84 protein-coding genes, 2 pseudogenes and 1 CRISPR repeat array (1 of these 87 running past the window's edge) are annotated in these 115,343 nt (G+C 67.7%); of the genes and pseudogenes, 22 read left to right on the top strand and 64 right to left on the bottom strand.

From position 1 onward, the window contains the following. Together cphA and BM436_RS07375 are read right to left on the bottom strand one after the other, a co-directional pair. Positions 1–2,514 carry the 5' portion of a cyanophycin synthetase gene (cphA, locus tag BM436_RS07380; RefSeq protein ID WP_093554869.1) on the bottom strand. It extends 57 nt beyond the left edge of the window, so the window shows 2,514 of its 2,571 coding nt (coding positions 1–2,514); its start codon is at positions 2,512–2,514; its stop codon lies beyond the left edge, outside the window. A 69-nt stretch (positions 2,515–2,583) separates the two neighbouring features. Continuing rightward, on the bottom strand, positions 2,584–4,752 hold the full coding sequence (locus BM436_RS07375; RefSeq protein WP_093554868.1) for a cyanophycin synthetase: 2,169 nt from the start codon (positions 4,750–4,752) through the stop codon (positions 2,584–2,586). Between the two features lie 240 nt (positions 4,753–4,992). Between BM436_RS07375 and BM436_RS07370 the strand changes: the two genes are divergently transcribed. From BM436_RS07370 to BM436_RS07355, 4 genes are all read left to right on the top strand, one after another. Then, positions 4,993–7,275, top strand: coding sequence for a cyanophycin metabolism-associated ABC transporter (locus tag BM436_RS07370; RefSeq protein WP_093554867.1), 2,283 nt, complete (start codon positions 4,993–4,995; stop codon positions 7,273–7,275). A 4-nt stretch (positions 7,276–7,279) separates the two neighbouring features. Then, the gene (locus BM436_RS07365) at positions 7,280–7,747 is read left to right on the top strand and encodes a cyanophycin metabolism-associated DUF1854 family protein (protein WP_177307055.1); all 468 of its coding nucleotides are present in this window, start codon (positions 7,280–7,282) and stop codon (positions 7,745–7,747) included. Between the two features lie 16 nt (positions 7,748–7,763). Then, positions 7,764–8,189, top strand: coding sequence for an NUDIX domain-containing protein (locus tag BM436_RS07360; RefSeq protein WP_093554865.1), 426 nt, complete (start codon positions 7,764–7,766; stop codon positions 8,187–8,189). 181 nt (positions 8,190–8,370) lie between these two features. Beyond that, positions 8,371–8,865: a hypothetical protein gene (locus tag BM436_RS07355; protein WP_093554864.1), complete on the top strand. Its 495-nt coding sequence runs from the start codon at positions 8,371–8,373 to the stop codon at positions 8,863–8,865. Positions 8,866–8,946: 81 nt separating this feature from the next. On the opposite strand, the gene BM436_RS07350 is transcribed toward BM436_RS07355, so the two are convergent. The 9 genes from BM436_RS07350 to BM436_RS07310 all read right to left on the bottom strand — a co-directional run bounded on the left by BM436_RS07350 (position 8,947) and on the right by BM436_RS07310 (position 20,285). Further along, the gene (locus BM436_RS07350) at positions 8,947–9,543 is read right to left on the bottom strand and encodes a hypothetical protein (RefSeq protein WP_093554863.1); all 597 of its coding nucleotides are present in this window, start codon (positions 9,541–9,543) and stop codon (positions 8,947–8,949) included. 35 nt (positions 9,544–9,578) lie between these two features. After that, positions 9,579–11,933 (bottom strand): sialidase family protein, encoded by a 2,355-nt coding sequence (locus BM436_RS07345; RefSeq protein ID WP_093554862.1) that lies wholly within the window; start codon positions 11,931–11,933, stop codon positions 9,579–9,581. 248 nt (positions 11,934–12,181) lie between these two features. Then, positions 12,182–12,940: a LytR/AlgR family response regulator transcription factor gene (locus BM436_RS07340; RefSeq protein ID WP_093554861.1), complete on the bottom strand. Its 759-nt coding sequence runs from the start codon at positions 12,938–12,940 to the stop codon at positions 12,182–12,184. Continuing rightward, entirely contained in the window at positions 12,937–13,974 is a 1,038-nt protein-coding gene (locus tag BM436_RS07335) for a sensor histidine kinase (protein ID WP_093554860.1), read from the bottom strand. Before BM436_RS07335 ends, BM436_RS07340 begins: the two co-directional genes overlap by 4 nt. Next, entirely contained in the window at positions 13,971–14,540 is a 570-nt protein-coding gene (locus tag BM436_RS07330; RefSeq protein ID WP_093554859.1) for a transcriptional regulator, read from the bottom strand. Before BM436_RS07330 ends, BM436_RS07335 begins: the two co-directional genes overlap by 4 nt. Before the next feature lie 158 nt (positions 14,541–14,698). Further along, positions 14,699–15,976 (bottom strand): glycerate kinase type-2 family protein, encoded by a 1,278-nt coding sequence (locus tag BM436_RS07325; protein ID WP_093554858.1) that lies wholly within the window; start codon positions 15,974–15,976, stop codon positions 14,699–14,701. 129 nt (positions 15,977–16,105) lie between these two features. Then, positions 16,106–18,199: a TonB-dependent receptor gene (locus BM436_RS07320; RefSeq protein ID WP_093554857.1), complete on the bottom strand. Its 2,094-nt coding sequence runs from the start codon at positions 18,197–18,199 to the stop codon at positions 16,106–16,108. Between the two features lie 71 nt (positions 18,200–18,270). Continuing rightward, complete coding sequence (locus BM436_RS07315; RefSeq protein ID WP_093554856.1) at positions 18,271–19,908, bottom strand: M23/M56 family metallopeptidase; 1,638 nt, start codon at positions 19,906–19,908, stop codon at positions 18,271–18,273. Between the two features lie 2 nt (positions 19,909–19,910). Then, positions 19,911–20,285: a BlaI/MecI/CopY family transcriptional regulator gene (locus BM436_RS07310; RefSeq protein ID WP_093554855.1), complete on the bottom strand. Its 375-nt coding sequence runs from the start codon at positions 20,283–20,285 to the stop codon at positions 19,911–19,913. Positions 20,286–20,480: 195 nt separating this feature from the next. On the opposite strand from BM436_RS07310, the gene BM436_RS07305 reads away from it, so the two are divergent. The 3 genes from BM436_RS07305 (at position 20,481) to bktB (ending at position 23,762) form a co-directional block, all read left to right on the top strand. After that, the gene (locus BM436_RS07305; protein ID WP_093554854.1) at positions 20,481–20,987 is read left to right on the top strand and encodes a hemerythrin domain-containing protein; all 507 of its coding nucleotides are present in this window, start codon (positions 20,481–20,483) and stop codon (positions 20,985–20,987) included. A gap of 108 nt (positions 20,988–21,095) precedes the next feature. Continuing rightward, positions 21,096–22,460 carry an amino acid permease gene (locus BM436_RS07300; RefSeq protein ID WP_093554853.1) on the top strand — a complete coding sequence of 455 codons (1,365 nt, stop codon included), beginning with the start codon at positions 21,096–21,098 and terminating at the stop codon, positions 22,458–22,460. A gap of 120 nt (positions 22,461–22,580) precedes the next feature. Then, the gene (bktB, locus tag BM436_RS07295) at positions 22,581–23,762 is read left to right on the top strand and encodes a beta-ketothiolase BktB (protein WP_093554852.1); all 1,182 of its coding nucleotides are present in this window, start codon (positions 22,581–22,583) and stop codon (positions 23,760–23,762) included. Between the two features lie 24 nt (positions 23,763–23,786). Here the strand turns inward: bktB and BM436_RS07290 are convergent, their stop codons facing one another. The 16 genes from BM436_RS07290 to BM436_RS07220 form a co-directional block, all read right to left on the bottom strand. Then, positions 23,787–24,401, bottom strand: coding sequence for a hypothetical protein (locus BM436_RS07290; protein WP_093554851.1), 615 nt, complete (start codon positions 24,399–24,401; stop codon positions 23,787–23,789). 78 nt (positions 24,402–24,479) lie between these two features. Beyond that, entirely contained in the window at positions 24,480–25,982 is a 1,503-nt protein-coding gene (locus tag BM436_RS07285; RefSeq protein WP_093554850.1) for a tripartite tricarboxylate transporter permease, read from the bottom strand. Positions 25,983–25,994: 12 nt separating this feature from the next. After that, positions 25,995–26,456: a tripartite tricarboxylate transporter TctB family protein gene (locus tag BM436_RS07280; RefSeq protein ID WP_093554849.1), complete on the bottom strand. Its 462-nt coding sequence runs from the start codon at positions 26,454–26,456 to the stop codon at positions 25,995–25,997. A gap of 108 nt (positions 26,457–26,564) precedes the next feature. Beyond that, positions 26,565–27,539 (bottom strand): tripartite tricarboxylate transporter substrate binding protein BugD, encoded by a 975-nt coding sequence (locus BM436_RS07275; protein WP_093554848.1) that lies wholly within the window; start codon positions 27,537–27,539, stop codon positions 26,565–26,567. A 162-nt stretch (positions 27,540–27,701) separates the two neighbouring features. Continuing rightward, complete coding sequence (locus BM436_RS07270) at positions 27,702–28,397, bottom strand: SDR family NAD(P)-dependent oxidoreductase (protein WP_093554847.1); 696 nt, start codon at positions 28,395–28,397, stop codon at positions 27,702–27,704. A gap of 44 nt (positions 28,398–28,441) precedes the next feature. Continuing rightward, positions 28,442–29,677: an ABC transporter permease gene (locus BM436_RS07265; RefSeq protein ID WP_093554846.1), complete on the bottom strand. Its 1,236-nt coding sequence runs from the start codon at positions 29,675–29,677 to the stop codon at positions 28,442–28,444. Then, the gene (locus BM436_RS07260) at positions 29,674–30,915 is read right to left on the bottom strand and encodes an efflux RND transporter periplasmic adaptor subunit (RefSeq protein ID WP_093554845.1); all 1,242 of its coding nucleotides are present in this window, start codon (positions 30,913–30,915) and stop codon (positions 29,674–29,676) included. The genes BM436_RS07265 and BM436_RS07260 overlap by 4 nt, the downstream gene beginning before the upstream one ends. After that, a complete protein-coding gene (locus BM436_RS07255; RefSeq protein ID WP_093554844.1) occupies positions 30,912–33,023 on the bottom strand; it encodes an HlyD family secretion protein in 2,112 nt (703 codons plus the stop codon). Before BM436_RS07255 ends, BM436_RS07260 begins: the two co-directional genes overlap by 4 nt. Next, the gene (locus BM436_RS07250) at positions 33,020–33,691 is read right to left on the bottom strand and encodes an ABC transporter ATP-binding protein (protein WP_093554843.1); all 672 of its coding nucleotides are present in this window, start codon (positions 33,689–33,691) and stop codon (positions 33,020–33,022) included. Before BM436_RS07250 ends, BM436_RS07255 begins: the two co-directional genes overlap by 4 nt. A 98-nt stretch (positions 33,692–33,789) precedes the next feature. Then, on the bottom strand, positions 33,790–33,945 hold the full coding sequence (locus BM436_RS36975) for a hypothetical protein (protein WP_177307037.1): 156 nt from the start codon (positions 33,943–33,945) through the stop codon (positions 33,790–33,792). Between the two features lie 158 nt (positions 33,946–34,103). Beyond that, positions 34,104–35,096 carry a D-erythronate dehydrogenase gene (denD, locus tag BM436_RS07245; RefSeq protein ID WP_093554842.1) on the bottom strand — a complete coding sequence of 331 codons (993 nt, stop codon included), beginning with the start codon at positions 35,094–35,096 and terminating at the stop codon, positions 34,104–34,106. An 87-nt stretch (positions 35,097–35,183) separates the two neighbouring features. After that, entirely contained in the window at positions 35,184–35,963 is a 780-nt protein-coding gene (otnI, locus tag BM436_RS07240) for a 2-oxo-tetronate isomerase (protein WP_093554841.1), read from the bottom strand. Positions 35,964–35,976: 13 nt separating this feature from the next. Beyond that, positions 35,977–36,639: a 3-oxo-tetronate 4-phosphate decarboxylase gene (gene otnC / locus BM436_RS07235; RefSeq protein ID WP_093554840.1), complete on the bottom strand. Its 663-nt coding sequence runs from the start codon at positions 36,637–36,639 to the stop codon at positions 35,977–35,979. Beyond that, positions 36,636–37,925: a 3-oxo-tetronate kinase gene (gene otnK, locus BM436_RS07230; protein WP_093554839.1), complete on the bottom strand. Its 1,290-nt coding sequence runs from the start codon at positions 37,923–37,925 to the stop codon at positions 36,636–36,638. Before otnK ends, otnC begins: the two co-directional genes overlap by 4 nt. 2 nt (positions 37,926–37,927) lie before the next feature. Next, a complete protein-coding gene (ltnD, locus tag BM436_RS07225) occupies positions 37,928–38,833 on the bottom strand; it encodes an L-threonate dehydrogenase (RefSeq protein ID WP_371859626.1) in 906 nt (301 codons plus the stop codon). A 31-nt stretch (positions 38,834–38,864) separates the two neighbouring features. Beyond that, complete coding sequence (locus BM436_RS07220) at positions 38,865–40,193, bottom strand: MFS transporter (RefSeq protein WP_093554838.1); 1,329 nt, start codon at positions 40,191–40,193, stop codon at positions 38,865–38,867. 158 nt (positions 40,194–40,351) lie between these two features. On the opposite strand from BM436_RS07220, the gene BM436_RS07215 reads away from it, so the two are divergent. Further along, complete coding sequence (locus tag BM436_RS07215; RefSeq protein WP_229489530.1) at positions 40,352–41,146, top strand: FadR/GntR family transcriptional regulator; 795 nt, start codon at positions 40,352–40,354, stop codon at positions 41,144–41,146. Between the two features lie 498 nt (positions 41,147–41,644). Continuing rightward, positions 41,645–45,210: direct repeats of the CRISPR family, unit length 28 nt; unit sequence GAAACACCCCCACGGGCGTGGGGAAGAC. Positions 45,211–45,247: 37 nt separating this feature from the next. Here the strand turns inward: BM436_RS07215 and cas2e are convergent. From cas2e to cas3, 8 genes are read right to left on the bottom strand one after another with little or no spacing between them, the layout of a single operon-like run. Further along, on the bottom strand, positions 45,248–45,544 hold the full coding sequence (cas2e, locus tag BM436_RS07210; protein ID WP_093554836.1) for a type I-E CRISPR-associated endoribonuclease Cas2e: 297 nt from the start codon (positions 45,542–45,544) through the stop codon (positions 45,248–45,250). Further along, the gene (gene cas1e / locus BM436_RS07205; protein ID WP_093554835.1) at positions 45,522–46,397 is read right to left on the bottom strand and encodes a type I-E CRISPR-associated endonuclease Cas1e; all 876 of its coding nucleotides are present in this window, start codon (positions 46,395–46,397) and stop codon (positions 45,522–45,524) included. The genes cas2e and cas1e overlap by 23 nt, the downstream gene beginning before the upstream one ends. Then, on the bottom strand, positions 46,394–47,116 hold the full coding sequence (gene cas5e / locus BM436_RS07200; protein WP_093554834.1) for a type I-E CRISPR-associated protein Cas5/CasD: 723 nt from the start codon (positions 47,114–47,116) through the stop codon (positions 46,394–46,396). The genes cas1e and cas5e overlap by 4 nt, the downstream gene beginning before the upstream one ends. A 7-nt stretch (positions 47,117–47,123) precedes the next feature. Next, complete coding sequence (cas7e, locus tag BM436_RS07195; RefSeq protein WP_093554833.1) at positions 47,124–48,143, bottom strand: type I-E CRISPR-associated protein Cas7/Cse4/CasC; 1,020 nt, start codon at positions 48,141–48,143, stop codon at positions 47,124–47,126. 27 nt (positions 48,144–48,170) lie between these two features. After that, a complete protein-coding gene (cas6e, locus tag BM436_RS07190) occupies positions 48,171–48,809 on the bottom strand; it encodes a type I-E CRISPR-associated protein Cas6/Cse3/CasE (RefSeq protein ID WP_093554832.1) in 639 nt (212 codons plus the stop codon). Then, positions 48,806–49,333: a type I-E CRISPR-associated protein Cse2/CasB gene (casB, locus tag BM436_RS07185; RefSeq protein ID WP_093554831.1), complete on the bottom strand. Its 528-nt coding sequence runs from the start codon at positions 49,331–49,333 to the stop codon at positions 48,806–48,808. The genes cas6e and casB overlap by 4 nt, the downstream gene beginning before the upstream one ends. Next, positions 49,330–50,826, bottom strand: coding sequence for a type I-E CRISPR-associated protein Cse1/CasA (casA, locus tag BM436_RS07180; RefSeq protein WP_093554830.1), 1,497 nt, complete (start codon positions 50,824–50,826; stop codon positions 49,330–49,332). Before casA ends, casB begins: the two co-directional genes overlap by 4 nt. Positions 50,827–50,829: 3 nt before the next feature. After that, entirely contained in the window at positions 50,830–53,424 is a 2,595-nt protein-coding gene (gene cas3 / locus BM436_RS07175; protein ID WP_093554829.1) for a CRISPR-associated helicase Cas3', read from the bottom strand. A gap of 480 nt (positions 53,425–53,904) precedes the next feature. Between cas3 and BM436_RS07170 the strand changes: the two genes are divergently transcribed. Next, on the top strand, positions 53,905–57,051 hold the full coding sequence (locus tag BM436_RS07170) for a glycoside hydrolase family 2 TIM barrel-domain containing protein (protein WP_093554828.1): 3,147 nt from the start codon (positions 53,905–53,907) through the stop codon (positions 57,049–57,051). A 90-nt stretch (positions 57,052–57,141) separates the two neighbouring features. Here the strand turns inward: BM436_RS07170 and BM436_RS07165 are convergent, their stop codons facing one another. The 6 genes from BM436_RS07165 to BM436_RS07140 form a co-directional block, all read right to left on the bottom strand. Further along, complete coding sequence (locus BM436_RS07165; RefSeq protein ID WP_093554827.1) at positions 57,142–57,711, bottom strand: hypothetical protein; 570 nt, start codon at positions 57,709–57,711, stop codon at positions 57,142–57,144. Positions 57,712–57,785: 74 nt separating this feature from the next. Next, positions 57,786–58,253, bottom strand: a complete 468-nt coding sequence (locus BM436_RS07160; RefSeq protein ID WP_093554826.1) for a cache domain-containing protein — start codon at positions 58,251–58,253, stop codon at positions 57,786–57,788. Positions 58,254–58,264: 11 nt separating this feature from the next. Continuing rightward, complete coding sequence (locus tag BM436_RS07155; protein ID WP_093554825.1) at positions 58,265–59,332, bottom strand: porin; 1,068 nt, start codon at positions 59,330–59,332, stop codon at positions 58,265–58,267. A gap of 92 nt (positions 59,333–59,424) precedes the next feature. Further along, entirely contained in the window at positions 59,425–63,054 is a 3,630-nt protein-coding gene (locus BM436_RS07150) for a hydantoinase B/oxoprolinase family protein (protein WP_093554824.1), read from the bottom strand. Positions 63,055–63,083: 29 nt separating this feature from the next. Continuing rightward, complete coding sequence (locus BM436_RS07145; protein WP_093554823.1) at positions 63,084–64,358, bottom strand: MFS transporter; 1,275 nt, start codon at positions 64,356–64,358, stop codon at positions 63,084–63,086. A gap of 34 nt (positions 64,359–64,392) precedes the next feature. Next, positions 64,393–65,178: a putative hydro-lyase gene (locus tag BM436_RS07140; RefSeq protein ID WP_093554822.1), complete on the bottom strand. Its 786-nt coding sequence runs from the start codon at positions 65,176–65,178 to the stop codon at positions 64,393–64,395. Positions 65,179–65,356: 178 nt separating this feature from the next. Here BM436_RS07140 and BM436_RS07135 point away from each other — a divergent pair, with 178 nt between their 5' ends. Both BM436_RS07135 and BM436_RS07130 read left to right on the top strand, forming a co-directional pair. Then, a complete protein-coding gene (locus BM436_RS07135; RefSeq protein ID WP_093554821.1) occupies positions 65,357–66,292 on the top strand; it encodes a LysR family transcriptional regulator in 936 nt (311 codons plus the stop codon). Between the two features lie 134 nt (positions 66,293–66,426). Next, positions 66,427–68,604 carry a LamG-like jellyroll fold domain-containing protein gene (locus tag BM436_RS07130; protein ID WP_093554820.1) on the top strand — a complete coding sequence of 726 codons (2,178 nt, stop codon included), beginning with the start codon at positions 66,427–66,429 and terminating at the stop codon, positions 68,602–68,604. A 19-nt stretch (positions 68,605–68,623) separates the two neighbouring features. Here BM436_RS07130 and BM436_RS07125 read toward each other — a convergent pair whose 3' ends face one another. The 3 genes from BM436_RS07125 to BM436_RS07115 all read right to left on the bottom strand — a co-directional run bounded on the left by BM436_RS07125 (position 68,624) and on the right by BM436_RS07115 (position 73,271). Then, complete coding sequence (locus BM436_RS07125; protein ID WP_093554819.1) at positions 68,624–69,673, bottom strand: LacI family DNA-binding transcriptional regulator; 1,050 nt, start codon at positions 69,671–69,673, stop codon at positions 68,624–68,626. Positions 69,674–69,777: 104 nt separating this feature from the next. Then, a complete protein-coding gene (locus BM436_RS07120) occupies positions 69,778–70,251 on the bottom strand; it encodes a DUF6805 domain-containing protein (RefSeq protein WP_093554818.1) in 474 nt (157 codons plus the stop codon). A gap of 71 nt (positions 70,252–70,322) precedes the next feature. Next, positions 70,323–73,271, bottom strand: coding sequence for a TonB-dependent receptor (locus BM436_RS07115; protein ID WP_093554817.1), 2,949 nt, complete (start codon positions 73,269–73,271; stop codon positions 70,323–70,325). A gap of 300 nt (positions 73,272–73,571) precedes the next feature. On the opposite strand from BM436_RS07115, the gene kduI reads away from it, so the two are divergent. From kduI to BM436_RS07100, 3 genes are read left to right on the top strand one after another with little or no spacing between them, the layout of a single operon-like run. Beyond that, positions 73,572–74,420, top strand: a complete 849-nt coding sequence (kduI, locus tag BM436_RS07110) for a 5-dehydro-4-deoxy-D-glucuronate isomerase (protein ID WP_093554816.1) — start codon at positions 73,572–73,574, stop codon at positions 74,418–74,420. A 10-nt stretch (positions 74,421–74,430) separates the two neighbouring features. Then, a complete protein-coding gene (locus tag BM436_RS07105) occupies positions 74,431–75,462 on the top strand; it encodes an aldose epimerase family protein (protein WP_093554815.1) in 1,032 nt (343 codons plus the stop codon). 32 nt (positions 75,463–75,494) lie between these two features. Then, on the top strand, positions 75,495–76,706 hold the full coding sequence (locus BM436_RS07100; RefSeq protein WP_093554814.1) for an AGE family epimerase/isomerase: 1,212 nt from the start codon (positions 75,495–75,497) through the stop codon (positions 76,704–76,706). Here BM436_RS07100 and BM436_RS07095 read toward each other — a convergent pair. From BM436_RS07095 to BM436_RS07055, 9 genes are all read right to left on the bottom strand, one after another. Then, entirely contained in the window at positions 76,673–77,086 is a 414-nt protein-coding gene (locus BM436_RS07095; RefSeq protein WP_093554813.1) for a hypothetical protein, read from the bottom strand. The genes BM436_RS07100 and BM436_RS07095 overlap by 34 nt on opposite strands. Before the next feature lie 61 nt (positions 77,087–77,147). Beyond that, complete coding sequence (locus BM436_RS07090; RefSeq protein ID WP_093554812.1) at positions 77,148–78,779, bottom strand: methyl-accepting chemotaxis protein; 1,632 nt, start codon at positions 78,777–78,779, stop codon at positions 77,148–77,150. 2 nt (positions 78,780–78,781) lie between these two features. Further along, positions 78,782–79,300, bottom strand: a complete 519-nt coding sequence (locus tag BM436_RS07085; RefSeq protein ID WP_093554811.1) for a chemotaxis protein CheW — start codon at positions 79,298–79,300, stop codon at positions 78,782–78,784. Further along, a complete protein-coding gene (locus tag BM436_RS07080) occupies positions 79,285–81,450 on the bottom strand; it encodes a chemotaxis protein CheA (RefSeq protein WP_093554810.1) in 2,166 nt (721 codons plus the stop codon). The genes BM436_RS07085 and BM436_RS07080 overlap by 16 nt, the downstream gene beginning before the upstream one ends. Continuing rightward, positions 81,447–81,752, bottom strand: coding sequence for an STAS domain-containing protein (locus tag BM436_RS07075; protein ID WP_229489505.1), 306 nt, complete (start codon positions 81,750–81,752; stop codon positions 81,447–81,449). Before BM436_RS07075 ends, BM436_RS07080 begins: the two co-directional genes overlap by 4 nt. Further along, complete coding sequence (locus BM436_RS07070) at positions 81,749–82,117, bottom strand: response regulator (protein WP_093554809.1); 369 nt, start codon at positions 82,115–82,117, stop codon at positions 81,749–81,751. Before BM436_RS07070 ends, BM436_RS07075 begins: the two co-directional genes overlap by 4 nt. 52 nt (positions 82,118–82,169) lie before the next feature. Next, the gene (locus tag BM436_RS37520) at positions 82,170–83,321 is read right to left on the bottom strand and encodes a methyl-accepting chemotaxis protein (protein WP_093554808.1); all 1,152 of its coding nucleotides are present in this window, start codon (positions 83,319–83,321) and stop codon (positions 82,170–82,172) included. Further along, positions 83,318–83,746, bottom strand: coding sequence for a response regulator (locus BM436_RS07060; RefSeq protein ID WP_093554807.1), 429 nt, complete (start codon positions 83,744–83,746; stop codon positions 83,318–83,320). The genes BM436_RS37520 and BM436_RS07060 overlap by 4 nt, the downstream gene beginning before the upstream one ends. A 134-nt stretch (positions 83,747–83,880) precedes the next feature. Then, complete coding sequence (locus BM436_RS07055; protein WP_093554806.1) at positions 83,881–86,907, bottom strand: PAS domain-containing hybrid sensor histidine kinase/response regulator; 3,027 nt, start codon at positions 86,905–86,907, stop codon at positions 83,881–83,883. 218 nt (positions 86,908–87,125) lie between these two features. Between BM436_RS07055 and BM436_RS07050 the strand changes: the two genes are divergently transcribed. The 7 genes from BM436_RS07050 (at position 87,126) to BM436_RS07020 (ending at position 100,293) form a co-directional block, all read left to right on the top strand. Continuing rightward, the gene (locus tag BM436_RS07050) at positions 87,126–89,027 is read left to right on the top strand and encodes a glycoside hydrolase family 97 protein (RefSeq protein WP_093554805.1); all 1,902 of its coding nucleotides are present in this window, start codon (positions 87,126–87,128) and stop codon (positions 89,025–89,027) included. Between the two features lie 22 nt (positions 89,028–89,049). Further along, entirely contained in the window at positions 89,050–90,738 is a 1,689-nt protein-coding gene (locus tag BM436_RS07045) for a glycoside hydrolase family 43 protein (RefSeq protein ID WP_093554804.1), read from the top strand. Between the two features lie 178 nt (positions 90,739–90,916). Beyond that, a complete protein-coding gene (locus BM436_RS07040) occupies positions 90,917–92,188 on the top strand; it encodes an oligosaccharide MFS transporter (RefSeq protein ID WP_093554803.1) in 1,272 nt (423 codons plus the stop codon). 22 nt (positions 92,189–92,210) lie between these two features. Beyond that, positions 92,211–93,422 (top strand): glycoside hydrolase family 88 protein, encoded by a 1,212-nt coding sequence (locus tag BM436_RS07035; RefSeq protein ID WP_093554802.1) that lies wholly within the window; start codon positions 92,211–92,213, stop codon positions 93,420–93,422. A gap of 11 nt (positions 93,423–93,433) precedes the next feature. Next, positions 93,434–94,249: a hypothetical protein gene (locus BM436_RS07030; protein ID WP_143133003.1), complete on the top strand. Its 816-nt coding sequence runs from the start codon at positions 93,434–93,436 to the stop codon at positions 94,247–94,249. A 377-nt stretch (positions 94,250–94,626) separates the two neighbouring features. Then, positions 94,627–99,615 carry an OmpL47-type beta-barrel domain-containing protein gene (locus tag BM436_RS07025; RefSeq protein WP_093554800.1) on the top strand — a complete coding sequence of 1,663 codons (4,989 nt, stop codon included), beginning with the start codon at positions 94,627–94,629 and terminating at the stop codon, positions 99,613–99,615. A gap of 12 nt (positions 99,616–99,627) precedes the next feature. Further along, a complete protein-coding gene (locus BM436_RS07020; RefSeq protein WP_093554799.1) occupies positions 99,628–100,293 on the top strand; it encodes an NF038129 family PEP-CTERM protein in 666 nt (221 codons plus the stop codon). Between the two features lie 81 nt (positions 100,294–100,374). On the opposite strand, the gene BM436_RS36025 is transcribed toward BM436_RS07020, so the two are convergent. From BM436_RS36025 to kaiC, 11 genes and pseudogenes are all read right to left on the bottom strand, one after another. Continuing rightward, positions 100,375–100,653, bottom strand: a complete 279-nt coding sequence (locus tag BM436_RS36025; RefSeq protein WP_143133002.1) for a hypothetical protein — start codon at positions 100,651–100,653, stop codon at positions 100,375–100,377. Positions 100,654–100,762: 109 nt separating this feature from the next. Beyond that, positions 100,763–100,978, bottom strand: coding sequence for a hypothetical protein (locus BM436_RS07015; protein ID WP_093554798.1), 216 nt, complete (start codon positions 100,976–100,978; stop codon positions 100,763–100,765). Positions 100,979–101,029: 51 nt separating this feature from the next. Beyond that, positions 101,030–101,392 carry an alpha/beta fold hydrolase gene (locus BM436_RS07010; RefSeq protein ID WP_229489618.1) on the bottom strand — a complete coding sequence of 121 codons (363 nt, stop codon included), beginning with the start codon at positions 101,390–101,392 and terminating at the stop codon, positions 101,030–101,032. A 97-nt stretch (positions 101,393–101,489) separates the two neighbouring features. After that, a pseudogene (locus BM436_RS38675) lies at positions 101,490–101,819 on the bottom strand (serine hydrolase); the annotation flags it as partial. 26 nt (positions 101,820–101,845) lie between these two features. After that, positions 101,846–102,268: pseudogene (locus BM436_RS38670) on the bottom strand (serine hydrolase domain-containing protein); the annotation flags it as partial. A gap of 256 nt (positions 102,269–102,524) precedes the next feature. After that, positions 102,525–105,386, bottom strand: a complete 2,862-nt coding sequence (locus BM436_RS07000) for a heparinase II/III domain-containing protein (protein WP_093554795.1) — start codon at positions 105,384–105,386, stop codon at positions 102,525–102,527. Positions 105,387–105,482: 96 nt separating this feature from the next. Further along, positions 105,483–108,392, bottom strand: coding sequence for a TonB-dependent receptor (locus BM436_RS06995; protein ID WP_093554794.1), 2,910 nt, complete (start codon positions 108,390–108,392; stop codon positions 105,483–105,485). Positions 108,393–108,574: 182 nt separating this feature from the next. Then, positions 108,575–110,050 carry a glycosyl hydrolase family 28 protein gene (locus BM436_RS06990; RefSeq protein ID WP_093554793.1) on the bottom strand — a complete coding sequence of 492 codons (1,476 nt, stop codon included), beginning with the start codon at positions 110,048–110,050 and terminating at the stop codon, positions 108,575–108,577. Between the two features lie 70 nt (positions 110,051–110,120). Beyond that, complete coding sequence (locus tag BM436_RS06985; RefSeq protein WP_229489503.1) at positions 110,121–112,763, bottom strand: EAL domain-containing protein; 2,643 nt, start codon at positions 112,761–112,763, stop codon at positions 110,121–110,123. Between the two features lie 9 nt (positions 112,764–112,772). Beyond that, on the bottom strand, positions 112,773–113,057 hold the full coding sequence (locus BM436_RS06980; protein WP_093554792.1) for a circadian clock KaiB family protein: 285 nt from the start codon (positions 113,055–113,057) through the stop codon (positions 112,773–112,775). A gap of 6 nt (positions 113,058–113,063) precedes the next feature. After that, the gene (gene kaiC, locus BM436_RS06975) at positions 113,064–114,794 is read right to left on the bottom strand and encodes a circadian clock protein KaiC (RefSeq protein WP_093554791.1); all 1,731 of its coding nucleotides are present in this window, start codon (positions 114,792–114,794) and stop codon (positions 113,064–113,066) included. 292 nt (positions 114,795–115,086) lie between these two features. On the opposite strand from kaiC, the gene BM436_RS06970 reads away from it, so the two are divergent. Continuing rightward, on the top strand, positions 115,087–115,343 hold a 257-nt coding region (locus BM436_RS06970), incomplete at its 3' end, for a transposase (protein ID WP_177307035.1).

Below are 115,343 nucleotides of genomic sequence, written 5' to 3'. Positions count from 1 at the left end.
CAGGATCAGGCACAAGTCCCCTTCCCCCAGGCGCGCCAGCGCGGTGTCGATGGCGATGAACTCGCCGTTGATCTGGTCCACATAGCTGGTGCGCGGGGCGCCGTTCAGGCCTTCGCGCAGCAGCGCCACCACTTCGCCGTCGGCGCGGCCGCGCTGGCACTGGTCCTGGTACAGCAGCACGTCGTCGAAGGCCTTGCCGAGGATTTCGGTCTGCTGGCGGATGTCCTCGTCGCGGCGGTCGCCGGCGCCGCTGATCACCACCGAGCGGCGCTTGGCCGGCAGCGCGTCCACCGCTTGCACCAGCGCCAGCATGGCGTCCGGGTTGTGGCCGTAGTCGGCGATCACGGTGGCGCCCTTGTAGTTGAACATGTTGAAGCGGCCCGGCGCGTTGTCGCTGTCGTTGGCGAAGGTCGCCAGGCCTTGGCGGATCGCGTCCCACGAGATGCCAGCGCCCCAGGCGGCGGCCACCGCCGCCATCACGTTCTCGACCTGGAAGCCGATGGCGCCATTGCGGGTGATGGGCACCTCGGCCAGCGCGATCGCCTCTTCCTTCTTGCCTTCCAGCGCGATCACCTGGCCGTCCTGCACGTACACGGTGCGGCGGCCCTGGGCGATGTGGGTGGCGATGATCGGGTGCTCGCGGTCGGCGCCGAAGAAGGTCACCTTGCCGCGGCAGGTGGCGGCCATGCCGGCCACGATGGGGTCCATCGCGTTCAGCACGGCGACGCCGTTCTTGTCCACGTTCTGCACGATCACGCGCTTCAGCACGGCCAGGTCTTCCACCGTGGTGATGTAATTCAGGCCCAGGTGGTCGCCCGCGCCGATGTTGGTCACCACCGCGACCTTGCAGCGGTCGAAGGCCAGGCCCTCGCGCAGCACGCCGCCGCGCGCGGTCTCGAACACGGCCGCGTCCACGTCCGGGTGCTGCAGCACGTTGCGCGCGCTGCGCGGACCGGAGCAGTCGCCGCTGTCGGTGCGGCGGCCGTTGATGTAGACGCCGTCGGTGTTGGTCATGCCCACCCGCAGGCCGCTGGCGGCCATCAGGTGCGCGATCAGGCGCACGGTGGTGGTCTTGCCGTTGGTGCCGGTCACCGCCACCACGGGAATGCGGCCGTCGTCGCCCTCGGGGAACATGGCCGACATGATGGCCTCGCCCACCGGGCGGCCCTTGCCGTACGACGGCGACAGGTGCATGCGCAGGCCCGGCGCGGCGTTCACCTCCACCACGCCGCCGCCCTGCTCCTCGATGGGACGCAGCACGCTGTCGCACACCACGTCCACGCCGCAGATGTCCAGGCCGATCATCTGCGCCGCCTCCACCGCGCGCGCCGCCACTTCGGGGTGCACGTCGTCGGTCACGTCGGTGGCGCTGCCGCCGGTGGACAGGTTGGCGTTGTTGCGCAGGATGACGCGCTGGCCGTTGGGCGGCACGGAGTCGGCCTCGTAGCCTTGCAGCGCCAGGCGCGCCAGGGCGATGTCGTCGAAGCGGATCTTGGTCAGCGAGGTGGCGTGGCCGCTGCCGCGGCGCGGGTCGGCGTTCACCAGCTCCACCAGTTCGCGCACCGAGTGCACGCCGTCGCCCACCACGTGGGGCGGGTCGCGGCGGGCGGCCGCCACCAGCTTGTTGCCGATGACGAGCAGGCGGAAGTCGTGGCCCGGCAGGAAGCGCTCGACCATGATGTCGTCGCGGAATTCACGGGCGGCGGCGAAGGCCTTGCCGATCTGTTCGCGGGTGGTGACGTTGACCGTCACGCCCTTGCCCTGGTTGCCGTCCTTGGGTTTCACCACCACCGGCACGCCGATCTCGCAGGCGGCCTTCCAGGCGTCGTCGGCGTCGTCCACGGCGCGGCCGTGCGGCACCGGCACGCCGGCCGCGTCCAGCAGTTTCTTGGTCAGTTCCTTGTCCTGCGCGATGGTTTCGGCGATGGCGCCGGTGCTGTCCATCTCGGCGGCCTGGATGCGGCGCTGGCGCGAGCCCCAGCCGAACATCACCATGCTGCCCTTGGTCATGCGGCGGAACGGGATGTTGCGCACCACGGCGGCCTGCACGATGGCGCCGGTGCTCGGGCCCAGGCGCTCGTCCTCGTCCAGGTCGCGCAGGCTGGCCAGCGCGGCGGTGAGGTCGAACGGGGTGTCGTCCAGCGCGGCCTTGAGCAGTTGCTCGGCCAGTTCCACGGCCAGGCGGCCCACTTCCTCTTCGGTGTATTCCACCACCATCTGGTAGATGCCGCTTTCCAGGGTCTGGTTGGTGCGGCTGAACGTCACCGGGCAGCCGGCTTCGGCCTGCAGGCCCAGCGCCGCCAGTTCCAGCACGTGCGGCATGGGCACGGCGTCGTTGTGGCCGATCGGCTGCAGCGCGGCGATGCCGGGGAAGCGGGCGCGCAGGCGCACTTCGAAGCCCGGCAGCAGGTCGATGTTCTCTTCCTCGGGCGTGCAGGAGACGATGGCTTCGACCGCCGTGTGGTGGCTCCAAAGATTAGGCCCGCGCAGCGCGCGGATGCGAATAACTTCCATTACCTGTGTCCTGTCTGGGGTGGTTTTTTATTATTATTGCGAACTAGGTCCGCTCAATCGGTTCGCTTGTCAGTTCGCTTTAAAGGTGCGCAGCGCGGCGGCGATCAGGCCGGGTTCCAGGCCCAGCGCCCAGCCGGCGCCGATGGCGGCCAGCACTGCCTCCTCGTTGCCCTTCTGGCCGGCCGGCACGCACGTCAGCGGCAGGATCGCCACCTCGTTGATGCCCGCCGCCAGCACGAAGCCGTCGTTGGCGCGCATGAACACGGCGCGCTCGCCGTCCTGCAGGTGCTCGACGATGGCCGGCAGCGTCTCGTCCAGGCCGTAGAAGATCACGTCGCCGTCGCTCAGGCCGGCCATCTCCACCACCAGCGGCACGCTGGCGTTCAGCACGGCCGCGCCCTCCGGCAGCACCACGTCGACCTGGGTGCGCAGCACGCCGTACATGTCGTCCTCGTCGTCGATGTAGAACTCCTTGAGCTCCCCGTGGCCGCCGACGTCGGTGACGATGCCCACCAGGCACTTGTCGTAGGCCAGGCCCTCGCCCAGGATCATGCGGCTGCCGTTGTGGAACACGGCCGCCTCGACATTGCGGTTCAGCAGCAGGCGCTGGCCCGAGTCCCAGGCCGACAGCGGGCCGCGCGGCACCTTGCGCCCGTTCAGGTAGATGCCCTCCTCGCAGCTCAGGCCCACGGACTTGCCGCTCACCTGCAGCATCCAGGCCACCAGGTTGGCGATCAGCGCGCTGTGGCGCTGGCCGGCCACGCCGACCACCGGAATGCGGCCGGTGTCGTCGTGCGCGAACAGCTGGTCGATGATGGCCGCGCCCACGGCGCGCGGCTGGCCGCCGGCGCCCGGCTTCAGGTGGGCCAGCAGGCCCGGGCTGGCGTTCACCTCGATCACGGCGCCGCCCTGCTCCTCCAGCGGACGGGAAATGTCCCTGGCCACCAGGTCGATGCCGGCGATGTCCAGGCCCACCACGCGCGCCGCCAGCGCGGCCATCTCGGCCACGTCCGGGTGCACCAGGTCGGTCACGTCCACCGCCACGTTGCCGTTCGGCTGGATCAGCACTTGCTGGCCGGCCTGCGGCACGGTCTCGTGCGTCATGTTCTGGCGCACCAGCTCCAGGATGATCTCGCCCGACTTGTCCGGCTCGACCAGGCCCAGCGGCTTGTCCTCGGTGGTGCCGCGGCGCGGGTCGGTGTTGATTTGCAGGTCGCACAGCTGGCGGATGTCGTGCTTGCCGTCGCCGGTCACCCACAGCGACTCGCCCATGGCGGCCGCGATCAGGCGCTTGCCGACGATCAGCAGGCGGTGCTCGTTGCCCGCCACATAGCGTTCGACGATGACGTTCTTGCTGCCGCCGCGCACCACGGCCAGCTCGTAGGCCGCCTTGACGTCGGCCTCGGTGACCAGGTTCAGCGTCACGCCGCGGCCGTGGTTGCCGTCGTAGGGCTTGACCACCACCGGCACGCCGATGTCCTCGGCCGCTTCCCAGGCCTCGTCGGCGCTGCGCACCAGTTCGCCTTCCGGAACCGGCACGCCGGCCGAGGCCAGCAGGCTCTTGGTCAGGTCCTTGTCGGAGGCGATGCCCTCGGCGATGGCGCTGGTGGCGTCGGTCTCGGCGGTCCAGATGCGGCGCTGCCGGGCGCCGTGGCCCAGCTGCACCAGGTTGCCGTCGGTCAGGCGGATCGACGGGATCTTGCGGTCGGTGGCGGCGTCGACGATGTTGGCCGTGCTCGGGCCCAGGCACAGCGACTCGACCATGTCGGTCAGGTTGGCCACCACGGGCGCCAGGTCGTAGGGACGGTCCTCGATGGCGGCCATCAGCAGTTCGCGGCCGGCGGCCAGCGCGGCGCGGCCGACCTGCTCCTGGCGGGTGCGGAAGGCCATCTTGTAGGTCACGCCGTGGTCGGAGGTCTGGCGGGTCTTGCCGAAGCCGGTGCGCATGCCGGCCAGGTTTTGCAGCTCCAGCACCACGTGCTCGAGGATGTGGCCGGCGTAAGTGCCTTCGCGCAGGCGCTCGTTGAAGCCGCCGCGCTCGCCCACTCCGCAGCGGTGTTCGATCAGATGGGGCAGGATCGCCGTGAGGCGCTCGTATAAACCGGGTATTTTGTCAGAGGGGAAGTTTTCAAGCTCGCCAATATCCAGCCAGGCTTCGATGACCGGGCGGTAAGTCCAGATATTCGGTCCGCGCAGGTGTGTTACACGGAGAAATTCAATGTCTTTCTTCTTTGTCATGTTTTTGCTCTGTACCTCTTGCGGTATACTCCCGCAAAAGCAGGCCGCCCTCTTCTTATATTTCGTCAAATGATGAATAGCTGACAGAATACCGTAAATGGTAACCGCACACAGCTTCACGCGGCCAACATTCGACGCTATCCGAACCGGGCCTTCAAGCCCGGGAGCCTGCGCCACTATTTTCCCACTGTTTTCTTTCGCTTGCCACGCGGCAAAGTACGTACTGGAGTCTGTTGCACAATGATAACAAAACAACTTTCCACTGATCTTAGCCATACCGAGCTGCCGGAGGTGTGGCGATCAGAGGTGCAACAACAACTTTCCTCTGGGGAAAACGTTTCAAATGCCCTTGAGGTTGACTTGGACGCCAGACTTCATTTCGCGAAAGGCCTCGTCCTGTTGACCGAGCGCCGCATTATGGCACGCGCACCGGGGGAAACGGTATGGCAAAGTTGGCCTTACCAGGCGGATTTGACGCTGAAACTGCATGACCACGCGGGCGTCGGCCACCTGGAATTGGTAAATAGTAAAGGCCGCCTGGCGGACTGGCGCTTCACCCTGGGCCAGAATCTGCTGGCCATCCGCCTGAGCGAAAAGTTCGCCGCGCTGCGCGAAAGCGCGGTCAGCGGCCGGCCCGTCGTCAGCGACGAGGAGCACATCTGCCCCAGCTGCAAGGCGCCCTTGGCCCCGGACCAGGACGAGTGCCCGATCTGCACCAAGGTGGTCTACACGCCGCCGTCCACCTGGACCCTGTTCCGCCTGTGGCGCTTCGCCCGGCCCTACCAGTGGCCGCTGCTGGCCGGCTTCCTGCTGATGCTGCTGAGCACGGCCGCGCACATGATCCCGCCCTACCTCACCATGCCGCTGATGGACAACGTGCTGATCCCTTATCAGAACGGCAAGCCGGTCGACAAGGCGCTGGTGACGATGTACATGTCCGGCCTGCTGGGCTCGGCCGTGCTGGCCTGGATACTGGGCTGGGGCAAGACCTATGTGCTGGCCCTGGTGTCCGAGCGCATCGGCGCCGACCTGCGCACCAACACCTACGAGCACCTGCTCAAGCTGTCGCTGGAATACTTCGGCGGCAAGCGCACCGGCGACCTGATGTCGCGCATCGGCAGCGAGTCCGACCGCATCTGCGTGTTCCTGTCGCTGCACCTGCTGGACTTCGCCTCCGACGTGCTGATGATCATCATGACCGGCGTGATCCTGGTCTCGATCGACCCCTGGCTGGCCGCCATCACGCTGCTGCCGCTGCCCTTCATCGCTTGGCTGATCCACCTGGTGCGCGACCGCCTGCGCACCGGCTTCGAGAAGATCGACCGGGTCTGGGGCGAGGTCACCAACGTGCTGGCCGACACCATCCCCGGCATTCGCGTGGTGAAGGCCTTCGCCCAGGAATCGCGCGAGGCCAACCGCTTCCGCGTCGCCAACCGGCACAACCTGGCCGTCAACGACAAGCTGAACAAGGTGTGGTCGCTGTTCTCGCCCACGGTGTCCTTCCTGACGGAACTGGGCCTGTTGGTGATCTGGGTGTTCGGCATCTACCAGGTGTCGCAATCGCACATCACGGTCGGCGTGCTGAGCGCCTTCGTGGCCTACAGCAGCCGCTTCTACGGCCGGCTGGACTCGATGAGCCGCATCGTCTCGGTGACGCAGAAATCGGCCTCGGCGGCCAAGCGCATCTTCGACATCCTGGACCACGTGTCCAGCGTGCCGGAGCCGGCCAGCCCGGTCAAGCTGCCCAAGGTCGAGGGCAACATCGCGCTGCGCGACGTCGGCTTCCGCTACGGCAACCGGGCGGTCAACCGCGGCATCAACCTCAACATCAAGGCCGGCGAGATGGTCGGCCTGGTCGGCCACAGCGGTTCCGGCAAGAGCACGCTGGTCAACCTGATCTGCCGCTTCTACGACGTGACCGAGGGCGCCATCCTGCTGGACGGCGTCGACATCCGCGCGCTGGCCGTGTCGGACTACCGCCGCAACATCGGCCTGGTGCTGCAGGAACCCTTCCTGTTCTTCGGCACCATCGCCGAGAACATCGCCTACGGCAAGCCGGACGCGACCCGCGCCCAGATCATGGCCGCCGCCCGCGCCGCGCACGCGCACGAATTCATCCTGCGCCTGCCGCAGGGCTACGACTCCATGGTCGGCGAGCGCGGCCAGGGCCTGTCCGGCGGCGAGCGCCAGCGCATCTCGATCGCCCGCGCGCTGCTGATCGACCCGCCCATCCTGATCCTGGACGAGGCCACCGCCTCGGTGGACTCGGAGACCGAGAAGGAGATCCAGAAGGCGCTGGACAACCTGGTCACCGGCCGCACCACCATCGCCATCGCCCACCGCCTGTCGACGCTGCAAAAGGCCGACCGGCTGGTGGTGCTCGACCGCGGCCGCGTGGTCGAGGAAGGCGGACACGAGGAATTGATGGCCCGGGAAGGCGCGTACTACCGCTTGTACCAGGCCCAGGCACGCAACGTCGACACCGACCTCGACGACACTCCGGGAAAACGACATGACGACTGATTTGATGATGAACAGCTTCACGCTGGCCCGCGACAGCTTCGGCCGCCTGAACCTCACCGGCGCCGACGGCGCGCTGCACGAGAACGTGGCGCCGGTGCGCGCCTTCCCCATCCAGGCGCCCGACGAGGGCATCTCCCTGGTGAGCACGGACGGCAAGGAGGTGGCCTGGATAGACCGGCTGGACCAGCTGGCCCACGCCACCGCCGCGCTGGTGCGCGAGGAGTTGCAAAGCCGCGAGTTCATGCCGGAGATCGCCCGCATCCTGGAGGTCAGCGGCTACGCCACGCCCTGCACGTGGGCGGTGGACACCAACCGCGGCAAGACCAGCTTCGTGCTGCGCGGCGAGGAGGACATCCGCCGCATCGGCAGCGAATCGCTGCTGGTGTCGGACAACCACGGCATCCACTTCCTGATCCGCAACCAGTACGAGCTGGACAAGCACAGCAAGAAGATACTGGACCGTTTCCTGTAGCGCCGTAAAACCCATCATGAAACAGAAATCGCTCTCGGCCGGCGCCGTCGTCGTCAATGGCGCCGGCGACCGGCGCCGCTACCTGCTGATGCGCTGCTTCCAGTACTGGGACTTCCCCAAGGGCATGGTCGAACGCGGCGAGTCGCCGTTCCTGGCGGCGCAGCGCGAGATCCGCGAGGAGGCCTCGCTGGAGGGGCTCGAATTCCCCTGGGGCGAGGAATTCACCGAAACCGCGCCCTACGGCGACGGCAAGGTGGCGCGCTACTACCTGGCCCTGAGCCCCACACTGGACGTGACGCTGGGCGTCAGCGCCGAACTGGGCTTCCCCGAGCACGACGAGTACCGCTGGCTGGACTACGAGGCCGCGCGCGCCCTGCTGGGACCGCGCGTGCGCGCCGTGCTGGACTGGGGCCACGCCCTGTCCGCGCGGCCGCCGGTGTGACCCCGGGTCAGTAGTTCGGATGCAACAAATTCCTTGTTGCAATTATCACGAAATGTCGCCGTTCTTTACAGTCGGCCCGCTCTCGACTACGATCCAAGTTCCAAGTCACTGATTTGTCATCATAATTCATTGCCAGGCATGATTCTTGCAGAGCTGATAATGTTGACCCAGGGAGAGCATCATGGCCACACCCCGCCGTAACTACCCGTATCTGCTGCCGTGCGCGGCGGCGGTACTGTTCACGGCCGCTTCCGCCCACGCCACACCCGCCGCGCCATCGGAGGCGCAGCCCGAGCAGGAACACCGCGCCGCCGGCGCCGACTGGCTGGAGCGGCGCGCCTCGGAGGGCACCGCCGAGTCGATGAACGCCGGCGTCCTGGGCGGCGCCTACCTCACGCCCCACAACTTCGCGAAGATACAGGCCACCGAAACCCACGGCAAGGGCCACCTGCCCCGCGCGGACAAGGACCTGTCGGCCGAATTGTCGGCCGTGCAACGCTACGGCCTGGAGGAGGAAACCGAGATCCTCGACGGCGACTGGTGGCTGCCCGCGTTGGGCTTCCTGAGCGCGACCCTCACCGGCGTGCTGATGTACGCGCGCAACCCCCTCAGCCGCAAGCGCAAATACCGGCGCACGCCGCACGAGCCCTACGGCCCCTACCGCAAGCGCGGCTGAGCGGCACCCGACAAAAAAAACGGAGGCGCGCGGCCTCCGTTTTTCATTGCGCGGCGCGCGGCGCGCGGCCGCGGGCGACGCTTAGCGCCGGCGGCGGCGCGCCAGGGCGCCGGCCGCCAGGCCGCCCAGCAGCAGGGACAGGGTGCCCGGCAGCGGAACGGCGGCGTTCGCGTTCTCAACGTTGATGTTGTCGAGCTGGTTGAACGCGCCCGAGCCGAAACGCAGCTCGCTGATGCCGTTCAGCGCCGTGCCCCAGGTGCCCGCGCCTTCGAGCAAGCCGACCAGGCTGCCGTCGGCCGACACGGCGCTCGCGTCCGTGTAATAGTCGAAGCCGATCAGGTTGAACAGGCCGCCGCCCACCCGGGTCAGGGTCGCGAACGTGCCGTCGCCGTTCTCCATGCCGTCGTGCCAGTTGTAGGTCTGCGGCTCGAATGTGCCGTCGCCGATATGCGCGTCGCCGGCCACCGAGCCCGGCGCGTGCAGCGTCAACTGGAAGCCCGACTCCTGGTAGTTCAGGCTCTGGCCGTTGTAGCCCATGCCGGCCAGCAGCGAGCCGGTGTTGCCATAGACGACGAAGTCGGCCATGCCGTCGAACGTCAGGACGGCGGCGCTGGCGCCGCTGGCGGCGGCGCCCAGGGCCAGGGCGGCGACGATGCTTCTAAACTTCTTTGCGTACATAGTGTTCTCCTGAGTGTATGGTTGATGCGGGCGCGTCAGTAGCTGAACAGGACGCCGCGGCCGCCGCCGCTGAGGTACAGGCGCCCCGGGACGGTCTGGTCGGCCGCCAGCGTGCCCATGCCGCCGAACTGGTGCTTGTCGTCGTTGAAGCGGGTCCAGGTGACGCCGCCGTCGTCCGAGCGGTGCACGCCCCACACGTTGCCGATCACGCCGGCCAGGTAGATCGAGGACGAGTACTTCGCGTCGGCCGGCGCCTTGCCCAGGGTGATGGAGGTGGCGCCGTACACGTCCGGGGTCCACTGGCCATTGCCCCAGATCGGCGTGGTCACGTTCAGCTTGGTCCAGGTGGCGCCCGAATCGACCGAGTGCAGGATGTTCAGGCCGTCGGCCACCCAGATGTCGCCCTCCGCGTTCGGATTGACCGCGATCGACGAGGCGAAGAAGTCCACCGTCCAGCTCTTGGACGGGAACGAGACGCTCTCGGTGAAAGTGCGGCCGCCGTCGGTGGAGGTGTAGAAGTGCGCCGTTTCGCCCCACTGCGTCCACCACGAGCCGCCCGAGTTGTAGGCGTACACCTTGTTCGGGTTCTTGCGGTCCGCCACCACCTTGTAGGCGCGGTCGATGCCCATGTGGTTCAGGGCCGGCAGGTTGGTGTAGGTCCAGGTCGCGCCGTTGTCGGTGGTGTAGGCCGGCGCCGCGTGGGACGGGGCCCAGACCACGTGGCCGGTCTTGGTGACGGCCAGGTTGGACGCGTCGCTGGTGTTGCCCAGCGCGTCCGGATGGTTGGTCGCGAAGCCCTTCCAGGTCACGCCGGAGTCGGTGGAATAGGCGCCGGCCACGTTGGGGGTGTTCCAGCCGGGCGAGCCGGTGGTGGCGATGTAGGCCGGGTTGGACCAGGCCATGTCGACGCCGTAGGTGCTGTTGAACATGCCCCACGAGCCGCGCGTGGGCGACTTGAACAGTTCCGTCTGCACGGCCGTGCCGACGTCCAGCGCGGCGCGCAGCAGCGTGTAGTTGGCGCCCGGGGGCGGCGCCGTCAGGGCCTTGGTGGCCACCTCCTCGATGCCTTCGGATGCGTTGGTCCAGGTGGGCTTGGCCGCCGACGCGTTCTTGGTTTCCCACACGCCGCCGCCATGCACGTGCAGGATGTGGTCCGGGTTTTTCGGATCGATCTCGACGTCGTCGATCCAGCCGTAGAAGCCGCTGTCCGGCAGGTGCGGGGCCATCGCGGCGATCTCGCGCCAGGTGGCGCCGGCGTCGTCCGACAGCTGCACCGCCGGCATGCCGTCGTAGTTGCCCCACGAGTTGGACACGCCCAGCGCGATGCGGGTGCTGGCGCCGGTGCCGGACACGGACAGGCCGCCCATGCCGAAGTTGACCCATTGCTGGGTGTCGAATTTCCTCAGCAGGGTCCAGTTGGCGCCGTCGAATTTGTACAGCCGCGACGGGCCGCCCGCGCCGGGACCGGTGTCCTTGGTGAAGGCCACATACATCATGCCGTCCTTGTTGCGCACCATGTGGGGCACGATGAAGCCCTTCACGTCCTCGGGCACGGCGATGCCGGTCCAGGTCGCGCCGCCATCGGTGGTCTTGTACATATTGTGCGTCAGCCCGGCCACGTTGGCGTAGTCCGGCGCGACGGCCGTGTAGATGGTCTGGGTGGCGTTGCCGGTGCCCTTGGTCGAGGTGTCGAAGATGACCTGCTCCACGCCGACCACGCCGCTCCAGAAGACGCCCTCGATCTCGGCCTTGCTCATGTTGTGCGAGGACAGCGACGACACCTGGTTCCAGGTCTGGCCGTAGTCGGCGCTCTTCCACAGGCCGTTGGCGCGGGTGGCGTAGAACAGGATGGAAGGCTTGTTGGGGTCCACCATCAGGCGTTCGCCGACGGCGCGGCCCTGGTTGTTGCTGCCGGCCGAGAACGGCAGGTTGACGTATTGCCAGTTGTCGCCGCGGTCGGTGGAAATGTACAGGCGCGCGTTGGGGTTTTCCGAGAGGTACATGCCGGTGCTCATGTAGACGCGCTTGTCGTCGTTCGGATCGAGCGCCATGGTCTCGCTGCCGTGGTGGAAGCCCTCGGTGGGGCCGAAGCCGTCGGTGATCGCCACCCACGCGTTGGTGGCGGCGTCCCAGCGGTAGGCGCCGCCGATGTCGGTGCGCGCGTACAGCACGTCCGGGCTGGTCGGGTGGTAGATCAGGCCGGGCACATAGCCGCCGCCGCCGAACTTCACGCTCGCCCAGCGGGTCGCCTTGACGGGGGCCGGGGCGCCCATCTTGGTGGCGCCGATCCCGGCCGCCGATCCGGCGCCGTCGCCGCCGCCGCATCCAGCCACCAGGCCGGCCAGACCGGCCAGCAGGCCGCTCAGGACGATGATTTGGTTCTTGTTCATACTTGATTGAGCTCCAAGAAAAATGATGAATCGTGACTTACCGGTATGGCGGGGCTTGCCGCCCATGGGCCGAAAGCGCCCGTCCCCACCGGCATTCGGCGCACCTCATGCGGAGGTGCCGCATCCGTTTCTGGAAAGATATACAGCACCTGAATGTCCAGTATATATATCGGACATTTTGACCGTCCATTACATTATTGATGAGAACGGCTATCATTTTTTGCCAGAACGGCGGCGGGAGGAAGGTCTTACATGCCCTTGAAGCGGTGCTGGAAACGCTGGCTGACGGGCAGCCGCGCGGCGTGGCCGCGCAGGGTCAGCCACAGGGCGCCGTCGGCGTCGCGGCTGGCGGCGGCGATGCGCTTGACCGCCACCACGTGGCCGCGGTGGATCTGCCAGAAACCGGCCGAGTCCAGCGTTTCGGCCAGTTCCTTGAGCGGCGTGCGGATATGCGCCTCCAGCTTGTCGGTCACCACCCGCACGTATTTCGCCTCGGCCGAGAAGTACACCACGTCGGCCAGGTCGATGAAATGGATGGTGGCGCCGACCGAGGCCTGCAGCCAGGCGGGCGCGCTTGGCGCGGCCGGCGCCGCCTGCAGGCGCTCCATCAGCCGCGTCAGGTCCGGCGGGGGCAGCGACAGCCGGCCGCGCAGCCGCTCCACGCAGCGCGCCACGCGCGAGGCCTCCAGCGGCTTGAGCACGTAGTCCACGGCGCCCTCGTCGAAGGCCGCCACCGCGTGCTCCTGGTGCGCGGTGACGAACACCACGTGGGCGCGGGCCGCGAAGGCGCGCGCCACTTCCAGCCCGTTCAGGCCCGGCATGCGGATGTCGAGGAAGGCCACGTCGGGTTCACAGGCCCGCGCCAGGCGCAGCGCCTCGTAGCCGTCCGCCGCCTCGGCCACCACGGCCGCCTCCGGCCATAGCTGGCGCAGGGCTTCGCGCAGCTCGGCGCGCAGCAGTGGCTCGTCGTCCGCGATCAGGACGCGGGGAGCGGGACCGCCTCTCATGCCGCCTCGAAGCTCAATGGCAGGCGCAGCTCGGCCTCCGCCCCGCCGCCGGCCGCGGCGCGCAGTTCGAAGCCGCCGGCGCCGTCGTACAGCGCGGCCAGCCGCTCGCGCACATTGCGCAGGCCCACGCCGCTGCCGAACACCGTGCCCTCCAGGCCCGCGCCGTCGTCGCACACCAGCACGCGCAGGCGGGCGCCGTCGCGCGCCGCCGCCAGTTTCACGCGCACCGCGCCCGGCTTGGGCTCCACGCCGTGGCGCACGGCGTTTTCCACCAGCGACATCAGCATCAGCGGCGGCATCGCCGCGCCCTCCAGGTCCGGCGGACAGGCCAGCTCGAACGCCAGCCTGTCGCCGAAGCGTATCGCCATCAGCGCCAGATAGTGCTCCGCCAGCTGGAACTCGCGCGCCAAGGTGGACGACGGCGTGCGCAGGTCCGGCAGCGCGGTGCGCAGGTAGGCGATCAGATGGTCCAGCATGCGCACCGCCTTGTCGGGATCGTGCCGCGCCAGGTAGCGCGTGTTGGCCAGCGTGTTGTAGAGGAAGTGCGGCTCGACCTGGGCCTGCAGCGACTTCAGCTCGGCCGACAGGGCGGCCTGCTTCAGCGCCGCCATGTGCAGCTCCTGGGCCTGGCGCTGGGCGTAGACCAGCGGCAGCGCCAGCACGGCGGCGCCGAAGGCCAGCGCGCCGCCGTACACCTTGCCGCCGCCGATGCCCGCCACGCCGGCCGCGTCCACCGCCGCCTGGTACACCAGCGTACCGGCGCCGGCGCCGGCGGCCAGGCCCGCCAGCAAGGCCAGCCACGCCCAGCGCCAACCCTGGACGGCGGCGGGCCGCGGGAACGCGCGCGCCAGCCGCAAGGAGGCCGCGCCGAAGGCCGACACCAGCAGGAACACGGCGAACAGGGATAGCCACGCCAGCTCCCCCGCGCGCCACGCCACGGCGGCCATGCCGGCGGCCAGCGCCAGGCTGGCCAGCGCCTGGCGCGGGCTGGCGCCGGCGATGCGCGCCAGCGCGGCGGACGGTCCGGACGTCACAGCGTTGGCGCTTTCGGCAATTCGGGCCGGTTGGGGAACTTGTCGACCGGGACGTTCTCGCCGACCGCCTCCACCTTCAGCTCGTCGATCCAGGTCTCGCCCTTGCCGTCGCCGATCACCCCGATCGAAATGACCTTCGCGTTGGCCGGCACGTCCAGCACCACGCTGCGTCGCGCCCAGGAGGTGGTGCCCTTGATGGGCCGGTCCTGGCTGTTGTAGAACGGTCCGCTGGCGTTGTTGTCCAGGTCCACCCGCATCCATAGGCCGGACCAGGTCACGTCCTGCGTCCTCACGTTGGCGGAGAAACGGACCCGCTTGCCCCGATAGGACTCGGCCGAGAACTGCTGCATCAGCGTGGCCCAGCTGGCGCCATCGCCGTTGGCGTGGCGCAGGTACTTGGCGCCCTTGGCGCCGCTGCCGCGGCCGTCGGCGTCGACCCCGGCCTCGTACTGGTGGGGCGACTGCCCGGCCACCATCCAGGGCGCTGGCAACTGCGGGGCAGGCTGGGCCAGCGCCAGCAGGGACGATGCGGCCAGGCCGGCCAGGACGACGAATTGAGGTTTCATATTGGCATTCTCCCATGGCATGACGAAGTTGTCATGCCGGTCACTTTGCCCGAATGGGGGCGGGCCCGGGGAGCGATGCGACCGGCGCGGGCGGGCCGCGATGAGCGCGGCGCCGGGCGGATAAGCGATCCGCGGCCGGCGCCGGAGGGGAGGTAAGCCTACTTCGTCCCGGCGATGAAGATCGCGCGGAAGTCGTTGACGTTGGTGAGGGTCGGGCCGCAGACGACGGAGTCGCCCAGCGCCTGGAAGAAGCCGTGGCCGTCGTTGTTGGCCAGGCTCTCGCGCGCCTTGACGCCCTTGCCCCACGCGCGCGCCAGCGAATCCGGCGTCAGGATGCCGCCGGCGATTTCCTCCTGGCCGTCCACGCCGTCCGTGTCGCAGGCAATGGCGTGGATGCCGGCATGGCCGTTCAGCGACACGCCCAGCGACAGCAGGAACTCCACATTGCGTCCGCCCCTGCCCTTGCCGCGCACCGTCACCGTGGTTTCGCCGCCCGAGAGCAGGATGCACGGGGCCTGGAACGGCTGGCCGCGCAGCGCCACCTGGCGCGCGATGCCCGCCATGACGATGCCCACGTCGCGCGCCTCGCCCTCGATGCTGTCGCCCAGGATGTGCACCGCCACACCGGCGTCGCGCGCCACGGCGGCGGCGGCCTCCAGCGCGATCTGCGGCGCGGTGATCATGCGGATGTCGTTGCCCTCCAGGCGCTTGTCGCCCGGCTTGATGGTCTCGCCGCGGCCGCTTTCCAGCAGCTCGCGCACGCCGTCCGGCACGGCGATCCCGTAGCGTTTCAGGATGGCCAGCGCGTCGGCGCAGGTGGTGCGGTCCTCGCAGGTCGGGCCGGAGGCGATATCGGCCGGATCGTCGCCCGGCACGTCCGAGATCAGCAGCGTGACGACCTTGGCCGGGTGGCAGGCGGCGGCCAGGCGGCCGCCCTTGATGGCCGACAGGTGGCGCCGCACGCAGTTCATTTCGCTGATGGTGGCGCCGCTCTTGAGCAGCGCGCGGTTGATGTCCTGCTTGGTGGCCAGGTCCAGCGCCGGATCGGGCAGCGGCAGCAGCGAGGAGCCGCCACCGGAGATCAGGCAGATCACCAGGTCGTCGGCGGTCAGGCCGGACACCAGGTCCAGCATGCGGCGGGCCGCGTCCAGGCCGGCCTGGTCGGGCACCGGGTGGGCCGCCTCGACGATCTCGATGCGCGAGCACGGCACGCCGTAGTCGTAGCGCGTGACCACCAGGCCGCTCAATTCGCCGGGCCAGTGCTGTTCCACCACGCGCGCCATTTCGGCCGACGCCTTGCCGGCGCCGATCACCAGCGTGCGGCCGCGCGGCGGCGCGGGCAAATGCGGGGGCAGGCACAGCGACGGCTGGGCGGCCGCGACGGCGGCGTCGAACATGCGGCGCAGCAGCGCGCGCGGATCGGTGTGGTCTGACATGAACTGGCTCCTTGAAACTTTGATGGGCGATGCCGGATAGTCGCACGCTTTGCCCCGCGCGTTATGCGCCTGGAGTGAGCGGCGATATCAGCATGGCCCTATATGAACCGACCATGCGCTAACAATGCGCTACCAATTATGCTCGATACCGGCCCGCAACGTCGCGTATCCGCTGGTCAGCCCCTCCACGCGCCGGGTGCCGGCCGGGCCGGCGTAGGCCTGGACGGCCTGCGTGTCGCGCCGCAACAGGTTGGACGCGCCCAGGCGCAGCCTGGTGGCCGCGGCCAGGCTCCACACCGCGTACAGGTCCAGTTTGCGCTGCGCCGGCGCCACCGAGGACAGCTGGGCGGACACCCGCGCGCGGCCGCCGGACTGGTGGCTGAAATCGGCGCCCGCCTTGAACGCGTCGCCCGCCTTGTAGTCCAGGCCCACGCTCGCGGTCAGCTTGGGCTGGCGGTCCAGCCGGTTGTCCGGCCCGGCGACGGCGGCCACGCGCGACCAGTTGCGCGCGAGGCTGGCGCGCCCCGTGAACGCGGGGCCGAGCGCGCCCTTCGCCTCCAGCGCCACGCCCCAGGCATCCGCCCTGCCCTGGTTGGACGGCGTCCGGACCCAGCGTCCGCCCTCGTTCAGCAGCAGCGGCAAGGTCACGTCGTCGATGCGGCGCAAGTAGGCGCTGGCGCCGAGCAGGCCGTCCTTGGCCGGATAGTGGTCGTAAGCCACGTCCATGCCCCAGGCCGTTTCGGGCCGCAGGGCCGGGTTGCCCCTGGTGTCCGGGTTGGTCTGGGTGTTGTTGTTGTCGACCGTGTAGCGGCGCGGGATCAGGTCCAGCATGGCCGGCGCCTTGTAGGTGCGCGCCAAGCCGGCGCGGAACTGGTCCCGCGGCGTGGGCTTGTACAACAGCTGCACCGTCGGGGCCGGGATGGACGAGCGCCGCGCCACCTCCGCCACGCCGGTGCCGGCGATACGCGTCGCCAGCGATTCCCAGCGCAGGCCGGCGGACAGCGACCAGGCCGGGGCGATGTCCCAGTCGTCCTGCGCGTAGAGCGCCGCGCGCCGTATGGTGCCGTCGTACAGTTCGGCGATGTCGGCGGCGAGCATGAAGTCATGCTCCATGCGGCTTTGCGAGCGCTCGGTGTGGCCGGTGTCCCATCCCAGCGCCAGCGCGTGCCCGCCGGCGGCCGGCGCCACGTACTTGCCGCTAAAGGTCGCGCCGCTCTCGTCGATATCGGAGCGCACCCGCCGCAGGTCCGGCGAGCGCACGCCGCCCGCCATGGAGTGGAACTCGTAGTCCGAACCGCGGGGATTGTGCAGGCCGCCCAGTTTGGCCTCCAGCTTCGCGCCGCTTGCAAGCGCGCGCCGCCATTCGAGGTCGCCGCGCAGCAGCACGCCGCGCAGGTCCACCCGCCTGCCGTTCCGCGGGACCGCCGAGTACTCGCCGGCCAGCAGCGTCTCCCGCGCATCGACCGCCGTGGTGCGCTTGTAGGGCGTGATGTAGCCCTGCAGGCTCCAGGCGTCGCCGTTGCCGCTCCAATTCAGCCGTGGCGTGATGTTCAGCGACAGCCCCTTGTTCCGCTCATGCACGGGGTTCAGGCGGTCCGTGACCAGCGTGCCGTCGGGCGCCGTCACCGTTTCGCGGTACACGGTGTCGTCCGGCTCGCCGGTCTGGCTGGCGGTCGCCGCCACGCTCCACGACAGCGCGTCGACCTTGTCCGACGCCAGCAGCGACAGGCTGGGACGGCGCTCCCCGCCCGCCCAGGCCATGCCTGGCTTGAGCTCCTTGCTCGCGCGCGGCGCGCCCTTGCGCAGGATGATGTTGATGGTGCCGGCGATGGACTGCGCGCCCAGTTCGGACGAGGCGGTGCGCAGGATCTCCACCCGCTCGATCAGGTCCGGCGACAGCGCGTCGATCGCGAAGCCCGCCGGCGCCGCCGTGCCGTTCAGCAGGATCTGCGTGTAGCCGTTGCCCAGGCCGCGCATGCGTATCTCGCCGCCCTTGCCGGCGCCGTCGCCGACGGTGATGCCGGCCACGCGCCTCAGCACCTCGGCCAGCGTGCGGTCGCCCTGGCGCCGCAGCTCCTCGGCGCCGAGGACGATGGTGCTGGCGGTGTCCTGGCGGCGCTGGTCGTATTTGGCGCCCGTCACCTGGACTTTTTGCACTTCCTGCGCCGAGGCGCTCGCGTGGCAAGCCAATGCGGCGGCCAGCGCGCATAAACGTGATTGCATGCTTTTCCTTCGTTGTAGGGACGTGCGAAGTCCCGCCGCGAGGGCGTGGACTTCGTTGAACCGGATGGGATTTAGTTGCTGGCGCGGGACGCGCGGGCGCGCAGCGCGGAGGGCAGCGCCGTGTCGTCCAGGCGGGCGATCAGGCGTTGCGGGTCGATATGCTCGCCGTTGCGCTGCACTTCGAGGTGCAGGTGGGGGCCGGTGGCGCGGCCGGTGGCGCCGGTCCTGCCGATCACCTGCCCCGGCTGAACGGTGTCGCCGGCGCGCACGGCGCGCTGGTCCAGGTGGGCGTACAGCGAGCGCAGGCCGTCCGCGTGTTCGATCACGATGACCTTGCCCCACTTGGCCTGGCCCTCGTACAGATCGGTCGACACGGCCACCTTGCCGGGCGCCGGCGCCCGGATGGGCGTGCCGGTCCTGGCGGCGAAGTCCAGGCCGTGGTGGAAGCTGGCCGCCGTGTCGATGGGCTTGGGCCGCGGACCGTAAAAGCTGCTCACGCGGGGACGTTCCAGCGGGGAGCGCCATACGGCGACGGGGGCCGCGTCCGCGGGGTTATCCCTGGTGATATCGGACTTGGTGGCCGGCAGCGCGTCCCGCGTGACGCCACGCCAGGCGAACGCCGGCTGCAGCAGCACGCTGGCGGCCAGCAGCGCCAGCGCGGCGGCGCCCAGCACGGCGCGTCCCGCCACGCCCACCACGCCGGAGCGGCCCAGGTCCGACTGCCGTATAAGGCGGATGCGCGCGCCCAGCGCGGCCAGCCCAGGGCCGCCGAAGGCCGCCGTGGCGCAGGCGCCCTCCCCCATGCCCAGCTTCAGCTGCGCCAGCAGCGCGGCGGCGTAGCTCTGGCGCTGCGCAGCGGGACGGCTGGCCAGCACGGCACGGTCGCAGCCCAGTTCCTGCGCGCAGCTCAGTTGTCCGCCCAGGGCGCGCATGGCGGGATTGAACCAGAACACGGTCTGCAACAGCAGGCTGGCGTGCAGCCACCAATGGTCGCGCCGGCGCCAATGGGTCAGTTCATGCGCGACGATCAGTTGCTGCTGCAGCGCGTCGAACCCGCGCAGATGGCGCGGCAGCAGCAGCAAGGGACGCGTCAGGCCCACCAGCATGGGGGAGATGGCGGCATCCGTTTCCAGCACGGAGATGGCCGGCAAGGACGCTTGCGCGGCGAATCCGGCATGCGCGCGCAGGCCGGCCGCGTCCAGCGGCTCGGCGCTGGCCAGCAGGCCCCGCATGGCGGCGGCCGCCTTGCGCCAACGCCACAGCGCCCGCGCAAAGCCGGCCGCGTAGCACGCCAGCCACGTCAGCGCCGCGATGGCGAGCCAAGCCGGCACCTCCGGGAATTCGTTCGCGCCAAAAACCGGTGCAAAACCCGGGGTCAGACCCCGCGGGTCTGACCCCAGCCGTGGCAACAGGTTCCCCCCGCCGGCCATGGCGGACAAGGCGGCGCCCCCCTCTTCGGCGGCGATCTCGATCGCCGGCACGACGCTCAACTCGCCGCTTCCGGGCAGCAGCACGGCGACAAACGTGGCGGCCACCGCGCATTGCGCCAGCAACCACACGAAACGCTGCGACGCGGCCCCGGGCCAGCGGCGCAGGGCCAGCTTCAGCACGGCCCAGGCCACGGCCCCGGCCGCGATACAGGTCGCGCTGGCCTGCAGCAGCGGCAGCGCCATGGCGGCATATGACACATAAATGGCGTATCCGGCCATGCTCACTCCTTCCCTTCCGGCCAGTCCTGCAGCAGCTGTTCCAGCGCCGCCAGTTCGCCCTGGTCGACCAATTTGCTGCCGGTGAACATATTGACGGGCAGGGGCGCGTCCATTTCCATCACGCGCTTGCCGAAATCGTGCGCGAACGCGGCCAGCGTGGCGACCTTTTCCAGCGTCGCGCTATAGACGTTGACGCCGTGCAGCGCCTGCTGCGCGACCATCCCCTTTTCCAGCATGCGGTCCAGCGTCTTGCGGGTGGACGAATACGACCAGTCCAGTTCCGCCACAACGCGTTCGTGGATTTCGCGCGCGCTCAGCGGCTGCTCCTTCCACAGGCATTTCAACAAACTCAATTCCGTAACCGATGGCGTGGTCATGGTTATCCTCCGTGTGACATGAGACGCCATGGTACGACAACTGTCGCATGGCCGCAATAACAATATGCGACATTTGTCGCATGCCATGTTCGTTCACTACCGTGTTCGCTTCTGCGTTAATTCGCGCACCGAACCGGCCGCTCGGCAAGGCCACACTACGGCATGCATCAGCCACTTACCTGAGGAGCCAACATCATGCGTACCACCCCAACATCGTCCAAACGCGCCGCGTCGAAGCCCATCGCCACCGAATCGAAACAGCTGGACGCGATCGGGCTGCTGATGGAGGACCACGAGCACGTGAAGGACCTGTTTGAACAGTTCGAGGACCTCGGCGACCGCGCCATGGTCAGCAAGAAGAAGCTGGCCGACGAGATCTGCATGGAGCTGACCAAGCACACGATGGTCGAGGAGGAGATCTTCTACCCCGCCGTGCGCGCCGCCGGCAAGGAATTCGAGGACCTGATCGACGAGGCGGTGGTGGAGCACGCCTCGGCCAAGCAGCTCATCGGCCAGATCCAGTCCATGGACGCCGGCGACGACCTGTTCGACGCCAAGGTCAAGGTGCTGTCGGAGCAGATCGACCACCACGTGAAGGAGGAAGAGGACGAGATGTTCCCCAAAGTGCGCAAGGCCAAACTGGACCTGGCGACGCTGGGGCGGCAGATGGCGGAACGAAAAGCCGGCATCGCCGAAGAATAAAGCCTTCCCCTCCCTGGTCTACATCTAAGCCCACCGCCGGTGGGCTTTTTCTTTTAGAATCTGGTCGCCGGCGGCGTGCCGCCAATAACCAAACCGGAAAAAAGACGAATGATAGACGACGGCAAAAACGAGTTAAAGCGTGGCCTGAAGACCCGGCACATCCAGCTTATCGCGCTGGGCGGTGCGATCGGGACCGGTCTGTTCCTGGGGATCGCGGAGACGATCAAGATGGCGGGACCGTCGGTCCTGCTGGGCTATGCGGTGGCGGGGGTGATCGCCTTCCTCATCATGCGCCAGCTGGGCGAGATGGTGGTGGACGAGCCGGTGGCCGGCTCCTTCAGCTATTTCGCCGACAAATACTGCGGCAACCTGGCCGGCTTCATGTCGGGCTGGAACTACTGGGTGTTGTACGTGCTGGTCTCCATGGCCGAGCTGTCGGCGGTGGGCGTGTACATCCAGTTCTGGTGGCCGGAGGTGCCCACCTGGGTCACGGCGCTGGCCTTCTTCCTGATCATCAATTCCATCAGCCTGCTGAACGTGAAGGCCTTCGGCGAGATGGAGTTCTGGTTCGCCATCATCAAGGTGGTCGCCATCGTCGGCATGATCGTGTTCGGCGCCTACCTGCTGGTCTCCGGCGAGGCCGGGCCGCAGGCCACGGTCGCCAACCTGTGGCAGCACGGCGGCTTCTTCCCCAACGGCGTGGGCGGCCTGGTGATGGCGATGGCCGTCATCATGTTCTCGTTCGGCGGCCTGGAACTGGTGGGCATCACCGCCGCCGAGGCGGACAATCCCTCGGAAACCATCCCCAAGGCCACCAACCAGGCCATCTACCGCATCCTGATCTTCTACGTCGGCGCGCTGGGCGTGCTGCTGTCGCTGTATCCGTGGCAGAAGGTGGTCACCGGCGGCAGCCCCTTCGTGCTGATCTTCCAGGCCATGGACAGCCACCTGGTGGCGCACATCCTGAACGTGGTGGTGCTGACGGCGGCGCTGTCGGTGTACAACAGCTGCGTGTACTGCAACAGCCGCATGCTGTTCGGCCTGGCCAAGCAGGGCAACGCGCCGCGCGCGCTGCTGACGGTGAACAAGCGCGGCGTGCCGCTGGCCGCGCTGGGCGTGTCCGCCGTGGCCACCGGCGCCTGCGTCGTCATCAACTACTTCCTGCCAGGCGAGGCCTTCGGCTTCCTGATGGGGCTGGTGGTGTCGGCGCTGATCATCAACTGGGGCATGATCAGCTGGATCCACCTGCGCTTCCGCGCGCAAAAACGCGCGGCCGGCCAGGCCACGGCCTTCCAGAGCCTGGGCCACCCGTTCACCAACTACCTGTGCCTGGCCTTCCTGGCCGCCATCCTGGTGATCATGTACCTGACGCCGGGCCTGCGCCTGTCGGTCTACCTGATCCCGGTGTGGCTGGCGGTGCTGGGCGTGGGTTACTGGATCAAGGGCCGCAACGCCGCCACCGCCGCGGCGTGAGGCGCCGGTGATCTCCGAGGGTGTGGCGTAAAGTTAACAGCACGACCGTTCTCTTTTTTTGCCACCCCACCCTCCCCGTGCTACAGTGCACCGCACCATTTCAACCAACCGGAGTACTGTATGCAACGTGAAGTAGTGATCGTCAGCGGTGTGCGCACCGCCATCGGCGACTTTGGCGGCAGCCTGAAGGACTTCCCACCAACCGAACTGGCGGCGCGCGTCACCCGCGAGGCGCTGGCCCGCGCCGGCGTGAACGGCGAGGAGGTAGGCCACGTGGTGTTCGGCAGCGTGATCCACACCGAGCCGAAGGACATGTACATTTCCCGCGTGGCGGCCGTGAACGCCGGCATTGGCCACGAGACGCCCGCGCTGACGGTGAACCGCCTGTGCGGCTCCGGCCTGCAGGCCGTGATCACCGCCGCGCAAGCCATCCTGCTGGGCGACGCGGACATCGCCGTGGCCGGCGGCGCCGAGAGCATGAGCCGCGCGCCGCACTCCACCAACGGCCTGCGCTGGGGCACCCGCATGGGTGACGGCAAGTTCACCGACATGATGACCGGCGCGCTGACCGACCCGTTCGACAGCGTCCACATGGGCATCACCGCCGAGAACGTGGCCGAGCGCTACGAGATTTCGCGCGAGGCGCAGGACGCGCTGGCGCTGGAATCGCACAGCCGCGCCGCCCGCGCCACCGCGGCCGGCTACTTCAAGGAACAGATCCTGCCGGTGGCCGTCAAGTCGCGCAAGGGCGAGGTGCTGTTCGAGGCCGACGAGCACGTGCGCGCCGACACCACGCTGGAAAGCCTGGCCGCCATGCGCACCGCCTTCAAGAAGGACGGCAGCGTCACCGCCGGCAACGCCTCCGGCCTGAACGACGGCGCCGCGGCGCTGGTGCTGATGGAGCGCGGCGTGGCCGAGCGGCGCGGCCTCAAGCCGCTGGCGCGCCTGGTGTCCTACGCCAACGCCGGCGTGGATCCGAAGTACATGGGCATCGGTCCCGTGCCGGCCAGCCGCAAGGCGCTGGAGCGCGCCGGCCTGACGGTGGCCGACATCGACGTGGTGGAGGCCAACGAGGCCTTCGCCGCGCAGGCGTGCGCGGTGGCCAAGGAACTGGGCCTGGACCCGGCCAAGGTGAACCCGAACGGTTCGGGCATCGGCCTGGGCCACCCGATCGGCGCGACCGGCGCCATCATCAGCGTGAAGGCGCTGTACGAGCTGCGACGCACCGGCGGCCGCTACGCGCTGGTCACCATGTGCATCGGCGGCGGCCAGGGCATCGCGGCCATCTTCGAGCGCCTGTAATCGCGGCACGGGGCGCCGCCGGATTCAGCGGGCGGCGCCTTCCTTGCCGGCGTCCCCCTTCCTGCGCGCCTCCCTGGCGGCGGCGCGGTCGGCCTCCGTCATCTTGAAGGCCTTGTCGTAGTTGCTGCCCGAGGTCACCGTGCATTCCTTCTTGCCGCAAGAGAGACGGGTCAGCAGTTCGCCGTCCACCCAGTAAGCCTCTCCGGGCTGGCCCTTGGCGGGCTTGATCTCCTTGTACGGCGCGGCGCCGAACTCCGCGCGCAGCTTGTCGTAGCCCACGCTGGCCGGATACACGGCCGTCACCTCCCCCACCCGCTGCGACGGCGTGTAGAACTTCACCGTCAAGGTGTCCGGCACGGCCTTGTTCAGCACGATGAAGGCCTTGCCGCCGGGCTGGCTGGAGCTCCAGTTGCACACCAGCGCGTCGACCCCGCCGCGCTCCTCGTAGGGCAGCTTCTGCCCGGACATCTGCGCGCACTTCATGTTGGAAATGCCGATGACCTTGTATTTGTTGTCGCCCACGCGCACGCCCTGCACGACGTGCGGGCTGGGATAGGCGCTGGCGGCCAGCGGAAACGCCAAGGCCACGGTGCAAACCGTGGCCTTGGCGATGATGACGGCGAAATTCGTCTTGCTCACTTGATCCCTTCCTTGGGGCGGCCCACCCGCGGGGGCCATGAATCGGGGCGCCGCGGTTGGACGCGGCGCCCCTCGAGGTCAATCCTCGTGGAAGGCCTCTTCACGCTTCTTGCGCAGCGATGGCGACAGCACCACGGCCAGCGCGGCCACGGCCAGCCCCAGCATGACGGCGCTGATCGGACGCTGCACGAACACCAGCGGATCGCTGTGCGACAGCAGCATGGCGCGGCGCAGGTACTCCTCCATCATCGGTCCGATGATGAAGCCCAGCAGCATCGGCGCCGGTTCCGCCTCCAGTTTCGCGCAGATGTAGCCGAACAGGCCGAACAACGCCATCAGCCACACGTCGAAGTCGCTGTTGTTCAGGCTGAACACGCCGATCGCGCAGAACATCAGGATGGCCGGATACAGGCGGTGGTAGGGAACCATGATCATCTTGACCCACAGGCCGATCATCGGCAGGTTCAGCACCACCAGGAACAGGTTGCCGATCCACATGGAGACGATCAAGCCCCAGAACAGCGCGGGCTGCTCGGTCATCACGGCCGGGCCGGGCTGGATGCCCTGGATGATCATCGCGCCGATCATCAGCGCCATCACCGGGTTGGACGGGATGCCCAGCGTCAGCATCGGGATGAACGAGGTCTGCGCGCCGGCGTTGTTGGCCGCCTCGGGGGCGGCCACGCCCTCGATCGCGCCCTTGCCGAACATCGCCGAGTTCTTCGACACCTTCTTCTCGATCGAATAGGCGGCGAAGGACGCCAGCATGGCGCCGCCGCCGGGCAGGATGCCCAGCGCCGAGCCCAGGATGGTGCCGCGGAAGACCGGCGCGATGATGCGCTTGAAGTCCTCCTTGGTCAGCATCAGGCCGGAGACCTTCTTCATCAGCAGGTTGCGGCCCTCGTCGTGCTCGAGGTTGCGCACGATCTCGCCGATGCCGAACATGCCCATGGCGACGATCACGAAGTTGATGCCGTCGGCCAGTTGCGGCAGGTCGAAGGTGTAGCGCGCCGCGCCGGAATTGACGTCGGTGCCCACCAGGCCGAGCAGCAGGCCCAGGATCACCATGCCGATGGCGTTCAGCAGCGAGCCGCTGGCCAGCACCACCGAGGCCACCAGGCCCAGCACCATCAGCGAGAAGTACTCGGCGGGACCGAATTTGAGGGCCAGGTCGGCCAGCGGCGGCGCGAACAGCGCCAGCAGCACGGTGGCCACCGAGCCGGCGAAGAAGGAGCCCAGGGCCGCCGTCGCCAGCGCCTTGCCGGCCTGGCCGTTGCGGGCCATCTGGTAGCCGTCGATGGCCGTCACCACCGAGGACGACTCGCCCGGCAGGTTGACCAGGATGGCGGTGGTGGAGCCGCCGTACTGGGCGCCGTAGTAGATGCCGGACAGCATGATCAGCGCCGAGATCGGCGGCAGGCCGAAGGTGGCCGGCAGCAGCATGGCGATGGTGGCCACCGGGCCGAGGCCGGGCAGCACGCCGACCGCCGTGCCGACGAACACGCCGATCAGGCAGTACAGCAGGTTGGTCAGGGTGAACGCGGTCTCGATGCCGAGACCCAGGTTGCTAAAGATTTCCATTGCCGCTCCCGTTTAAAAGCCCAGCCATGGGCCGAGGATCGGCATCGGCAAGCCCAGCAGCTTGACGAACACCAGGACGCTGAAGGCGGCCAGTCCGGCGGCCAGCAGCAGTGTGGGGACCAGCTGGAACTTGTCGCTGGCGTAGGCGCTGAGGATGACCAGCACCAGCACGGCCGGCACCAGGCCGGCGCCGCGCATCAGCAGGCCGAACAGCAGCACGGCCGCCAGCACCAGCACCAGTTCCTTGACGTAGAACTTGCTCACGGCCTCGCCCTTGCGCACGAAGGAGCGGGCGATGCCGACCGCGCCGATCAGGGCCAGCAGGGAACCGAGGATGGTGGGGAAATACGCCGGGCCCATGCGGCCGGCGGTGCCCATGGCGTGCTCCTGGCCCAGGACGACGGCGGTCAGGCCGAACAGCAGAAAGATGATACCTGTCCAAAAGTCTTTTGGATGGCGGATAAAGGATGGCAAAACGGTCCCCTTCGAGTGAGTGCCCATCCCTGCCGCGGCGGACCGCGTCGATCCGCCGCGGCGGGATGTGGAATTGTTATATATGCGCCGGCCGCGGCGCGGCCGTGCTTAGTCGGCGTAGGCGCCGGCTTTCTGGATGATCGGCGCCCAGCGGTCGATTTCCGACTTCAGGAAGGCGCGCAGCACCTCCGGCTTGGCGCGCGCCTCCGGCACGGGCTCGGTGCCCAGGTCGGCGAAGCGCTGCTTGACGGTGGGGTCCTTCAGCGCCGTCAGCAACGCGCCGGACAGCGCGTCGATGATGGGCTTGGGCGTGCCCTTGGGCGCGTACAGGCCATGCCACACCGCCACCTCGAAGCCCGGCAGGCCGGCCTCGTTCAGGGTCGGCACGTCCGGCATGGACGGCAGGCGGGTCTTGGTGGTCACGCCGTAGACCTTGATCTTGCCGCTCTTGATCTGGCTGGTGGTGTTGGTGGTCTGGTCGCACATGAAGTCCACCTGGCCGCCCAGCAGGTCGTTCATGGCCGGGCCGGTGCCCTTGTAGGGCACCGTGGTCAGGTCGGTGCCGATGGCGGTCATGAACAGCATGCCGCACAGGTGCGAGGCCGAACCCAGGCCGGCGTTGGCGTAGGTGACCTTGGCCTTGTTGGCCTTCACGTAGGCCAGCAGCTCCTTGAAGTCCTTGGCCGGGAAGTCCTTGCGCGCCACCAGCGTCATCGGCACGTCGGTCACCAGGCCGACCGGCTCGAAGTCGGTCAGCGCGTTGTAGCTCAGCTTGCGGTACAGGGCCGGCGCGGTGGACTGGCCGATGTGGTGCAGGAAGATGGTGTAGCCGTCCGGCGCGGATTTGGCGACGCGCGCGGCGCCGATGGTGCCGCCGGCGCCGCCGACGTTCTCCACGATGATCTGCTGTTTCAGCTTGGTGCCCATCGATTGCGCGACCAAACGCGCAACAGTGTCGGTGGGGCCGCCGGCCGCGAACGGCACGACCATGGTGATGGTCTTGGTGGGGTAGTCCTCGGCGTGGACGGTGGTGGCGCCCAGCATGGCAAGGGCGGCGGCGATCGGCAAATATCTGATTTTCATGGGTGTCAGTCCTCTTTCTCACTATTTTGAAGGTAGTAACTCATCCGCACGATAGGCAAAAGCATCATACTTTCTTCTATACGATTACGTATATACCCTTTTTACCGGATCACCAACCATCACCGCAATTGTGGAAACCCACAACACCGATTTTTCCCCGAATCAGCTTAAACCAAGTACCGGGAGCACCGCGCCATGCACGGCCTTGGCCTGGGGCGAGGCGAGGAACACGATCACCGCCGCCAAATCGGCCAGGGCCACCCACTTGGCCGGATCGGCGCCCGGCATGGCGGCCCGGTTGGCCGGCGTGTCCAGGATGCTGGGCGCCACCGCGTTCACGTTCACGCCCCGCCCGCGCAATTCCTGGGCCATGGTCTCGGTCAGCCGCGCCACAGCGTCCTTGGAGGCGATGTAGGCGCCCATGCCGGCCTTGCCGCTGGCGGCCGACGCCGCCGCCACGTTGACGATGGCGCCCCGGCCCGCCGCGAGCATGCCCGGCGCCACGGCGGCGCTGGCGTTGACCAGGGTGGCCACGTTCAGGTCCATCATGCGGCGCCACAGGGCGCCGTCGTCCTCGTGCACGGCCGGCCCCATGTCGAAGCCGCCGGCGATATTGCACAGCGCCGCGGCCGGGCCGTCGGCGGCCAGCGCCGCGGCGATCGCCGCGCGCGATTTGGCCGCGTCGACCAGGTCGACGGCCAGGGTGCGTACCCGCCCGTCCCCGCCGTAGGCCGCCCGCAGCGGTTCCTCGCCGATGTCGAGCGCCAGCACCCGGGCGCCCCTCTCCAGGAAAGCCGCGCACACCGCCTTGCCCAGGGCGCCGGCGGCACCCGTCACTACTACCAGATCCGTATTCATTTCACTTGCTCCATGGTGGTCACGGCTTGCATGATACCGCCCCGCTAGCCGTCGCTGCGCAGCGCCGCGATGGGATCGAGCGCCGCCGCCTGGCGCGCCGGGAACACGCCGAACGCCAGCCCGACGCCCACGCACAGCGACACCGCCGCGATCATGGCCGGCGCCGACCACGCGACCGACCATCCGGCCAGCGCCGCGATGGTGTAGGCGGCGACGGCCCCCAGCAGCATCCCGCAGGCCGCGCCGCTGACGGCGATCACCAGCGCCTCGGCCAGGAACTGCTCGATCACGTCGCGCCGCCGCGCGCCCAGCGCGCGCTTCAGGCCCACCTCGCGGCGCCGTTCGAGCACGTTGGCCAGCATGATGTTCATGATGCCGATGCCGCCCACCAGCAGCGACACCGCCGCGATCGAGCTCATGACGATGGTGAAGATGCGCTGGGTCTGCTGGTTCTGGCGGTACAGGCCGAGCGGCACGATCAGGTTGGTGTCGTCGGCGCCGGCGTGGCGCTGGGCGATCAGCGCCTGCAGCACGCGCGCGGCGGCGTCCGGCGCGGCGCCCGGATGCAGGCGCACGCTGACGCCGTCCACCTCGTCCTCGATCAACTTGAAATTGAAGCGCGCGCGCCCGGTCTCCCAGGGCACGAACAGGCGCTCGTCGTCCAGCCCCAGCTTGACGCCCTCGAATTCGGCCTTGCCCAGGCTGCGGTCGGCCAGCACGCCGACCACCTCCAGCCACACATGGTTCAATTTCACGCGCTGGCCGAGCGGGCTGGCGTCGCCGAACAGCTTGTCCGCCAGCCGCGCGCCCAGCACGCACACCGGCGCCAGCGTGGCGCCGTCGTCGGGCGCGAACCAGCGCCCGGCGGCCATGCGCAGGCCGCTGTGCTCCGCCATTTCCGGCGAGACCGCGAACGCGCGCGCGGGCTGCACCGTGTCGCCGACGGCCAACTGGTCGACCTTGATCTCCTTGCGCATCGCCACCGAGCGCGCGCCCGGCACCACCGACAGCGCGGCGGCGGCGTCGGCCGCCGACAGGCCGAGCGAACGGGCGCGGATCTCCTTGAGCTGCTCCGGCTCCATGCCCTTGCTCTCGACCAGCACATTGTCCAGCCCCAGTTCGGCCACCAGGCGCAGGGCCTCGCGCTTGCTGCCCTCGCCCACGGCCAGCATGGCGACGATGGCGGCCACGCCGAACACCATGCCCAGCAGGGTCAGGCCGGTGCGCAGCTTGCGCCGCTTCAGTTCCACCACGGCCTCGCGTATCAGCGCCATGTTCATGATTTTTCCTTCGCCGCCCCGGGCAACAGCACGATGCGGGCGCCCGCCGCCGGGCCCGATTTGAGTTCGCTGCGCACCGGCCCGCGCAGGCCCAGCTCCACCGCGTGCCGCACCTGCCTGCCGCCCTCCTCGGTGTAGACCGCGTAGCCGGCCCCTTCCTGCACCAGCGCGATATTGGGCACGGTCAGCGCCGCCGGCCGCGCCACCAGGCTGACCTGGCCGCGCAGGGCCTGGCCCGGCTGCAGCTTCAGCCGCCGCGCCACGTCCGGCGGCACCGCCGCGTCGAACTCGCTGTATTTGACCGGAGACTCGCCCGACCTGGCGCTGGCGCTGTTGCCGAGCGCCGTCACCGACAACTCGATCTCGGTGCCGGTGCCGGCCAGGCGCACGCGCACCGGCAGGCCGGTCTTCAAGCCGTAGGCCTGCCCCTCCGGCACGCTGAAATGGGCGTTCAGGCGTTCCATGTCGGGCAGCGAGCCGAATGGCTGCCCGGCGGTCTGGTTGGAACCGATCTGCGGCTTGCTGCCGTCCCAGCCGGCCGCCAGCAGGAACACGCCGTCGTGCGGCGCCGTCAGCTCCAGCGAGGCCAGGCTGCGGCGCTTCTCGTCGGCGTTCTGGCTGACGCTGTCGCGCTGGGAGCGCAGCAGCGCCTCCTGGGCGCCGCTGCGCGCCTGCGCCTGGTCTTTTTTCCAGTCCAGGTAGGCCCGTTTGTCGCTGAGGAAGCCGACGTCGGCCAGCGCGTCGAGGGTGAAGTTGCGGGCGAAGATGCTCAGGTCGATATTCGCGTAGCGCCGGCTCATGCCCAGGTCGGCGTCCACCTTGGCGCCGTCGGCGGCCAGCGCGCGCTGCTCGGCTTGCGCGCCGGCTTCGATCTCCAGTTCGGCCAAGGTCTTGCGCAGCAATTCGGTTTCCGCCTGCGACAGCTCCATGCGCGCCTGGGGCGCGTCGAAACGGGCCACCACCTGGCCCTTTTGCACGAAGCCGCCGTCCGGCACCATCTCGACCAGCCTGCGCGTCTGCCAGCCGCTGCCCGGCACCGCCAGCGGCGTGTCGGCGGCGGCCTTGATCTCGCCGTCCACGGCCAGCGTCTCGTTCCAGGCGCGGCTGGCGAGGACTTCGCTGGCGCCGTCGCGCGCGGCGACGTCCTGGCCGCAGGCCGACAGCAGCGCCGGCAACGCCAGCGCGATCAACGACGGCGCCAGCGTCCGGGCCACGCCCTTGTGGGGGAAGGTCTTCATTTGGCTTTCTCCGATTTCTCCAGGGCGGGCGTCAGCAGCACCTGCACCGCCGCTCCCGGCTTCAGTCCCTGCGGCGGGCTGTCGAATTCCAGCTCGACGTCGCGCACCATCAGCGACTGCACGGTCGACTTGCCATGGAAGGCGCGTCCCAGCGCCGTCACCCGGGCCGCGTAGGCCTGGTTGGCGCCGGACACGGTGACGCGCGCGGCCTGCCCCACCCGCACGCCATGCACCTGCGCCTCCGGCGCCGCGGCGCTGACGTACAGGCGTTCCGGGTCGGCCAGCGTGGCCACCGACAGCCCCATCCAGATCTGGCTGCCGGGGGCGAACTTCTCGCCGGTGAAGCTGGTGCGGTACAGCACCCGGCCGGCGCGCGGCGCCACCACGTCCAGCGCGGCGCGGCCCTTGGCCAGTTCCGCGATCGACTGCCGCAGCTTGGCCACCTCGGACTCCATGCCCGCCATCTCGGCCCGGCGCGCGCGCTCCTGCGCCTTGCGCTGTTCGATCGCCAGCTTGGCCAGTTCGGCGTTCAGGGCGCGCTCGATGACCAGCTTGTCGTACTCGGTGCGTTGTATCAGCTCGGGCGGCAGGTTGGCCTTGCGCGCGGACTTCTCCGCGTTGCTCTGCGCCTCGGAGACGGCCAGGTCGCCGGCGCGGGCCGCCTCGGCGTGGTCGAGCTTGAGCTTTTCCAGCGCGCGCTGCTTTTCGTTCAGCGTGCCTTGCTGCTCCATCAGCCGGTTGGTGACCTCGGCCGATTCGAACAGCGCCACCGACTGGCCGGCGGCCACCAGCGCGCCTTCCGGCGCCATGCGCGCCAGCTTGTACTGCCAGATGTAGGGGATGGTCGGCGGCGCGATCGCCAGCGGCTGGCGCGAGGCGATCTCGCCCTCGATCGCCAGCTCCGCGCCGGTGGCCTTGCTCGCCCCGGCCTGGGGCTTGACCTTGGCCTTGGCGTCGGCCTTGGCTACGGCGCTGGCGTTGGCCACGGCTTGGGCCTTGACCACGGCGGCGGCGCCGGCCCGGCCCGGCGCGCTGGCGGCGGTAGCGCTACCCTCGCCGGCCAGAGGCTCGGCGAACACGCTCATGCCGGGCACCAGCGCCAGGCCATGCCCCTCCGGCAGCGCGACGCTGACGCGGAAATAGCGTCCCCGCCCCCAGCTGGCGCGCGCCTCTGGCGCGCTGGTGATCCGCACGATGCGGCCCACCACCGCGGCGCCGGGCAAGGCGTCGAAACGCAGGTTCACGCCCTGCCCTTCGGACAGGAAGCGCCGGTCCGCCTCCAGCGCCCACACCACCACGGCCATGGGGCCCGAGCCCAGCACGCGGCCGGCGGCGTTGCCCGGCCAGGCGGTCGAGCCTTCCTCGAAGCGCTCGTTGCGCCATGGGCTGTAGTCGTGCACCACCACGCCGTCGTGCGCGGCCCGCACCTCGGACTGCCCCAGTTGCGTGATCTGGTAGGCGATATTGATCTGCAGCTTCTTGGCCTCCAGTTCGCCGTCTTGTCGCCGCCGCGCGACCGCGTCGCGCGCGTTGGCGTAGGCCGCCTGGCGCACTTCGAGGTCGCGCTGCGCGCGGTCCAGCTCGTTTTGGTTGCGATCGTAATTGAGGGCCGCGATCTGGGTCTTGGGCAGCACCGCGTCCACCTTCGCCTTCGCCAGCGCGGCGCGCGCGGTGGCCAGCGCCTTCTCGGCGTCGATCGCGGTCGCCTCCAGTTTGGCCGCTTCGCGTTCGGCGCGCGAACGGGCCTGCTCCAGTTCGAGCTTGAGGCGGTCCACATTGGCCGCGCCGCCGGTTTCGATGCGCAGCACCACGTCGCCGGCCTTCACGCTGGTGCCCTCGGCCACGAAGTTGCGCAACACGATGGGCGAGGATTGCGAGGGCGGCACGAAGATGGTCTGCGAATCGATGGCGTCGACCTGTCCCGTCAGCAGCACGGGGCGCGGCGCGGCGGCCGGATGGCTGGACGCGGCCACCGCCGGCGCGGGCATGGCCTGCGCGAGCAGCGCGGCGGCAAGGATGGCCGGGACGGCGGCGACGGCGGGGCGCGAGGCCGGGAGCGCGGGCCGAAGCAAGGCCGAGAACCCGGCGGCGAAGTGGCGCGCGCTCATTGCGCGCCCTCGACCACGCGGCCGTCGCGCAGGTGGATGGTGCGCTGGGCGCCGGCGGCGATGGCCGGATCGTGCGTCACCAGCACCAGGGTCTGGCCGGCGGCGTGCAATTCGCGCAGCAGCTCCAGCACGTCGGCCGCGCTTTTCGAATCGAGGTTGCCGGTGGGTTCATCGGCCAGCAGCAGCGCCGGCCGATTGAGCAAGGCGCGCGCGATGGCGGCCCGCTGCAACTGGCCGCCGGACAGCTCGCCCGGCAGGTGGCCCACGCGGGCGCCCAGGCCGATGCGTTCCAGCAGGGCGCGGGCGCGCGCCTCGGCGCCGGGGTCCTGGACGCGGGCGTAGCGCAGCGGCAGCAGCACGTTCTCCAGCACCGTGAGGCGCGGCAGCAGATGGAAGGATTGGAACACGAAGCCGATGCGGCGGTTGCGCAGGTCGGAGGCGGCGTCGTCATCGAGCTCGCCCACCTGGTCCTGGCCGAGGCGGTAGCTGCCGTGGTCCGGGCGGTCCAGGGCGCCAAGCACGTTGAGCAGCGTCGATTTGCCGGAGCCGGACGGCCCCATGATGGCGACGAATTCGCCTTGGGCGACATGCAGATCGATGCCGTCCAGCGCATGGATCTGGTTGCCGCCCTGGCGGTAGGTTTTACGGACTTGACGGAGTTCGATCATGCGGCGCCATTAACGAATTGCTATCGGGTCCGCAGTATCCCGTCCGTCCCGGGCTTTGTCAATTAGCAATGCTTTCGGATGGGCGAGGGATGGTCGAATTAGCCGCGCTCCCCGCCTTGCGGCGCCTGCGCCACCAAGCCCCAGCCCAGTTGCCGGCGTATTTCCGGTATCGACGGCGGCGGGCAATGCTGCGATTTGCGTGATTGCATGTAGAGCCGGATTTGCTCCTTCGTCGGTTGTTTCTGCTGTCCCATCTCTTCCACTCCTGATCTTTAACGGTACGTGTCTTAGGTACGTTTTCCAGGCCGCTTTTAAGATCGTTACCGAGATCAAGCCGCCGAAGACCATCTTATGAGTTTATCGATAATGAATCCAATTCATAATTTGATATATGCGATATCAATTTGGATATCTAGTCCCGCACCCGCCCACCGGGCGCCAGGTCGTCCTCCATGTAGGCGCGCACGATGGCGTCGAAATCGGCGTCCGCCTCGAAGCCCAGTTCCAGGGCGCGGGACGCGTCCCAGGCGGCCGGCCAGCCGCGCACGATGCGCTCGACCGCCGGATCGGGCTCGTAGCGGATGCGCGCCACCGCCGCCCGGCCGGCCGCCCGTTCCAGCGCCGCCACCATGTCGCCGACGCTGACCGACAGCCCCGGCAGGTTGACGGCGCGGTTGGCGCCCAGCGTCTCCGCCGCCAGTTCGTGGCCGGCGATCAGCGCCTCGGTCGCGCGCCGCGGCGACAGCAGCCATAGGCGCAGGTCGGGCGACACCGGGCAGACCGCCGCCACGCCGTTCAGCGGCTCTCGGATGATGCCGCTGGCGAAGGAGGACGCGGCCTTGTTCGGCAGGCCGGGGCGCACGCTGATGGTGGGCAGCCGCAGCACGCGGCCGTCGACCATGCCGCGCCGGGTGTAGTCGTTGAGCAGCAGCTCGGCGATGGCCTTTTGCGCGCCGTAGGACGATTGCGGGTTGCGCGCCGTGCTGTCCAGCACCAGGTCCGGCAGCTCGCCGCCGTAGACGGCGACGGAACTGGTGAACACCACGCGCGGACGGTGGCCCAGTTCGCGGCAGATCTCCAGCAGCAGGCGCGAGGCGTCCAGGTTGATGCGCATGCCCAGTTCGAAGTCCGCCTCGGCCTGGCTGCTGACGATGGCGGCCAGGTGGAACACCGCGCTGGTGTCGCGGTCCAGGATGCCGCGCATCAGCGCGCCGTCCGCGATGTCGCCGGTGACGACGCGCACACGCGTGTCGTCCGGGCCCGGCGCGGGGACCACGTCCACCAGTACCAGTTCCGTGATGGCCCGCGGCCGGCCCGCGCCGTCGTTCAAACGGCCCCGCGCCAGCAACTGGCGCGCCAGGCGCTGGCCGAGGAAGCCGGCGCCGCCGGTGATCAGTACTTTCATGCTTGCTCTCCTTTTGATCATTGAAAACCAACGGCAGATGCAGGGGACAGACCCCGGAGGGTCTGTCCCCTGGTTTTGCCTCTGTTTTTAAGCCATGGCCCGGCCCAGCCAACCCAATCCATCCTCGGTCCGGCCACGCGGCCGGTACTCGCAACCCACCCAGCCGTCATAGCCCAATTCATCGAGCAATCGGAACAGATACGGATAATTGACCTCCCCGTCGTCCGGCTCGTTCCGGCTCGGCACACTGGCGATCTGCACATGGCCGATGCCGGCGAGGTTGCGCCTGAACGTCTCCGCCAGGTCGCCCTCCATGATCTGCGCGTGATAGAAATCCATCTGCACATACACATTCGGCTCGCCCGCCTCGCGCCGCAGCGCGTGCGCCTGCGCCTGGGTGGACAGGAAATAGCCCGGCATGTCGCGGCTGTTGATCGGCTCGATCAGCAGGTCGATGCCGTGCCGCGCGACCTCCCGCGCCGCGTGCCGCAGATTGCCCAGGTAGACCTCGCGATGCGCGCGCGGGTCCGCGCCGGACGGCAGCAGGCCGGCCATCATGTGCAGGCGCCTGGTCCCCAGCGCCAGCGCGTATTCGATGGCGAGCGCCACGCCGGCGCGGAACTCGTCCTCGCGGCCCGGCAGCGAGGCCAAGCCGCGCTCGCCCGCCGCCCAATCCCCCGGCGGCAGGTTGAACAGCGCGTTCTCCAGGCCGTTGTCGCGCAGCCAGGCGGCCACCTCGTGCGGCGCATGGTCGTAGGGGAACAGGAACTCCACGGCCTTGAAGCCCGCCGCGGCCGCGGCGGCGAAGCGCTCGGGGAACGGCGCCTCGTTGAACATCATGGTCAGGTTGGCGGCGAATTTGGGCATGCTTACTCCAGTGTCAGATGTCGAGCGCGAAGGCCGACTTGAGTTCATCGATCTGCCGCGCGTCCAGCGGACGCACCGGCACGTTGCGCAGCAACAGGAACAGCTTGGCGGTTTCCTCCAGCTCCTCGGCCGCGTACACGGCCGCCTCCAGGCTGGCGCCGGACACCACCGGCCCGTGGTTGGCCAGCAGCACCGCCGAATGCCGGCGCGACAGCTCGCCGATGGCGCCGGCCAGCGCGGGGTCGCCTGGACGGTGGTAAGGCAGCAGCGGCAGCCGCCCTATCTTCATCACGAAATACGGGGTCAGGGGCGGCAGGCAGTCCGAGTGATCCAGGCCGCACATGCAGGACACCGCCGCCGCGTGGGTGGCGTGCAAGTGCACGATGGCTCCGGCGCCGGCGCGCTCCTGGTACATAGCGCGGTGGATGAAGGCCTCCTTCGACGGCCGCGGGCCGCTGACCAGGCGCCCTTCCCAGTCCAGCTTGGACAGCCGCGCCGGGTCCAGCCGGCCCAGGCTGGCGTTGGTCGGTGTCAGCAGCCAGCCGTCGTCCAGGCGCACGCTCAGGTTGCCGCTGCTGCCGGCGCTCAGGCCCCGGTCAAACAGCGAGCGGCCGAATTCGGCGATCAGCTCGCGCTGGCGGCTCTCCTCCGGATCGCAGTGGATGGCCGCGCTCATGACAAGCGGCTCCAGGCTTTGAGAAAGAAGTCGTCACTGCCGAAGTTGCCGGACTTGAGCGCCAGCGCCAGCGGGGCCGCCGCCGTGTCGTCGTCCCCGGCGCCCCGCAGCGCCGTGGTCCAGGGCACGCCGGGATCGATTTCCGGGCCGATGCGCAGGCCGCCGACGCCCAGCGCCCGCACCACGGCGCCCGAGGTCTCGCCGCCGGCCACGATCATCCGGCCGACGCCCAGGGCCACCAGGCCGCGCGCGATGGCGGCCAGCGCGTCCTCCACCATGCCGCCGGCCTGCTCCACGCCGAGCTGCGCCTGCACCGCCTTCACCGTTTCCGGCGTGGCCGTGGCGTAGACCAGCACCGGGCCTTGCGCCAGGTTCGCGGCCGCCCATGCCAGCGCCTCGGCCGCAACGTCGTCGCCGCGCGCCAGTCGCAGGGGATCGACATGGAAGGACGGCGCTTGGCAGCGCATGATGGCGACCTGCCGCTGCGTGGCGGACGAGCAGCTGCCCGAGATCACGGCGCGCAGGCCGCCGGTGGCGGGCAGCGCGGCGGCCGCGTCGCACCCGGTCAGCAGGCCCTGGCGGCGGAAGTTCTGCGCCAGGCCCAGCGCGATGCCGGAACCGCCGGTCACCAGCGGCATGCCGTCGCAGGCCGCGCCGATGGCCATCAGGTCCTTGTCCGACACCGCGTCCACGATGGCGTAGCGGCAGCCCTGCTCGCGCAAGGCGGCGAAGCGCTCGGCCAGCACCACGCCGCCCTGCTCGACCGAGGCGTGGGCGGCCAGGCCGACCTTGCCACCCGCCTGCCGCTGCAGCACGCGCACCAGGTTGGCGTCCGTCATCGGCGTCAGCGGGTGGTGGCGCATGCCGGATTCGTTCAGCGGCTCGCCGCTTACGAACAGGTAGCCCTGGTAGATGGTGCGGCCATTGGCCGGGAACGCGGGACAGGCGATGGTGAAGCCCACGTCCAGCGCCCGCATCAGCGCGTCCGTGACTGGACCGATGTTGCCGCGCGGTGTGGAGTCGAAGGTGGAGCAGTATTTGAAGTAGAACTGCCGGCAACCGGCCTGCTGAAGCCAGCGCAGCGCGGCCAGCGACTCGGCCACCGCGTCCTCCACGGGACTGGTGCGCGACTTCAGCGCGATCACCACCGCGTCCACGCCGACTGGCGGCGGGCCGTCCGGCACGCCGATCAGCTGCACGGTGCGCATGCCGGACTTGACCAGCATGCCGGCCAGGTCGGTGCCGCCGGTGAAATCGTCGGCGATGCATCCAAGTATCGGTCCCATGATCAACCCTTCCGCGCGGGCAGCGTGATGCCGGGGAAGATCTTCACCACGGCCGAATCGTCCTCGCCGCCATGGCCGGCGGCCGAGGCCTGCATGAACATCTGGTGCGCCGCAGCCGAAAGCGGCAGCGGGAACACGCTCTTCTTCGCGTAATCGAGCACGATGCCCAGGTCCTTGACGAAGATGTTCACCGCCGACAGCGGCGTGTAGTCGCCCTTGAGGATGTGGGGCACGCGGTTCTGGAACATCCACGAGCTGCCGGCGCTGTTGGAGATCACCTCGTACAGCGCGTCGGGGTCGCAGCCCGCGCGCAGGCCCAGCGCCATCGCCTCGGCCGCCGCCGCGATATGCACGCCGGCCAAGAGCTGGTTGATCATCTTGACCTTGGAGCCCTGCCCCGGCTTGTCGCCCAGGCGGTACAGGCGCGCGCTGATGGCATCGAACAGGCGCGCGCAGGGCGCGAAGGCGGCCGGATCGCCGGAGGCCATCACCGACATTTCGCCCGACGCCGCCTTGGCCGCGCCGCCGGAGATGGGCGCGTCGATCATGCGCAGGCCCATGGCCGCCAGGCGCGCGCCCAGCGCCTCGGCGAATTCGGGCGACACGGTGGCGCAGCAGATCACGGTGGCGCCGGGCGCCAGCTTGGCCGCCGCGCCGTTCTCGCCGAACAGCACCTGCTCGGTTTGCTGCGCGTTGACCACCACGATCAGCAGGGCTTCCACCCCGCCGGCCAGTTCCGCCGGCGAGGACGCCGCCGTGGCGCCTTCGGCCGCCAGTTTCGCGACCGTCTCGGGCCGCACGTCGCACACATGCACGTCGAAGCCGGCGCGCAGCAGCGACCGCGCCACGCCCATACCCATCGCGCCCAGGCCGACGACGCCGACACGGCTGATTTCTTGAATGCTCATTGTTGTTACTCCTGCTGGAAAATGAAGGGATTCAGCGGTTCACCAGGCGGGCCGGCACGCGCAGCACGATCACCGCGCCGGCCACCAGCACCCCGGCCAGCACGTACAGGCCGACGTTGGTGGACTGCGTCATGTCCTTGATCGCGCCGATCAGGAAGGGGCTGGCGAAACCGGCCAGGTTGCCCACCGAGTTGATGGCGGCGATGCCGGCGGCGGCGGCCACGCCGTTCAGGAAGGCCGTCGGCAGGCTCCAGAACAGCGGCGCGGAGGACAGCACGCCGGCCGCGGCGATGGCCAGGAACACGATGGCGACGCCGGTGTTGGTGGTGCCGGCCAGCGCGCTGCCCACCAGGCCCACGGCGCCCAGCAGCATGGGCGTGGCCAGGTGCCAGCGGCGCTCGCGGCGCTGGTCCGAGCTGCGGCCCAGCAGCAGCATGGCCGCCACCGCCGCCGCGTAGGGGATCGCGGTGAACATGCCGATATTGAGCACGCCGGTGATGCCGGCCGTCTTGATCAGCGTGGGCATCCAGAAGGTCAGGCCGTACTGGCCCATCACGCAGCAGAAATAGATCAGCGCCATCAGCCACACGCGGCCATCCGAGAACACGGCGCGCAGCGAGGGGTGGGCGGTCTTGCCGTGGGCGTCCTGCGCGATGCGCTCCTCCAGGATGCGCTTTTCGCCCTCGTTCAGCCACTTCGCGGCGCGGATGCCGTCGTCCAGGTACAGCAGCACGGCAACGCCCATGACGACGGCGGGCACCGCCTCCAGCACGAACATCCACTGCCAGCCCGCCATGCCCTGCACGCCGGCGAAGGCCTCCATGATCCAGCCCGACAGGGGGCCGCCGATCAGGCCGGCGATCGGAATGGCCGTCATGAAGGTGCACACGATGCGGGCGCGCCGCTCGGCCGGATACCAGTAGGTCAGGTACAGGATGATGCCGGGGAAGAAGCCCGCCTCGGCTATCCCGAGCAGGAAGCGCAGCACGTAAAAGGTGGTGGGGGAATTGACGAACATGAAGGCGCCGGAGATCAGCGCCCAGGTGATCATGATGCGGGCGATCCAGCGGCGCGCGCCCACGCGGTGCAGGATGACGTTGCTGGGCACCTCGAACAGGAAATAGCCGAAGAAGAACACGCCGGCGCCCAGGCCGTACACGGTTTCGCTGAACTTCAGGTCGTTCAGCATTTGCAGCTTGGCGAAGCCGACGTTGACGCGGTCCAGGTAGGCCACCACGTAGCACAGCATGAGGAAAGGCACGATGCGCCAGGTCACCTTGCGGTAGACCGACGCTTCCAGTGACGTGGACGACGAGGCCGGACTTGCCAGCCCGGCCGTGGTGGTGCCGGTGATTGCCATGATTTGTCTCCTTGATGGTTTGATCGGAAAGATCCGCTTGCTGTTCTTGTTCACCGCGCCCGTCGCAAGCTGTATGCGAGATGTATAGTTGTACTTTATCTGTCTAGTCCGACCGTGTCAAGCTGTCTATTTGTATAATCGCGGCTATGAACCAGACGATGACGCTCCCCTCCCCGGACACCGAACACGAGCATGGCGGCTTCGCCGCCGGCACGCTGGGCTCGCGCGTGGCCGCCAAGCTGCTGCAAAAGATCCGCGACGACGGCCTGGCGCCGGGCACCCGCCTGCCTTCCGAGCAGGCCATGGCGCAGCACTTCGGCGTCAGCCGCACGGTGGTGCGGGAGGCGATTTCCCTGCTCAAGGACCAGGGCCTGCTGAGCACCCGCAAGGGCAGCGGCGCCTTCATTTGCAAGGCGCCGGGCGAGGCGGACGGCATGGACGACGAGTTGACCGAGCAATCGGTGCAGTCGCTATTGAATTTGATCGAGGTGCGGCGCGGGCTGGAATCGGAAACGGCGGCGCTGGCGGCGGTGCGCCGCACGCCGGGGCAACTGGCGGAGATCGAACACGCCCTGCGGCGCATCGAGGAGGCGGTGGCCGCCGGCGGCAGCGGCGTGGAGGAGGACGTGCGCTTCCACCTCAGCATCGCCGAGGCCACCGGCAATCCCTACTGGGTGAAGTTCGTGGCCATGTTCGCGCAGCCGATACGCTCGGCGGTGAAGGTCACGCGCGCCAACGAGGCGCGGCGCACGGACTTTTCCAGCCAGGTCAGGCAGGAGCACGAGAAGATCGTCAGCGCGATCGCGGCCGGCGACCCGGCGCAGGCCCGCCTCGCCGCCGCCGAGCACATGGCCCAGGCGGCGGCGCGGGTACGGCAGGCCGACCGCGAATTCTGGCGCGGCGACGGCGGCAGTCTGGTGCGGGACACGGCGATGGGTGTCGATGGGTTGTGACGCGTGGCCGTCGCCAACATCTTGGCTGACCGGAGTTCACGTTCGTTAAGGATCACTCCAACTCAACCACACCCTCACGCATCTGAAGCGCTGATCAACTTAGCATGAGTATGGGGAAGACCCGGTCGTTGGTTTGTTGGCCTGCATGAATTGGGCAACACCCCCACAGACGTGGGGAGGACGGGATGCCGTCCGGTGAGGTCCGCTTCGTCGTCCCCACCCCCGTGGGGGTGTTTCCGTCAAGCTGCCCAGCCTTCCGGACAAGGAGTGGTCTTCCCCACGCCCGTGAGGTGTGTTTCGACACCATCACCTTGAAGGTCGAGACCGAAGGCGCGTTCCCCACGCCCGTGGGGGTGTTTCCTCCACTCTGGCGCGGGCATCCGTACTGCTGCAGTCTTCCCCACGCCCGTGGGGGTGTTTCTTGTACCTCGTCAATCAGAAGCACCCCCACAGTGTGGGGAAGACCCGACAGCGGAACCGCTTTTGAGGGGCGCGGTGGAAACACCCCCACGGGCGTGGGGAAGACAGCGCATACAGCGAAAGAACCCGGACTACGTGAGAAACACCCCCACGGGCGTGGGGAAGACATCTAGCCAATCGCCTTCGTCGGGCGTACCTCAGAAACACCCCCACTGGCGTGGGGAAGACGTGTACGGATCGGCCTTGCGCGTGTCGGTGTAGGAAACACCCCCACGGGCGTGGGGAAGACCGTTCTAAGCTACGCTGCAGCTCGTCGCCCCGGGAAACACCCCCACGGGCGTGGGGAAGACTTCACCAACGCCACCTTGGGGTGGCTTTTTTCAGAAACACCCCCACGGGCGTGGGGAAGACTTCTCTCCGGTCGGCGACGACAAGTCCAGGTGGGAAACACCCCCACGGGCGTGGGGAAGACGAACTCACGATGTCCGGCGAAGTGCACCGCTTGGAAACACCCCCACGGGCGTGGGGAAGACACGGCATCCAGGCTTTTCTTGAACTCTTCGAGAGAAACACCCCCACGGGCGTGGGGAAGACCCCCGCAAGCCCATGAAACGGCGCCCTGCCCTGGAAACACCCCTACGGGCGTGGGGAAGACCACCGGATGGTGCCGAAGGGCGCCCCGTACACGGAAACACCCCCACGGGCGTGGGGAAGACGCCTGCTGCTGGACCCTGGCAACCCTGAAACGAGAAACACGCCCACGGGCGTGGGGAAGACGGCGCGCGCGGCGGCCGCCGGCGGCGCCAGCTGGAAACACCCCCACGGGCGTGGGGAAGACGATCGGCGCGTCCCGCTGTCGCGCATCGTCTGGGAAACACCCCCACGGGCGTGGGGAAGACAGCGCGGTGACGGTCAATGTGGGTGTCGCGGCGGAAACACCCCCACGGGCGTGGGGAAGACGACGAAGAGCACAAGCCGAACGATAAAGACCTGGAAACACCCCCACGGGCGTGGGGAAGACACGGCGCGCGCGGCCCTCTAACGTTCTAAACGAGAAACACCCCCACGGGCGTGGGGAAGACCAGCGCCAGACATTGAACGACAAAATCCACGCAGAAACACCCCCACGGGCGTGGGGAAGACTGTTCTGGACATTGTGTGCGATAGCTGCATTCAGAAACACCCCCACGGGCGTGGGGAAGACAACCTGTGTCTGAAAGTGATGCAAAACAACTGAGAAACACCCCCACGGGCGTGGGGAAGACTCGCTGATATCCTGGGCAGCTTCCCATATCTGGGAAACACCCCCACGGGCGTGGGGAAGACAGGCCCGATTGCTGATAGTCGGACTGCGAGACGGAAACACCCCCACGGGCGTGGGGAAGACATAGGTGGACCAGTATCGGCGGGCAGCCTGCAGGAAACACCGCCACGGGCGTGGGGAAGACTACCGGGCGCTGTGCAAATCGATCATGGCCGCAGAAACACCCCCACGGGCGTGGGGAAGACGGCGAGATCGATCCTGACGACGCGGCGCACCTGGAAACACCCCCACGGGCGTGGGGAAGACGTGGTAATCCGGCAACGCGCGCGCCTCTCCATAGAAACACCCCCACGGGCGTGGGGAAGACCGCTACTGGACGATCAACGGCGACAACATCGAGGAAACACCCCCACGGGCGTGGGGAAGACGCGGTGGCGGCCGTCACGCCAGGGATGGCGACGGAAACACCCCCACGGGCGTGGGGAAGACATTCGAGCGGCGTGACGCCGGATGCTTCGACCAGAAACACCCCCACGGGCGTGGGGAAGACCCGGTTGGTGTGCCCAAATCGAGCGCGAGAATGGAAACACCCCCACGGGCGTGGGGAAGACGCTTCCACGCTCGCCCGGCGCGGCAAGAACCTGGAAACACCCCCACGGGCGTGGGGAAGACTCGATGCCCATCACGCGGATCACGCGCGCCTTGGAAACACCCCCACGGGCGTGGGGAAGACCTTCACCGATGGCTACGTAAAACCTACAGTACAGAAACACCCCCACGGGCGTGGGGAAGACCGGTCCCGATTACTGCGTCTGCTAGACCACTCAGAAACACCCCCACGGGCGTGGGGAAGACTGCAATCTAGGATTGACAAAAACTCTCACTTGAGAAACACCCCCACGGGCGTGGGGAAGACATCCAGACGGGCAAGCTGTTCGGGGTGGGGCAAGAAACACCCCCACGGGCGTGGGGAAGACTTCTCTCCGGTCGGCGACGACAAGGACCGCTGGGAAACACCCCCACGGGCGTGGGGAAGACACAGCGCCATCACGGCGCCATCTGGCATGCGGAGAAACACCCCCACGGGCGTGGGGAAGACCAATGTGGCGCTCATCAGTGCACCAAACGTCTAGAAACACCCCCACGGGCGTGGGGAAGACGCAAGCTCTACAGGTGCCCGGACGGACAGGAAAGAAACACCCCCACGGGCGTGGGGAAGACTCGCACAATTCGCGTTGCCCGTGGCCGATGCCGGAAACACCCCCACGGGCGTGGGGAAGACTATGGACCGACAAAAAGGACGGCGCTATGGATAGAAACACCCCCACGGGCGTGGGGAAGACCGAAGCGCCCCATTGGTCTATCGCTACGCCGGAGAAACACCCCCACGGGCGTGGGGAAGACACCGCCGCAGGCGCCGTACACGGAAGACCCGAAGAAACACCCCCACGGGCGTGGGGAAGACAGCGCCTGCAACGCCATCTTGGTCTGGTTGTCGGAAACACCCCCACGGGCGTGGGGAAGACACGAACACGGTGCCGTCGAACTCGAAGCCGCGAGAAACACCCCCACGGGCGTGGGGAAGACTTACCTATATCGTTGGAAACCGCGTATACATTAGAAACACCCCCACGGGCGTGGGGAAGACAAAGCGTATTGTGCGTCCCGCAAGAACTGTCCAGAAACACCCCCACGGGCGTGGGGAAGACCTCCTCGGAAGATACCTTCTCGGCCTGTGCCAGGAAACACCCCCACGGGCGTGGGGAAGACGCCTATCGGCTGTTTGTGCTTCCATGTAGAGAAGAAACACCCCCACGGGCGTGGGGAGGACCAATGGAGACACCTGGTATGAGCGGAACACGGGGAAACACCCCCACGGGCGTGGGGAAGACTTTGCACACAGTCACGCACTTGTTGGATGCCTGGAAACACCCCCACGGGCGTGGGGAAGACGGCAAGGAAGTGGTGGGCCTGGACAGCGACGCGGAAACACCCCCACGGGCGTGGGGAAGACCTGGTGCCGGCGCAGCTGGCGCGCGACTTCGCGGAAACACCCCCACGGGCGTGGGGAAGACGGGCACTTGGTAGCGGATCTCCCGCACCACCAGGAAACACCCCCACGGGCGTGGGGAAGACTCCAACGTATCAATCACTGAATCGACTTCGTCGGAAACACCCCCACGGGCGTGGGGAAGACCTTTGCGATGGCGTCAGCTCGGTCTTTGGCCCAGAAACACCCCCACGGGCGTGGGGAAGACCGATTGTGGCTTTCTGTTCTTCGGTCATATCAGGAAACACCCCCACAGGCGTGGGGAAGACCGCCTCCTATGGGCCATGTACAAACACTGAACGGAAACACCCCCACGGGCGTGGGGAAGACACCAACAGGTTGTGTGTTCAAGCGCGGATATTACTACCTATTGCGCTTCCGAGGATTTCAGGGTTTCGACAATCAGCTGCAACCCACTCAGCAGCACTTGTGGTTTGCGTGGAGGGCCAATTGTGATGATGCGGTAGCCCGGGGCCTGCTGCTGGCTCAGATAAATCATCACACCAGATTCGACTGGGCAATGCTTGACCAGATAGTCCACCACGGTTTGCGCCGTCGAGTCTTTAATGCCAGAAACAAACACATTCGCCCGTGGTTCGATAAACCAAAGCTTCATGCGCCCCCGTACTGCTGGAGGCAATTCATTGGCGAATACGACGACCATGCTTGCTCCCCATTAGCGTGGTGATATCGGCCACGGCGGTGGCCAGCAAATCCATCTCCAGCGCCCGCTCACGAAAGCGCGCAGAGACCAACTGCTTGTTGTAGCGGCCAGCCAACTCGCGGGTGAGCGAGAAGGCCAAGTCGATGCACAAGTGCTCTTTATACAGATCGGCCAGATCATAGACAAAAGGCAAGGGGCTGCCGGAATGGATAAAACCGATGTGCGGCGAGTAGCCCAGGCTGTGCACCACTGAACACAAAATGCCGTACAGCGCCGCATTGCTGGCGGTAAGCACCTGATTGGTGATGTCGACTAGCTCGAACTTTCCCGGCACGTATTGCCGCCCCTTCCAACCCACCTGATACTGCTCGGCCTTTTGCTGGTAGAGGCTACGCACGCGCTGGCCCTCCATGCCCATCATGGCGGGCAGGCTTTTCCCCACCAACTCGGCATCCGGAAAACGTCGCGCATAGAGTTGCCGAACCACATCCAGAGCGCTGGTGTCATCTGCCGATAACTTGATCTGCTGCTTGAGGTTGCGCGTATCGGCGGTGGGCAGAAAGCCTGCGGCATAAAACAGCAGGCAGTCCTCCCCTACCCAACTCACCGAGCAGTTGGCAGCCACCAGCGTCTTGACAGCCTCGTGGGTAATGCTGGTACCTGGTCCCAGCAACAGCGTATTGATGGTGGCAATGGGCAGGGGAATGACCTGGCCATCGGAATCAAGCCATTTGACGCTGCTGTCGTCCACCTCCAGCCGCCCGCGCTCCAGATACAGGAAAGGGTATTTGTCCTTGATCTGCGGCAGCGATTCGCGGGTGACCTTGACCAGCAACCGCTGGCCGTTGCTCATTCCCCAGGCTCCGGCATCGGCAAGACGGTTACGCGGCGATCGCGGTAGCGCTTGTCGGTACCGAACTGCAGCGGAACGTCGTTGAGGGTGAGCACCTCGCCGTCGTGTTCGCCCTGCTGTACAAGATAGTTCGCCACTTTGCTTTTGGCGGCGGCGAGTTTGTCCGCTGCAGCCAAGGCGGCGGCACTATCCGGGTAAACGCCCTGATAAATCAGTTCGGTCGGAACGCAAGTCTTGCGCCCAAGGTAAAGATCCCACACTGGGTCTTGCAGTGCGCAGGCATAAGTTTCGGCGTCCTCCGCAGGCACTTGCAGCGCCACGGCGAAGGTGGTGTCTTGCAAATAATAGCGATAGGTCATTTTGGTGCCCCCTCCCACCGGCTTCTTACCTTCGTTGGTTTTGGGGATCAGCAGGTTTTGCCAAGGGTCGGCGTCGTCGTAACCACTGCCCACCATATGGAAATCGCGCAGCAGCGGCTGGCGCGGACTGGCCGCGCCCTTGGCATCTTGCGGAGTATAGGCAATAAGCTGAAGATCGAGGTCGGCCAACTGTGCCAGCCTCTCACGTTGTTCGCCACCGGCACCCAACGCGCAACACAACAGGCCGAGCACACCGGATTTGGTAGGAAAAGCCAGGGTATCGCGCCGGCCAAAGCGCGAGTCGTGCCCCCAGGCTTGCAGCGGGCCTTCCAGCCACAGCAAGAGATAAGGATTGCTCATCCGTGCCTCACTCGACGTGGCTTTGCAGGCTGGTAATCAGCTCGTCTATGCTGAAGTTCTCGTCCTCGCCCCACTCGTAGTCGCCCACTTTGCAAAACAAGCTACCGGACAGTTTTTCCTTCTTGCCCAGATAGGTTTTGAGCTCGGCAATACTGGCTTGCAGGTAGCCGCCATCGCGCGGCTTCACTGCGGTTTCGAACGGCACCTGCAGCCGTTGGCCCCGACGGACCAGCACCTTCGCAAACTCCCATGGCGAGGCGCCGGACTGGGTGGTCTGGCGGGCAGCCGGTATCGCTACGTACAAAGCACGGGTAAAGGCATCGACGGCTGCTTTCAGTTCCCCGTTGCCCAGCGTCTGTGCCAATTGGCCAAGGTCTAGGCTGACATAGCGGTAGTAGGTGGCCGAGTTGTATTCCAGGCTACCCATGTGCGCAGAACCGGGCTCGTCTTGCAGGTCGTCGAGCGCGGTGAAGAATTCCACTTCGTTGCTGACCTTGTGGGTGGAAACGGCATGAGCGAAGCTGGCGGCAGCTTCGACGTTCATATCGGGAGCTTTGGCAACCATGCGGCCAAACAGGGCAATATCGAGGGCATCCAGTGCCTTATTGAGCGTCTTCTTGCCTATCTTGCCAAGTTCCTTTTCCTTGATGCTGGTGGCGTCGAAGCCCAGTTCGCGTGCATAAGCGGCAAAGGCGTCGGCTTCGGCAGCGCTGACAAACAGCAGCGTATCGTCGCTCAGTACGGCGGCGATTTTCTCGGCGCAGGCAGTGGCACCGGCATCCTCCGCGCCTACTCGCAGCATAGCATCGTGCAGCAGCCCGGTGACTTTCTTGGTACGCACGCCCAGCTTGATGCCGAAATCCTGCAAGGACAGGCGCACTTGGCGCTTCCAGCATTGCGAGCTGACGCGGGCTCGGGTGGTGCCGCCAATAACGGCGGTCTTGGGCGCGCCAACGTCGTCACGGTTTAGGCAGGTGACAGGGAACGATTGCAGGATATGGAATTCAATGCGGGTGTTTTGGGTCATGATTTTTTCCTTGGAATTAGTCGGTATTCATTCGCCCAGCGGCACGATTTGCAGCAAGCCGCAGCCAAAGGCACGGCCACGCCCTATTCCCCGGGCAAAGCTATGGCGGAAGGTTTCGGGGTCGCTCACGCGCAGCACGCCTTGCAGCCGGGCTTGCGCCAGGGTGACATCACGCTGCGTCTTGTCCTTGAAGCGCAGCACTTCCACGCGCTCTACTTGCAGCCGCTGCGGGTCGACGGCAAAGCCCCAACTCGCTTCAGAGCGTGACACGAACCACTCGGCAATGGCCTCGCGGCCGCGCACCGGTACCAGTTTCTTGCTGGCGTGCTCGCGGCGCGTCGGGTTGATCACCACCGTGAAGCGAAAATTGCGTTGCGAAAAAAAGCTCTCTGGCAGATGCCGGCTTTGCACTTCGCCATATTGGCCATCGACATTGGCTGCGGGGGGACGGTCCGACAGCAGCAATACCTTGCGGCCGTGTACGTCGCCCCCCATGTCGGCAAACTGGATGCCGCTGGATTCACTGGCCTGCTTCTCGGTCTCATTGCGCACGTCGGAAAACAGGCTGTATACCACGCGGTGCAATGAGTATGGGTCGGTCAGACGGAGGGCCTGACAGTCGCGGCGGCTCAGGTGCAGCACGCTGGCAAAGAGAGAGTCGCTCATGCTTCATCCTCGACTGGCTGAAGGTAAAATTCCTGTGCCCATTGGGCCTTGATGCGCTGGCTGTCGCGATTAAAGTGCAGCAACTGCTTCAGCAAACGGATGTAGTCCAGAGGCTGCGCGGCCTTGCTATCGATCAGCGACAGCTGGGCGCGCAGGATACGGCACAACTCGGAGGCGTCGTCACAGGACAGCAGGCGGCGTAGCCGGGCGCGGGCCTGTTCGCTGTCGCGGCCATCGTCGTAGCAAGCGGCTATGGCGCGCCCCAGTGTCAGGGTGCCATTGCCACCAGCTTTGGCGCGGGCGATGCTCGCGGCCACGGTCTGGTAAGCAAGGCGCGGGTGCTCATATTCAAGCGGTATGCCGAAAGTCGCTAGCAACTCCCAGCTCTGGTGTTCGGTAGCGGGGTTGTCGGCGCGACGCAGGCGGGCGGCGAAGCCCTTGTCGTCCTGGCAGCGCGACAGTACATGACTGACAAAGCGCTCCGCCTTGTCGGGCTGGCCAGTGGCCGGATTTGCCTCGTTCATCGGGTCTCCTCGTACAAGTATTTGTTGAGATTGGGACGGCTCTTCGCCCAGGCGTCGAGCTGCCTGGCGGTTTGATTCGGGCACTGGCGGTCAAACGCTAGATGCAGGTTGCCAGCAAAGCGGCGGCGCAGTTGCTGGCGGCCCTGCTTGTTGGCGTCGCCATCACCACAGCTCTCGATCATTTGCTGGGCGTCGCGCTCGCACAGTTGCCAGTAAAGGGCGGTGGCTTGCTCGGCCAGCGGCTTACCGTCCACCAATTGGGCCTTGTAGTAGCCCATCACGCAGCCATAGAGCTGGCCGGACAGTTCGCTCAAACTGTCCAGCTCCTGACGCAGACGGGCAAACCAACGACTGCCCAATTCACTGGAATACAGCCAGATGGTGGATTCGACATAGTCGTCGGTACCAGACGCATATTGTTCACCAGCGTTACTGCTGACACGCAATCCGCCCGACCAGATGGCAAATTTGTCACAGTGATGCGCAGCGCGTCGCGTTGCCACACGCAGTTGCAAGCAGTCGAAGCTACCCTGCCCCGCGTCCAAAAAACCCAGTAACGCGGTCAATTCGCGCCAGGGACGGCGAGTCGGGTTCACCCACAGCACTTTCGGATCCTTGCCGCGCTGGTTAATGGCGATGGTGGGGTCGATACCACCCGCCTTGTAATCGGGGTGGGCAATGCCTTCGCTGTAGTGCAAACCGTCAGCAGCCAACAGACAAAAGCGCGATAAGGGTAGTAGCCGGCCTTGCAGCGTGAGCTTGTGCTGCCGTGCTGTAGCACAGTCTTCGCCCTGCGGCATGGCCTCCCATGGCGGATGGCCGACGCCGCCCGGGTAGAGCTGGCAATCGGCAATATCCTGTCGCGTGAGCAGGTTCAACCGCAGTGTCTGCCGCAGACCGTCGCCCAACACGAAGTTGTGCAGCAAACCCAGGAAGCCAACTGACGGGCCAGGTTTTCCGGTGGATGGCTTGCCTTTCTCATTGGTTTTGCCGGGATACCCGGGCGTCAACACCACGCTGTTGTCGGTCTTCTTGCCACCAAGCGCAAAGCCCATCTGTACCAGCAATAGCAGCGCCTTGTCGGCATCGTCCAGTCTGCTTTCCTGCTGGCTTTGAGTAAGGACCGTGGTATTGCCAGTGGAAACTTCGGGCAAGACGGTGCCATAGCTCTTGCATTCCGCCTTGTGTATGGCAGGCATCTGCAGAATCGGCCGCTCGCCATACAGATAGAAATGTTCATGCCGCCGTTGCAGGTAGTCCAGGCAGCTTCCGGCAAGGTCGGCCGGACTCATGGCCTGCCAGCCGTCATCGTCCTCTGGAGTTGCGGCGGCCTGGGCGATGGACAGCAAGAACTTGAGTATGGCAATTTTCTGTACCGGCGTGCCGCCCAGCATGCCGTAGTCCGTGCTGCCGAACAGCTGTGCCAGGCTGACGCGGCCAACATCGGCCACCGGTATCCACGGCTCGTCGATGAGGTTGTAGCGATTTTCCATGGTTCAGTCCTTCTGTTTGACGATCTTGTAGCCGAGATCGTTGCGGTAATGGTGTTCGTGCTTGCCAGGCAGCGCTTGCCCGTCCAGTGTGGTGAGACGGTCGCTGTCGTCCACCAGCGCGATGCGCAACAAGGCATCTTCCTGCGGCGAATTGCCAAGATAAAAGATATGGTGCAGACCGAGCTTTTCCAGCCGAGCACGGTCACTGGCCGGGGGCGCCAAGGCGGGACGCAAACTGACGATTTCGCGCATCAACGTGATGCTCAACGTACGCCAGCCCGCAGGGGACAACTTGTGACGCTGTGCGGGCAGCACCACGGTGCGCCCGTCCAGCAAGGTCAGTTCGGTAGATTTTTGTTCGGACACGTAGACGATGCGGCGCAACAGCAGTGTGTCCTGAGTGTCCTGCTCGCTGTAGCGGGTCGATACCGCAACATCCGATTTTGTATCACCTGCCGTTGCCAGCGTGGCTTGCGCCAACCGTTGCAAATCTTGTCGGCCGACGCGTCGCTGAGTGCCGCGCAGGCTGCCGTGTTCCAGTTCGTACAACCAGCGCGCCATGTCTCCGTCTTCCTCGCGCACGGCATAGGTTTCTTCGATCAGGCCGCGAATGTCATGTGGCAGATTGATCTCATCGCGCTGCTGCCAGCTTTGCAGGCTGCGGCACAACACATAGGGACTGTAGACTGCCGCGCTGTCGCCAAAGGCGGCTGGACTAGCAATGGCGTCGGCCAGATCAGGAACCAGCATCCATGCCTCGGCGCGAGCGCAGGCCACTCTCGGCGTTTGCTCATGCCGCCACAGGCGGCCCAGACGTTGCAGCAACATGTCGGTAGGGGCAAAACGGCTGATCAGGAAATCGGCATCGATATCCAGTGATTGTTCCAGCACTTGCGTGCCCACCAGAATGCGGCCTTGCCGGCCGCGCTGCGGCCATCCTTGCTTACCGAACAATGCTACCCATTGATCCTCGTTGCGCTGGCGATGAGTCTGGGTAAAGCGCGAATGCAACAAGCCACAGACGATCCCGAGGTCAGCCGCACGCGCGGCGAGCACTTGGAATATAGCCTGGGCGCCAGCGACGGTATTTTCTACCCACAGTACTTGCTGGCCCTGCTCTGCCCGTACGAGGGCTTCTTCCAGCGCGGCTGCGTCCTGCCGCTGCAGGGTCAGATTGACGGTGCGCGCTGCCGGCGGCAAGGCCGGGATTTCCGTTGCGGTCAATGCGTGCTCGGGCAGCGCAGTGATCAGCGGGTAGTGCCGGCTGCTCACTGGCGCTTGAAGCAGTTGTTCACGGCGCGCCTGTGCCAGCGTAGCGCTAAGCACGATCACCGTGCAACCCAACTCGCGCAGCAGGCTCACCAGCGCATTCAGAATGGTGCCGGTATAAATGTCGTAGCTGTGGACTTCGTCGAGGATTACCACTTTGCCGGCCAAACCGAAAGCGCGCACAAAGCCGTGCTTGACGTTCATGGCCGCCATTAAGGCTTGATCCACTGTCCCAACAGCAAAAGGCGCCAATAGGCCACGCTTGGCCTGTTGGAACCAAGCGCCGCCGGGACGGCCTTCTTCACCCATTTCCGATTGCATCAGCCAGGCTTGGCCATGCAGCAGCAATCCGCGCCGGTGGCGGCATCCCGGCTGAAGAATCTTTTCAAGAAAGGGGATGAAGCGGTCGTAGAGTTTGTTTGAAGTCAGTTGGGTGGGTAGGGCAAAATAGATGCCGGATGCACGCCCTGCGGCCAACAGGCGGTACGCTGCATACAGTGCCGCTTCGGTTTTCCCCTGCCCCATTGGGGCTTCCAGTACATAAACACCGGGATCGGTGATGGTTTCAACCAGCGTACTCTGGATAGGATGTGGGGCGAAACCGAAAATATCGTCGAAATGCAATGCTTGCAGTAACTGTGGCGGGATAAATCCGGCATCATCCAGTGCTTGACTAATTAGCGGTTGCCAGTCCTGTTGCGGGTCCTCGAATTGTGGGCCGGAGCCTATCCAGTCCGCCACACTGGTGAGTCCAGCCAGCAAGCGTGCTTGTGACGGGTGGGTCAGTTGTGGCCAATCGCCCTGTAAAGCATCTTTAAGCGCCGCCACCAACGCAACGCGTTCAGCATGCCATTCCAAGCCGCCGAAGATCTCGCTATCGGCGCGGTAAATAGCAGTCTCGGGACGAAAACCATGATGCTGTCCCAGAACGGCGGCGAGCAGCCGGGAAACACCGATGGCCTCGGCCGTCACTTGGCTAACCCCGGCGTGGCCTCCCCACTGTGCCTCGATCTCTGGCTGAATATCCGTCAGCGATGGCAACGTGCTTTCACGGCAGGCACGCCTCAGCTTCTCGTAGAAGGTAGGACTAACCTTGCCGATATCGTGACAGGCTGCGACAAAGTGCGCATCCGATGGGAATAGTTTATGTAAAGCGGCGGGCCAGCGTGATAACAACGCTCTCGCGACCTCCCCCACTATTTGGCAATGATTAAAAACATTCCGACCAAGGACTATCGAGCCATCTATTTTATCGACATAGGTCTTAGCGGGGCATTGCTCGAACGAGATTACCTTGTTGACTGTTTTCTGGGCTCGAGTACGCCGCATAATTGTGTATCCAAATTATTCAGATAAATCACAATTGCATAGCATTTTATATTTGTAAAGTGGAAACTTTTTCTTGGTGGCATTTTCGCACCATTGAATCGTCGTAACTATTTCCGTGAAAGCCCAAGTAGCAGGGCCAACAGCAGCCCTCCCGTCTAAGGGACGACTCCAACGAAGCCAGCGCATAGACTTTTCCAGCATGGTCATGCCGGAACGTGAAATGATCGTTAGCGCGATCGCGGCCGGCGACCCGGCGCAGGCGCCCCTCGCGGCAGCGAAGCACATGGCCCAGGCGGCGGCCGGGTACGGCAAGCCTGCGCCCACCGCGGCGTTGACAGCGCGTTGGCAATACTCATACAATCCCTATCGAATGTTATCGATAACTCACGGCCAACGCCGAGCCATCCCTTCAAGCCCGCCATGGTTGTTCCACGCCTGCCGGGATGCGCGGACAGGCTCATCCAACACACCTGAACGAATATGAAATCCACTCGCGGAATTGCCGCCCTGCTGGCGAGTTTGTGCGCCATCGCCTCGTCCCCGCTCGCCCGGGCGCAAACGCCCCCGGTGCCCGAGTGGGAAAACCCGGAGGTGGTCGCGGTCAACCGCGAGCCCATGAAAGCGACCTTCTTCAATTTCGAGAGCGTGGACAAGGCGGTCGCCGGCGAACCGGCCGCTTCGCGCTTCCATCGCTCGCTCGACGGCGCATGGTCGTTCAAGTATTCGCCGAACCCCGACGCGCGCCCGCGCGACTTCCACCGCCCGGAATTCGACACCAGCGGCTGGGGCAAGGTCGCCGTGCCCGGCATCCTGCAGGCGCAGGGGCATGGCAAGCCCGTCTTCGCCAACTGGCAGTACCCGTTTCCCGTCAACCAGCCGCTGATCCCCCACGCGATGAACGAGGTGGGCTCGTACCGCCGCGACTTCGACGTCCCTGCGGACTGGAGCGGACGCGATGTCTTCCTGCATATCGGGGCGGCGGGCGCGGCCTATTACATCTGGGTCAACGGACATTATGTCGGCTATTCCGAGGACTCCAAGCTGCCGTCCGAGTTCGCGCTGACCAGGTACATCAAGCCGGGCAAGAACACGATCGCGGTCGAAATGTACCGCTGGGCCGACGGCTCCTACCTGGAGGATCAGGACTACTGGCGGGTCAACGGCTTCGAGCGCGGCGTGTACGTGTATGCCGAGCCGGCGGCGCGCCTGCGCGATTACACCGTGACCGCCCTGCTCGACAAGACCAGCTACCGGAACGGCGAATTCACGCTGAACGCCGAATTCGCCGGAGCCCCGGCCACGGGCGGCATCGTCGCCACGCTCTACGATGGCAACGACGTGGTTTCCAGCTTCAGCGGGGAAATCCGCGATGGCTCCAGCGCGGCGCTGCGGGGCACGATCAAGCACGTCAAGCCGTGGTCCGCCGAGACGCCCAACCTGTACCGCCTGGTCCTGGAATACAGGAACGGCAACGGCTACCTGGTCTCGGCCACGTCGCGCAAGATCGGCTTCCGCACGGTCGAGATCGCGGACGGCGAAATGCGCGTGAACGGCAAACGCGTGATGATCAAGGGCGTCAACCGCCATGAGCACGATCCCGTGACGTACCGCGTGATGTCGATGGAGGCCATGCGCAGGGACATCGAGTTGATGAAACAGGCCAACGTCAACGCGGTGCGCACCTCGCACTACCCGAACGACCCGCGCTGGTACGACCTGGCGGACGAGTACGGCATCTACGTCATGGACGAGGCCAATATCGAATCGCACGAGTATTTGATCAAGGGGGACGAGGCCTTCCAGCAGACGGGGGACCACAAGCGGCTGGAGGCGCTGCAACTCGGTTACCAGCCCAACTGGAAGACCGCCCACCTGGATCGCGTCATGCGCATGGTCCAGCGCGACAGGAACCATCCCTCCATCATCATGTGGTCGCTCGGTAACGAGACCGGCGTCGGCCCCAATTTCGAATATGCCGCGCAGTGGATACGCCGCAACGATCCGACCCGCCTGATCCATTTCCTGGGCCACAGCGTACTGGGCGCGGAACACAAGCCCACCGGCTACGCCGACTTGTACTCCCCCATGTACGACAGCATAGGCAAAATGGTCGATTACGCGCAGGATCCACGCTACCAGCAGCCCATGGTCCAGTGCGAATACGGGCACGCCATGGGTAATTCGCTGGGCAACCTGGAAGACTACTGGACGGCCATCCGCAAGTACAAGAAATTGCAGGGCGGCTTCGTGTGGGACTGGGTGGACCAGAGCGTCTACGCCACCGACGACAAGGGCCGCACTTATTGGGCTTCGGGCTTCGATCTCAATCCCGCGTACGCCGACAAGAGCATGGTGGGCGACGGCGTGCTGCGTTCGGACCGCGTGCCCGATCCTGAATACTACGAGCTGCAGAAAGTGTACTCGCCGGTCGTGTTCAGCGGCGACCCCGGGTCCGGCAAGATCCGGGTGAGCAACCGCTACGATCTGCGCGATCTGTCCGGCCTGGACTTCGAATGGGTTGTCGCAAGCGACGGCGCGCGGGTGGCGGGGGGTGCGCTGACGGGCGTAAACGCGCCCGCCGGCGCCAGCCGGGATATCCCGCTCAAGCTGCCGTCCCTGTCGAAGCACCGCGGCACTGAACTCATCCTGACCGTCCGCGCCAAAGCGCGGGCGGGGACAATCAAGGGGGTCGCCGATGGAAGCGTGATCGGCTGGACCCAGTTCACCCTCGCCCAGGCCGCTCCAAACCTGCCGGCCAAGGGGCCGTACATCAAGCCCAAGACCGATGGCGACGAGATCCGCTGGGATTCCCCGGCGGCGTCCCTCGTCATCAATCAAAAGACCGGTCTGGTGCGCTATGGCGTCCAGGGCAACACGCTGCTCACAGGCGGTTCGCCCAACTTCTGGCGCGGCCTGATCGACAACGACGTCGGCATCGGCGTCGAGAAGAGCCATGCGCTGTGGAAGCGCCTGACCGATCAACGCGAGGTGCGCTCCGTCACCGTGCAAGGCGACGCCGTGAAGGTCCGCTTCGGCCTGGGCGTGGGCAGGGCGCACTGGGAGAACACGTACGCCATGAGCGCCGACGGAACGGTGCACGTGAGCGCGGCGTTCGAGCCGCTCGGCGACGATTTGCCGGACCCGCTGCGTCTCGGCCTGCGCTTCGACACCAATCCCGTACTGGAGTCCCTGGCGTGGTATGGACGCGGCCCGCACGAGTCCTATGCGGATCGCAAGACCGGCAATCCGATTGGCCTCTTCAAGGGGAAGATAGCGGACCAGTACTTCAGCTACATGCGCCCGCAGGAGAGCGGCAACAAGACCGATGTCCGCTGGATTTCGCTCTCGTCGCCCGGGGGCCGGGGCGTCAAGGTGACGGGTGCGGCGCCGCTGTCCGTCAATGCGCTGGCGTTCCCCTACGAAGACTTGTATGCCCGGCCCACGGGGACCTGGAAGAGTTCCGACGTCCGGCCGCACGGCGACGGCTCGCTCCTGATCGACCTGGCCCAGGCCGGCGTTGGCGGCGACACCAGCTGGAGCCAGGGCGGCCGCCCGCATACCCAGTACCGGATCAAGGTCGAACCGGCGGCATACAGCTTCACCATCTCGCCAATCACCGTGAAGTAGCGCGGAGCGGGCCGCTTGCGCATTGGCGGTCAGCCCGGCCGGGGGGCGACCGTCGCGCGCATTCGCCGCGCTCGGCTCCCCCATCTGGCCTTAAAGTGCGAATCCCAGGTTTTCTGGCGCGGCAATCTCGTTCGCGATACGGCGATGCAGAACATCGCGGACGGGGGCGAGGTCTGGCGCCGCCGCCATGGCCGCCTGTTGATCGCACCACGGATATGGCAAGGCCGAGACCCAGCTCATCACCGGTTCCAAGGCTTCCGACGGCAGAATCTCCATGGCTTCGATCGTGATGGCGAGCGCGCGGACCTTGCCCTCCGCGCGCGTGAACGACCAGTCGTACCGCCCGCGGCCAATCCGCACCGCGCCGCCCTGTTTCTCTGACATGGCGACCAGCCAGCCGCAGGTAAAGGCTTCGGCATCATCCGCCGGCGGCCGGCCCATGCACAGGGTGTAGACGTTCTCGTATGTCTGGTTGAAGCGGCGCACGAGCGTCTCGGCGATCGCTTCCCGTCCGGCGGACGACGCCGGAAATGAAATCGCGTCCGTTCGGACGATCATCTGGAGCGTGGCGTCCTCGGTGAGCGCCGCATCCAGCAAATGTGGACGATTGCCGTCCTTGGCCTTGATATACGCGACGATGGATTCAGTTGGGGTGGGCATGGGTGAATGTGGTGGGAGATGGGTTGACCGTCACCGCGTGCTCCCGCGGCGGTGACGGGTATTGCGGGAACGGATCACTTGTAGACGCCGCAGCCTATGATGACGTCATCGAAGCGCTCGACATAGGTGCGTTTGGCGTCCAGCTTGCCGGTGCTGGGGTTGGGCCATTTGTAGTCGACCCAGCCCTTGCCCTCCTTGCCCATGCCGACCGCCAGTATGTCCTTGATCAGGAACTTGCCGTCGGCGTCCTTCATTTCCAGGACGTTCTTGCCCACCAGTTTGACGTTGGCGCCGTTCGCCACCTCGACGCCGTCGCCGTTGGCCATGAAGGCGAAGATGTACAAGTCCCTGTCGATGAACTGGCCCTTGGGCGTGTTGAACTCGGCGAACGCCTTTTCCTTGCCGTTCTTCTTCAGGAACTCGCCCGCCTTCTTGACCATGGCGACGGCTTCGTCGGCCGTGCCTTTTTCGGCCGCGGCGGCGCCGAGGCTGAATGCCAGCATGGCCAGCACGGCGGTGAAGTACTTGAATACCTTGTTCATCGTGAGTCTCCTTAGAATGAGTGCCGCAAGCCCAGGTTGACGGCGCCGTCGCCGGTGCCGCCCTCGATCGCGCCGCCGACCGTGTAGCCGGCGCCGTTCCTGTTCAGTATGCGCGCGTAGGCCGCGTACAGGTCCGTGCGCTTGGACAGGATGTTGCGGTAGCCCAACGCCATCTGTTCCGCGTCCTGGTTCAGGGCCGTGCGGTCGTCCTTCCTGATCCAGGACGCCATCCACACGTGCGCGCCCATCGGCACGGTCACGCCCAGCAGCAAGGCCTGGCTGTCGGTGGACGCCACCGGCGCCCGCGCGTGGCCGAAGGGATTGGCGGCGTTGCGCAGCGGCGCGCTGTTCAGGCCCTTGTCCACGCTGTAGACCAGGTGGGCCTTGGCGGCGCTGAAGCCGTAGGTCGCGGCCAGCGCGGTGTTCCTGGCGCTGCTGGTGTTCTTCACGGTGGCGCTGTCGTTGTCGCGGTTGTGGTGGGCCAGCTTCACGTTCAGCGGGCCGGCGGCGTAGGCCAGCGCGCCGCCGAACTGGCGCCCGGCCGAACTGTCGCCGGACACCTCGCCGGCGCCGTACACAAGTTCCGCGCTCACGCCGTTCAGCGCCGGCGAGGCGTACTTGATGGAGTTGTCCATGCGGCTGGCGCTGTTGCCGGTGGCCGCCATCAGGTTCTTGGTGTCGCCCGCCATGCCGGAGCCGAACGGGTCGGCGCCGGCGATGGCCAGGTATTGGGGCGTGTACTGGCGGCCCAGCGTGAGCGCGCCGGCGCGGCTTTGCAGGCCCACGTAGGCCTGGCGGCCGAACAGCAGGCCGCCCTGGCCCATGGCGCCGGTGTCGGCCTGGAAGCCGTTCTCCAGCAGGAAGACGGCGGACAGGCCGTTGCCCAGGTCTTCGGTACCTTTGAAGCCGAGGCGCGAGCCGGAGGCCACGCCGCTGGTCAGTTTGGTGCTGGAGCCGGCGGCCGCGCCGATCTCGCGCACCAGCGCCACGTCCACCACGCCGTACACGGTGACGGCCGATTGGGCCGCGGCCATCCCTGCCGATGCGCCCAGGATGAGCGCAAGCATTGTTTTTTTCATTTTTTCTGGTCTCTGTGATTGTTGAGCCGCTGGTTCGCATGCTGAACCAGCGGCAAATGCCGGGGTCGGACCCGCCGGGTCCGACCCCAGGGTTACGCCGCTGGTTTCAAGGGCATGCCGAAGCCGCCGCCGCCGGGGGTTTCGATGGCGAACACGTCGCCCGCCCGCATCTCCGCCGTGTGCGTGGCGCCGAAGTGCTCGAAGCTGCCATCGGCGCGCTCTACCCAGTTGCGCCCGACCGCGCCCGGCCCCGCCCCCTCCAGCCCGAACGGCGGCACGCGCCGGTGGCCGGCCAGGATGTTGGCCGTCATCCGCTCCAGGAAGCGGATCCTGCGCACGGCGCCGTCGCCGCCCCGGTGCAGCCCCTCCCCGCCGCTGCCGCGCCGGATCGCGTGCGTTTCCACCAGCACCGGGAAGCGCCACTCCAGCACTTCCGGATCGGTCATGCGCGAGTTGGTCATGTGGGTCTGCACGGCGGCCGTGCCGTCGAAGCCCGGACCCGCGCCGGAACCGCCGGCGATGGTCTCGTAGTACTGGTGCTCCTCGTTCCCGAAGGTGAAGTTGTTCATCGTGCCCTGCGACGCCGACATCACGCCCAGCGCGCCGTACAGCGCGTCCGTCACGTACTGCGACACCTCCACGTTGCCCGCCACCACCGCCGCCGGATAGCGCGGATTGAGCATGGAGCCCTCGGGGATGATGAGATTGAGCGGCTTCAGCACGCCCTCGTTCATCGGGATGTCGCTGTCGAGCAGCGTGCGGAACACGTACAGCACGGCCGCCTTGCACACCGACAGCGGCGCGTTGAAGTTGGTGGACCGCTGCTCGCTGGTGCCGGTGAAGTCCACGGTGGCGCTGCGGCGCTCGCGGTCCACCGTCAGGCGCACGCGCAGCATGGCGCCGTCGTCCATCTCGTACTCGAAGCTGGCGTCGCGCAGGCCGGTGATGGCCTTGCGCACCGCCGCCTCGGCGTTGTCCTGAACGTGTTGCATATAGGCCAGCACCACGTCCTCGCCATACAGGCCGGCGGCCTTCAACAGTTCGTTGGCGCCGGTTTCGCAGGCGCCCAGCTGCGCGATCAGGTCGGCGATGTTCTGGTCGATATTGCGGCTCGGCCAAGGGCCGGCGCCGAACAGGCCGCGCACCAGCGGCTCCAGGAACACGCCCTTGTCGACGATCTTCACGTTGTCCAGCAGGACGCCCTCTTCCAGGATGCTGGTGCTGTTGGGCGGCATGGAGCCGGGCGAGATGCCGCCCACGTCGCCGTGGTGGCCGCGCGCGGCGACATAGAACAGCGGGGTTTCGCCACCGCCGCCAAACACCGGGCTCACCACCGTGATGTCCGGCAGGTGGGTGCCGCCGTTGTAGGGCACGTTCAGCACATAGGCGTCGCCCGGCGCCATGGTGGCGGCGTGCTGGCGGATCACGCACTGCACGCTGTCGCTCATCGATCCCAGGTGCACCGGGATGTGCGGCGCGTTGGCGATCAGGTTGCCGTGGCGGTCGAAGACGGCGCACGAGAAGTCCAGCCGCTCCTTCATGTTGACCGAGTAGGCGGTGTTCTCCAAGGTGGTGCCCATCTGCTTGGCGATGGCCATGAACAGGTTGTTGAAGATCTCCAGGTGGATGGGATGCACGGCCGTCGTCATCTTGTGCATGGCGCCCGCCGCCGAGGTGCGCTCCAGCAGCAGCGTGTGGTCCGGCAGCACGGTCGCGGTCCAGCCGGCGTCCACCACGGTGGTGGCGATCTCCTCGCGGATCAGCGCCGGGCCGGGCACGCGGCTGCCCACCGGCAGCGCGGCGCGCACGTGCAGCGCGATCGGCACGGTCTGGCCGTCCACGTAGCTGGACACCTGGCCCTGGCCGTGCGCGCCCGCGCCGTCCGGCACCTCGATGGCGAAGCCGGCGCCGTCGCCCGCGCCTATCGCCTCGGCGGACACGGACTCGATCACCAGCGGCTGTCCGTCCATCACGAAGCCGAAACGGCTGCGGTATTGCCGGGCGAAGGCTTCCGCCATGTCGGCGTGGCTACCCAGCGGGATCACGAAGGCCGAGTCGCTGTCCTGGTATTTGAGGCGGGCGCACAGCTCCACCGTGATGTCCCCGCGCGCCACCCGCTGCGCCAGCAGCTCGCCGCTGGCGCGCTCGGCCAGCGCGGCCAGCGTCGGCGCCAGCGCGGCCAGCGCCGCGTCGGACAACACCTGCTCGACCGCGCCCTCGCGCATGGCGCGGATGTCGGCCAGGCCCATGCCGAAGGCGGACAGCACGCCGGCGAAGGGGTGGATGACGATCTTGGTCATGCCCAGCACGTCGGCCACGCGGCAGGCGTGCTGCCCGCCGGCGCCGCCGAAGCAACACATGGCGTAGCGGCTCACGTCGTAGCCGCGCTCCACCGAGATGGACTTGATGGCCTGCGCCATATTGTCCACCGCCACCGCCAGGAAGCCGTCCGCCACCGCCGATGGGCTCATGCGGGTGCCGGTCTCGCGCTCGATGCGCGCGGCCAGATCCGCGAAGCGCCGCTCCACCACGTCCCGGTCCAGCGGCTGGTCGCCGTTGGGGCCGAACACGTGGGGGAAGTGCGCGGGCTGTATGCGGCCCAGCATCACGTTGCAGTCGGTGACCGTCAGCGGGCCGCCCTTGCGGTAGCTGGCCGGGCCCGGATTGGCGCCGGCCGATTCGGGGCCGACCTTGAAGCGGCCGTTCTCGAAGCCGCAGATGGAGCCGCCGCCCGCCGCCACGGTGTGGATGTGCATCATCGGCGCCCGCACCCGCACGCCGGCCACCACGGTCTCGAACACGCGCTCGTAGGCGCCGTCGTAGTGGGCCACGTCGGTCGAGGTGCCGCCCATGTCGAAGCCGATCACCTGGCGCAGGCCGATGGCCTCGCAGCTCTTGACCGCGCCGACGATGCCGCCGGCGGGGCCGGACAGGATGGCGTCCTTGCCCTGGAAGCGGCTGGCGTCCGTCAGGCCGCCGTTGGACTGCATGAACATCAGCCGCACGTCGCCGGTCTCGCTGGAGACCCGCGACACGTAGTCGCGCAGCACCGGCGACAGGTAGGCGTCCACCACCGTGGTGTCGCCGCGGCCGACGATCTTCATCAGCGGGCTGACCTGGTGGCTGACCGAGATCTGCGCGAAACCGGCCTCCCCGGCCAGTTCCCGCAGGCGCTGCTCGTGTTGCGGATAGCGGTAGGCGTGCATCAGCACGATGGCGATGGAGGCTATGCCCTTGGCGCGCAGCTGGCGGAACTGGTGGCGCAGCGCGTCCTCGTCGGGCGCCTCCAGCACCTCGCCGCGGGCGCCGATGCGCTCGTCCACCTCGATCACCTCCTCGTAGATCAGGTCCGGCAGCGCGATGCGCATGGCGAAGATGTCCGGCCGGTCCTGGTAGCCGATGCGCAGCTGGTCGGCGAAGCCGCGCGTGATGGCCAGCGCGGTGCGCGCGCCCTTGCGCTCGAGCAGCGCGTTGGTGGCGACCGTGGTGCCCATCTTGATCACCTCGATCCGGTCCACCGGCAGCGCCTCGCCGGCTTTCAGGCCCAGCATGTCGCGCATGCCCTGGGTGACCGCGTCGTCGTAGCGCTCCGGGAACTCGGACAGCAGCTTGTGCGTGACCAGCTTGCCGTCCGGGCGGCGGGCGACGATGTCGGTGAAGGTGCCGCCGCGGTCGACCCAGAACTGCCAGCGCGCTTGGTCGGAAGGGATGTCGTTTTTCATGGTGATGTCTCTTTGCTTGCTTTGTTGGTTCAGGATTCGAGCTTCTTGCCGGCGGTCTCGGGCAGCGTCAGCGCGGCCAGGATCATCACGCCGTAGGCGCAGCCGGCGAACACGCCGATCGCCTCGCCCAGCGCCATGTGCTGGCTGCTCAGGCCTATCATCAGCGGGAACAGCGAGCCGACCGCGCGGCCCATGTTGTAGCTGAAGCCCTGGCCGGAACCGCGGATGCGGGTCGGGAACAGTTCGGTGAGGAAGGCGCCCATGCCGCTGAACACGCCGGACACGAAGAAGCCCAGCGGGAAGCCCAGGAACAGCATCACGTTGTCCGTCACCGGCATGCGGGTGTAGGCCAGGGCGATGCACAGCGAACCGACGGCGAACAGGATGAAGTTCTTCTTGCGGCCCAGCAGGTCGGTCAGGAAGGCGCTGACGATGTAGCCCACGTAGGAGCCCACGATCACCATGGCCAGGTAGCCGCCGGTGCCCAACACCGTCAGGTGGCGCTCGGTCTTGAGGAAGGTCGGCAGCCAGGTGGTGATGGCGTAGTAGCCGCCCTGGGCGCCGGTGGTGAGCAGCACGGCGCGCAGCGTGGTGCTGAGCATGGCCGGCGAGAAGATCTCGGCGAAGGAGGCGCGCTCCTCGCTCTCCTCGATTTTTTTCTGCTGCGCCACGAACACCTCCGGCTCCTCGACGAAGCGGCGGATGAAGATCACGAACAGCGCCGGCAGTATGCCCAGCAGGAACAGCGAGCGCCACGCCCATTCCGGCGGCAGCAGCGAGAACATCAGCGCGTACAGCAGCGCGGACGCGCCCCAGCCCAGCGCCCAGCCGGCCTGCACCATGCCGACGGCCTTGCCGCGGTCCTTGGCGCGTATCACCTCGCCGATCAGGATGGCGCCGGCGGTCCATTCGCCGCCCATGCCGAAGCCCATCAGGCCGCGCGCCCACAGCAGCTGGTTGAAGTCCTGCGCGAAGCCGCACAGCACGGTGAAGAAGGCGAACCACAGGATGGTGATCTGCAGCGTCTTGACGCGGCCGATGCGGTCCGACAGGATGCCGGCGATCCAGCCCCCGGCGGCGGAAGTGAGCAGCGTCACGGTGCCGATCAGGCCCGCGTCGCCCTTGGTCAGGCCCCAGGTGGCGATCAAGGTCGGGATCACGAAGCTGAGGAACTGGGTGTCCATCGCGTCCAGCGCGTAGCCGACCTTGCAGCTCCAGAAGGTGCGCCGCTCCTTGCCGGTCAGCGCGTGGAACCAGGAAAAGTATCCCTCTTCCCGGGCCGCGGGTATCGCTCTTGTGTTCATGTTTTCTCCCCTTTTTAGGTATGGTTGTGGTGGTTCAGAATGCGGCTAGCGTGGCGTTGCGTATGTCGGTGATCAGCATGTAGCCCGGCCGGTGAGTGATCACCAGCGGCAGCCGGGCCGCGCGGATCGCCTCCTGCGGGGTGACGCCGCAGGCCCAGAACACGGGCAGTTCGTCGGGCGCGATGTCGACCGCGTCGCCGTAGTCGGGCCGCGCCAGGTCGGCGATGCCGATCAGGCCCGGGTCGCCCAGGTGCACGGGGGCGCCGTGCACGGCCGGGAAGCGGCTGGTGATCTGGATGGCGCGGATCGCGTCGCGCGCCTTCATCGGCCGCATGGACACGACCATGTCGCCGCCGAACGGGCCGGCTGCCGCGTTGGCGATATTGGTGCGGTACATGGCCACGTTGCGGCGCTGCGCCACGTGGCGCAGCGGGATGCCCGCCTCCATCAGCATCTGCTCGAACGAGAAGGAGCAGCCGATGGCGAAGGCCACCAGGTCGTCGCGCCACAGTTCGTGCAGGGTGTGCGGCTGCCCGGCCAGCTCGCCGTCGCGGTAGACGTAGTAGCCGGGAACGTCGCCGCGCAGGTCCATGTCGGCGCCCAGCGCGGCCACGTTCCACTGCCCCGCCTCGCCGACCGCCAGCAGCGGGCAGGCGCGCGGATTGCGCTGGCAGAACAGCAGGAAGTCGTCGGCGTGGGCACGCGGCAGGATCACCAGGTTGGCCTGGGCGTGGTCGCCGCAGTGGCCGGCGGTCGGCAGGCGGAACTGGCCGGCGCGCACCGCGTGCCGGAATTCGAGTGGGGTCGTCGGTGTGGTCATCTGAAACTCGCTGTGGTTGGATCGTCGATGCTGCAAAGGATGGAGCAAGAATATGCGCGTCGCTGGCAGTTAGCTACCTAGTAATTTTTGCCGTTGCTGTATAGTTTTTCTTACCACGGCCCGCTATGCCCGGGCCCGGGGTTAAGGTATTCTTGTCCGAACCCACCCGCGCCGCGCCATGAACACACGCTTCCTCGAAACCTTCGTCACGCTCGCCCAATTGCGCAGCTTCCGCGCCACCGCGCACGCGCTGCACGCCACGCCGGCCGCCATTTCGCTGCGCATCAAGACGCTGGAGGAGGAACTGCAGACGGAGCTGATCGACCGCGGCGCCAAGGATTTCCGCCTGACGGCGCACGCCGAATACCTGCTGGGCCACGCCAAGGCTGTGGTGGACGCCACGCGCCGCCTGCAAAGCGCGGCCCGCAAGGACAACGCGATACGGGGCCGGCTGCGGCTGGGCGTGATCGAGTCCGTGGTGCACAGCTGGCTGGCGCAGTACATCCGCGAACTCAACGCGGACCACCCCGAGCTGGAGATCGACCTCGCGGTGGACATGAGCAATGTGCTGGAAAAGCGCCTGCGGGCGCGTGAACTGGACCTGGTGATCCAGGTGGAGGGGGTGGACAGCAGCGACATCGTGTCCGAGGCGCTGGCGGTGTATCCGCTGCACTGGATCGCCCGCAAGGGGCTGATCGACACGCGCAAGGAGGGACTGAACCAGCGCCTGCTGCAGCGCCCCATCCTCACCTTCGGGCGCGGCACGGCGCCGCACCGCATGATCGAGGAGATCGTCAGCAAGATGGCCAACCTGGCCGCCGTGCCGCTGGAGCAGACCCGCATCACCTGCTCGCCGTCGGTGGCGGCCATCGTGCAGCTGGTAAAGGACGGCTACGGCGTGGCGGCCATCCCCAGCCTGTTCGTCAGCGGCTTCCTGGACACGGGCGAGTTCATCGAACTGCCGGTGCACCCGGAGCCGCCGCCCATCCTCGTGTCCATGTGCTTCCACGCAAACGCGGCGATGATGGTGCACGCCGCCGCCACCGCTGCCAGGCTGGCGTGCGCCGGCTATTGCGCCCAGGTCGGGCCGCATTACATCAAGTCCCTGTGCTGACGAAATAATCAACTTGATGATTATTTCAATGTTGTGATCGATAACATCGGTGGCATAATCGTCCTCGCCGTACCGGGCCCGGCTTGACGCGGCAATCCCGCGGCGTCCCTGGGCCGCCCTTCTCGAGGAGCACCATGCCGAACAACGATCAGAAGTTTTCCCTGAAACGCAGATCCATTTGCGCCACCGGCCTGGGGCTCGCCGCCCTTGGCCCGCTGGGCCTGGCCGGTTGCGGCGGCGACGCCGGACCAGCCGCCCTGGACGCGGCCGGCGCGGCCAAGGCCGGCGGCGCCCCGCGCCGGCAGGGCGCCACCACCGCGCGCACCTTCGTCCACCCCGGCCTGCTGCACACCGAGGCCGATTTCACCCGCATGCGCGCCAAGGTCGCGGCCGGGGCCCAGCCCTGGACCCAGGGCTGGAACGCGCTGACCAGCAATGGCCGCTCCCAGCTGGGCACCCCGCCGCGGCCGCTGGTGACGGTGACCCGCAGCGCCACCCTGAACAACACGCCGCAGATGTATATCGACATCGCCCGCACCTACCAGATGGCGCTGCGCTGGAAGGTCTCCGGCGACACCGCCTACGCCGACCAGGCGGTGGTGTTCCTGAACCAGTGGTCGTCCACCATGACCACCCTGACCGGCAACGCCGACCGCTTCCTGGCCGCCGGCATCTATGGCTACCAGTGGGCCAACGCCGCCGAGATCATGCGCACCTACAGCGGCTGGGCGGCGGCCGACCTGGCCCGTTTCCAGTCGCTGATGCTCAATGTCTTCTATCCGCTGTGCCACCAGTTCCTGGTCACGCACAACGACGCCGACATCACCAACTACTGGGCCAACTGGGACCAGTGCACCATCGCCGCCATACTGGCCATCGGCGTGCTGTGCGACCGCGAGGACCTCTACGACGAGGCGATGAACTACTACAAGACGGGCGCGGGCAACGGCACCAGCCAGCAGGCCGTCTACTACGTCCATCCGGGCAACCTGGGGCAATGGCAGGAGAGCGGCCGCGACCAGGGCCACTGCACGCTGGGGGTGGGCCTGGCCGCCTCGTTCTGCGAAATGGCCTGGAACCAGGGCGACGACGTATATAGTCTCGACAACAACCGCTTCCTGGCCGGCGCCGAGTATGTGGCGAAAACGAATCTGACCGATGCCAACGGCGCGTACTACACCCTGCCCTTCGCGACCTACAAGAACGTCAACGTGACCCAGCCCGGCCTGTCGTCGGCCGGCCGCGTCAGCGTGCGCCCCGTATGGGCGATGGTGCTGAACCACTATGCCAACCGCAAGGGCTTGGCCGCGCCGTACTGCGCGCTGCAGGTGGCCCAGGTGGCCCCCGAGGGCGACGGCGGCAATGGCGACCAGCTGGGCTTCGGCACGCTCACCTTCAGCCGCGACCCGTATGCGGGCGGCGTCGCGCCCAGCGGACTGACGGCATGGTGGAGCGGCGGCCAGATGGTGCTGTCCTGGTGGGGCTGCGCGAACGCCACCGGCTACACCGTCAAGCGCGCCACGGCGGCCGGCGGCCCCTACACCACCATCGCCAGCGGCATCACGAACCTGCTCACCTACACCGACAGCGGCATGGCGCCGGGCGCCTATTACTACGTGGTGACGGCCCAGACCCCGACCGGCGACAGCGCCCCCTCGGCCGCGAAGATGGCCATGGCCGGCACCGGCCTGCACACCCGGCTGATGATGAACGAGACGTCCGGCACGACCGCCGCCGACGCCACCGGCAACGGCCACGCGGGCACGCTGGTCAACGGCGGCGCGTGGGTGGCCGGGCGCAGCGGCAACGCGCTGCAGCTGGACGGCGTCAACGATTATGTGGCCCTGCCGCAGGATGCGGTCGCGGACCTGGCCGATTTCACCATCGCCGCCTGGGTCTACTGGGACGCCTCGCGCAACTGGGCGCGGGTGTTCGACTTCGGCTCGGGCACCGGGCATTACATGATGCTGACCCCGCGCACCAACGGCGGCGTGATACGCTTCGGCATCACCACCGACTACGGCGTCGGCGAACAGGGCATCACCGGCACCGCCGCGCTGCCCACGGGCCAGTGGGTGCACGTGGCGGTCACCCTGTCCGGCGCCACCGGCACCCTGTACGTGAACGGCGCGGTGGCCGGCAGCAACACGGCCATGTTCCACGCGCCGTTCCGCCTGGGATCCACCAACCAGAACTGGATCGGCCGTTCGCAGTACGCGGCCGATCCCTACTTCAACGGCAAGATCGACGACTTCCGCATCTATCGCGGCGCCCTCACCGCCGCCGAGGTGACGGCGCTGGTCAACAGCTAGCCGCCGCGCGACCCCGCCGCTATTTGCGGCGGGTGGCGGTGGCCGATTCGCGCTTGACCAGGGTGTAGGGCAGCAGCTTGTGCTGCACCACCGGGGGCTCGCCCACGCGGCGGCGGCGGATCTGGTCGACCAGCAGGTCGACCGCCGCGCGCGCCATGTCGCCGATGGGCTGGTGGATGGTGGTCAGTTCGGGCCACACGGTGGTGGCGACGGGCGTGTCGTCGAAGCCGCAGATCGTCAATTCCTCGGGCAGCTGCAGATGCATGCCGTGGGCGACGGCCACCACGGCGGCGGCCATGTCGTCGTTGCTGGCGAAGATGGCGGTGGGCCGTTTGGCCTGCCCCAGCAGCTGGCGCGCGGCGGCCAGGCCGGAACGGTAGGTGAACAGGCCGTCCGCCACGCGTTCGGGCGGCACCTCGAGGCCGGCCTCGGCCATGCCGTCGAGGAAGGCCTGGTAGCGCATCTGCGCCGGCGTGTGCTTGGGATCGCCCTTGATGAAGCCGATGTCCTTGTGGCCCAGGGACAGCAGGTGGCGCGTCATGGTGAGCGCGCCCTCGTAGTCGTCGATGCGCACGGCCGACACGCCGGGCGAGGGCCGGCCGGTGGCGACGGCCACCGTCGGCATGCCGATCTCATCCAGCTGCTTCAGGGCGGACTTGGTGTCGCACAGCGGCGGCGGCACCAGGATGCCGTCCGCGCCGCTGGCGATCAGCTTGCCGATGGCGGCGCGCTGGCTGCGCAGGTCGGTGCAGCGTTCCAGGATCAGCTGTGCGCCCATCTGGCCGCACTGGTCCATCGCGCCGACCAGCAGGGCGCTCAGGAAGGATTCACTGGGATTGCTGTACAGCAGGCCGACGCGCAGGGTGCCCACGCGCGCGGCGCGGGCCGCGAAGTTGACCTGGTAATTCAAGGATTCCACCGCCGCCATCACCTTGTCGCGGGTCACGGCGGTCACTTGCGCGCTACCGTTGACGACCCGCGACACGGTCATCGCCGACACGCCGGCGACCCGCGCGACATCGTAGATGGTGGCGCCGCTGACGGCGCCTTCGCTTTGCTTTTGTTCCATCGTCCCTTTTGCATACTGAAAGTTATCGCGATGGCCCCCCCGGCCTTCCCGATAAACAAGGCCAGCGCTGGGCTGGCCTCGACTTCAATATTATATTGCAATTATCACGCCAACCGCACGCCATAGATGGCCGGATCGCGCGTTTTGGGCAAGGGATTGAAGCGCAGGCGCAGTTTTTTCCTGCCGCGCGAGTAGGCGTACGGCACCAGGTAGGCCGCCTCGAACAAGCCGCCGGGCTTTTCCTTGCCCAGCCGCTGGGTGGCGATCAGCTCGCCGTCGATGCGGACGTCCACCAGGCCGCCCTCGGCGTCGCCCGAGTAGCTGACGTAGAGCGTCAGCGGCCGGTCCTCGCAGCGCAGGTCGAACTCGATATGGCCGCCGGCCTTGATCAGGCGGCCGGCGCGGCCGAACAGATGGGTGGTTTCGGCGAGCTCGCCGGCATAGGCGTGGGCGGCCTCGGAGGCCGGATCGCCGGGCTGGAAGGTGTCGATGGCGTCCCGCGCCATGGCGGGACGGATGGCGAGCAGGCCGAGCGCGCTGGCGCCCAGCAGGAAGTGGCGGCGGTTGGTGATGGTCATTCGGTGCTTTCAAAAAAAACCGGCACGGCGAAGCCGTGCCGGTCTGGCGATACTACAGGATTGCCACGCGATTACAGCGCGCCGAACTTGTAGCGCAGGCCGAGAACGAAGGTGCGGCCGTTGCCATAGTGCTGCAGTTCGATGCCGGTTTTGTAGTCAGGCTCGCCGATGTAGCGGTGCAGCGCCTTGTTGGTGATGTTCTTGGCGTTGAACGACAGCGTCAGGTTGTCGGCGATTTCATAGTTGATCGAACCGTCCAGGATGCCGTAGGCGTCGATGGAACGGCTGTCGATCGGATTGATCGCCACATCGTTAAACAGCGACATCGAACGCCACGTGTAGGCCAGGCGGGCCGACAGCTTCTTGTCCTCGTACATGCCGGACACGCTGTAGTTGTGCTTGGACTGGAACGGCTGCGCCATGCGCACGACGCGGGGGGCCGCGGCGGTGCCGAAGTTGAGCGGGTTGGCCGTCGTCACGTAGGTGTACGAACCGGACACGCCGAAGTTCTTCAGGATGCCTTCGGCGCCGTCGAAGAAGTACTGGCCGGCCACTTCCACGCCGCGCGCATAGCCTTTCTCGGCATTGACGCGCTTGCTGACCGAATACTGGCCGCCGCTGCAACCGTTGCCGACCGAACCGGTGTATGGTCCGGCGACAGCGGGGTCCAGCGTCTGGCACGACAGCAGGTTATTGAAGAAGCCGTCGATCTGTTTATCGAACACCGCGAGCGACGCGTAGTTGGTCTTGCTGAAGTAGTGCTCCAGCGACAGGTCGAAGCTGTCGGCGACCAGCGGACGCAGGTCCGGATTGCCGACGTTGGCGGTGCCGGTGGAAGTGTTCACGCCGCTGATGGACGGATTCAGGTCGCCAATGCCGGCGCGGGTCATGCCGCGGCCATAGGCGAAGCGCACCAGCGATTCTTTCGAGATGTCGTAGGTGGCGTTAAACGTTGGCAAGGAATTGGTGTAGGAAGTCTTGCCCACCACGTCCACCAGGGCGCCGTTCAAGCCGGTCGCGCGGGCCACGGCCGTGCCGGTGGTGCGCACCACGCGCACGCCGACACTACCCTTGAGGCGCTCGTCCATCGCCGAGAATTCGCCCACCAGGTAGCCGGCCAGCGTGTTCTCTTCGACGTAGCGGCGTTCGCCGGCGAGTTCCGGGTAGGCGCCGTCTTGCGGGATGCCCGATTTCGGGAAGGCGGTCTGGACCTGGTTGCCCAGCAGCGCGTCCGGCTTGTAGACCGCGAAGCCGCCCGCATAGCCGGCGTCGCCGCCCATGAAGTTGGTCGGCGCCCGCTCGATCGCGCTGCCCATGGTCGAGGCGTTGATGGCGTTCGAACGGTTGGCCGTCAGCGCCAGGCCGTCGGTGGTCAGTGGCCTGGACCCCGGGCGGAAATTCTTGTACAGGCTGTCCATGTGGGCGTAGCGGGTGCCGAACTTGAGGCGGTTGAACGGGCCGACGTCCAGGCTGTAGGCGCCGCTCAGCGCGGTGGCGTGGCCGCTGTCGTCCCAGCTCTGGTTGGAACCATTCTCATACTGGCGGAACACGAAGTTGGCCGGATCGCTCAGGTCGGGGCCGGTGAAGGTCAGCTGGTGCGGCGCGCCATCGGCGATACGGTTGGTGGACCACAGCTTGCCTGGCGCGGAATCCATGAGCACGTTGCGGTTATCCTGGGTCTTGTCGGACTTGATGTACGAGAAGTCGGCCTTCAGCGACAGGTCAGCCGTCGGGCTCCATTCGGCGCCGGCCGCGCCCACCCAGGTCGTATAAGGGGTGTGCTCGTCCCCACCCATCGAGGTGACGGCCGAGTTCAGGAAGCTGCCGCTCAACAGGCGCTTGCTGACCAGCACGTCGTTGCTGCCGCCGTTGATGTTGCGGTTGGCCAGCGCCTCGGTGTAGTTGAACGGCGTGGTCTGCAGGTTCTGCACGTTGGCGCCGTCAACCGAATTCAGGCCGCGGTAGTTCTGGTGGTACAGGTAGTACACATAGTTCGCCTCGGCGTAGAAACGCAAGGTATTGCTGACGCGGTAGTCGCCCGCCAGGTTCAAACCCTTGCGCTCGCGCATGATGGTTTCCTGGAACGCGTTGCTGTTCACGCCCGTGGCCGAGATCACGTTGCTGATCTGGTCCGCGGTCAGGCCGGCCAAGTTGGGCATGTTGGCGCCGGTGGTGCCGACGTTGTCCATGAAGTTGACATCGCTGCGGCCCACATAGGCGGACATCGGCTGGAACGGGCTGTTGGCCGTGTTGGCGGCGGCGCGCGTCGCGTACTCGGCGCTGTCGGCGCGGACCGCGCGCTTCAGGCTGCCGCCGCGGTTGGCCGGGTTGTTGTCCGAACGGCCGGTGCTCTTCTGGTAGACCGCCGCGCCCATCACGCCGATGCGGCTGCCGCCGCCCAGGTCGATGCGGTTGGCGCCCATGACGAACAACTCGGGATCGGTCTTCTTGGCCAGATCGTTGTTGCTGAAGCTGATCGACGCCGCGACGGTCGGGCCCTTGAAATCGCTCGGGTTGCGGTTGCGGATGTTGACCAGGCCGCCGATGCCGCCTTCGATGTGCTCGGCCGACGGGTTCTTGTAGACGTCGACGCCGGCGATCATGCCGGGAATCGCGCTCTCGATGTTGAACTCACGGCCGCCGGCGGTGTTGAACGCGCGGCCATTGATCTGCGACGCCGTCTGGCCGGACAGGCCGCGGATGGTCAGGCCGGAGCCCGCGCCCACCGGCGAGGCGCCCTCGCCGCCGTAACGGTAGCCCTGCACGCCCGGAATGCGGGTCATCGTCTCTGCCACGTTCAGGTCGGGCAGCTTGCCGATGTCGTCGGCGGTGATGGAATCGACCACTTCCATCGTGTCGCGCTTGATGGCCACCGACGAGCGGGCCGAGGCGCGGATACCCGTCACCACCACGGTCTGTTCGGCGGCCTGCTGCTGCGCCATCGCTTCCGGCGCGAACGCCTGCGACACCGCCAGGGCGATCCCGGTTACCTGCAGCGAAAATCCAGTTTTCTTGTACATATAAGTGTCCCCAATTGAATGATGCACGCCGTCTTGGCGGCATGCCGCGGCTTGTTCAAGCCGCTACGGCTCTTTGTTATCGCCTGTGGCGCGCCACTTCTGTGAACGCTAACAGGTTATCGATAACATGATGTTAGCATATCCCGAATTATTGGCAACTGGAATTTTAAAAATCATCGCGCCGATCGCAAAATTCCTTTTTTTTGCGGCTTTTACGCCAAAGTTTGCCTTTACGTTGTGGTATTTTATCCCTTAGACTGTTATCGATATCAGCAATCACCCTAATTTTTGGAGCAAAAGATGTTCGCCAAGACCTACCACGCCACCCACCCCGACATGATGTCGCATGCCAGCAACGACCAGCTGCGCGAGCGCCACCTGATCGGCGGCCTGTTCGCGGCGGACCGCGTGGTGTTGAATTATTGCCACAACGAGCGCTTCGTCATCGGCGGCGCCGCGCCGGTCGCCGGCCCGGTCGCCCTGCCCTTGCACACCGAGCCGGCGTCGGCCGCCGGCCAGCCCTTCCTGGTTCGGCGCGAACTGGGTGTGATCAATGTATCATCCGGCGCGGGCCGTGTGCGCGTCGACGGCGAACTGTATGAGCTGGCGCCGCGCGACGGCCTGTACATCCCCATGGGCAGCGCCGACGTGGTGTTCGAATCGGCGGACCCGGCGAACCCGGCGCGCTTCTATCTGGCCTCGACGCCGGCCCACGTGCGCTACGAGACCGTGAAGATCACGCACGCCGAGGCCATCCCGCTGGAGCGTGGCGGAATGGAGACATCGAACGCCCGCACCATCTACCAGTACGTGATCCCCGGCGTGTGCAAGTCGGCCCAGCTGCTGCTGGGACTGACGGTGCTGAAGACCGGCAGCGTCTGGAACACCATGCCGCCGCACCTGCACGACCGCCGCTCCGAGGTCTATTTCTATTTCGACCTGAAGGAATCCGAACGCGTGTTCCATTTCATGGGCGAGCCGGACGCCGCGCGCCACATCATCGTCGCCAACGAGGAGGCGGTGGTGTCGCCGCCATGGTCCATCCACATGGGCTCGGGCACGGCGAACTACGCCTTCATCTGGGCCATGGGCGGCGAGAACCTCGACTACACGGACATGAACGTGCTCGATATCTGCCAGTTGAAGTAGGAGTAGCGTCATGTCCGATCTGATCCGCCCGCTGCGCCTGGAATGGGAGTATGGCAGCGCCGAAGTCCAGCGGCTGGGCGGCATGCTGGGGCCGCTCACCTTCCGCCTCGGCGCCGAGCGGGAAATCGACGTCATGCACGTGGCGCCGTGGACCGGCATGCGCGAGGCGGCCGGCCTGCCGGGGCTGATGCGGCGCCTGCGCGGCGAGTGGCCCTGCGTGCCCTTCGGCCGCGTCGACCCGCCCGACGACCTGCCGCCCGGCTGGGCCGTCCGTGCCGCCGACGACCACTGGTCGCACGGCTACGGCGCCAACCACCGCTGGGAATGCCTGGAGTCGACGCCGTCCTTCGTGCGCCTGGCGATCGACTATCCCGCCGACGCGGCGGTGAGCCGCATCGAGCGCACCATCGCGGCCGATCCGCACTCGCCGGCGGTCGACATCCGGCTCAGCGTCTGGTCGCGCCGGCCCTCGCGGCTGCCGGTGGGCCTGCATCCCACCTTCCGCCTGCCGCCCGAACCGGGGCGGGTACGGGTCCTGCTGGGCGCGCACGACGGCGTGTTCAGCTATCCGTCCCGCTCCGCCGGCGCGGTGTCGCGCCTCAAGCCCGACACCCGCTCGGCCGGCCTGTCCCGCATGGCCGGCGCGGACGGCCCGCTGGACCTGGGCCTGCTGCCGCTGGACGGCCATTCGGAGGAGCTGATGCAGGTGCACGCGCTGAGCGCGGCCGCCGGCGCCCCGCCGTTCGCGCTGCACTACCTGGACTACGACGCCTGCGTCGGTCTGTGGTGGGACACGGCCCAGCTGCCCGACCTGATGCTGTGGGTGAGCAACGGCGGCCGCCTGGACTTCCCCTGGATGAGCCGCCACCTCGCGCTGGGCGCGGAGCCCGTCAACAGCCTGTTCGACCTGGGCCGCGTGGCGCGGGCCCCGAGCGAGCATCCGCTGGCCGGCCGCGCCGGCGTCGCCCTGACCCCGGACCAGCCCTGGCACACCCGATACCGGATCGCGGCATGGCCGCAATCCGGCCCCGCCGCGCCGTAATCCCGTACAACCCCCGCATCCGAAAGGCCCCCATGCTCCCACAATTCCGCTCGCGCGAGATGCTGCTGTCGCACATCGCGCACACCATGCAGTTCTACCATCCGCGCTGCATCGATCCGACCGGCGGCTTCCACCATTTCTTCCTGGACGACGGCACCATTTACGACGGCGCCACCCGCCACCTGGTGAGCAGCACGCGCTTCGTCTTCAACTACGCGATGGCCCACCGCCAGTTCGGCGACCCGGCCTACCTGGAGGCGATGCGGCACGGCGTCGCCTTCCTGCGCGACGTCCACCGCGACCCGCACACCGGCGGCTACGCCTGGCAGCTGTCCTGGCAAGACGGCAAGAAGCGCGTGCTCGACGCCGACAACCACTGCTACGGCCTGGCCTTCGTGCTGCTGGCCTATTCCCACGCGCTGGCCGCCGGCATGGAGGAGGCCCGCGGCCACATGAACGAGACCTACGAGCTGATGGAGCGCCGCTTCTGGGAGCCGCGGCACGGCCTGTACGCGGACCAGGCCAGCGCCGACTGGTCGGTGCTCGACCCGTATCGCGGCCAGAACGCCAACATGCACGCCTGCGAGGCGATGCTGGCCGCGTTCGAGGCCTCCGGCGACCAGCGCTACCTGCAGCGCGCGGCCACGCTGGCGCACAACATCACCGTGCGGCAGGCCGGCCTGGCGGACGGCATGATCTGGGAGCACTACACCGCCGACTGGACCATAGACTGGAACTACAACCGCCACGACAAGAGCAACATCTTCCGCCCGTGGGGCTTCCAGCCCGGCCACTTCACCGAATGGGCCAAGCTGCTGCTGTTGCTGGAGCGCCACGCCGATCGCCTGGACGCGCCCACCGCGTGGCTGGCGCCGCGCGCGCAGGCGCTGTTCGACGCGGCGCTGGAAACGGCCTGGGACAAGCGGCACGGCGGCATCCACTACGGCTTCGGCACCGAGGGCGAGATCTGCGACGGCGACAAGTACTTCTGGGTGCAGGCCGAGAGCCTGGCCGCCGCCGCGGTGCTGGGCGCGCGCACCGGCGAGGCGCGCTACTGGGAGTGGTACGACCGCATCTGGGCCTATAGCTGGGAGCACTTCGTCGACCACCGCCACGGCGCCTGGTACCGCATCCTCAGCCCGTCCAACGGCAAGCTGAGCGAGGAGAAAAGCCCGGCCGGCAAGGTCGACTACCACACCATGGGCGCCTGCTACGAGTCGATCGCGGCGCTGGGCGGACTGTAGCGCGCGCCGTCCCGCAAGCCGGACAGTATGCCCAGGCAGGACTTGCGGAACAGCTCGTCCACGCTGCCGGCCAGGTTGCGCCCCTGCCGCGCGACCTCGGCGTCCTGCCCCGGGTCGCGCGCGAAGCGGGCGCTCAGCCTCACCATCCGCTCGCAACCGTCGCGCAGCAGCGCGGCGGTCACCACGTCGACCCGGAAGCGCCCCTGCTCCACATGGTCGCGCAGGCGCTGCGTGATGTGGACGAAGGCCTGCATCGCGTCCGCCCCCAGGCGCATCGCCATTTTCTCCTGATCCGGCGCGCAGCCCTCGGCCAGCTCCATCACGCTGATCAACACCCTGTATTCATCGGCGTAGCGCCGCGCCCAACGTTCGGTTTCCATCCATTTCCTCCTTTAGCCGCCAAGCCGGGCGGCGCGCCGCCGCCCCTGCCGGGCCGCGCCCTTAAAACCTGGTGAATTGAGACTCGTCGATGTCCTGCTCGGCGCCCACCGGCAGCCGCGCGGCGCCGGCGGCGCGCGCCTGCCGCGCCGCCCTGCGCGCCGGCGCCAGCGGCAACACCCGCGCCGCCGGCTCCGAGCCCAGCCTGAAGAAGGCCATGGTCCGCTGCAGCTGCTCGGCCTGGCCGCTCATTTCCTCGGCGGTGGCGGCCAGCTGTTCGGAGCTGGCCGCGTTCATCTGGGTGGTCTGGCTCAGCTGCACCACCGCCACGTTGATCTGGCCGACCCCGGCCGACTGCTCGTGCGACGCCGTCGCGATGCCCCGCACCAGCGTCGAGGTCTGCTCGATGTCCGGCACCATGGCCGTCAGCAGTTGCCCGGCGCGCTCGGCCAGGGCCACGCTGTTGCCGGCCACCTCGCCGATCTCCTGCGCCGCCAGCTGGCTGCGCTCGGCCAGCTTGCGCACCTCGGCCGCCACCACCGCGAAGCCCTTGCCGTGCTCGCCGGCGCGCGCCGCCTCGATGGCCGCGTTCAGCGCCAGCAGGTTGGTCTGGTAGGCGATGTCGTCGATGATGACGATCTTCTTGGCGATCTGGTGCATCGCCGCCACCGTCGCCGCCACCGCGTCGCCGCCCTCGGCCGCCCGCCGCGCCGCCTGGCCGGCCATGCCGTCGGTGACCTGGGCGCTCTCGGTGTTCTGCGCGATCGAGGCCGTCATCTGCTCGAGCGAGGCGCTGGTCTCCTCGACCCCGGCGGCCTGCTCGCTGGCCGAATGCGCCAGCGACTGCGCGGTCGCGCTGACCTGCTCGGAGGCGCTGGCCAGCGCGTCGGCGCCGCCGTTGACCTCGCCCACCACCTGCGCCAGCCGCTCCACCATGCGCTGCATCGAGCGCAGCATCTGGCCGGTCTCGTCCGTGGAGGCGACCGCGATGCGCACCGTCAGGTCGCCCTGCGCCAGCCGGTCCGCCACCTCGGACGCCTGGCGCAGCGGGCCCACCACGCTGCGCGTCACCCAGAACGCGGCGGCGGCGGCCAGCGCCAGCGCCGCGGCGGCCAGCCCCAGCATCAGCTGGCGCGCCTCCTGGTAGAGTGTTTCGGCCCTGGCGCCCGCCTGGTCCACCATCTCGCCCTGGTACCTGGCCAGTTCGGCGACGTCGGCCTGGTAGGCGCGCAGCAGCGGCCGCAATTCCCGGCTCAGGTAGAGCCGCGCCTCCTCGACGTCGCCGGCCGCGGCCAGCGCGATCAGGCGGTCCTGCCCGGCCACGAACCTGGCCCTTTTTTCCACGATGCCCGCCAGCACCTTCTTGCCGTGCTCGGTGCCCACCACACGCTTGAGCTGGTCCAGCTGCTCGCCGATCCTGGCGCGCGCGGCCAGGATGGCCTCGATCTCGCGCTTGTCCTCGCCCGGGTCGCTGGCCAGCAGCATGTTGCGCATGCCGATCGCGATCTCGTTGGTGCCGGCCAGGATGGCCGCCGCCATCTGCACCTTCGGCCATTTGTCCTTCACCACGTCGTCCAATTCCCGGTTGACGCCGTCGAGCCGCGTGACGCCGGTGGCGCCGATGGCCATCATCAACGCCACCACCACGCCGAAGCCCAAGGCCAGCCGCGTTCCGATTTTCAAATTTGCAAACATGTTCAAGTCCCCTGCGTATGATTGTTGAATGTGGTGGCGAGCCGGCCGGGCGAGAGCACCTCGCCGGTCTGCAGCACGATCACGAAGCGGCCGCCCGCCCTGCCCATGCCGGCGATGAATTCCCCCGGCACCCGGGCGCCGAAGGACGGCGCCGGCTCGATGTCGGCCGCGGCGATCTCCAGCACCGCGTTGACCGAATCGACCAGCACGCCCATCACCCGCTGCGCGGGGTCCGCGGTCTCCACGATCACGACGCAGCTGCGCCGGGTGGCCTGGCCGGCCGCGCGTCCGAGGCGCACGGCCAGGTCCACCACCGGCACCACCGCGCCGCGCAGATTGATCACGCCGCGCACGCTGGGCGGCATCATCGGCACCTTCGTCAAGCCGTGGAACTGGATGATTTCCTTGATGGCCAGGATGCCGATGGCGAACATCTCCCGGCCCAGCGTGAAGGTCAGGTACTGGGCCCGTTCCGGCGGCGTGGATGGCTGCATGGCGTCTCCCCTCAGTGGTGCTGGCATTGCGGTTCCTCGATGGCCGGGACGGGCTGGCCCGGCCGCGCGAGCGTCGCCAGCAGCGCCGGCATGTCCAGGATCAGCGCCACCTCGCCGCTGCCCAGGACGGTGGCGCCGCTGACGCAGCGCACCTGCCCGAACAGCTTGCCCAGCGGCTTGATGACGGTCTGGAATTCGCCCAGCAGCGTGTCGACCACCAGCCCCACCCGCCGCCCCTCGTGCCGGACCACCACGAGGCTCTCGCGCCGGGACGGCTCGCCGTCCAGCGCGAACAGCGCGCGCAGCCGCGCGAATGGCAGCACCTGCCCGCGCAGGTCCGTGTAGTCCCGCCCCGCTTCGGCGTCGTTGAACGCCAGGCATTCCTCTATCGTGTCGAGCGGGATGACGAACATCGAGCCGCCGGCCGCCACCAGGAAGCCGTCGATGATGGCCAGGGTCAGCGGCAGGCGCACCGTGACGGTGGTGCCGACGCCCTCCTCGCTGGCGATCGCCACCTCGCCGCGCAGCTCGGCGATGCCGCGCTTGACCACGTCCATGCCCACGCCGCGGCCGGACAGGTTGGTGACCGCCGCCGCCGTCGAGAAGCCCGGCTCGAACACCAGCGCGTGGATTTCGCCGTCGCTCAGCCTGCGCTCCGGCTCGACCAGCCCGCGCTCGACGGCCTTGGCCAGGATGCGGTCGCGGTCCAGCCCGCCGCCGTCGTCGCCCACCTCGATCACGATGCTGCCCGATTCGTGGTAGGCGTTCAGCCGCACCGTGCCCCTGGCCGGCTTGCCGCGCGCGGCGCGCAGTTCGGCGCCCTCGATGCCGTGGTCGATGGCGTTGCGCACCAGGTGGGTCAGCGGGTCGCCGATGCGCTCGACCACCGTCTTGTCGAGCTCGGTGTCGCCGCCCTGCACCACCAGGCCGATGTCCTTGCCGGTCTCGCGCGACACGTCGTGCACGACGCGCTGGAAGCGGCTGAAGGTGGCGCCGATCTTCACCATGCGCAATTGCAGGGCGCTGTCGCGCACCTGTTCCACCAGCGCCGCCAGCGTGGCGTTGCGCTCCCTCAGCTCGGCGTCGCGGGCGCGCCCGGCCGCCACGCTGGCGCTGGCGCCGGCGATGACGAGTTCGCCGATCAGGTTGATCAGGTGATCCAGCTTGTCGGCGTCGACGCGGATCGAGCGGCTTTCCCGCGGCGCCGCGGCCTGCTCCGGTTCCGGAACGGCCAGGGCGGTCCAGGAACCGTCCGGCGCGGAGGGCGCGGGGGCCGGCCGCGGCGCGCGGCCGCCCCGCTCCGGCCGGGCCACCCCGGCCGATTCCGCCAATTCGGCCGCGGCCAGGCCGCCGCAGCGCGCCAGGGCCTCGCGCAGCCGCGCCGCTTCCTCGGGCGGGCCGTCCAGCAGCGCGGCGTAGTCGTCCGGCCCGCAGTCCGGGCCCAGGATGCGGATCGCGCAGTCCTCGCGCACGAAATCGAACACGCCCTCGATGGCGGCGCGGTCGGCCCCGCCCTGGAAGGCGATCTCGAAGCCGAGGTAGCACGATTCGGGGTCCATCGCCGCCGGTTCCGGCATGGCGTCGTCCAGCGTGGCGACGCCGGTCACCGTGCCGAGCCGTCCCAGGTAGCGGATGAAGGCCAGTGGATCCATGCCGTTGCGCAGCGCGTCGACCCCGAAGCGCAGCGAGATATGCCAGCGGCGGACGGCCGCCTCCGCGGCGGGCGGCGCGGCGGGCCCCGGCGGGGCGGCGTGGCCGGCGGGCGCCGCGTCCTCGGCGCCGGGCCGCCCCAGGTGGACGCGCAGCCGCGCCAGCAGCGGCCCGCCGCGCGCGGCCAGGGAGGCGTCGGCGCCGCCGGCCCCGCCCCGCAGGCCGTCGATCGCGCCGTCCACCAGCGCGGCCAGGTGGTCGCGGCAGGACAGCAGCAGCGCGACCAGTTCGGCGTCCAGCGCCAGGGCGGCGCCGCGCACCTCGTCCAGCACGCTCTCGACCACGTGCGCGAAATCGACCACGTGGTCCAGCCCGAACAGCCCGGCCGAGCCCTTGATGGTGTGCACCGCGCGGAACACCGCGTGCACGGCGCCGGCCCCGCCGGACGACAGCAGGGCCCGCTCCATCTCCTCCAGCAGTTCCCGGCTTTCCAGGACGTAGGTGTGCAGCGCCGCCCGCAGCGTCATGGCAGGGCCCCGCCGGCGGCCAGGCCGAGGCGCTCGCCCAGGCCGAGCAGCTCGAGCGCCTCCACCACGGCCGCGCTGGGCGAGAGCAGGCGCAGCGCGCCGCCGGCGGCGTGGGCGGCGCGCTGCGCCAGCAGCAACAGTTGCACGCCGGCGCAGTCGAACTCGCAGACGCCGGCCAGGTCCAGCGCCAGTTCCGGCGAGCCGGCCAGCCGCTCGAGCAGTTGCCGTTTCAACTCCGCGGCGCTGTAGATGCCCATTTCGCCCTCGATGCGCAAGGCGCCCGCGTCCGCCGCCGCGCTCAAGGCAGGACCAGCTTCTGCACCGCCGTCAGCAGCAGTTGCGGCTTGAACGGCTTGACCAGCCACGCCCTGGCGCCGGCCTCCTGGCCCTGGCGCTTCTTCTCCTCCTGCGACTCGGTGGTCAGCATGATGATGGGCGTGAAGCGGTAGTTCGGCAGTTGCTTGACCTCCCGCACGAAGGCGATGCCGTCCATGTTGGGCATGTTGACGTCGCTGATGATCAGGTGCACCTTCTGCCCCTTGAGCTTGGACAGGGCGTCGCTGCCGTCCGCCCCCTCCAGCACGTCGTAGCCGGCGTCCTTGAGCGTCAAGCCCACCACCTGCCGCAGCGAGGCGGAGTCGTCCACTATCATGATGAGTTTTGCCATGCTGTCCCCTATTGCTGTTATTGGTATGTCCGCGCCGCCATGGGGGTCGGGTTCAGAAGAATGTCAGCTCGTCGCCGGGCGCCGGCAGGGGCTGCGCTGCGTGGCCCCGCCGCTCGTCCTCCATGGTGTAACGCGATTCGAGCTCGCCCAGCCAGGCGGCCAGCGGCGGCAGGCCCGCCGCGCCGGCCTGTTCGAGGTCGTGGCCCAGGCGCCCCATGTCGGCGTCGACCACCTCCAGCATCTGGCGGACGCGGTCCTGGAACTGCAGCGCCACCAGCAGGTTCTCGACGTCGCGCCGGATGGCGTTGCCGCGGGCGCGCATCTGGTCGGCCGAATGGGCCAGCTCGCGCACGTGGCCGAGCACGTCGTCCACCACGCCGCCGGAGGCGCCGATGGCGTCGCGGTCGTCGTCGGCCGCCTTGGCCGCGGCCGCCAGCGTCAGGCGCATGGTGCCGGAGATGTCGGCCATGCGCTGGGTGATGCGGGCGCCGATGGTGGCCGAGGACTGCGACAGCGTGCGCACCTCGCCGGCGATGACGGCGAAGCCGCGTCCGGCCTGGCCGGCCCGCGCCGCCTCGATCGAGGCGTTGATGGCCAGCAGGTTGGTCTGGGCGGCGATCTTCCTGACCTCGTCGGCCAGTTCCTGCAATTCGTCGGTGGCCTCGGCCAGCGCGCGCACATGCTCGAGCAGGCCGGCCTTGCTGCCCACCACCGTTTCCAGGCAGCGGATCACCGGGCCCAGTTCGCGCTCGCACAGGGTGAGCAGGCTGAGCGTGATTTCGCCGTTGGCCGGATCGTCGGCGCCGGTGAAGCCGGCCGTCCTGAATTGCTGCAGCAATGAACTGAAGCTGGCCAGCAGCTGATTGACGGCCTCCTCGGTCTGCGCGTTGACGGCCTGCACATGGCGGCGCCACACGGGCAGCACGCCGCCCACCAGCTGTTCCGCGCCGTCCAGCGTGGCGCGCGCGGCCAGCGCCGTGCCGTCGCTGGCGGCCGCCTCCCCGGCGCGCCGCGCCAGGCGCCAGGCCAGCAGCGCCGAGCAGGCCAGCACGCCCGCCAGCGCGATGGCCTCGGGCAGGCCGCGGCGCTGCCACAGCGGCAGCGCGGCGAACAGCGCCGCCAGCGCCGCCGGCCAGAACACGCCCAGGGCCGCCGCGCCGTCCATCCCGCGCGGCAGGGCCGGCCGGCGCCAGCGCGCGCTCATGGCGCCGCCGGCGCCGGCGGGCGCGCCAAGAGTTGCGCCAGCTCGCGCTTGTCGAGCGGCTTTTTCAGGGCGCCCAGGATGTTCAGGTGGTGGAAGCGGGCCATCAGCTGGGCCGAGTCGATGAAGCGCTGCGCCAGGCCCGACATCAGGATGATGGGGCAGCCCACGCGCCTGGCCGCCAGCAGTTCCATCAGCTGGAAACCGTCCATGCGCGGCATGTTGATGTCGCAGACGATCAGGTCCGCCCCGGTGCCGTCCGGCCCCAGCGCGCGCAGTCCCTGCTCGCCGCCGCCGGCCTTGGTGACGCGCGCCACCCCCAGGTCCTCTAGCCGCAGCGCCACCATGTCGAGCGTGAACACGTCGTCATCGATCAGCAGCGCGTGCCGGTAATGGTGGGGAATCGAGGTAACGCTATCTTGCATCATCGGAGTCTGTCGGCCGGTCGGCGGTTCGTGTTAGGAATATCCCTACTAGGATGCTGCCTACTATCATTATATTTATCCATCGGGAAATCTTGATATCCCCGTAAGGCGATCCGACGGGACGGGTAGGAATTCCCCTACCCCCGGCCATCCGGCCCGGCCGGGAATTCGGCCTCGACGCGCCGCGCGACCCGCTCCAGCGCCTCCGCCAGCTCGGCCGCCAGCGCGCCGGCCCGCTCCGGGCAGCCCCCCTCGCCCTGGTCCTCCAGCGCCTGCCACAGCCGCAGCGCCTGCAGCGCGCCCACCGCCATGGCGCCCGGCTTGCAACGGTGCGCCAGCGCGGCCGCGCCGGCCAGGTCGCCGCGCGCCAGCGCCTCGCCGGCCTCGGCCAATCCGGCGCGCGCCGTCTCCACATAGCGCCGCGCGAACTGGCGCATGCGGTCCGCCCGGCCGTCGAAGCTCTCGGCCAGCACTTCGAGGCTGAGCACCTCGGGCTCGGCCCCGTCCGGCGCGGGTGGCGGCGCCGCGTCCGCGTCGGCCGCCCGCCCGGCCAGCGCCGCGTACAACCGGTCCGGCGCCACCGGTTTGCTGATGAACTCGTCCATGCCGGCCGCCAGGCAGCGCTCCCGGTCCTGGCCGCGGGCGTTGGCCGTCATCGCCACCACCCTGACGCCCGCCAGCGCCGGGTCGGCGCGCATGCGGCGCACCGTTTCCACCCCGTCCAGCACCGGCATCTGCACGTCCATCAGCACGCAGTCGTAGCGCTCGCGGGCCAGCAGGGCCAGCGCCTCCATGCCGTTGCCGGCCAGCGCCACCAGCACCCCGGCGTCCTCCAGGAATTCGCGCGCCACCTGCTGGTTGAACTCGTGGTCCTCCACCACCAGCACCCGCATGCCGCGCAGCGCCGCCGCCAGCGGGACCGCGAGGGGCGCGGCCCGCGGCGGCGGCGGCGCCTCCTTGTCCAGCCGCAGCGTGAACCAGAAGCGGCTGCCCCTCCCCGCCTCGCTCTCGACGCCGATCTGTCCGCCCATCTGCTCGACCAGGCGCTTGCTGATCGCCAGGCCCAGGCCGGTGCCGCCGTATTTGCGCGTGGTCGAGCTGTCGCCCTGCTGGAAAGACTGGAACAGGCGCTCCAGCTGTTGCGCCGTCATGCCGATGCCGCTGTCGCGCACCGAGAAGTGCAGCAGGCAGGACGCCTCGTCCTGCTCCAGCGCGGCGACCCGCATGCCGACCCCGCCGCGCTCGGTGAACTTGACGGCGTTGCCCATCAAATTGATCAACACCTGGCTCAGGCGCAGCGCGTCGCCGCCCAAGTGGCAGGCCACGTCCGGCTCCAGCGCGCTGTCGAGCCGCAGGCCCTTGGCGGCGGCCCGGCCCGACACCTGCGCCAGCACGTTGGCCAGCACCAGCTCCAGGTCGAACGGGGCCCGCTCCAGGGTCAGCATGCCGGCCTCGATCTTGGAGAAGTCGAGGATGTCGTCGATCAGCGCCAGCAGGTGCTCGCCCGACAGCCGGATCTTGTCCAGGTAGTCGTGCTGCCTGGGCGTCAGCCTGGTCTTCATGGCCAGCAGCGCCATGCCGATCACGCTGTTCAGGGGCGTGCGGATCTCGTGGCTCATATTGGCCAGGAAGTCGCTTTTCGCCTGGCTGGCGGCGTCGGCCGCCTCCTTGGCCTGCCGCAGCGCGCGCACCGCCGCCGCCTGCGCCGTCACGTCCACCGTCACGGTGATGACGCCGCGGATGCGCTGGTCCGCGCCGCGCAGCACGGCCTTGCTGACGTGGATGTCGACCGGCTCGCCGCCGCCGGGCGGCGCGAAGCTGTCCTGGCGGATCCACGGCTCGCCGGTCTCCAGCACGTGGCGGTCGCCGCCGGCGTGCACCTCGCCCACGCCGGGCGGCAGCACGTCGCGCACGGTCTTGCCGCGCAGCGCCTCGATCGACATGCCGAAGAAGGCGCCGTAGGCCCGGTTGACCCGCACGAAGCGGCCGTCCGCGTCCTTCAGGCTGATCGGCAGCGGGATGGAATCGAACAGGGCGTCGACGAAACTGAGGTTTTCCCTGATCTGCTGGGCCGCCTGGTGGCGCTCCGAGACGTCGCGCAGCGTGCCGCCCATGCCATTGACCCGGCCGCCCTCGCCCACCTCGGCGCGCGCGTGGATCTCCAGCCAGCGCAGCCCGCCGTCGCGGGTACGGTAGCGGATCTCGGCCGTCAACGGGCGGCGCCGGCCGGCCAGCAGGCGGGCGAACCGGCGGCGCGCCAGCGGCTGGTCGTCGGGGTGGACGAAGTCGGCGAAAGCGTGGCCCAGCGTCTGGTCCACCGTGTAGCCGGTGATCCCGGTCCAGGCCGGATTGACGAAGCTCCAGTAGCCGCGCGCGTCGGTCTGGAACACCACCTCCCGCAGGCTGTCGACCAGGTTGCGGTACTGGCGCTCGCTGGTGGCCACGATTTCCGAGAGGAATTTGTTTTCCGTGATGTCGGTCTCGATCGAGACGTACTGGTAGGGGCGGCCCTGCCCGTCCAGGAAGGGCACCACCGTGGCGTAGACGCAATACGGCCGTCCGCCCTTGGCGTGGTTGTGCACCTCGCCGTGCCACACCTGGCCCCGCTCGACAGTGCGCCAGACCTCGTCGAAATAGGCGGCGTCGTGCTGGCCCGAGTCGAGCATGGCGTAGCTTTGGCCCAGCAGCTCGCGCCGCTGGTAGCCGGTGACCAGGCAAAACTTGTCGTTGACGTAGACCATGCGGCGCCCGGTGTCGGCGATGCTGACGATGGCGTGCTGGTCGAGCGCGAAGCGCTGGTTCAGCAATTCCATCCGGCCGGCCTGCTGGCGCCGCGCCAGGTCCGGCAGCAGCGCCGACCAGCCCTCCAGGTCGTCGTCGGCGGGCGGCTCCCGCACCGCGCCGTCGTGCCGCAGCAGCTCGGCCGTCGCCCGCCGCACCGAATCGAGGGCCCGCTCACGGCTGGCGAGTTCGGCGCCGCGGCCGTCGTAGCGGCGGCCGATGTCGGCCATCAGCGGCTCCAGGCCGTCCAGCAGCGCCGCCACCCTGGGCGGCATGCCCGGCAGCGCGCGCGCTGCCGGCAACTCGGCCAGCAGCGCGCGCCACGCCGCCTCCGACTCGACCCCGCAGCGCAGCCGCAACTGCGCCGCCAGCGTTTCATGCATGCCTGTCCGCTCCACCGCCCCCCCTTTTCGCCCCGCCGGGCCGCCTCGATGGGTCGAGACGGTAGCACCTCCGGACCGGACGCCAAAGTAGGGAAAGGCCGATTTGGGGGTAGGGATGGCCTGATAGGCTGATGGCGGCGCGCGCCGACAAAAAGCTTTGCATTCCGCGAAATCCGGGTGCTATACTGTTATCGATAACAGGTGGAGACGGCAATCCCATGAAAACAACACTTTTACTGCTCTGTAGCGCGCTCCTGCTACCCATGGCGGCGCGCGGCCAGGCCATCGACGAACAAAGCCGCGCGACCCTGTCGTCCCCGGACAAGCGGCTGGAGCTGAGCATATACCAGAAGCGTTTCCCGCAGGGCAAGCGCGAACTCTACTATACCCTCAGCTACAAGGGCCGTCCCGTGGTCCGCGAATCCGCGCTCGACCTGGAACTGGACAACCACCTGTCCGAAAGCGCGATGGCGCTGAAGATCGACCGCCACGACAAGTGGTTCGACAATCTGGCCATCACCGCCGTCAGCGGCGGCGGCAAGGACACCAGCTGGAAACCCGTCACCGGCGAACGCGCCGAGATCCGCGACCATTACAACACCGTGGCCATCGCCATGGTGAAGGACGACAATCCGATGTACCGCGTGACGCTGGAGGCGCGCGCCTACAACGAGGGCGTGGCGCTGCGCTACTTCTTCCCCGAGAACGAGAAAGGCACGTACTACCGCGTCAAGCGGGAGAACACGGAATTCGCCATGCCGGCCGGCACCAGGGCCTGGTTCCACGGCTGGGCGCAAGCGCCCTACCAACTGCTGCCGCTGAAGGACTGGCCGGACGAATCCGAGCGCCCGCTGACGCTGGAGCTGCCCGGCGGCCTGTACGTGAACCTGCTGGAGGCGCAAATGGTGGACTACGCGCGCACCAAGTTCAAGCTGAGCGCGACCAAGGCCGACACCATCGTCACCTCCATGCACGACCCGGCCGACCTGATCTCGCCGTTCGCCACGCCGTGGCGCGGCATCATGGTGGCCGAGACGCCGGGGCGGCTGGCGGAGAACAGCCACTTCATCCTCAACCTGAACGAGCCGTCCAGGATCAAGGACGAGAGCTGGGTCAAACCCGGCAAGATCATGCGCGTGATGACGCAGACCACGAAGGACGCCCGCGCCAACATCGATTTCGCCGCGCGCCACGGCCTGCAATACATCCTGTTCGACTGGAAGTGGTACGGCCCCGCCTTCTCCTTCGACTCGGACGCGACCAAGGTGGCGATACCGGACTTCGACCTGCCCGGCATCATCCAGTACGGCAAGGAGCGCGGCATCGGCGTGTGGCTGTACGTGAACCAGCAAGCCTTGCTGGCGCAGTCGGACACGCTGTTCCAGACCTACCGCGACTGGGGCGTGAAGGGCGTGAAGTTCGGCTTCGTGCAGGTCGGTTCGCACCGCTGGACCACGTGGGTGGAAAAGGCGATCCGCCAGGCGGCCGACGCCGGCATCATGGTCAACATCCACGACGACTGGCGCCCCACGGGCGAACAGCGCACCTGGCCCAACCTGCTCACATCCGAGGGCGTGCGGGGCAACGAGGAGATGCCGGACGCCACCCACAACACCGTGCTGCCGTTCACGCGCTACCTGGCGGGGGCCGCCGACTACACGATCTGCTACTACGATCCGCGCATCAAGACCACGCACGCGCACCAATTGGCGCTGGCGGCGATCTATTACAGCCCGCTGCAAACCTTGTACTGGTACGACAAGCCGGAGATGTCCGACCACGGCCCCGAGCTCGAATTCTGGGACCGCATACCGGCGACCTGGGACGAGACGCGCGTGCCGCAGGGCCAGCCCGGCCAGTTCGTCACCACCGCCCGCCGCAAGGGCGCCGAATGGTTCGTCGGCACGATCACGAACAACGACAGCCGCAAGCTGAAGATCAAGCTCGACTTCCTCGACAAGGGCAGGCAGTACGTGGCCCACATCTACGCCGACGATCCGGCCCTGGACACGAAAACCAAGGTCGCGGTGCGTAAAATGAAGGTGGACTCCACGACCGTCATCGACGCCTCGCTGCTGGCCTCCGGCGGCCAGGCCATCTGGCTGCGCCCCGCGCAATAAAGCTCACAAGGACAGACACGCAATGGCAACCTTGAATCAACGGCCGACACGCCCGGGCGCGAAGACCGCGCTGGGCCTCCTGCTGCCGCTCGCGCTGGCCGCGTGCCAGAGCCTGGACCGCGCCCCGGCTTCGGCAACGGCGGCGCCCGCCGCCGGCCCCTGGGTGGCGGACCTGGGCGACGGCCGCTACCGCAATCCCATCCTGCACGCGGACTACGCCGACCCGGACGCGATACGCGTGGGCGACACCTATTACATGACCTCCTCCAGCTTCAACCAGACCCCCGGCCTGCCGCTGCTGGAGTCGAAGGACCTGGTGAACTGGGAACTGGTGGGCCACGCGCTGCCCGCGCTGGTGCCCGCCGAGCGCTACGCGGTTCCGCAGTTCGCCAAGGGCGTGTGGGCGCCCTGCCTGCGCCACCACGACGGCAAGTTCTGGATCTTCTACCCGGACCCGGACCTGGGCGTCTTCGTCATGACGGCCGAACGCTTCGCCGGCCCGTGGAGCGCGCCGCGCCTGCTCCTGGCCGGCAAGGGCATCATCGACCCGGCCCCGCTGTGGGACGACGACGGCAAGGCCTACCTGATGCATGGCTGGGCGGGCAGCCGCGCCGGCATCAACAACATGCTGACGCTGCGCGCCATGTCGCCCGACGCCACCCGCATGCTCGACGAGCGCGGCCCCTTCGTCATCGACGGCCACAAGCTGCCGGGCGTGCACACGCTGGAGGGCCCCAAACTCTACAAGGCCGACGGCTACTACTATGTGTTCGCCCCGGCCGGCGGCGTCGAGCAGGGATACCAGATGGTGTTCCGCTCCCGCTCCATCGACGGCCCCTACGAGTCGCGCACGGTGCTGGTCCAGGGCGACACCGCCGTCAACGGCCCGCACCAGGGCGCCTGGGTGCGCGCCCAGGACGGCGGCGACTGGTTCCTGCATTTCCAGGACAAGAAGACCTACGGCCGCATCGTGCACCTGCAGCCCATGCGCTGGCGCGACGGCTGGCCCGTGATCGGCGAGGACAGCCGCCTGCCCGGCGCCGGCCAGCCGGTGTCGACCCACAAGAAACCGGTGGCCGGCTTCCCCGTCAAGACGCAGCCCGCCGGCGACGAGTTCGACCAGCCCAGGCTCGGCCTGCAATGGCAGTGGAACGCCAACAGCAAGCCGGATTGGTACTCGCTGGCCGCGCGCCCCGGCATGCTGCGCCTGCACACGCAGGCCGTGCCCGAGGCCAAGGACTTCGTGCGCAACTCGCCGGCGATCCTGTCGCAGAAGCTGCCGGCGCCCGTTTTCATGGCCGACACGCGCATCGAGCTGGCCAACGCCGCCGAGGGCGACCGCGCGGGCCTGATCGTCAACGCCATCCAGTACGCCTGGATAGGCTTGCGCAAGACCGCCACCGCCACGCAGCTGGTCTACACCCAGTGCGGGCCGTTCCGGCAATTCGGCCCGCCCTGCACGGAAGAGACCCGCGTGGTGCTGGCGTCCGCGCCCTCCGCGCTGTACCTGCGGGTGGGCATCGCCGACGGCGGCATGGCCACGTTCTCCTACAGCACGGACAACGCCGTCTTCACGCCGGTGGCGCCGGCGTACCAGATCGGCAAAGGCGGCTGGGTGGGCGCGCAGGTCGGCTTGTTCAGCGTGGGCGACCGCGCGGGCAACCCGGCCTCCCACCTCGACGTCGATTATTTCCGCATGACCGCGCCCTAGTTCACCCTCCGGCCGCGCGATTAGTCCCGTGCGGTCTTTCGTCGTGGAGAGGCGGCTCCGTCTCTCCACGATTTTTTTTTATTCTTGACAGACATGCCGCAGTGCGATAAGTTATCGATAACATATTCGCTTGTAGAAATATTGGAGACCACGCAATGACTTTTCCCCGGGCCACGCCATGACCGCCAAGCAATCACATTACCGGTTCCTGTGCACCTTCGTCTTCATTTATTTCTTCGCCCAGGCGATGAGCGTGTCGCTGCTGGCCTTGTGGCTGCGCACCACGCTCAAGCTGACCGGGGCTGAAACCGGCATCGTCTTCTCCGCCAACTTCATCGCCGCCATGTGCTCGCAGCCGGTGTACGGCTTCGTCTCGGACCGCATCGGCGAGCGCAAACACCTGCTGTGGGTGGTCGGCGCCCTGTGCGCCCTGAGCGGCCTGTTCTTCGTGTTCGTCTACGCCCCGTTGCTGAAAGCCAACATCATCGTCGGCGCCGCCGTCGGCGGCCTGTACCTGGGCGTGACCTTCATCGCCGGCAGCTACGCCGTCGAATCCTATGTGGACCGCATCGGCCGCCGCCACGGCTTCGAATACAGCCGGGTGCGCATGTTCGGCTCGCTCGGCTTCGCCAGCGCCGCGCTGTTCAGCGGCCGCCTGTACAACATCGCCCCGGAAATCAATTTCACGCTGGCCTCCAGCGCCGGCCTGCTGATGCTGGCCCTGCTGATGTTCTGGCGCACCGGCGCGGCCGACCCCGGCGCCTCCCTGGAAAAGCAGCACAAGGTCACGCTGGGCGAGGCGCTCGCGCTGCTGCGCGACCGGGAGTTCTGGCGCTTCATGGTGTTCATCCTGGGCGTCACCAACCTGTACCTGTTGCTCGACCAGCAATTCCCCAGCTACTTCACGTCCATGTTCCCCGATCCGCAGACCGGCGCGGCGATGTTCGGCTATCTGAACTCGCTGCAGATCTTCATCGAGGCGGGCGGCCTGTTCCTGTCGCCCATCCTGGTCAAGCGCATCGGCGCCAAGAACGGCCTGCTGCTGGCCGGCACCATCATGATGATACGGATCGCCGGCTCCGGCCTGGCGGTCGGCCCCGTGTCCATCTCGGCCATGAAGATCTTGCACTCGGTCGAACTGCCCATCCTCGCGGTCTCCGTGTTCCGCTACATCGCCTGCCATTTCGACAACCGCCTGGCGTCGACCGTGTACATGGTCGGCGTGAGCTTCGGCCATTCGCTGGGCCTGGCCATCCTGTCGCCCATCGCCGGCAAGAGCTACGACCTGATCGGCTTCCCGTCGACCTACCTGGCGCTGGCCGCGCTGGGCTCGGTCTTCATGGTGCTGTCGGCCTGGCTGCTGTCGCCGACGCCGCCGGAAATCACCCGTGGCGGCTCCCAGGCGCCCGGGAATCCGCCCCTGGCCAAGGCCGCCGGCACCACCAATTAAACCGTTTTACAAGGAGTTTTGCATGTCCGCCCCACTCAACCACGCGGCAATCGAGCCCTTGGCCGACTCGCCGGCGCGCCGGCGCTGGGCCGGCCGCGCCGCACAGGTCGACCACGCCGCGCTCGAGGGCGCCATCGCCCACGCGCTGGCCGCCATCGACCGCAACCTGGCGCATTTCGGCGCCGGTTTCCCGGCGCCGTCGAGCGTCGCGTCGGTCTACCCCGCCATGGGCAACGTCGAGTGGACCAATGGCTTCTGGACCGGCATGCTGTGGCTGGCCTACGAGCTGACCGGCGCGCCGCGCTACCGCGACGCGGCCGACATCCACGTGCGCAGCTTCCACACGCGCCAGCTGGCGCGCCAGAACACCAACCACCACGACCTGGGTTTCCTCTACAGCCTGTCCTGCGTGGCAGGCCACAAGCTGACCGGCGACCCGCTGGCCGCCGAGGCGGCCATGGGCGCGGCGCGCCTGCTGCTGGAGCGCTACCAGCCGCGCGCGGGCATCATCCAGGCCTGGGGCGACCTGAGCGATCCGGCGCAGAGCGGCCGCATGATCATCGACTGCAACCTGAACCTGCCGCTGTTGTACTGGGCCAGCGAACACAGCGGCGAAGCGGCCTTCCGCGACGCCGCCGACACGCACATCGAGGCGGCGGCCCGCCACATCGTGCGCCCGGACGGCTCCACCTTCCACACCTTCTTCTTCGACCCGGCCAGCGGCCGCCCCCTGCAAGGCAAGACGCACCAGGGCCACGCGGACGACTCGTGCTGGGCCCGCGGCCAAGCCTGGGGCATCTCGGGCTTCCCGCTGGTCTACCGCCACAACGGCGACACCCGCCTGATAGCGCTATCGAAAGTGCTGGCGAACTATTACCTGAACCGGCTGCCCGAGGACGGCGTCTGCCACTGGGACCTGGTGTTCACCTCCGGCGCCGAGGAGCGCGACAGCTCGGCGGCGGCCATCGCCGCCTGCGGCCTGCTGGAACTGGCGAAAAGCCTGCCGCTGGCGGACCCGCTGCGCGCCGAGTACGAGCGCGCGGCGCTGGGCACGGTGCTGGAGCTGTCCGAGGGCTACGCCAACCACGACACCCAGCCGGGCGGCGGCCTGCTGAAGCACGCCGTCTATCACAAACCCCACGGCATCGGCGTGGACGAGAGCTGCATCTGGGGCGACTACTTTTATCTGGAAGCACTGGTGCGCCTGACGCGCACCTGGGAACCGTACTGGTGAAAATGATGAAAATGAAAATAGAACACCGTTTCCTGGCGATCGACGAGGGCCGCCAGCAACTATCCCTGGTCGACACCGGCAAGGAAGGCGTGCTGTGGACCGTGGACCTGGCCGACTACCCGCTGGCGCGCGACATGCAGCGCCTGGACGCCGGCCGCGTGCTGGTCGGCTACGACCGCGGCTTCTTCGAACTGGAGGTCGCCACCGGCGCGATCGGCAACGTCTGCGCGCGCTGGACGGACGTGACGGCGGTATGCCGCCAGCCGGACGGCGCCACCCTGGTCACCGGCTACAACCTGGACGGCACGGGCGGCATCAACGTGCTGACGCTGGACCGCAAGCTGAACCTGGTCCACGCCGCGCGGCGCGACGGCGACTACGTGCGGCTGATGCGCACCACGCCCCAGGGCACCTACCTGCTGTGCATGAACGACCACATCCTCGAAGCCACGCCGGACCTGGCCGACGTGCGCCGCTTCGCCGCGCCGGGCTTCGAGCACGCCTGGAAGGCTGAGCGCCGCGCCGACGGCGGCACGCTGGTGTCGGCCGGCTACGGCGCCTTCACGGCGGTGTTCGACGCCGGCGGCCAGCTCGTGCGCCGCTTCGGCGCCGAGGGCGAGGTGCCGGGCGCGGTGGCGCCCTTCTTCTACGCCAGCTTCGAACAGCTGCACGACGGCCGCCTGCTGGTGGCGAACTGGCAGGGCCACGGCCCGGACAACGGCGGCAAGGGCCGCCAACTGCTGGAATTCGGCGCGGACGGACGGCTGCAGGGCAGTTGGTCGGCCGAAGACCGCTTCTCCTCCCTCCAGGGCATACTCGTCGTCTGACGAGCCGCCACCGCCGGGCCCCTGGCCCGGCGCCTCCCGTCCGCCTCCCATTCGCCTCCCGTCCTTCCCCCCGCCGCCCCCTCCCGCGCTCGCCGGCGCCGAAAACGCTTATCAATTCGACACACGGTTATCGATAACCTACACCCAATTGATACTTGCCTCTAAAAAAGGCATAAGTCACATGTGCAACATTTGGTTAGAATCGGTGTCAATCCGATGAGACGATGCGGCAGGTACCCCGGGTACCGCGAATGCCGATCGAGCCGGGCCGGGCGCCTTGTGTGAAAAACGTGTTTTTTTTTGCCGATACTTGTTATCGATAACACAAGCGCCCTCGACAAGTTCACAACAACCTAAAAAAAGAGACTGGGGAACACATGAAAAGAATTGGATTTCGCATCAAGCCCACGCGCATCGCGGCCATGCTGTTTTCGATCGGCATCATCGGAACGCTGCTGCCGCACGCCGCGACGGCCGCCGACACCATCGAGACGCTGGCCACCGCGTATCAGCCGACCATTTACGAGACCATCGACGCGAGCGGCTTCAAGCACCCCGGCGTCGGCCTGACCAAGGAAATGCTGGAAAACGTGCGGGCCCAGGTGCTGGCGCAAAAGGAACCGTGGAACACGCACTTCAACGCCATGCTGCTGTCGGGCAACGCGTCGAAGACCATCAATTCCAGCAACCAGGGCTCGGACCCCACCAAGCCGGGCAGCCTGGCCTTCAGCAGCCAGGGATTCAATTCCAAATTCATCGCGGACGGCCAGAAGGCCTACACCCAGGCCCTGCTCTACTACATCACCGGCGACGAGACCTACCGCGCCAACGCCATGCGCATCATCCGCATCTGGGCGCAGATGGACCCGGCGCAGTACGTGTATTTCGTCGACTCGCACATCCACACCGGCATCCCGCTGTCCCGCATGGTGGCCGCCGCCGAGATCATGCGCTACACCAGCTGCCAGACGGCGGCGCTGGCGTGGACCGACGACGACACCGCCAAGTTCTCCACCAACCTGGTCAATCCGGTCATCGAGACCTTCCAGCACACCAACTACCGCTTCATGAACCAGCACCTGTATCCGCTGCTGGGCGCGATGTCGGGCTATATCTTCACCGGCAACCGGGCGCGCTACAACGAGGGCGTGGAATGGTTCACGGTCAACAAGACGGCCGAGGACCAGGGCCAGAACGGCGCCATCAAGGCGCTGTTCCGCCTGGTCGAGAAGAACGACGTGACCGGCGAGGCCGTGACGCCGGTGGTGCAGCACGTTGAAATGGGCCGCGACCAGGCCCACGGCGGCGGCGACATCACCAACGCCGGCATCCTGGCGCGCCTGCTGAACGCCCAGGGCACCAAGGTCGACCCGGTCGAGGGCACCGCCTCCACCGCGCCCAACGCGGTCGGCCCCTACGAATTCCTGAACGACCGCATCCTGGACGCGTCCGACTACTTCGCACGCTACATGGTGGGCGATGAACCGCCATGGGTCCCCACCGCCTCGCACACCGACGCCAACGGCGTGCCGACCGTGGTGTACCGCGAAATCGCCAGCGGCTACCGGGGACGCATGTTCTCCAGCCTGTGGGAGCCGTACTACTACTACAAGTACGTGAAGGGCGTCGATATCGCCCAGCGCGCGCCTTTCCTCAGCCATATGTTCTCAATGCGCACCAGCTACAACTGGGACGGCGTGGACGGCGGCGGCGACTACTGGCTGTTCATGCCAGCGGCAGCCGAGGCTGAAGGCGCGCAACTGCTGATGAAGCCGATCACCGACCCTTACCGCGAAGTGGAAGACCGCTACACGGTGCTCGACGGCGACGTCACCGCCATGCGGGACGAGACCGCGTCCTTCCTGCGCATCAACACCACGGCGGCCGGTGCCAAGCTGGCCGTGGTGGGCTACGGCAACTCGACGAAAACCTTCGCCTTCAAAATCCGCACCAACGGCATCGCCTCGCTGGAAGCGTTCGACGAAGCCGTCGCGCTGCCGGACACCAAGGGCCAGTGGCGCTACGTGAATTACACGCTCGACAACTACCACGGCCTGTACGACGTGCTGTTCCTCACCGTCAAGGGCGCCGGCACCCAGGTCGATTTCGATCACATCAACGTGTCGGGCAGCACCTTCACCGCGCCCGTGTTCACCGAGGGCGACGCCGACCTGAGCCTGGTCACCTATGCCACCTCCAGCTCCGCCGTCAACCACAGCTTCGCGGCCACCGACGCCGGCGCCGACGTGCTGACCTACCAGGTCGACAACCTGCCGGCCGGCGCCACCTTCGACACCGCCACCGGCGCGTTCTCGTGGCTGCCGACCCAGTCGGGCACCTATTCCTTCGTGGTCACCACGACGGATGGCACCACCGTCACCAGCAAGGTCGTGAAGATCGTGGTGACCGGCGACCGCCAGACCGCCATCGGCACCATCATCGCCGCCTACAAGCCCAATTCGCTGTACGTGGCGGCGACGCTGGACACATACAACGCGGCGTACGCGGACGCCGTCAATGCGGCAGGCAGCGCCACCGACGCGGTGTTCCAGCAAAAACTGACGGCATTGACCACCGCCGTGACTGGCTTGCAGGAACTGACGCCGCTGCTGGCCGATGGCAGCATGAATTACAGGAACATGTTCACCACGTCCACCTTCGGCACCGCAGTGCCGCTGTTGCTGGACAACGCGGCAACCACCTGGTCCACTGCGCCCGGCACCTACGCGCCCAATCTGGCGCATATCATGGACTTCGGCCCGGATTTCAAGGCGTCGGCGTCGACCTTCCAGATGCAGGTGCGCGCCAGCTTCCCCGAGCGGATCGGCGGCGTGGCGATGTTCGGCTCCAACGACAACGAGAACTGGACCCGCCTGACGCCAGGCCTGACCGTCGTCTCGGACGACATGCAGACGCTGCCGGTGCAGGAAGACCAGAAGAACCAGCGCTACCGCTTCTTCAAGCTGCAAATGGTGGCGCCGACCTACGCGATCCTGGAAGTGGGCGAGTTCCGCATCTTCGGCCAGCGCTATGAAACCGTCAACAAGATCTCGGCCGTGTCCATCAGCTCCGACCAGAGCCTGAAAAAGCGCATCGTTCCGGGCAACACGGTGAAAGTGACGTTCCAATCGAAGGAAGCGATCAACAACGTCAACGTGATGGTGCAGGGCCAGCCGGCCACCGTCACCACCTCCGACAACCTGAACTGGACCGCGACCTGGGTCGCCAACGCCAGCGCGGCGGCGGGCACCGTCAAGTTCGTGATCAATTACAAGACGGCGGCGGGCGTGGACGCGGAACCGACCCTGTTCACCACCGACAGTTCATCGCTGTTCATTTCCGACCAGACCGGCCTGATCAACCCGATCGGCCTGACGACCTTGAGCGACTCCAGCGGCAGGAACCAGACCGACGTGCTGGGCCAGGCCAACGTGCTGCTCGACAGCAACCTCGGCACCTTCACCGATTTCCGCGTCAACGGTTCGGGCAACGGCGGCTGGATCGAGTTCGACTTCAAGGGCGGCGGGCTGGCCACGCTGAACCGCGTCGAGGTGATCGGCCGGCAGGACCAGTACGCCAGCCGCATCAACGGCACCGTGGTGCAGGGCTCGAACGACAACGCGACCTGGGACACGATCTCCCCGGCGTCCAACGGCTCGTCGGACTGGCAGACGCTGAAGATCAACAGCCTCACGCCCTACCGCTATATCCGCGTGGTCAACGGCAACGCCTGGTACGGCAACATGGCCGAGCTGAGGATGTATGGCGCGGTCGAATCGGTCAACATGATCTCGACCGCGTCGCTCAGCTCCACGCAGGCGCTGCGCAACCGCATCGTGCCGGGCAACACGGTGAAGGTGGCGTTCACGGCCAAGGAAGCCATCAACACCGTCAGCGCCACCATCCAGGGCGTGCCGGCCACCGTGGCCACCACCGACAACATCAACTTCACGGCCACCGCCACCTTGCCGCAGGGCGTGGCGGCCGGCGCGGTGACCTTCGCCATCAACTACAAGACGGCGGCCGGCAAGGCGGGCTACCCGAACACGGCCACCACCGACGGCACCCTGCTGACCCTGGTGGACGAGGCGGACGTGATCAAGAACGTGACCAGCGTCGCCACCCTGATCGACTCCACCGTGAACCGCACGGCGGCCAGCACGCTGTCGATCACGAACTCGCTGTTCGACTCCAACCTGGGCACGTTCTCCGACTACCGCACCGGCAGCAACAACGCCGGCACCGGCAGCTACATCACGTTCGACTTCAAGGCCGGCAACCAGGCCACGCTGACCGGCGTGGAACTGGCGGCGCGGCAAGACCAGACGGCCAGGGCCAAGGGCACGGTGGTGCAGGGTTCGAACGACAACACCAACTGGACCACCCTGACCGCGGCGGCGATCACGACGGCTGACTGGCAGACCCTGCCCGTCAGCGGCGGCGTCCCTTACCGCTACATCCGCGTCGTCAACGGCAACAACTGGTTCGGCAACCTGGCCGAAGTGCGCTTCCACGGCACGGTGCAGGGCGCGGACACCACGGCGCCGACCACCACCAGCAACGCGCCGGCCGCGCCGGTGAAAGCGGACACCACCGTCGCCTTCAGCGCGACCGACACCGGTTCGGGCGTGGCCGCCACCTATTACAAGGTGAACGGCGGCGCGCAGCAGACCGGCGCCGCGGCGGTGCTGACCACCGAGGGCACCCACACGCTGAGCTACTGGAGCGTGGACAAGGCGGGCAACGTCGAACCGGCACGCACGGCCACGGTGACCATCGACCGCAGCGCGCCGGTCACCGTCGCCACCGCCAGCCCCGCCGCGCCGGCGAACGGCTGGTACTCGGGCAACGTGTCGCTGGCACTGGCCGTGGCGGCGGACGCCGGCTCGCCGGCCGCGTCCACCCACTACACGGTGGACGGCGGCGCGCAGCAGACCGGCAACACGGTCGCGCTGAGCGCCAAGGGCACCCACACCGTGAGCTACTGGAGCGTGGACCAGGCCGGCAACACCGAGCAAGCCCGCTCGCTGACCGTGAACATCGGCCCGATCGACCTGAGCGCCAGCGTGAAGATGACGCAACAGGGCGCGACCCTGAACCGCGCCACCGGCAAGTATGTCGGCGCGATGACGCTCACCAACACGACGGGCTCGACGTTGACCGGTCCGCTGACGCTCAGGCTGAACGGCTTGAGCAACGGCCTGGTGCTCGACAACGCCACGGGCGTGGACGCCGCCGGCGCGCCGTACGTCGCCCTGGCCAACCCGCTCGCGCCCGGTGGAACGGTGACCGTGAACCTCACGTTCTCGAACCCCAACCGCGCCCTCGTCACCTACTCGGCGCAGCTGTTCCGCGGCCAACCTTAAGGAGGATTCACCATGCACAACGCTGTCAAACACAAGATCGCCTCCCTGCTGCGGCGCGCGGCGCTGGCGCTGACGCTGGCGGCCGCCGGCGGCTTCGCCTCGGCCGGCGTGGTCCACGTCGCCATCGACACCTCGTCCTTCGGCGCCGCCAGCGGCTACCTGGACATGCAGCTCAGCGCCAGCGGCAACGTGCCGCTGGCGACCGCGGTGGTCAGCAACATGGTGGGCTTCGGCGCCCTCGACCTGAACTACGGCGTGACGCCGCAGGGCGGCGGCTTCAAGTTCCGCAACGACACGTCCAACTACCTGTCGCACACCGCCATCTTCGGCGGCCTGCTGTCCTTCGACCTCACCTTCGACGGCGCCTTCGATCCGCTGACCACCTACGAGTCGATGTTCACGCTGTCGGCCTACGACGAGGCCTTCGCGCCGCTGGGGGCGTTCGATCCGGCGACCGGCGCGCTGGCCACCTTCGTCTGGACGCACGCGGTCGCCGGCGACGCGGCCCGCGGCGTCAACCTGTCGGATCCGGGCGTGACCGCCGTGCCCGAGCCGGCCGACTGGATGCTGATGGCCATCGGCCTGGCCGCCATGGCCCTGGCGGCGCGGCGCGGCGGCGGCGCGCCGCGCCAACGCGCCGGCGCGGGCATGGCCATCGGACTCGCGGCCCGGGCGTAAGCCCCGACGCCCACCGGCCCCGCCCCGCCTATCCGGCAAGGATACGCGGGGCGATTTTCCATCCACGGATGTTATCGACGATCATCCCCGCACCCGCGCCGCCGTGCGCCAACCGGGCCTCGAACGCCGCCGTGAACGTCCGAGGCCAGGCCTCGCCGGACTGGCGCACCGGCAGCGTTCGCGGCGGCTGCCGGTCCACGCGAGCCGGCCGGGCCGTCTCAAGATGGCCCCGGCCTTGGCCGGCTCCCGCGCCAGCGCGGCGCCGGCGTTGAGCAGGCCGGCGCCGGCCAATATGGCGAGCGCCGCCTGCGGCCTGGCGAACGCGCGGCCGCGGCCGTCATGGGTGAATTTTTTCTTCATTGCTTTCCTTCTCTCCTCCCTGGTTGCACCAGGTTCGCTTACCCGTGACAAAATGGTATTGCTCACATATCCAGCCGGGACGGCGCCGCTTGGCGCAGTCCCGCCCGGCTTATTTGTAGGTCGCGCCTTCGACGAAGGGGCCGGTCTCCAGCAGGTTTTGTTCCGGGCCGGTGACGCGCTTGCCGCCCACGGTCACGTTTTCGATGCGCACGTTCCTCACCTTGCGCTTTTCATCGTGGCCGCGGATCACCGCGGCGCTGGGCGAGCCCTGGCCGCCATGGCGCTGGCGGAGCCGCGCCGCGCGCGGCGGGCCGCGACGGAGCATCGAGACGGCGCGGGCATGGCCCTCGGCTGCACCGCCTGAGATTGCCCCCCGCTACCGGTCCGAAAGCATGGTGTCGGACCGGTAGCGTTTTACGACAGCCCCGCCCAGCGACAAGCCGACCAGATGCGCGCGCCGTATCCCCAGCGCGTCCATGAATTGGCGCAGGTCCCCCGCATGGAGGAAGTGCTCCCCTTCCCGCGGCAGGCTGGAGCGGCCATAGCCGCGCAGGTCGTAACGGATGACCCGGTGGCGGCGTTCGAAATCCTTCACCTGCGGCCGCCATTGGCGCCGGTCCAAGCTGTGCCCAAGCAGGAAGACGATAGGCTCGCCCGCTCCGCTCTCCTCGAAATACAACCTGGCTCCCGGAAGCTGAACGGCCGCGCGCAAGGTGGAACGGTCCGTCGCCTCCGCCATGGGCGCGTAAATCGTCGATCCCAGAAAGGTGCTGTAGCCATCCGCCGCCGCCGTGCCGACATTGGCCTTGGCGATCACCACGCCCCAGACATCGGCCACCCTGTCGACCCAGCCGTAAGCGCCCGCCCAGCCGGGCGACGAGATCAACGCCGCGCCGGACCCGCGCGCCGCGCACCTGGTCCGCCTGCATTTCGGCCACGGTCCCCTGGCTGAGCACGCGCCGGCCCCGGAACACGCCATTCCGCGAAATCATCATCAGGAAGCGCGCGTAATCGCGGGCGCTGGTGAACAAACCGCCGCCCAGCATGGGGCTGAAGCCCGGTTCCGGCGATACCGGGGAGTAGCCGCTTCGCGCCATGCCCAGCGGCCCGGCGATGCGCGACTGGAAGATGGCGTCGAAGGGCAGGCCCGCCGCCACCTCCGCCATGCGGCCGGCCACTGCATGGCCAGGCCGCCATACTGGAACGCCGCCCCCGGCGCACCGGCGGCCGGCAGGTCCACGATATGGCCGACAGCCTCCTCCAGCGTCTGATAGTCGTCGCGGCGCCGGCCTTCGGGCTGGTAGTCCGGGTAGCCGGCGGAGTGCGACAGCAGCTGGCGCAGCGTCGCGTCGCCCTTCCCTTCCGCGAACCGCGGCAGGAACTTGCGGACCGGATCATCCCAGCGTAATTTGCCTTCATCGACCAGCGCGGCAATGGCGGCGGCGGTCCACTTTCCCATGGAGGCCACGTGCCGCACCACGTCCGGGCCGGCGTCGCCGAACCAGGCCTGGTGCAGCGGGTGCTCCCCGCGCCCCAGCATCAGCCCCATGCCGTCGCAATAGCCCAGCTCCACGCGCTCCCGCAGGCGCGCGTCCAGGTGGGAGAAATCAGGCATTGCCTCGAAGGAAGGGCCGTGCGTCCGGTCCGACAAGCCGCTCGCCAGGCCGGCAGCGCTCAGGTTGAGAAAATCGCGTCTGTTCATTTATTCCAACCGGAAGTAAAAAAGCACTCCGGGCCGTGACCATGGAGTGCGAACGCTCTGGGTAGAGCGGGGACATCAGGGCACGAAACCCTAATTCGATTGCATGCCTGACCTGTGCGGCCTCGGCGGACGCGGTGTTGGCCGTTGCCGCCGTCCGGCATGGCGCCCCTCAGCGGATGGTGGTGGCCGCCATGGCGGGCATGTCGAAGATACGCACCCGCCGGCCGCCGACGACGGCGGCGCGGCCGGAAATGCGGACGATTCCGCCGCCGCCTCGCAGCGTAATGCCGGCCGGCCAGGCGGCTGCAGGCACCCGCAAGCGCGCCGGGCGGCTGGCGGTGTACAGCCAGCGCCCCTGCGAGCGCCACAGCGCGGCCGAGGCGCCATCGCCCTCGCCGGCGGCGGCGATGGCGTAGCCCAGCCCCGCCACTTCGCGCCCGTGGCCCAGGAACAGGTAATCGAGCTCCCCGCCCCGCTCCGCCGCGATGCCGTAGCGGCCCACCAGGCGCTGCCCGCCATGCGCGAAGGTGACGCCGTCGCCATCGTTCGACATGATGGTCTGGCGGCGTTCGCCCGTCGCCGTCACGCGCAGGCCCGCCGCGCGGCCAGCGCCTCCCTCGGGGATGATTTCCTCCACCTTCAACACGCTGTCGGGCGTGCCGTTCCCCATCGCCTCGAACACCGCCGTGAATGGCCGCGTCCAGGCCTCGCCGGACTGGCGCACCACCAGGGTCTGCATCGGCAGCTTGTCCACGCCCGCGGGCAGCATGCCCGAGGGCCAGGCCGTCGACGGCGGCGCCTGCACCGAGAAGAACTCGCGCGTGGCGGCGCCCTGCAGCCACGCCGTCATGGCCACAGCGCGGTCGGGTAGCTTCAGGTCGAAGCGCGCCTTGAGCGGCTGGGTGGACGCCAGCGACCTGCGGCCGGACCAGTAGTCGTAGCCGATCAGGTCGCCGTCTGCGAAGACCAGCCGCTGCGACGGCGCCGTCGCCAGCGCCTGGCCGGAGGCGGTGCTGAAGGCCATGGTCTGGCCGAGATTGTGGTAGATGTAGTCGTGATACTTGTCCTTGCCGTCGCGGCGCCGGGAGCGGAAGATGTCGACGAAATAGCCGCTCTTGTCGTCCAGGCGCACGGTGCCGAGCACGCGCCGCTGCTCGGCGTCCGTCTCCGGCTCGCGGAAGGCCACGTCCGAGAAAGTCACGTTCGGAAACGCCGCCGTGGCGGGACTGCCCGGCCGCGGGTAGACCGCCTGCACCGCCATCGGATGGTTGCTTTTCATCGAAGGATAGGTGGAGACGCCGTCCACCACCACCGTGTTATGCGCGGGGAACTGCGAATAGTATTCGCGGTGGTCGTGCTGGAAATAGCCCGAGCCGCGGCCGCTCTCCGGCGCGATGCTGATCCCTTGCGCATACAGTTCCATGGCGATGCCATTGGCGTGCGCGTGGTTGCCGGCCGAGCCGGCCTGGGAAATGACCAGCGCGTTGTCTCGCGCGTGCGCGCCCTGGTAGCCGTTGCGCTGTATCAGCCAGCTCGCGTTCGGCGCGAAGAAGGTCGGGGTCTGGTAGTCCGTGATGCTGGGCGCGCCTGGGATCGCGGCGCCCTGGGACGGCGCGCCGCTGAACAGCGCGTGCACGCCGCTGCCCGGGGCGCGGCTTCCCTGGACACCGGTGGCGGCGCGCATGGCGGCCAGCAGCGCTGCGTACGATCTGGCGTCGGCGTCCCGCCCATGCCGCTCGGCGTAGTGCAGCAGGCGCTCGACGGCCACGGTGCGCAACAGGTCGTAGCGCGAATCGCCGAAGCCGACGGTGCGCCCGTTCGGCAGCAGATACTGCGGCAAGGCGAGCGCCGCGCGCGGCAGTACGGGCATTTGGGGCAGGAGGTCGATGCCGAACAGGCGGTCCAGCATCTCCAGGCATTCCAGGTAGTCGTCGGCCACGTTGACCGAATAGCCGGCCGACTCGTTCCACATCGCGGTCTTGTCGTCGTAGCCGAAGTCGAGCAGGCGCCGCAGCGACCACTGGCGCGCGCCCTTGCCGTCGATCACCGCCTGGACATAATGTTCGCTGCCGCGCCGGTCCGCGTAGCTGTCGTCCTTGCCCAGGATGGCGGCGATCTGCAGCACGAAGCGCGCTTTGATCAGGTTCCAGTTGTTCCAGGGCACGCCGTTGGCGATGATGATGTCCGCCCATTTCTTGAACGCCGCGTCGTACAGCGCGCGTTTGCCGCCGGCGCGCGCCGCCACGTAGCCGCGCATGAAATCGTAGCTCTCGGCCAGCGGGCCGGCGATGTCCTCGTGGATGACCTCGAAGGATTGCAGGCCGACCAGCGTCTGGTCGTGGCCCTGGTTCAGGTCCACCGGCATCTCGCGGTGGTACAGGCCGCTCATATAGGTGTCGAAGATGTCGTAGGCGAAGCCGGCATAGGCTTCGTCGCCGGTGTACCAGTAGAGGAAGGCCGCGTCGCGCGCCAGTTCGGCGATACGCATGTTGATCGATTCGACGATACGGCCGGTCTTGGCCTGCGTGACCCATTCCCAGGGCTGGCCGGGCGCGTTCTTGCGCTGGAGGTAGAGCAGGTCGTTCTCGCCCATGTAGGGCTTGACGTCCTCCAGTTTCGGCGTCTGGTAGTCGGTGGCGGTGTCACGCGCGCCGGTGAAGCGCACCGTCGGCACGGGCGCCGCGCCGCTGGCGTGGTCGTAATAGCCGTTCTTGACGTAGACCTGCGTGTGCCTGGCCTGCCAGTACATCTGCAGGCGCGAGACGATCCACGCGGGGTCGCCGCGGTGGCGCTCCACGTAGGGCTGAACGCGGGACTTGAGCGCCTCCAGCATGCTGGCCTTGGCGCCGTCCCGCCCTACCCGCTCGCGCAGCGCCTCGGGGCCGGCGTCCGCGCCGGCCAGCAGCCGCGGCGGCCGAAGGTCCGCAGGCGCGGACGGTTCCGTTCCAGCCGATACCGGCAGCATGGCGCAGGCCAGCAGGACGGCCAGCGCGCAATGCGCCACCTGCCATGGTTGAAAATACCGGGTCATTTGCGTTCCTCGAGATAGTTGACAGCCGCGCTCCCGCGGTTTCCCAACGGGAGCGGCACAATAAAACCGGCACGCGAACGCGCCGGTCCGGATCGATCAGAAGTCGTAGCGGGCCGTCAGCCAGTACGAGCGCGGCGGATTCATCACGTTCCACGCGCCCGATTCAGGCAGCTGCTGCATGATGTCGTTCTTGCTGACACCGGTGACGGTCGGCAGCATCGTGTCGTAGGCGCTGATGTACTTGTTGTTGAGCACGTTGCGCACGTCCAGCGAAATCCGCACGTTCTTGATGCCGGCGTAGGCCACCGAGAAGTCGAAGTTGCGCTGCGGCGGCAGGTAGGTCCGGTCGGCCGGGTTGTTGTCCCGCTTGCGCTTGGCCATGAAGCGATGGCGCAGGTTGAACTGGAAGTCGGCCATCTGGTAGGAGACGGTGTTCGACACCACCCAGCGCGGGGTCTTGGCCATGATGCCGGCCACGGTGGTCAGCTTGTCGTCCTCGGGACCGGGGGCGCCGGCGGCGAAACTGCCGACGGCGACCGCGCGCCCCTGGGAGTACAGGCCGGAGGTGCTCCAGCTCAGCTTCGGCGTGACCCGCCACTTCAGCCAGCCCTCCAAGCCCTTGGTCAGGAAGTGGTTGAGGTATTCGACCACGTAGGTGCTGCCATCGACGGTCAAAGGCGTTTGCTGTATCCACTCCAGCATCTCGGTGCGGTAGGCCGTCAGCTGACCGGAGAGCGCGCCTTTGTTGAATACATAGGCCACTTCGTCCTGCCGCAGATCAACCTGGGGGAACAGGGGTTTGTTATCGGCGTTGAACTGGGTTTGATAGCGGCTGACAATGCCGATGATGTTGTTGCCGGCAAGGCTATGGCGGTAATAGACCTTGTCCTCGGGGGTGATGTTGTAGCCGACCGAGCCGCTGTAGTTTTTCAGATACACCTTCTTCGACGCATTGACCGTCGCGCCGCGCACGTAGTTCTGGTTGTCGTACCAGGTCAGCGCGTTGCCGTCCAGGCCGCCGTAGCCGCGCGAGTTGGCGTCGTTGGCCTGCGGCGTGGTCACGAAGGGGATGGTGTGCGTTTTCACCATCGTGAGGTTGCCCTTGTAGCTGGCGTTCAAGTCCCACTTGCCCGGCGACCAGGAGCCGCCCAGCATGGGCTGGATGTCGCGCTGCCGGCTCGAGTAGATGTAGGGCGTGAGGCCATCGACGTTGCCGCCGCCCACGCGTCCCCAGCCGCCCTCGTCGGTGAGCTGGTAGCTGCCCTTGTCGGTCACGAAGCGCGCGCCCAGGTTGGCGATCTCGCCGTTGCCGAAGGCCGAGATGCCGCGGCCGTTGAAATACGTCACCAGGCCCTGCCTCGCCTGCACCGCGAACAGGCCAGCCTGGACCCGGAAATTGTCGCCGGCGTAGTTGGCCAGGAAGTTGAGCATCAAGTCCTTCGATTCGCGGGTGGCGAAGTTCGAATTGGTGACGTAGACCACGTCCTTGTTGACGGTGTTGCTGTCCGACGGCACCATGATGCCGTTCACCAGGCCGCCCGCCATGTCGAAGTTCGCGTTCGGCAGGTTGGTGTAGGCCACGCATTGGGCGGGGCTGGCGGCGCTGCCGGCCGGGCAGGCCGCGCCGGTGCGGTAGTTGACGCCGTTCGACTTGCCGACGTTGTTGTAGATCCTGGCGCGCACGGCGCCGGTGCCCCGGTCGTAGAGCTCGTAGTAGCCGGGCTGGCGGTTCAGGTTGGCCGTGTCCGTGCCCTTGGCGGCGATGCCCTGGTTGACGGTGAACGCGTCCTGGAAGATGTTGGTGCCCCACAGCGAGCCCGGGCCGGCGCCGTAGAAGCCCTGCCGCAACAGCGCCTTGCTGTTCTGCGCCTTGAGCGCCGAGTTGAAGCTCCAGCGGCCGCCGGTCTCGTGGTCCCATTTCAGCCACACGGCGTCCTGCTTGTAGTTGGCGCCCTTCTCCGGGTCGTGGTAGCGGCTGGCGCCGGGGCCGTCGATCAGGCTGGTGTTGACGGTGTGCTGGCCGCCGTGCATGAACATATTGCCGCTGCGCAGGAAGCCCGGCGCCGGCACCGGGTCGACATAGCCGTGGGCCGGCTGCGTGAACTGGCCGTTCCATGAGTTGGTGTCGTCCAGGTGCTTGACGGTGAGCGCGACGGTGCCGCTGGCGTCGCCCAGTTCATAGTTCTTTTGCACGCGCAGCTTGACCTGCCCGCCCAGGTTGAGCGGGTAGCCCGGGTCGGTCGCGCCGGTCGAGGTGCGGTAGAAGCCCGTGGCGCTGGCGCGCAGGTCGCCGCGCTCGTTCTTCCAGCCGAAGTAGCCGTCCACCTGCTTCCACGACAGGTGGGGATCCTCGCCCTCCACGCCGAGCCGGGTCTGGATGGCCGCGCCGGGCTGGATGGCGCCGGGCAGGAAGTTGAACACCGCGCCGGCCGACGAGGCCACCGAGGTGCCGGCCGAGCCGCCGCGCACCGATTCCACGCGGCTGGTGCCGATGTCGGCGCGGTAGAAGCTGCTGTCCTGGAAGTTGTTGAAGCGCACCGGCAGCACCGGCAGGCCGTCCTCCAGGATGGCGGTCCAGAAGTTGCCGGTGGTGGGGCTGCCGGTGCCCACGCTCATGCCGCGGGTGTAGGACTCGTTGCGGGCCACGCCCTCGTTGCTCTCCACCACCACGCCCGGCATGTCGCGCAGGAAGTCGTCCGCGCTCATGGGCGCGAACTTGCCCAGGTCCTTGGCGTCCAGCACCGAGTAGGACACGTTGGCGGCCTTGGCCTCGGTGGCGCCGACGGTGCCGGTCACGATCACGGTCTGGCTGTCGCCCTGCTTCCCGATGGCCCCGGCCTTGGCCTTGGCCTTGGCTTCCGCCTTGGGCTGGTCCGTGGCCGGAGGGGCCTCCTGCGCCAGGGCCGCGCTCGCGTTGAGCAGGCCGGCGCCGGCCAGTATGGCGAGCGCCGCCAGCGGCCTGGGGAACGCGTGGCCGCGCCCGTTATGGGTGAATTTTTTCTTCATTATTTTCCTTCTCTCCTCCCTGGTTGCGCCAGGTTCGCTTACTCACAACAACATGGTATCGATACCACACCGGACCGGGCGTAGGCGCGTGGAAACGCGCCGCCGGCACCGGGCAGGCGGCATGGTATCGTTCACATATCGAGGCAAAAGAGACGGCGCCGCTTGGCGCCGTCCCGCGCGGCTTACTTGTAGGTCACGCCTTCGACGAAGGGGCCGATGTCCAGCAGGTTTTGTTCCGGGCCGGTGATGCGCTTGCCGCCCACGGTGACGTTCTCGATGCGCACGTTCCTCACCTTGCGCTTTTCATCGTGGCCGCGGATCACCGAGGCGCTGGGCGAGCCCTGGCCGGTGAAGGCGATGTTGCGCAGCGTGATGTCCTCGATGCCCCGCCCCGGGCTGGTGTTGTACTTGGGCGTGTAGGCGATGTGCAGGTTGAACAGCTTGCCCTCCTCGATGCGCTCGACGCGGATGTCCTCGAACACCACGTCGCGCACCAGGTTGTCGTCGCCCGCCATGATGCCGATGGCGCCCTCGTACTCGGGGTCGTCCTCGTCGTGCTCGAGGATGTCGATATTGCTGAAGCGGACCCGTTCGATGACCTCGGGCTCGGGGTGCGCCGCGGTCGGCGTGTTGCCGTGGATGCCGATCATGACGGCGTGCGCGATGTCGGCCCACAGCGTGGAGTCGCGCACCGTGATGTCGCGCGAATCGCCCCAGATGTCCCAGCGGTGGTTGTAGATGGTGATGCAGTCGTCCGAGGTGCGGATGAAGCTGTCGCTGATCTTGACGCGCTGGCAGGCGAAGTGGCCCAGGCCGTCCGACCACGGGGCGCCGCCGATGGAGCGGATGCTGCGCTCCTCCACGTCCTGCGAGGTGATGCAGCGCATGGTGCCTTCGGGCTGGTTGATGAAGATGGGGCCGTCGATCAGGATGTTGCGCGAGTTGCGTATCCGCAGCTGGTCGACGCCGTGGAACAGGCCGTCGCTGACCACCTTGACGTTCTCCACGCCGTCGATGATGAGCGGATTTTTCAGCATGGCGCTGCCGTGGATGTAGACCGTGGTGTTCGAGCGCAGGCGGAACTCGCCGGCGTGGACGCCGGGGCCGAAGAAGACCCGGGGTTGCGTGAAGTCCGGCGTCTTGCCCTGGGTGATCTGGTCGCTGGTCAGCCCCTCGGGGACGGCCGGCATGTCCTTGCGGACCGCGTGGGTGAACAGGTGCAGGTTGTGCAGGCGGTCGCCGTCGAATTCGACGCTGAGGTTTTCCGGCTTGTTCAGCGTGAAGTAGGCGACGCCGTCCTTCACGCGGGTCTTGATTCCCTTGGCGTCCGGCCGCACCGCCACCGTGGAGAAGCGGCCATTGTTCTTCTGCACCGAGACCTCGACGGCGCCGTCGAAGTTGAAGTACACCATCGAGGCTTCCTGCTTGGTGTCGAGGTCCACCTTGACGCGGTACTCGTACAGGTCCCGCCACACGCCGCCCGGGGTGCGCACGCGCACCGTGAAGTCGTCGTTGTGGTGGGTGTACCTGATCGGCTGGGGGAAGGGGAAGACCTGCAGGCGGTCCGCCCCGGCCGCCGCCGGCGTGGCCGGCGCGGCCTGGGCCTGCGCCGCGCAGGCGAGCGCGCACAACACCGCCGCGATTGTTTTCTTATGCACTTGCCGTCTCCTGTGTTATCGATATCAGACGAGATATTAACAGGCTGGACGCGCTCCCGTAAAGGGTTTGCTAGCGGGCGCCGGCGCGGTCGTTGTCGGCCAGCGCCACATCGTGCAGCAGGCCGTAGTGGCGGAACGCGGCGCGCAGGTCGTCGCGCAGGACCCTATTGTCCCATGGCTTGGTGTAGAAGCGGTAGATCGCGCCGCGGTTCACCGCCTGCACGATCGAGTCCAGGTCGGTGTAGCCGGTCAGGACGATGCGGAAGATGTCCGGGTACATTTCCTTGACGCGGTCCAGGAACTCGGTGCCGCTCATGTGCGGCATGCGCTGGTCGCACAGGATCACCTGGACCTCGTGCCTGGCCAGCAGGTCGAAGCCCTCGGCCGCCGATCCGGCCGACAGCAGGCGGTAGCCGTCCAGGCGCAGCAGGCGCCTCAGCGAGGACAGCACGCCGGGATCGTCGTCCACCAGCAGCAGCGTCTTGTACCGGACGCCCTCGCCCGCCGCCGGCAACGGCATGCGCAAGTCCTGCAGCAGCAGCGGTTCCAGCGCCGCGACCGGCAACGGGGGACTGAACAGGTAGCCCTGGATCTCGTCGCAGTGGTGGCGCCGCAGGAACGCCAGCTGGGCCGGCGTCTCGACCCCCTCGGCGATCACGCCCAGCTTCAGGCTGCGCGCCATGCCCAGGATGGCCAGCACGATGGCGGCGTCGTCCGGATTGCTGGTCACTTCGCGGATGAAGGCGATGTCGATCTTCAATTTGTCGATGGGGAAGCGGCGCAGGTAGGCCAGGCTCGAATAGCCGGTGCCGAAGTCGTCGATCGAAATCTGCACGCCGAGCCGCTTCAGGTTGGTCAGCGTGGCGATGGTGCGCTCCGTGTTGGCCATCAGCGAACTCTCGGTCAGTTCCAGTTCCAGCAGGTCCGGCGGCGCGTCGTGCAGCGTCAGCGCCTCGATCACGTCGGCGGCCAGGTCGCCCTCGGCGAACTGGCGGCCGGCCACGTTGACGGCGATGTTCACCGGGCCGACCCCGGAGCGCAGCCAGGCGCCGATCTGGCGGCAGGCCGTGGCGATCACCCAGCGTCCGGCCCGCACGATCAGCCCGGTTTCCTCCAGCACGCCGATGAAGGCCTGCGGCGGCACCAGCCCGTGCCCCGGCCGCTCCCAGCGCAGCAGCGCCTCGACGCCGACCACGCGGCCACTGGCGGCCTGCACCTTGGGCTGGTAGTGCAGCACGAACTCGCCGTTCTCCAGCGCCCTGCGCAGCGCGATCTCCAGGTCCAGCCTGGCCAGCACCTCGACGTTCATCTGCGGCGTGAAGAAGCGGAAGGTGTCGCGCCCGGCCTGCTTGGCCCGGTACATCGCCGTGTCGCCGTACTTGATCAGCTCCTCGGGGGTGGAGGCGTCGGCCGGGTGCATGGTGATGCCGATGCTGGCCGTCATGCCGACCTCGTGCCCGCCCAGCGTGAAGGGGGGGCGCAGCGCCTCGCGGATCTTGTTCGCCACGGCGGCGGCCGTGTTGTTGCCGTCCGGCATCAGCACGATCAGGGCGAACTCGTCGCCGCCCAGGCGCCCGACCGTGTCGCGCACCCGCACGCAGCCGGTGAGGCGCCCGCTGAACTGCACCAGCAGCTCGTCGCCGGCGGAGTGGCCCAGCGTGTCGTTGACGCCCTTGAAGTTGTCCAGGTCGAGGAACAGCACCGCCAGCAGCCAGCCGTTGAGTTGCGCCTGCGCCAGCATCTTTCCCAGGATCTCGTAGAACAGGGTGCGGTTCGGCAGCCCGGTGAGGCCGTCGTGGTGGGCCTGGTGCCGCAGGCGGTGCTCGGCGTGCCTGCGCTCGGTCATGTCGCGCACCACCGCGACGATGATCCAGTCGTCCCCGGAGCGCAGCGCCTGGCGGTTGATTTCCACATGCAGCCAGGAGTCGTTCTTGTGGTGGATGCGGGCCAGGGCGCTTTCATTGCCGCCCCTGGCGATCAGGCCGTCGTACAGGTCGGCCAGCTCGGCGGGATGGCCGGCGCTGATGTCGGACGAGCCCAGCAGCATGAGTTCCTGGCGGCTGTAGCCGCTCATGGCGCACGCAGTGTCGTTGACCTCGACGAAACGCATGGTGGCGCGGCTGAGCAGGAAGATGCCGTCGGCGGTGGAGTCCATGGCCTTGCGGAAGCGCCGCAGGTCCTCCTCCCCCTTCTTTTGCTCGGTGATGTTCATGTGCATCAGCACCGCGCCCCGGCGGAATTCGGCCGACAGCGGCGACACGGTCAGCAGGAACCAGACCGGTTCGCCGTCCGCGGCGCAGCGGTACTGGGTGCTGTAGCGCTCCCGCGCCCCGGACAGCACCTCGCGCACGCCGGCCGCGATGGCGCGCGCCCCGTCCGCGCCCTCCCCCACGGCCAGTTCGCACAGGCGCACGTAGTTGCCGCCGACCGGGTGGCCGGGCGCCTGCGCCGCGTCCATCGCGCCGCCGCGCTGCCAGGCGTCGTTGACCGACACGATGAGGCCGTCCGGTCCCAGCATCGCGACATGGGCCGGCAGCGCGTTGAGCATGGCGGTCTGGCGCGACGCGTCGTCCAGGCGCATCTGCTCCTGCGCGCGGCGCAGCAGGAAGGGACGGCCGTGCCGGTCGGTGACGGTGTCGACCTCGCCGCCGGTGAGCAGCTCCAGCCGCTCCACGCTCTCGTGCAGCGTGGCGATCAGTTTTTCGACTTCCATGGCCGCGCCCTAACCCGGCGGCAAGCCGAGGGCGAGCAACACCTCGGCCGTCTGGCTCAGGGTGCCGACGATGCGGCGCGCGGCGGGCGGCTCCAGCTTGAGCAGGGTGGGCGTCATGAAGACACCGTCCTCCAGCGCGCGCATTTGCTCGCGGAACACGTCGACCACCTCGATTTCATAGCGCCGCGCCAGGTGGGTGTCGCACAGCGCCTGCAGGTTGGCCCTGGCCAGCATGGAATTCTGCGCGTCGCCCGCCACGTACAGGCGGAACTTGTAGATGGAGAAGCGATCCATGTCGCCCTACTCCGCCGCCATGTTGAGATCGGCGCCGCGCAGCTCCGCCATCCGGCTGCGTCCGCGGGCGGCCTCGCGCTCCCGGCTCTCGATGGCGCGGATCAGCAGCGCCTTCTCGACCTGCTTGGCCACCAGTTCGGTCTGCACGGACTTGAGCCGCACCTCCAGCTCGGCCTCCTCGGCGTCCAGCTGGACCTGCTTGAGCTGGGCGGCCGCCTCGGCCAGTTCCGCGCTGACCCGCTCCGCGCTCTCCTTCTCCCAGCGCAAGGTGCCCATCAGCACCTCGCCGCCGGCGCTGTAGGTGTCGGCCAGCGTCACGCCCGTGTCGCTGAGGATCAACTCGCGCACCTGGTTCGAGTGCGCCGTGCCGCGCGACTTGATGATGGACATGCCGCGGTTGCGCTCGCCCGCCTGCACCAGGTAGTTGAGGTGGATCCAGGTGTCGGCCAGCGTGGAGATCTGCAGCGGCGAGCCGCCCTCGGATTGGTTGGACATCTCGTCGAGCAGGCTGGTGCACACGAGCGTGATGCCTTGCGCCTTGGACCAGTCGATCAGCCGTTCGGCCACGCTGTGCGCCGTCAGCTCGTTGCCCGATTTCGACAGCGTGGAGACCGGGTCGATCACCAGGCAGCGCGCGCCGTGCTCCTGGGCCAGCATCTTGATGCGCACCAGGTAGGTCTCGGCGCTGCCGGTGATGGTGCGCGCCGAGATCATGCTCAGGCAGCCGCTCTGGATATAGGCGTCGAGCGCGATGCCGACCGAGGACAGGTTGCGCACCACCTCCGAACCGTCCGAATCGAAGCTGACGAACATGGTGGGCTCGCCGCGGCGGCAGGCCGCCTCCGCGAAGGCGCCGCTCAAGGTGGTCTTGGCGGTGCCGGGGAAACCGGTGATGAGCACGCTGGCGCCGCGGTAGTAGCCGCCGCCGAGCATGGTGTCCAGCCGTTCGATGCCGCTCGAGACGCGCTCGTTGGTCACGTTCGCGTCCACGTGGCCCAGCGTGCGCGCCACGGCCACCTCGAAGCCCCGCTTGCTGATCAGGAAGGGCGACTCGTTCTCGTCGAAGGCCGAGCCGCGGTATTTCTGCACCCGCAGGTTGCGCTGGGATACGCCCTGCACCACGCTGTGGTTCAGCACGATGGAGCAATCCACCATGAACTGCATGAAGCCGAACGATTGCGGCATGACGCTCTCGGCGCCCTCGCCGGTCTTGGCGGTGATGATGGCCGTCATCCGGTGCCGCAGCAGCCAGTCGTGCAGGCGGTAGATTTCGCGGCGCTTGGCCATGGCGTCGGGCAGCAGGGCCAGCACGATGTCGAGCGCGTCGATGACGATGCGCTTCGATCGCATGGCCCCGGCCTGCCCTTCCAGGGCCGCCAGCATGCCGCTCAAGTCGAAATTGCCGGCCAACACCAGGTCGGGCGCGGGCTGCGCGTCCAGGAAGTACAGCACCTTCTTTTCCAGCAGGGACGGCAGGTCCCAGCCGAAGCCGCCGGCGTTGGCGACGATGCGCTGCGAGGTTTCCTCGAACGCGACGAAGATGCCCGGCTCGCCGCAATCGCGGGCGCCATGCGCCAGGAACTGCAGCGCCAGGATGGTCTTGCCCGAGCCGGGACCGCCGGCGAGCAGGGTCGTGCGTCCCATCGGCAAGCCGCCGTCGGTCATTTCGTTGAGGCCGGTGATGCCGGTCAACGCTTTGGGGCAGCCCTGCGGAGGGGCGGTCGATGCCTGCTTCATGGTCGTATGCCTGGGTGGAAAACTGGAACGGGCAGCCGAAAGACTTGGGCTGCGCAAGGAAACGACCGGGGGGATGCGGGCCGGCGGGAACGCCGGTGCCTCCGAAACATTGAACACCCACTATAGCACGCGTGGAAATTAATCCTTCAAAATCAGAGATTTAAATGATTTTCCGGAGACAGGCGCGGCGGCGCCCGGCCTAGCCCGGATATTTCATGAGAAGAGGTCGGCGGCCACGCCATGAAGCGCGTTGTTATTGGTTCTCACGCCTAACAACAACCGAGGACCGCCGATGCCAAATTGTACCGTTGAACCAGTGGATTTGGGGAGGGTCGGACGCCGCGTGATTGAGGCGGCATTCGATGGCGGCGATATCGTCAGTGATGGTGGCGTGCTGCTGCTGCGGCAGGTCGACCAACGCATTGGCTTGACCAAGTCGATCGCGCGCGTGTTCGATGACCAGCGCCGTCGCGCCAGCGTTGCACACAGCATGCGGGACCTGCTTGCGCAGCGGATCTATGGGCTGTGTTGCGGCTGGGAGGATGTGTG

The sequence above is a fragment of the Pseudoduganella namucuonensis genome (genome assembly GCF_900116645.1).
Lineage (GTDB): Bacteria > Pseudomonadota > Gammaproteobacteria > Burkholderiales > Burkholderiaceae_D > Rugamonas > Rugamonas namucuonensis.
The sequence above is the reverse complement of the archived record's forward strand: the minus strand, read 5'-3'. Positions and strand labels throughout refer to the sequence as shown.

Excerpts from the sequence above, each read along its gene's own strand:
- BM436_RS07040 (WP_093554803.1), top strand. The coding sequence starts at position 90,917 with ATGACCGCCAAGCAATCACATTACCGGTTCCTGTGCACCTTCGTCTTC.
- BM436_RS07080 (WP_093554810.1), bottom strand. The coding sequence starts at position 81,450 with ATGACGCTGCGGGCGGCGCTGCACACCTACGTCCTGGAAAGCCGGGAA.
- BM436_RS07140 (WP_093554822.1), bottom strand. The coding sequence starts at position 65,178 with ATGACCACACCGACGACCCCACTCGAATTCCGGCACGCGGTGCGCGCC.
- BM436_RS07355 (WP_093554864.1), top strand. The coding sequence starts at position 8,371 with ATGGCCACACCCCGCCGTAACTACCCGTATCTGCTGCCGTGCGCGGCG.
- BM436_RS07265 (WP_093554846.1), bottom strand. The coding sequence starts at position 29,677 with ATGAACATGGCGCTGATACGCGAGGCCGTGGTGGAACTGAAGCGGCGC.
- cas2e (WP_093554836.1), bottom strand. The coding sequence starts at position 45,544 with ATGGTCGTCGTATTCGCCAATGAATTGCCTCCAGCAGTACGGGGGCGC.
- BM436_RS07330 (WP_093554859.1), bottom strand. The coding sequence starts at position 14,540 with ATGAAACCTCAATTCGTCGTCCTGGCCGGCCTGGCCGCATCGTCCCTG.
- BM436_RS07300 (WP_093554853.1), top strand. The coding sequence starts at position 21,096 with ATGATAGACGACGGCAAAAACGAGTTAAAGCGTGGCCTGAAGACCCGG.
- BM436_RS07310 (WP_093554855.1), bottom strand. The coding sequence starts at position 20,285 with ATGACCACGCCATCGGTTACGGAATTGAGTTTGTTGAAATGCCTGTGG.
- BM436_RS07090 (WP_093554812.1), bottom strand. The coding sequence starts at position 78,779 with ATGTTTGCAAATTTGAAAATCGGAACGCGGCTGGCCTTGGGCTTCGGC.
- BM436_RS07105 (WP_093554815.1), top strand. The coding sequence starts at position 74,431 with ATGTCCGATCTGATCCGCCCGCTGCGCCTGGAATGGGAGTATGGCAGC.
- BM436_RS07340 (WP_093554861.1), bottom strand. The coding sequence starts at position 12,940 with ATGAGAGGCGGTCCCGCTCCCCGCGTCCTGATCGCGGACGACGAGCCA.
- BM436_RS07155 (WP_093554825.1), bottom strand. The coding sequence starts at position 59,332 with ATGAAAAAAACAATGCTTGCGCTCATCCTGGGCGCATCGGCAGGGATG.
- BM436_RS07120 (WP_093554818.1), bottom strand. The coding sequence starts at position 70,251 with ATGACCATCACCAACCGCCGCCACTTCCTGCTGGGCGCCAGCGCGCTC.
- otnI (WP_093554841.1), bottom strand. The coding sequence starts at position 35,963 with ATGCCCAAATTCGCCGCCAACCTGACCATGATGTTCAACGAGGCGCCG.
- BM436_RS36025 (WP_143133002.1), bottom strand. The coding sequence starts at position 100,653 with ATGAAGAAAAAATTCACCCATGACGGCCGCGGCCGCGCGTTCGCCAGG.
- BM436_RS07315 (WP_093554856.1), bottom strand. The coding sequence starts at position 19,908 with ATGGCCGGATACGCCATTTATGTGTCATATGCCGCCATGGCGCTGCCG.
- BM436_RS07070 (WP_093554809.1), bottom strand. The coding sequence starts at position 82,117 with ATGGCAAAACTCATCATGATAGTGGACGACTCCGCCTCGCTGCGGCAG.
- BM436_RS07115 (WP_093554817.1), bottom strand. The coding sequence starts at position 73,271 with ATGTACAAGAAAACTGGATTTTCGCTGCAGGTAACCGGGATCGCCCTG.
- BM436_RS07285 (WP_093554850.1), bottom strand. The coding sequence starts at position 25,982 with ATGGAAATCTTTAGCAACCTGGGTCTCGGCATCGAGACCGCGTTCACC.
- BM436_RS07030 (WP_143133003.1), top strand. The coding sequence starts at position 93,434 with ATGAAAATAGAACACCGTTTCCTGGCGATCGACGAGGGCCGCCAGCAA.
- BM436_RS07350 (WP_093554863.1), bottom strand. The coding sequence starts at position 9,543 with ATGTACGCAAAGAAGTTTAGAAGCATCGTCGCCGCCCTGGCCCTGGGC.
- BM436_RS07125 (WP_093554819.1), bottom strand. The coding sequence starts at position 69,673 with ATGGAACAAAAGCAAAGCGAAGGCGCCGTCAGCGGCGCCACCATCTAC.
- BM436_RS07095 (WP_093554813.1), bottom strand. The coding sequence starts at position 77,086 with ATGGAAACCGAACGTTGGGCGCGGCGCTACGCCGATGAATACAGGGTG.
- BM436_RS06980 (WP_093554792.1), bottom strand. The coding sequence starts at position 113,057 with ATGGATCGCTTCTCCATCTACAAGTTCCGCCTGTACGTGGCGGGCGAC.
- cas3 (WP_093554829.1), bottom strand. The coding sequence starts at position 53,424 with ATGCGGCGTACTCGAGCCCAGAAAACAGTCAACAAGGTAATCTCGTTC.
- BM436_RS07000 (WP_093554795.1), bottom strand. The coding sequence starts at position 105,386 with ATGACCCGGTATTTTCAACCATGGCAGGTGGCGCATTGCGCGCTGGCC.
- cas5e (WP_093554834.1), bottom strand. The coding sequence starts at position 47,116 with ATGAGCAATCCTTATCTCTTGCTGTGGCTGGAAGGCCCGCTGCAAGCC.
- BM436_RS07035 (WP_093554802.1), top strand. The coding sequence starts at position 92,211 with ATGTCCGCCCCACTCAACCACGCGGCAATCGAGCCCTTGGCCGACTCG.
- BM436_RS07020 (WP_093554799.1), top strand. The coding sequence starts at position 99,628 with ATGCACAACGCTGTCAAACACAAGATCGCCTCCCTGCTGCGGCGCGCG.
- BM436_RS36975 (WP_177307037.1), bottom strand. The coding sequence starts at position 33,945 with ATGGGACAGCAGAAACAACCGACGAAGGAGCAAATCCGGCTCTACATG.
- BM436_RS07255 (WP_093554844.1), bottom strand. The coding sequence starts at position 33,023 with ATGAGCGCGCGCCACTTCGCCGCCGGGTTCTCGGCCTTGCTTCGGCCC.
- BM436_RS07045 (WP_093554804.1), top strand. The coding sequence starts at position 89,050 with ATGGCAACCTTGAATCAACGGCCGACACGCCCGGGCGCGAAGACCGCG.
- BM436_RS07250 (WP_093554843.1), bottom strand. The coding sequence starts at position 33,691 with ATGATCGAACTCCGTCAAGTCCGTAAAACCTACCGCCAGGGCGGCAAC.
- BM436_RS07130 (WP_093554820.1), top strand. The coding sequence starts at position 66,427 with ATGCCGAACAACGATCAGAAGTTTTCCCTGAAACGCAGATCCATTTGC.
- BM436_RS37520 (WP_093554808.1), bottom strand. The coding sequence starts at position 83,321 with ATGAGCGCGCGCTGGCGCCGGCCGGCCCTGCCGCGCGGGATGGACGGC.
- BM436_RS07085 (WP_093554811.1), bottom strand. The coding sequence starts at position 79,300 with ATGCCAGCACCACTGAGGGGAGACGCCATGCAGCCATCCACGCCGCCG.
- cas6e (WP_093554832.1), bottom strand. The coding sequence starts at position 48,809 with ATGAGCGACTCTCTCTTTGCCAGCGTGCTGCACCTGAGCCGCCGCGAC.
- BM436_RS07150 (WP_093554824.1), bottom strand. The coding sequence starts at position 63,054 with ATGAAAAACGACATCCCTTCCGACCAAGCGCGCTGGCAGTTCTGGGTC.
- denD (WP_093554842.1), bottom strand. The coding sequence starts at position 35,096 with ATGAAAGTACTGATCACCGGCGGCGCCGGCTTCCTCGGCCAGCGCCTG.
- otnK (WP_093554839.1), bottom strand. The coding sequence starts at position 37,925 with ATGGGACCGATACTTGGATGCATCGCCGACGATTTCACCGGCGGCACC.
- BM436_RS06995 (WP_093554794.1), bottom strand. The coding sequence starts at position 108,392 with ATGAAGAAAAAATTCACCCATAACGGGCGCGGCCACGCGTTCCCCAGG.
- BM436_RS07345 (WP_093554862.1), bottom strand. The coding sequence starts at position 11,933 with ATGAACAAGAACCAAATCATCGTCCTGAGCGGCCTGCTGGCCGGTCTG.
- BM436_RS07015 (WP_093554798.1), bottom strand. The coding sequence starts at position 100,978 with ATGCTCCGTCGCGGCCCGCCGCGCGCGGCGCGGCTCCGCCAGCGCCAT.
- BM436_RS07025 (WP_093554800.1), top strand. The coding sequence starts at position 94,627 with ATGAAAAGAATTGGATTTCGCATCAAGCCCACGCGCATCGCGGCCATG.
- BM436_RS07370 (WP_093554867.1), top strand. The coding sequence starts at position 4,993 with ATGATAACAAAACAACTTTCCACTGATCTTAGCCATACCGAGCTGCCG.
- ltnD (WP_371859626.1), bottom strand. The coding sequence starts at position 38,833 with ATGAGCATTCAAGAAATCAGCCGTGTCGGCGTCGTCGGCCTGGGCGCG.
- BM436_RS07220 (WP_093554838.1), bottom strand. The coding sequence starts at position 40,193 with ATGGCAATCACCGGCACCACCACGGCCGGGCTGGCAAGTCCGGCCTCG.
- BM436_RS07060 (WP_093554807.1), bottom strand. The coding sequence starts at position 83,746 with ATGATGCAAGATAGCGTTACCTCGATTCCCCACCATTACCGGCACGCG.
- BM436_RS07365 (WP_177307055.1), top strand. The coding sequence starts at position 7,280 with ATGATGAACAGCTTCACGCTGGCCCGCGACAGCTTCGGCCGCCTGAAC.
- kaiC (WP_093554791.1), bottom strand. The coding sequence starts at position 114,794 with ATGAAGCAGGCATCGACCGCCCCTCCGCAGGGCTGCCCCAAAGCGTTG.
- BM436_RS07055 (WP_093554806.1), bottom strand. The coding sequence starts at position 86,907 with ATGCATGAAACGCTGGCGGCGCAGTTGCGGCTGCGCTGCGGGGTCGAG.
- BM436_RS06985 (WP_229489503.1), bottom strand. The coding sequence starts at position 112,763 with ATGGAAGTCGAAAAACTGATCGCCACGCTGCACGAGAGCGTGGAGCGG.
- BM436_RS07320 (WP_093554857.1), bottom strand. The coding sequence starts at position 18,199 with ATGCAATCACGTTTATGCGCGCTGGCCGCCGCATTGGCTTGCCACGCG.
- BM436_RS07160 (WP_093554826.1), bottom strand. The coding sequence starts at position 58,253 with ATGAACAAGGTATTCAAGTACTTCACCGCCGTGCTGGCCATGCTGGCA.
- BM436_RS07270 (WP_093554847.1), bottom strand. The coding sequence starts at position 28,397 with ATGAATACGGATCTGGTAGTAGTGACGGGTGCCGCCGGCGCCCTGGGC.
- BM436_RS07170 (WP_093554828.1), top strand. The coding sequence starts at position 53,905 with ATGAAATCCACTCGCGGAATTGCCGCCCTGCTGGCGAGTTTGTGCGCC.
- BM436_RS07100 (WP_093554814.1), top strand. The coding sequence starts at position 75,495 with ATGCTCCCACAATTCCGCTCGCGCGAGATGCTGCTGTCGCACATCGCG.
- BM436_RS07305 (WP_093554854.1), top strand. The coding sequence starts at position 20,481 with ATGCGTACCACCCCAACATCGTCCAAACGCGCCGCGTCGAAGCCCATC.
- BM436_RS07360 (WP_093554865.1), top strand. The coding sequence starts at position 7,764 with ATGAAACAGAAATCGCTCTCGGCCGGCGCCGTCGTCGTCAATGGCGCC.
- cas1e (WP_093554835.1), bottom strand. The coding sequence starts at position 46,397 with ATGAGCAACGGCCAGCGGTTGCTGGTCAAGGTCACCCGCGAATCGCTG.
- kduI (WP_093554816.1), top strand. The coding sequence starts at position 73,572 with ATGTTCGCCAAGACCTACCACGCCACCCACCCCGACATGATGTCGCAT.
- BM436_RS07050 (WP_093554805.1), top strand. The coding sequence starts at position 87,126 with ATGAAAACAACACTTTTACTGCTCTGTAGCGCGCTCCTGCTACCCATG.
- casA (WP_093554830.1), bottom strand. The coding sequence starts at position 50,826 with ATGGAAAATCGCTACAACCTCATCGACGAGCCGTGGATACCGGTGGCC.
- cas7e (WP_093554833.1), bottom strand. The coding sequence starts at position 48,143 with ATGACCCAAAACACCCGCATTGAATTCCATATCCTGCAATCGTTCCCT.
- BM436_RS07260 (WP_093554845.1), bottom strand. The coding sequence starts at position 30,915 with ATGAAGACCTTCCCCCACAAGGGCGTGGCCCGGACGCTGGCGCCGTCG.
- BM436_RS07375 (WP_093554868.1), bottom strand. The coding sequence starts at position 4,752 with ATGACAAAGAAGAAAGACATTGAATTTCTCCGTGTAACACACCTGCGC.
- BM436_RS07145 (WP_093554823.1), bottom strand. The coding sequence starts at position 64,358 with ATGAACACAAGAGCGATACCCGCGGCCCGGGAAGAGGGATACTTTTCC.
- bktB (WP_093554852.1), top strand. The coding sequence starts at position 22,581 with ATGCAACGTGAAGTAGTGATCGTCAGCGGTGTGCGCACCGCCATCGGC.
- BM436_RS07325 (WP_093554858.1), bottom strand. The coding sequence starts at position 15,976 with ATGTCAGACCACACCGATCCGCGCGCGCTGCTGCGCCGCATGTTCGAC.
- casB (WP_093554831.1), bottom strand. The coding sequence starts at position 49,333 with ATGAACGAGGCAAATCCGGCCACTGGCCAGCCCGACAAGGCGGAGCGC.
- BM436_RS07135 (WP_093554821.1), top strand. The coding sequence starts at position 65,357 with ATGAACACACGCTTCCTCGAAACCTTCGTCACGCTCGCCCAATTGCGC.
- otnC (WP_093554840.1), bottom strand. The coding sequence starts at position 36,639 with ATGAGCGCGGCCATCCACTGCGATCCGGAGGAGAGCCGCCAGCGCGAG.
- BM436_RS07010 (WP_229489618.1), bottom strand. The coding sequence starts at position 101,392 with ATGGCGGAGGCGACGGACCGTTCCACCTTGCGCGCGGCCGTTCAGCTT.
- BM436_RS07165 (WP_093554827.1), bottom strand. The coding sequence starts at position 57,711 with ATGCCCACCCCAACTGAATCCATCGTCGCGTATATCAAGGCCAAGGAC.
- BM436_RS07215 (WP_229489530.1), top strand. The coding sequence starts at position 40,352 with ATGACGCTCCCCTCCCCGGACACCGAACACGAGCATGGCGGCTTCGCC.
- BM436_RS07275 (WP_093554848.1), bottom strand. The coding sequence starts at position 27,539 with ATGAAAATCAGATATTTGCCGATCGCCGCCGCCCTTGCCATGCTGGGC.